We start from the raw sequence: 113021 nt of genomic DNA on the forward strand, positions 1-113021 counted from the left end.
CGCCGTCGTTGACCAGGCTGACGACCCGCTCGGAGACGTCGGCGCCGATGACCTCATGGCCCTTGGCGGCGAACTGCACCGCGAGCGGGAGGCCGATCTTTCCCAGGGCAACCACACAGATCTTCATCGCTGTCTTTTCTTCCTCAAGGTCACATGGCCGCAAACGGCGTATGAGCTGGTCCATCGTGCCAGGGGCCGGGCTCGGCGGCAAACGGCCGGCAGGGTCCCCGCCGTCCTCGCACCGGTGGCAGTCCTCGGATTCCGGTGGAGTCTACGGTATGGCCCCGGACGGGGCCGACGGTCCGCGGGCAGGCGGCCAACCCTGTGGCCTCGGCTGCTGGCCGCGGGCGGGGTCGTCATTGTCGATCTTTGGCGAAGCCGGGCGGGCCACGTATCGTACGTGTCGGCTCGAACGCAGCCGCCCCCCAGGCGCACCTCGAACTTCAGGAGAGACCCGACATGAAGGTAGTCAGCATCGTCGGGGCACGTCCTCAGCTGGTCAAACTCGCTCCGATCGCCGCTGCTTTCGCGAAAACGGACCACAAGCATGTGATCGTGCACACCGGCCAGCACTACGACGTCAACCTTTCCGACGTCTTCTTCTCCGGCCTGGGCATCCCCGACCCGGACGTGCACCTGGGCGTCGGCTCCGGCAGCCACGGCGTGCAGACCGGCAACACGCTGGCCGCCCTCGACCCGGTGCTCGCATCCGAGAGCCCCGACTGGGTGCTCGTCTACGGTGACACCAACTCGACGCTGGCCGGCGCGCTGAGCGCGGTCAAGCAGCACCTGCCGGTGGCGCACCTGGAGGCGGGCCTGCGCTCGTTCAACCGCCGGATGCCCGAGGAGCACAACCGGGTCCTCACCGACCACGCGGCCGACCTGCTGCTGGCGCCGACCGAGGAGGCGATGCGCCACCTTGCCGCGGAGGGTCTGGCGGCCAAGTCGGTGCTGGCCGGCGACGTGATGGTCGACGTCTGCCTGCGTATGCGCGACGCCGTGCGCGCGGGCGGGCACCCCCGTCCGCAACTGTCGCCGGGCATCGACCCCGACCAGCCGTACCTGCTGGCCACGCTGCACCGCGCGGAGAACACCGACGACCCCCGGCTGCTGGCCGAGCTGATCGCGTCGCTGGCCGCGCTGCCCCTGCCGGTCGCGCTACTCGCCCACCCGCGGCTGGTCGCCAAGGCCGGGGAGCAGGGTCTCAAGCTCGCCCAGGGCGCGGTCCACGTGGGCACTCCGCTCGGTTACGCGGCCATGGTCGCGGCCGTGCTCGGCTCGGTCGGCGTGGTCACCGACTCGGGCGGCCTGCAGAAGGAGGCCTACCTGCTCGACCGGCCGTGCACCACGCTGCGGACCGAGACCGAGTGGATCGAGACCCTCGAGGGCGATTGGAACCGCCTCGTGCCGCGGCCGTCGGCGCTGGGAGCGCAGGAGTGGACCGACATCGCCACCCGCCCCGCCCCCGCCGCGCCGCGCGGGCTGCCCTACGGCGACGGCCGCGCGGCCGAGCGGGTGGTCGAGTTCCTCGCCGGGTGGCCGGGCAGCAGCCGGGTGTAGACCTCGTCGAGGATGCGCGCCTGCGCCTCCCACGTCCAGGTCTCCAGCAGGCCGGGCTTGTCGTACGCGGCCCGGTAGCGCTGGGGATCGGCCAGCACCGCGCTGATCGCCCGGACGTAGTCGGCCAGGTCCTCCGCGCGGAAGACCTCGCCCTGGCCCGTCGAGCGCGTGGTCTCCGCCATCATCCGCACGTCGCTGACCACCAGCGGCAGCCGGGCGTGCGAGTACTCGAAGAACTTCGTGATCAGCGCGATCTCGTGGTTGGGGAAGTGGTGGATGGGGATCACGCCGACGTCGGCGGCGGAGAGGAACCGGACCACCTGCTGGTGGTGCACGTACGGCAGGACGTGCACCCGCTCGGCGACGCCGAGTTCCCGGGCCCGGGTCTTGAGCTGCTGCATGTACGGGGCGTCGGGCCGGGGAACGACGAAGACGGCGTGCGTCCCGGCGAGCTGCGGCAGAGCCTCCACCATGATGCCCAGGCCGCGCTGCGGAGCGGCCGCGCCGCTGTAGACGGCGACCGGCGCGGTCGCGCCGATGCCGCACAGCTCCCGCAGCTCAGCGGGTGCCTCCATGGTGGCCCCGGCCTCGTCGCCGTCGGGTGCGTTGAGCACCACGTCGGGCAGGCGAGGCAGCTTGTGCTCCTGCTGCAGCAGTTCGGCCAGGCCTTCGGACACCGTCACCACGGAGTCGGCATGTGAGGCGTACATCCGCTCGTGCGCGATCTGCGCGGGATGCCAGCGCGGGTTGTCCATCCACGGGTTGATGCCGGGCAGGAATTCGTGCGCGTCCCAGACGAGCTTCACCGGCCGACCGGCGGCGCGGGCGCGGGCTGCGGCGCGCGCGCCCACCCCGAGCATCCGGAAGTCGTTGGCGTGGATCAGATCGGGCCGCAGGGAGTCGATCACCGGGCCGTAGACGCGCTCGAAGTGCCACAGCTGCGGGTCGAGCCGGCGCCAGGCGCGGTCGCCCAGCACCCCCGACAGCACCACCAGGCACAGCCGGTCCCAGCCGCGCCGAGCGTCGCGACGGGTCCGCTGGACGGCGGCCCGTGCACCGCCCACGGGGCGCGGCGTCGGCGCCTTGGCCGGGGCCGCCGGGGTGGCGGCCTGGCCGGCCGGCGGCGTCGCGGCCGGCGTCGGGGCCTTGGCGCGGCTCTTCAGACGGGACAGCCGCCGTTTGAGCCAGCCTCGGGCACGCTGGGAGAGCTTGCGGGGCTGCGGCATCGGCAGCAGGCGCACCTGGGCGTCGCCTTCAGCCCAGGTGACGGGCTTCGCGCCGGGCGCCCGGCCGAGCAGGACGACGTCCCAGCCGGCCTCGGCCGCCGAGCGTGCCGACTTCTGGACCCGGGAATCGCCCTTGACGCCGTTGTCGACCAGCATCACCACTCGGCCGCGAGCTGCACCGACCTCTGCGACGTCGTCCATCCGCATGATCGCCACGTCCATGTTCCATCGACGGCAAGACGCTGAGGAGTGTACGTCACATCGGCGCCACGACAGATCTTGGTGCTCGACGCAGTCTGCCCGGCGAGCGCCGCCCGGTCAGGCTGCCGCCTCGACCAGCTGTCGGTCGCCGCTGTCGGCCGGCGGTGCGGGGTCCGGTTCCGGCGTTCGGGTCTGGCCCATCCGGTGCACGGCCAGGGCGATCATGAGTAGGCAGGCGGGCACGATCGGGTACAGGTAGCGCTGCGCCGTCATGGTCCCGTTCAGCAGGTTGAAGGCGAAGCTGCTGAGAAGCCCGCCGAAGTACACGCCGGCGGCTTCGGACCGCCACAGGAAGAAACCGGCCGCGAGAGCCGCGGCCCACAGCAGGAGTCCGGCGACGTTGACGCGATACGACCAGATCTCCGCGCCCAGCGTCTCCCAGGCGAGGTTGGGCAGATTGAGCAGCGCACCCCGGGGGTTGCCCGCGTAGCCGGTGTTGATGGTGAACTGGCGCAGCGCGTTGAACGGCGCGATCACCATCATCGTGACCTGGGCGGCCAGCCCGATGCCGAGCGCCGTCAGGGCGGGCGCGAACCAGTCGGTGCGAATCCTGCGGTGCCGGATCGCCGACCAGAGCCAGCCCCCGAGCACCATCGCGACCGGGACCACCGTCATCTGCCGGGTGAAGGTGAGCAGCACGATGACAGCCGCGATACCCACCAGGTTCGAGCGTGCCACCGGGCCGCGGAAAGGCAGCTGGTACAGCAGAACCGCGATGAACAGGACGCAGAGCGTCTCGGTGTAGATACCGGTCGAATAGAACCAGAACTGGTTGGTGGTCATCAGCAGGACCACCAACGCGGTCGCGAGGGTCGGCGAGCAGAACCGGGCGAAGAAGCGCAGCAGCAGCACGATCGTGATCAGGCCGCAGATCGCGGGGACGACGTACATCCCGCTCGGTCCCATGAGCCAGACGAACGGTGTGGACAGCCATACGTACACCACGCGTGGCTTGATGAGGTCGTAGAAACCCGGGTTGCTGTAACCGCGGTCGAGCCGCCAGATGTTCGGATCGTTGAAGTAGGCGCCGGTCAGATCGATGGCGTCGGCGTACGGGTGGCCGGCGCTCATCATCGTCATCGACGTGTAGTACAGCGAGTCGCCGAACCACATCTTCAGGTTCTCGTGCGTGAACCAGTAGACCAGCACGTACATCACGAACGCGACGGCCCAGAAGCGTCCCGGAACGCCGCCGGCCACGGCGGTTGCCCAACGTCTCATCATGAATGCCCCCCGACAAGCCGCCCGGCGAAGACCCAGTGCCGGTATGCGAAGTAGTTGCCCACGGCGATGACCACCACGGCGAAGGTCTTGGCCGCCAGGTAGTTCATGCCGATGCCGGTGAGACCCAGCACCAGCACCAGCGTCAGCAGATAGTTGGCGATGACGAGTAGCACATATCGGACCAACTGCGCGGAAAACGGATTGCCCTGTCCGGCCGAAGGAAAGACCATGCTGCGGTTCAAGCCGAAATTGACGACGAAGGCGCCGAGGAAAGCGAGCGTGGCGGCCAAACCCAGCGGCACCGACAGCACACCGTGCAGGAGCCAGAGTCCACCGGCGTCGGTGACATAGCTCAGCCCGCCGACGGTGAGATAGCGCACAGCGCTGTGGCGAAAGAAATGCCTGATCACTGCGGACTCCTGCGGCAGGCGCCGGTCGAAACGCCGGTCTCGCCGGCTGCTGGGGATGGGGCGCTGTGTTCCCGGAAACGGTGGGTACCCAGGCTGCGCGGGCCACTGTAGCATGGCGGCCGGTCGGGGCTACTCGGCGAAAATCGTTGCCGTGGCTGAGGAGTGGGCTGTGTACAAGGAACTCGTCGTCGCCGTTGTGGTGCCTGCACACAACGAACAAGCCCTGATTGCGACGACTATCAGCACTATGCCCGATTTCGTGGATCACATCATCGTGGTCGACGACTGCAGCACCGACGAGACGTCGCAGCGGGCCCGTTCGGTCGGTGACCCGCGGGTGACGCTGATCCGCCACGAGCGCAACACCGGCGTCGGCGGGTCGATCCTCGACGGTCACCGACTGGCGCTGGAGCTCAAGGCGGACGTGAGCGTGGTCATGGCGGGCGACGCCCAGATGGATCCGGCGCACCTGCCCCGCCTGCTCGACCCGATCGCCGCGGACGACGTCGAGTTCACCAAGGCGAACCGGTTCTACTCGCGCAACTCCTTCCAGGGAATGCCGAAGTTGCGGGTGTTCGGCAGCGTCATCCTGTCGTTCATGACGAAGGCGGCATCCGGTTACTGGCACCTGTTCGATCCGCAGAACGGATACACGGCCATCTCCCGCGACGCCCTGGAGCGCATCGACCTGGACTCGATCGCCCAGCGCTACGAGTTCGAGAACGATCTCCTGATCAACCTGAACATCGCCGACGTGCGCGCGAAGGACGTGCCGGTGCCCGCCCGCTACGGCACCGAGGTCTCCGGGATGAAGCTGCACAAGGTGATCCCGCGCATCTCCTGGCTGCTGTGGCGTGGCTTCTGGCGCCGCATGGTGGTCAAGCACGTGCTGCGCTCGTTCTCCCCCATCGCGCTGCTCTTCCTCAGCGGGTCGGCGCTGCTGACCGTCGGCGGCCTCATCGGTGCATACATCACCGTCGTCCGGTTCTTCGACGGAGTCACCCCGAGCGCGGGCACCGTGCTGCTCGCGGTCGCGCCCTGCCTCGTCGGCATTCATCTCGTGGTGAACTCGCTGCTGCTGGACATCCAGGAAGCGCCCGACCACCCCAGCCGGACGGGACCTCAGGCCCGCGCCGCGCGCGAGCGCTGAACGCCCGCCGCGCGGGCCGAGGGGTCAGGCACGAGGGGATCGCCGGTTCGCCACGACCCGATCCAGCAGGTTCGCCGTGACGCGGCGGATCCTCGGATCACCCTGCGGCGACAGGAATCGCGGCCAGAACAGTGACGCCGCGGCGAAGACCAGGGCGCCGTTCGCCGTCTCGATGAGACTGGTGTTCTGCATCCTGATCTCGCCGCCGACGATGAAATACGGCGAGGACGACAGCACCTGCTGCGGCCCGTCAGGCAGGTCCGGATCCACCCCGTCGGCTTCGCCGGCGACCAGATCGTCGATCGTGTCGCCGTCGCGCACCCCGGTCCCGGCCCAGAACCAGTGGTCCTGGCCCCGCACCACGAGCGGCGCCGGGGCGACCGGAATCCCGTTGAACTGCACACCCAGCAGGCGCTGCTCCGGATCGCCCGGGCCGGCCTCGTCGCGCCAGCGGCAGGTGCGGTCCGCCCGCTCGCCCGGCTCGTCGCCTCTCGACTTGTAGCAGGTGAGCAACCGTCCCGTCCGCCCGTCCGTCGCCTCGGGCAGACGCACGTGCCAGTAGACGTTGTTGGCGGACAGGAAGACCAGGCTCGTCCCGGCGGCCGGCGCCGCCGTCGCGTGCTGCCGCATCTCCCGCGACCAGTACTCGTCGTGGCCGGGGAAGACCAGGCCCGCGTAGCGGGTGGGGTCGATCCGCCCGGCGTGCAGGTCCTGGGATGTGGCGTAGACGAGGTCGTAACCGGCCTCCTCCGCCCACGACGCGAAGGTCCAGTCCAGTTCCACGTTCGCCGGCCTGCCCGCGTTGGCGTACGGCCGGTCGAAGGAGACCTCCACGGCACGTGAGTCGGGGTCGAGCCCCCTCGTGGGCGGCGCTCCCGCGGTCGCGGCCTTCAGCGCGTAACCGTAGTAGAGGCTCTTGCCCTTGCGCTGATCCTTCGGCCAGAGGTTGTACGCCTGGTACGTGGTGGTCGGGACCACCACGCACAGCTCGGCCGGACGGTCGTCGTCGCGCACCACGAAGGGCACGTAGCTGCGCCGGCCGTCCTCCCTGGTGAGCACGGCGAGATAGTGGCCGGACATCCAGTCCTCCGGGATGGTCAATCCCCAGGACGCGGGCCAGTCGCACACGATCGTGCCGGAGCCCGGCTGCGGTGCGGGGACCACCTGCGTCACGCCGTCCAGCATGGGGCTGGTGGTTGCCAGGCCCGCGCCCGCGGTGCCGTAGTAGCCCATGCGGTAGACCTTCACCTGGTACCGGCCGGGATCGGCGACGGAGACGTGGAAGTCGATCCGCTCGCCGACGTTCACGCTCGTCGCCGAGGCGTACCCGGTGATGTCGAGCCGCTTGTCGGAGGACGCCCGGATGCCCGGGCTGGTCATCTTCCAGCCGTCGTCGGCGACCGCCTTGCGCTTCCGGCTGGCGGGGGCCGGCGCAGGGCCGGCGGCGGCACGGCCGCCCGGGAAACGGATGCCCGGCCAGCCGGTGGCCCAGACGGTTCCGCCTGCCAGGCCCGTGGCCAGTGCCGCCAGCAGGGCGCGACGCCGGAACTGGGACATGGGGGTGCTCCTGCCGTGGGGGGCGACATGGTGGTGTGGCTGGGGGGATGGTAGCCGTCTGTGGGCCGGCGGTGGGGGTGCCCGACGACCACCCCCCGAACGGCCGCGGCCCGGTGGCGAGGTGCGCCACCGGGCCGCGACTTCCGGCCGATGTGCTAGCGGAGGAACGTCGAGAGCACGGCGGCGGTTCGCCGGCCGTCGTGGACCTCGCGCACGAACCTGGCCGAGGCCGCGCCGATCCGGGCCGTGCCGGCCCGGTCGTCCAGCATGGACTCCAGCACGCTGATCAGGTTGTGCGGCGTCGCCGAGACGATGGGCAGGTCCGGGCCGACGGCCTGGGCCACGCGCTCGCTGATGTACGCGACCACCGGCTTGCCCGCAGCCATCGCCTCACAGCCGAGCGTGCCGTATGCGCCCGTGGTGAACTGGTCGAGCACGATGTCGGACTCCTTGACCAGTTCGTTCATCTGCTCCCAGGGGATGCCCTCGGCGAGCCGCAGGTCGATGGCCCCCCGCTTGTGCAGCCTGGTGAGCGCCGGAAGGATCCGGTCCGTGCCCTTGGTCCAGCGCTTGGACGGCGCGTGCATCACGATCGGGCGCTGGCGCTCCATCACCGGCCGGTCGCAGGCCCAGGCGTCGGCGTCGATGACGAGCGGCGTCCAGGTCGCCGTAGGGAGATCCTCGAGCAGGTCAGGCGTGGTGACGAACAGCGGCAGCCCGCACGACTCGGCGATCTTCTGATTGCGCTGGGTGCGCTTGCTCAGCTGGGCGGCGATGCCCTCAGGAGCGTCCCGGAACAGCGAGAACTCGTGATTCCTCAGGTGCCGCCGCGGGTCGCGGATCTCGCTGCCGTGGGCCAGAATCGCGACCTGAATGCCGGCGCGGCCCAGCATGGCGAGGTCGCCTTCGATGGTGGTGCCGTTGAGGTGGCCGAAGACCGGCATGAACGCATCGACGAGCACGTGCGTGTAGCGGCCGAGGACCCGGTGCACCTGCTGTGACTGCACGTTGAAGTCGGCCAGCCGGTTCACGTCGAGGTAGACGTTGGCCGGGAAGCCGAAGGAGTCGGGCTGCCGGACCATGACGACCTCGGCCGAGACGTCGGTCATCTCCCGGCAGATCGCCTTGGCGAAGGCCGCGCCCTGTCCGGCGTAGTTGGCCGGACCGAGGCCGAGCCGGACCCGGGTGTCCCCGATCTCCCGCCAGTCTCCGACGAGCAGAGGGTCCACCGGCGCGGGATCTTCCTGCACGTCCCACGGGATGTCGGCGGGTGCGGTGGGCACGCGCGCCGACAGGCTGCGGTACAGCCGCAGCAGCGCCTTGCTCTGGTGCTCCCAGGACAGGTCGTCGAGGATCGCCTCGCTGATCCGCGCGGAGAGCACGGCGCGCTGCTCGTACGCCTTCTCCGCGGCCACCACGAAACCGTCGACGTCCGTGGACGGGAACACCTCGCCGATGCCGTGCTCCTCGACGAAGGCGCGGACCACTTTGACGTCGCTGGTGACCAGCGGAAGCCGGGCGTGCAGGTATTCCGAGATCTTCGTGGGCAGCGAGATCTCGCAGTTCGGCACCTTCAGGAACGGGATCAGGCCGAGGTCGGCCGACTGCAGGTAGGCGGCCACCTCGTACTGCGGCACGTAGGGCAGCAGGTGGATCCGATCCCGCACACCCAGCGTCTCCGCTTGCAGGAGCAGCTGCTTCAGCAGCGGATTGGACCGGCCCACCACCATCGCGAGGTGGTAGCCGGGCAGCTTCGGCATCGCCGCGATGACGGTGTCGAGGCCGCGCTCCTTGCCCAGCCAGCCGGCGTACACCATGAGCGGGACGTCGTTGTCGAGGTTGCACAGGGCGCGTACGGACAGGCTCTTCTCGCTGGTCGGCGCGATGATCTCGCGGACCGGCGAGTTGCCGACCACCACGGGGGTCTCGGCGAGCTGGTAGTCCGTGCGCAGCATCTCGGCCAGCTGCGTGGACACCGTGACCACCGCGTCGGCGGCGGAGATGAACTCGCGCTCGGCGCCGGTGAACGCGCTGGCCTGCAGGCGGGTCGGCCACTGGACGCCGCGGATGTACTCGTGGGCGTCGTAGATCCACGAGCAGTTCAGCCCGCGGGCCCGCAGCCGTTCGACGGAGTGGGCCGCGATGACGATGGTGGCGATGTCGTTCGCGTGGATCAGGTCCGGCTTGAGGTCGTCGATGACCGGTCCGAACGCCTTGTCGAGCTGGGCCAGGGGCGGCCAGTCCCGGCGCCAGTCGCCGGTCGGCGCGACGCGCGAGCTACGGCGCGCGCGCATCTGGTGGACCTCGTGGCGCAGCTTGCCCACCACCCGGCGAGCGAAGCGCATGCCCAGGTCGCCGACGCGGGCGACGCCCCGGGACCGGGACCGGTTGTCGGCTTCCTTGCCGGTCTGGGCCAGCCGTTCCGCCGTGCGGCCCAGGCGGGTCTGCGTCTTGGGCCTGGCCGCCGGGACCCGGATCACCTTCAGCGGACCCATGGTCGTCTTCTCGAGGGTGTGGGCGTCGGTGCTGCCCACGACCGTGACGTCCCAGCCGTCCCGCGCCGCCGCGATCGCCGTCTTCTGGACCCTCGAATCTCCTCTGATGTCGTTGGCGACGACCACGACCAACCGCGGCTGCCTGGCCTGGGATGTCATTCGGTCCTCCGTGAGCAGAAAATCATCAAGCCGATGGCCCGCCAACGCAGCCCTTTCGGGCGGTTCGCTGGTGGGCCATCGGCGTCACTGTCGGGTCAGCCAGTGGGGTCCGCCACCGACTACATCGTTTCCGGAAGTCGAACCGTCGACTTGGTCTTCGCCGACTCGAGTACGGCCGAAGCCACCTCGACCGTACGCAGACCCTGCCGCAGTGTCACGATGTCGCTGGGCTTGCCCTCCACCGCGTCACGGAAGCGCTCGTGCTCGACGAGCAGCGGCTCCCGCTTCGGGATGGCAAACCGGATCATGTCACCCTCGGCCACACCCCGGAAAGAGCGCAGCGCCTCCCACTCGGTGGTGATCGCGCCATTGGCATAGAACGTCAGGTCCGCGGTGAGCGTGTCGGCGACGAAGCAGCCCTTCTCGCCGGTGATCACCGTGGAGCGCTCCTTGAGCGGGCTGAGCCAGTTCACCAGGTGGTTGACCATGGAACCGTCGGCGAGCTGACCCACCGCGGCCACCATGTCCTCGTGCGGACGGCCGCTGCGGAAGACCGTGTGCGCGGACACCGAGACGTACGACTGACCGGTGACCCAGCTGGTCAGGTCGATGTCGTGGGTGGCGAGGTCCATGACCACGCCCACGTCGGCGATGCGGTGCGGGAACGGGCCCTGCCGGCGGGTGACCACCTGGAAGACCTCGCCCAGCTCGCCCGCCTCCAGGCGGGACCGCAGGTTCTGCAGCGACGGGTTGTAGCGCTCGATGTGACCCACGCCCGCGACCAGGCCGGCCTTCTCGAAGGCGTCGACCAGCCGCCGGGCGGCGTCGATCGAGGGGGCCAGCGGCTTCTCGATCAGCGCGCAGATGCCGTTGGCGGCCAGCTCCAGGCCGATCTCCTCGTGCAGCGCGGTCGGGCAGGCGATCACCGCGTAGTCGATGCCCAGCGCGATGAGCTCGGAGACCGTGGGGACCACGGGCGCCCGCAGCGTGCCGGTGGTGTCGCCCATCGGGTCGACGACCGCGACCAGCTCGACCCCGGCCAGGTTGGACAGCACGCGGGCGTGGTTGCGGCCCATCGCGCCGAGCCCGATGAGTCCGGCGCGCAGTTTGCGTTCGGTGTTCACAGCCGGCCCGCCACGGTGTTCACGCCGTCGGCGATGTACTCCAGCTCCTCGGCGGTCAGCGACGGGAAGACCGGCAGCGAGAGCACCTCGGCGGCGGCCTTCTCGGTCTCCGGGAGGTCCCAGGCCGGGTTGACCTTGCCGTCGGCCGTCAGGTACGGCTTGAGGCGGTGGATCGGCGTCGGGTAGTACACCGCGCTGCCGATGCCCAGCTCGGTCAGGCCCTGCTGCACCGCGTCGCGGTTACCGTCGGCGACCCGGACCGTGTACTGGTGGTACACGTGCTTGGCGTTGTCCGCGACCGGCGGGGTCACCACGGCGGTGATCCGCGAGTCGAGGAACTTGGCGTTGGCCTGGCGCTGCTCGGTCCACTGCGGGAGCTTCTTGAACTGCTCCCGGCCGACCGCCGCGGCGACGTCGGTGAGCCGCATGTTGGCGCCGACGATCTCGTTGGCGTAGCGCTGCTCCATGCCCTGGTTGCGCAGCAGACGCAGGGTGCGGGCGAACTCGGCGTCGGCAGTGGTGATCATGCCGCCTTCGAGCGAGTGCATGTTCTTGGTGGGGTAGAAGCTGAACGTGCCGGCGATGCCGAACGCACCGACCGGGGTGCCGTTCAGCGCGGCGCCGTGGGCCTGGCAGGCGTCCTCGAGGACGGCCAGGCCGTGGCGCTCGGCCAGCGCCATGATCCGGTCCATCGCGGCGGGGTGGCCGTACAGGTGGACCGGCATGATCGCGACGGTGCGCGGGGTGATCGCGGCGGCGGCGGCGTCGGGGTCGAGGCAGAAGCTGCCCGCCTCGATGTCGGCGAAGACCGGCTCGGCGCCGACCAGGCGGACCGCGTTGGCGGAGGCGGCGAAGGAGAACGAGGGCACGATGACCTCGTCGCCGGGGCCGACGCCCATCGCGATCAGCGCCAGGTGCAGGGCGGATGTGCCCGAGTTCACCGCCACGCCGTGACGGCCGTCCACCAGGGTCGAGAACTCGTCCTCGAACGCCTTGACCTCCGGGCCCTGTACGACCATGCCGCTGCGCAGAACGCGCACTGCGGCTTCGATCTCGGCCTCACCGATCACCGGTCGTGCCGGGGGGATGGGCTTTCCGTTCAAGGGGTCCTCCTCGTTTCCTTTTCCGTGCTGTTCAACGGACCCGCACCGATGGCGAATCCGATTCTATAGTCGCTGCTGAGACTCATTTGGCGGTGCTGAATTCCTCATATGCGGCGAGGACCTCATCGGTCGGCCCGTCCATCCGGATCACGCCCGACTCCAGCCAGATCGTCCGCTCGCAGGTGTCGCGGACCGAGCTGAGGGAGTGGCTGACCAGGAAGACCGTACCCGCGCCGGCCCGCAGCTCGCGGACGCGGTCCTCGCTGCGCTTGCGGAACTTGGCGTCACCGGTGGCCAGCGCCTCATCGATGAGCAGCACCTCGTGCTTCTTGGCGGCCGCGATCGAGAACCGCAGCCGGGCCGACATGCCCGAGGAGTAGGTGCGCATGGGCAGCGAACTGAAGTCGCCGCGCTCGTTGATCCCGGAGAAGTCGATGATCTCCTGGGTCTTGGCGCGCACCTCGCCCCTGGGCATGCCCATCGCCAGGCAGCCGAGCACCACGTTCCGCTCGCCGGAGAGGTCGGCCATCATGGCCGCGTTCACGCCGAGCAGCGACGGCTGGCCCTTGGTGTAGACCGCGCCGCGGGTGGCCGGCAGGAGCCCGGCGATCGCCCGCAGCAGGGTGGACTTGCCGGAGCCGTTGGTGCCGATCAGCCCGACGGCCTCGCCCTCGTGCGCGGTGAAGCTGACGCCCTTGACCGCGTGCACCTCGCGTACGGTCGCCGACGGTCCGCGGGAGGCGATCCGGCGCAGGGCGCCCAGCGGCGAGCTGTCCTTGGCCGCACCGTGCACCCGGTAGACGATGTGCACGTCGTCCACGACGACGGTGGGAATCTTGGTGTCAGCCACGGCCGTACTCCTTCTCGCCACGCCAGAAGTAGAGGAAACCGCCCACGCCCATGACGAGCGCCCAGCCGAAGGCGACGGCCCACATCGAGGCCACCGAGAAGTGCGACGGCGGAGTGGTCGTGATGAGCGCCTCGCGGGCCAGCTCGATGAAGACGAGCATCGGGTTGAGGTGCAGCAGCGTCGAGGCCCAGGTCGGCATGTTGTCGGTCGCGCTGGTCAGGCTGTAGAACACGCCCGAGCCGTAGAGCCAGGTACGCAGCACGAACGGCATGATCTGCTTCAGGTCGACGATCTTCGAGCCGAGACGGGCCAGCAGCATGGCCAGGCCGCCGCTGAAGACCGTCTGCAGGAGCAGCAGCGGCACGAGGGTGAGCCAGGCCAGTCGCGGCGGCTCGCCGGTGACCAGCACGATCCCGATCAGCACGGCCATCGAGGCGAGCAGCTGCTGCAGCTGGGTGATGGTGACCGACAGCGGCAGGCTGGCCCGGGGGAACTGCAGCGCCCGGATCATGTTCAGGTTGCCGGTGATCGACACCGTGCCCGCGGAGGCCACCGCCGACGTGTAGCCGAAGATGAAGATGCCGCAGCACAGGTACGCGACGAAGTTCTCGATCCGGTCGCTGGTGCCCAGGATCACACCGAAGATCAGGTAATACACCGCGGCGTTGGTGAGCGGGGTCAGTACGTGCCAGAGCTGCCCGAGTCGCGCCGTGGTCAGCGTCGCGACGTTGCGTGCATTCGCGAACGCGACGATGAAGTGCCGGTAGGCCCACAGCGAGCGTGCGTACTCGCGCAGACCCGGCCGCTCACCCGCGGCGCGCAGGCCGTGACGGGCCGCGAGCTGGGCTGGTGCGAGGGCGGGATAAGGCTCTGTCACCACAGCTTCTGCCATGGTACGGGCTCCGATCTCCAGACTGGGGATGAGTGGCGGTCACACACGGTAGCCGACGTCGAGGAAGAGACGCCACCGTATCGACGTAAACGTGATGCTAGTCGGCCGTGCGTCGCGACGCAACCGTCGCGTCGCTGCGCTATCGTATGCACGTGCTGGCAGAGAGTAGGCGCGCCCCCGCGGGGGCGGCTGTGTTGAGAGGGGATATCACCGAGGCGATCCAGGCCGCGGTGGTGGAGGAACTTGCCCAGGTCGGCTACGGCCGGCTGTCGATCGAGGCGGTGGCCCGTCGCGCAGGTGTGGCGAAGACCGCCGTGTACCGCCGGTGGGGCTCCAAACTCGAGATGGTGCTGGAGATCGTGTCCGGCCTCGCGAGCCAGAAGCTGCCGCTGCCCGACACGGGGACCCTGCAGGGTGATCTGGTGATCTTCCTGCAGATCCTCACCCGGGCACTGCGGCATCCGCTGGCCTCGCAGGTGATCCCGGACCTGCTGGCCGAGGCGGCCCGCAATCCGCAGATCGGGGAGAAGCTGCAGCACGCGCTGCGCGCCAACCAGCACGAGATCGGGGCGCTGATCATCGGCCGCGCCGTGGAGCGCGGAGAGCTGCCCGCGAGCACCGATCCCGACGTGGCGGTGGATCTGATCGTCGGCCCCGTCTACTGGCACCTCGCGGTCACCCGTAACCCGGTGCCGGCCGACTACGTGCCGCGCCTGGTGTCCGCGGTCATCGCGGGCCTGTCCGGCTGATTCGCGCGCACCGCACGCCGCCGACCACCCGGGTGGCCGGCGGCGTGCGGTGCGGGTCGTCATGCTCCGGCCGCCGTCACAGGCCGGCGGGCCGCTCCGCGTCGCGGGACACGATCTGGCCCTTCTCGTCGACCCAGCCCAGGTGCCGGGCCGGGTTGCCGGCGACCAGCTGGTTCGGCGCGACGTCCTTGGTGACCACGGAACCGGCCGCGATCATCGCGTGCTCGCCGATCACGGTGCCGCAGATGATCGTGGCGTTGGCGCCGAGCGAAGCCCCCCGCTTGATCAGCGTCGGGGTGATCTGCCAGTCCAGGTTCTGCGCCCGCGGCCGCAGGTCGTTGGTGAAGACCACGCACGGGCCGACGAAGACCGCGTCCTCGATGGTGACGCCGTGGTAGACCGAGACGTTGTTCTGGATCTTCACGAGGTCGCCGATCACGACGTTCGTGTCGACGAACACGTTGCGGCCGATCACGCAGCCGGCGCCGATGGTCGCGTTGGTGCGTACGTGGGCCAGGTGCCAGATCTTGGTGCCGGCGCCGACCTGGGCGCCTTCCTCGACATCGGCGCTCGGGTGCACGAAAACGGGGGGTGTGGAGGGGTTGCCAGTCATTGTCGACCACCGTGTGCCGGGGCGCTCCGCGCCGGGGTTTTGGCTGCTGGCGCAGCCGGACGGGTACGAGATTAACCCGTCGGGACCCTGTCGCGGGCGGGGGTCGGCGCAGGTGCCGGTCAGTTTCCGCCGCGGGAGACCTCGACCACGACCTGGCTGTCGGTGATCTCGTTGACCTTCACCGTGAAGTCGCCGACCTGTACGCCGTCGCCGCGCTGCACGGTGACCTCCTGGCCGGCCACCTTCAGCGTGACCGAGTCCTGGTTCGCGCTGACGAGCTGCACCTCCACGCCCAGGATCGAGATCTTGGCGTTGGTGACGTTGCGCTCGAAGGTGATCGTGCAGCCGGTCGTGCTGCAGGTGCTGGTCGCACCCTCGCCGCTGCAACCGGTCAGGGCACCGCCGGTGAGCGCGACAGCCAGCGCTGCAGTGGCGATGAGACGACTCGTCCTCCGTGCGAACATTAGGCGATCATAGACCCATCAGGATCGGGGCGTGGCGATGATTGACCGGATTGTGGAGATTCTGCGGGACACCGCGGAGGCGGTCGTCCTGCCGAGGTTCCGCAACCTGGCCGACGGGGAGATCGTCGAGAAGAGCCCCGGTGATCTCGTCACGGTCGCCGACCGGGAGGCCGAGGTCATGCTGACCGCGCGGCTGGCGGCGCTGCTGCCGGGCTCGCTGGTGGTCGGCGAGGAGGCCGTCGCGGCCGACCCGGATGTGCTCACCCGGCTGGACGACGACGGCGCGGTATGGCTGATCGACCCGATCGACGGCACCGGCAACTTCGCCGCCGGGCAGGAACCGTTCGGCATGATGGTCGCCCTGATGCGCGGTGGCGTGCCGGTGCTCGCGGTGATCTACGAGCCGGTCCCGGGGACCGTCGCCGCGGCCGAGGCCGGTGCCGGCTCCTACGTCGACGGCGTCCGAATGGTGCTGGACCACACCCCGGTCGGCGCGGAGCAGCTGCGCGGCGCGGTGATGACCAAGTACCTGCCGCCGGACCTGCGCGAGCAGGTGGTGTCCCGGCTGCCGAACCTCTCCGAGGCGGTCCCCGGGCTGCGCTGCGCGGCACGGGAGTATCCGGAACTGCTGCGCCAGACGCGGCACTTCGCGCTGTTCTGGCGGGCCAAGCCGTGGGACCACGCGCCGGGAGCGCTGCTGATGCGCGAGGCCGGCGGGGTGGTCCGGCACTTCGACGGCGCCGACTACGACCCGGTGCACCCGCGCAACGGTCTCGTCGTGTGCCGTGACGATGCGGTGTTTGGGCTGGTACGCAGCGTGTTGCTGGCATGAACAACTTTCCTGTCGGCGCGCCGCTGCGGTAATCTGCGTCGCGGCCGCGCGTCTGCGGGTGCCCCCGACACCCGTGGCGGCCGCCGCCGCGCGCACCCCCAGCTCCTTCCCTTCGCGGCGTGAGACGGAAGGATCCACGTGACCCTGACGGTGCGCCCTCGCCGGCGTTTCGTGCCGGCCATCGCCATCGCCGTGGCGGCAGCGGTGCTCGTGACCGCGTTCCCCGCGGCCGCGCAAGCCGAGCCCAACGAGATCTCCTCGACCAAGGTGGCGCAGCTGCGCCAGACACTGGAGAGCGCGGCCGGTCAGTACCTCGAGGCCGAGGGCCTGCTCACCAAGGCCAAGACGGAGCAGGCCGCCCTCAACAAGACGCTGGTCCTGGCGGAGAACCGCTACCTGCGCGCCAAGACCGGGGTGCAGAAGTACGCGGCCGAGGCCTACAAGGCCGGCCGGCTGGGCGTCATCGGCGTCATGCTGAACGCCAACACGCCGGACGCCTTCCTGGCCCGCTCCGCCGCGCTCGAGAAGATGACGGCCCGCGACGAGGCCCGGATCAGCGAGCTGGTCACCGCCCGCAAGGAGATCGACAGCACCAAGGCGGAGATCGACGGCCGGGTGCGCGAGCAGGCCAAGCAGATCGCGGAGATGGCGAAGCTGCGCGCGGCGACCGAGCGGGCGCTGTCGGCCGTCGGCGGGTACACCACCACCGGCTGGGTCGACCCGTACGCGCCGACCGCCGCGCCGGCCAAGCGCAACTCCGACGGCAGCTGGCCGTCGCAGGGCTGCACCGTGAACGACCCGACCCCGGCGAACGGCTGCATCACGCCGCGCACCCTGCACAACCTGCAGCAGGCTCAGCGGTGGTTCCACTACTACGTCTCCTGCTACCGCTCCGGCGACATGTACGAGCATCCCAAGGGCCGCGCCTGCGACTTCTCCTCGGAGCCGGACGGGTTCAAGAACTTCTCCTCCAAGGGTGCGAACAAGCTCTACGGCGACAAGCTGGCCTCCTTCTTCGTGAAGAACGCGAGCCGGCTCGGTGTCATGTACGTGATCTGGTACTGCAAGATCTGGCTGGCCGGATCGGGCTGGAAGACGTATCGCTCCGCGGGCGGCAGCTGCGGGGACGACCCGGCCGGCGACCACACCAACCACGTTCACCTGTCCGTCCTCTAGCTGCGCGCTACATCGCCTCGGCGGTCGTTGTGGGTCCGGCCCACATGGCCGCCTGTGAGGTGTCTCTCTAGCGTGGTCCGCGACCCCGAGGTGACTCTTTTCGGAAACACCGCATCAACAGAGCGGCCTCGCGGCATCAGCAGATCACTCAACGAGGAGATGCAGTGAGCGAGCGCAGCAGACTGCACAGTTTTGCAGATAATGCCGGTTTGTCCCGGCGGGTGTTCGTTGCCTCGACGGTCGCCGCCGCCCTGCTGGCCGCGGCCGGTTGCAGCAGCCCGCAGGAGGCCGCGCAGGGCACGGGCGGGGACGGGGCCCCGGTCAAGGTCGGCCTGGTCTACTCCCAGTCCGGCGCCCTGGCCAGCTACGGAAAGCAGTACATCGACGGCTTCAAGGCCGGTCTGGCCCAGGCCACCAACGGCACCAACAAGGTCAACGGCCGGACGGTCGAGCTGCTCGAGGCCGACGACGCCGGTGACCCGGCCAAGGCCGTGTCCGCGGCGAAGGACCTGATCGGCAAGGGCGTCAAGATCCTCGCCGGGTCGGCCTCCTCCGGCGTGGCGCTGCAGGTCGCGCCGGTCGCCGCGCAGGACAAGACGCTGTTCATCTCCGGCCCGGCCGCCACCGACGGCATCACCGGCGTGAACCGCTACACGTTCCGCTCCGGCCGCCAGTCGTACCAGGACGTGCTCGCCGCGAAGTCGTTCATCGGCGACGCCAAGGACAAGAAGGTCGTCGTCTTCGCCCAGGACAGCGCGTTCGGCAAGGCCAACGAGGCCGCGGTGACCGCGGTGATCGGCGGCGCGGGCGCGAAGGTCTCGGCGATCCTGGTCCCGGCCAGCGCGACCGACTTCACCCCGTTCGCCAGCCAGGTCAACACCGCCAAGCCGGACCTGCTCTTCGTGGCCTGGGCGGGCACCACCGCCACCGCCATGTGGGGCGCGCTGGACCAGCAGGGCGTGCTCAGCAGCACGACCGTGGTGACCGGCCTGGACCAGAAGGCGTCGTACCCGGTGTTCGGCGCGGCCGGCGAGAAGATCTCCTTCCTGTCGCACTACTTCGACGGCGCGACCGGCAACGACGCCGCCAAGGCGGCGGCCGCGAAGATCAGTGGCGGGCTCGACCTGTTCAGCCCGGACGGCTTCAACGCCGCACAGATGGTGGTACGGGCGATCACCGAGGGCGGCGACGACGTCGAGAAGATGGTCACCGCGCTGGAGGGCTGGAGCTTCGACGGGGTCAAGGGCAAGATGACCATCCGCAAGGAGGACCACGCCATGATCCAGCCGATGTTCCAGGTCAAGCTCGTGGGCTCCGGCCCGGCTGCCAAGCCGCAGCTGGTCAAGGAGCTGGCGCCGGAAGACGTCACCCCGCCCGCCGTTGCGATGAAGTCCTGACCTGTGGACCACCCCTCCCCGGGTATGACCGAGGCTCCGCCCGCGCCGCACCAGCGGCCCGGACGGGGCCTCGGCTCCCCAGAAGCCACCGCCGCCGTGCTGGCCACCGACACGCTGACCTGGCGTATCGGTGAGGTCGCCATCGTCGACGGCGTGTCCCTGCAGCTGCACGCCGGTGAGTTCCTCGGCGTGATCGGCCCGAACGGGGCCGGCAAGACCTCCCTGTTCAACCTCATCTCAGGCCTGCGCGCGGTCACCGCCGGCCGGGTGCTGCTGCACGGCGCGGACATCACCACGCTGGCCCCGCACCGCCGGGCGCAGCGCGGCCTGGGCCGCACCTTCCAGTCCTCATCGGTCTTCGGCAGCCTGTCGGTCCGCGAGAACGTGCGGCTGGCGGTGCAGGCGCACCGGGGCGGCTCGATGGCGCTGTGGCGGCGCGCGGCGGCGTACCGCGAGGTCGCGTCGCGGGCCGACGAGTGCCTGGCCACGGTCGGGCTCGGCGCACGCGGCGACGCGCTCGCGGGCACGCTGGCCCACGGTGAGAAGCGCAAGCTCGAGATCGCGCTGCTGCTGGCGGGCGAGCCGTCGGTGCTGCTGCTCGACGAGCCGATGGCCGGGGTGTCCGCGGAGGACGTGCCCGAGCTGGTCGAGGTGATCAGGGACCTGACCGCCCACAGCGGTCGCAGCGTGCTCATGGTGGAGCACCACATGGACGTGATCCTGGACCTGGCCGACCGCATCGCGGTGATGCACCACGGCGCGCTGCTGGCCTGCGACACCCCCGACGCGGTGATGGCCAACGCCACCGTGCAGGAGGCATACCTGGGGGAGGGCTTGTGATGGCAGAGCGAGCTGGTGAGCCCCACCACGATGGCACGGTGACGGCCGGCGAGCGCGTCGGCGAGACCGGCGCGACGAACCCGGACGGCGCTGTGGCAGCGGCCGAGCGGATCTCCGGGCCGCAGACGGCCGACGCCGGGACAGCGAGCCTGCTGCAGGTGGCGGACTTGTCGGTGCGCATCGCGGGGCTGCACATCCTGCAGGGCGTGTCGTTCGAGGTCGCAGCCTCCGGGGTGACCGTGCTGCTGGGTCGCAACGGCGTGGGCAAGTCGACCACGCTGCGTGCGATCCTGGGGCTGACCCCGCGCAACGGCACGGCGACCGGCTCGGTGCGCCTGGGCGGCGAGGAGATCCTCGGCCGGCCGACGCACGCGCTGGTCAAGGCCGGTCTGGGCTTCGTGCCCGAGGACCGGTGCGTATTCGGCGGGCTGACCGTCGCGGAGAACCTGCGGCTGGCCGAACGCACCGACTCGCCCGACTACGACCTGGTCTTCAGCCTCTTCCCGGAGCTGTCCAAGCGCGCGAAGCAGCGGGCGGGCTCGCTGTCCGGCGGACAGCAGCAGATGCTGTCGCTGGGCCGGGTGCTGCTCAACCACAACCGGCTGCTGCTGATCGACGAGCCGACCAAGGGCCTCGCGCCCAAGGTGGTCACGGAGGTGGCCGAGGCCCTCGAACGGGCCGCGCAGGCGGTGCCGGTGCTGCTGGTCGAGCAGAACCTCGCCGTCGTACGCAGGCTCGCCGGCGACGCCGTCGTCATCGCCGCGGGCCAGGTCGCCTGGACCGGGCCGGGCGAGCAACTGCTGGCCGACCCCGCGCTCACCAAGTCTCTGCTGGCCGTCAACGCTGCCGGGGGGCACTGATGTCGACGATCGTCCTGATGACCGTCACCGGGCTCGGCCTGGCGGCGCTGTACTTCCTCGTCGCGTCGGGCCTGTCGCTCGTGTTCGGGCTCGCCGACGTGCTCAACTTCGCGCACGGGCTGTTCCTTTCCGTCGGCGCGTACGCCACCTGGTGGGCCGCGGGCAACCTGCCCGGCGCGGGTCCCGACGGGTGGGGGTTCGTGCTCGCCGTGGCCTTCGGGGTGCTGGCCGGGACCGTGGTGGCCGCGCTGGTGGAGCTGGTCATGATCCGGCCGCTCTACTCGCGCACCATCGAGCAGGTGCTGGTCACCGTCGGCCTGTCGCTGGCCGGGGTGGCCGCGCTGCAGGCCGGCTTCGGGGCGGACCCGCGCCCGTTCCCGCGCCCGTCGTGGACCCAGCAGGTGGTCACCATGGCCGGGGCCCGGGTGCCGCTGGACCGGCTGCTGCTGATCGTCGCCGCGGTGGCGGTGCTCGGCGCGCTGCTGGCCTTCCTGCGCTGGACCCGGTACGGCCTGATCATCCGGGCGGGGGTGGAGAACCGGGAGATGGTGACCGCGCTCGGCATCGACGTGCGCAAGGCGTTCACCCTGGTCTTCGCCATCGGCGGGGCGGCCGCGGCGCTCGCGGGCGCGCTGTCCGGGGTGTACTTCGGCAGCGTCTCGCCGACCAGCGGCGCCTCGCTGCTGATCTTCGCGTTCATCGTGGTCGTGATCGGCGGTATGGGCTCGGTGCTCGGCTCGGCGGTCGCCGCCGTCGCGGTGGGCCTGCTGCAGCAGTTCGTCAACTACTACGGCACCTCGGGTGCCGGAGACATCTGCGTGGTCGCGCTGCTGGCCGTCGTGCTGCTGTGGCGTCCCGCGGGCCTGGCCGGAAAGGCGGCGACCGCATGACCACGACCCCGTCCGCGCTGTTCAAACGGTTCTGGCCGGTGGGCGCGTTCGTCGCGCTGGTACTCCTGCCGTACAGCGGGATCACCATCCCGGGGCTGTTCGACGGGCCGATCAACTCGCCCGGGGCGCTGCAGGTGCTGGCGCTGTGCCTGGTCTTCGGCGGGCTCGCGGCCGGCTACGACCTGCTGTTCGGGCGCACCGGCCTGCTGTCGTTCGGGCACGCGCTCTACTTCGCGCTCGGCGTGTACGGCACCGACATCCTCATCACGAAGTACGGCTACCCGCTGCCGCTGGCCGCGCTGCTGGCGGTGCTGTTCGCGACCACCGTCGCGACGGCCCTGGGCGCGGTCGCGCTGCGCGTGCACGGCATCGCCTTCTCCATGGTCACCCTGGCGTTCGGCCAGGTCGGCGCGATCCTGGTGGCCCGGGACCCGGGCGGCCTGACCGGCGGCGAGGAGGGCCTGTCGCTGGACGCCTCCGGGCTGCCCGGCGCGCTGGTCGGCGTCGTCAACACGGTCAACCTGTACTGGATCGCGCTGGCGTACCTCGGCCTGGTCGTGGTGGTGCTGCACCGGGTGGCGCAGTCGCCGACCGGGCGCGTCTTCGCCGGCCTGCGCGACGACGAGCGGCGCATCGGGGTGCTGGGGCTGGACCCGTACCGCTTCAAGCTGGTGTCCTTCACCCTGTCCAGCGCCCTCGCCGCGCTCGGCGGCGTGGTGTACCTGCTGCTGGCGGCGGGTGCGTCCCCGCACGTCGCGTCGTCGGACCTGACGCTGACCCTACTGGTGATGGTGGTGCTCGGCGGTCCGGGCACCCGGTTCGGCCCGGTGCTCGGCGGGGTGCTGTTCACCTACCTGGACCACCGGCTGACCGACTTCGGCGGGTCCGACGCGGTGGACGCGCTGCCCGGTGTGCTGGCCGGGCCGCTGTCCCAGCCGCTGTTCGTACTGGGCACGATCTTCATCCTGGCCGTCTACTTCTTCCCCGGCGGCCTGGCCGGCCTCGGCACCCGCCTGACCGCCCTCCGCCGCGCCGTCACCCCGCCCCCTCGCCCCTGAGCACTCACCCACAAGCACCAGGCACGACACACTTGCTCCCGCCCGGATACCGCCTTTCATAGACGGTGGCCCATCTCATCGAGTCCGATCCACGGATAGTCGATGTGATAGGCCACCGTCTATGAGGGGGCGGTGGGCGGCCGAGCGCCGATCGGTGCGGTGGGTCGGGCGCGGGTCAGTGGGTGGAGAGGACCACGCGGCCGAAGCTGTTGATGGGGAGCGAGTCGATGGGGTCGACGCGGACGCGCTCGCCGTACTGGGGGGCGTGGACCATCTTGTTGCCGCCCAGGTAGATGCCCACGTGGTGGACGTCGCGGTAGAAGAAGACCAGGTCACCGGGGACCAGTTGGCCGCGGGAGATGGTGCGGGCGCGCTGCTGCTGGCGGCCGGAGCTGTGCGGGAGTTGGATGCCGATCGTGCGGAACGTGGCGGCGACCAGGCCCGAGCAGTCGAAGCCGCCCGGGCCCTCGCCGGCCCACTTGTAGTCCTTGCCGATCTGCGCCATCGCGAACTTCAGGACCTTCTCGCTCGCGCCGGCCAGCCGCGGCACGGCCGGTTTCGCCCGATCATCGGCGCGGGCCAGCCGCCCGGTGGGTCCGTACGCCTTGACCCGCAGCTTCTTGAGATCCGCGATCGCGGACTCGATCGTGGTGCGCTGGCGGCTGAGCTGCTTCTGCTGGTTCTTCTGCTGCTCGAGCAGGGCGTCCAGGGTGCGCTGGGCGGTGGCGTAGCGCTCCGAGGTGAGTGCCAGCTCGTCGATCTCGCGTTGCTGGTGCTGGGTGTACGACTTCATGAGCAGCAGCCGGTCGACGATGTCGCGGGTGGTGCCCGCGTCGAGCAGCAGCGACAGCGACATGGACCGGCTGGACCGGTAACCGGCGGCCGCGAGCCGCCCGACGGCGCCCCGGCGCTGCGTGATCTTCTCCTTCAACGGTTCTATCTGGCGCTGCAGGACCCCGGTCTGCGCGGCCGTCGTCTTGAGGTCGTCGCGCAGCTCGTGGTATTTCTCCACGACCACCTCGAGCTGGTCGGACTTGGCGCGGATCTGGCGGTCGAGCTCGGCGCTCGACGGTTCGGCGTGCGCGGCGCCCGACATGAGCACGGTCGACGCGATCAGCGTCGCGCCTGCCCATAACACGAGGCGCCGCGTGGCGGAGTTCGACACGTGGTCTATAACGACAAAAGTGCATGATCGGTGCAGCCGGGGTCAGGTCGACGTGTCGAGTGACACCCGGCGCGTCTTGGCGCCGGTACCCCCAGGGGGTATGGTGAGATCGTGGAGAGCAGCGAGAAGGCCCCGGTCAGTTACGCCCACGACGACGACAAGCAGGCGCTGCTGGCGCGGCTGAAGCGGGTCGAGGGGCAGGTGCGCGGGCTGCAGCGGATGGTCGAGCAGGACACGTACTGTGTCGACGTCCTCACGCAGATCTCGGCCGCCACCCGGGCCCTCCAGGCCGTCGCGCTCGGGCTGCTGGAGGGTCATCTCAACCACTGCGTGGTGGACGCTGCCCGGCAGGGCGACCCCGCCGCCAAAGTCAAGGAAGCCACCGAGGCGATCGCTCGCCTGGTCCGGTCATAGGTCGTAGGGAGACCGCGATGTCCGTTCGGACGACATACCAGATCACCGGCATGACCTGCGGGCACTGCGCCAGCGCGGTGACCCGGGAGCTCACCGCGCTGCCCGGCGTGAAGGAGGTCGAGATCGACCTCGCCGCGGGCAACGCCGCAGTCGTCAGCGATTCCGTGCTGCCGCTCGACGAGGTGCGCAACGCGGTCGACGAGGCGGGTTACCAGCTGGCCGGCGTCGATGCCTGAGCAGCAGACGACGCAGGCCGAGCCGCAGGTGCCCGCGCAGTCCGGGACCTTCCGCGCGCAGGCGGCGGGTCGTTCCGGTGACGCCGCGGGCACCAAGCTCGGCATGTTCGTGGGCGGGCTGATCGTGGCGCTGGTCGTCGGCTTCACCCTCGGCAAGGTGCTCGGCCCGGCGGAGAGCCCCACCCAGGGGGCGACCACCGGGGCTCCGGCGGCCTCGCCGGACGCCATGGGCATGGGCGGCGCACACGCGCACGCCCCCGGGGCCAGCGCCGGCTCCGAGGTCGGCGGCCTTGCCGTGAGCAGTGGCGGCTACACGCTGGTCCCGGCGGCGACGGTGTTCGCCGCGCCGGGCCCGCAGCAGCTCAAGTTCGCGATCAACGGCGCCGACGGCAAGGCGGTCGTGAACTTCGCGGTGATGCACGACAAGCCGCTTCACCTCGTCGTGGTGCGCCGGGACATGACCGGCTACCAGCACCTGCACCCGACCATGGCCGCCGACGGCACCTGGACCGTGCAGGCCGACCTGGCCGCACCCGGCCTGTGGCGGGCGTACGCCGACTTCACCGCGATCAGCGCGGGCGGCACCCAGACCGCGATCGCGCTCGGCACCGACCTCACCGTGGCCGGTGACTACCGCCCGCAGCCGCTGCCCGCGGCGGCCCGCGCGGCCTCGGCCGACGGGCTGACCGTCGGCTACGAGGGCACCCCGGTGATCGGGGCCAGCCAGCCGATGCTGTTCACCGTGAAGCAGGGCGGCGCGACCGCCGCGCTGGAGCCCTACCTCGGCTCCTTCGGCCACCTGGTGGTGCTGCGCGAGCTGGACCTGGCCTACGTGCACGTGCACCCGGAGCCCGCGCTGGTCAACGGCGGCGTGAAGTTCTGGCTGGCCGCGCCGAGCCCGGGACGCTACCGGATGTTCTTCGACCACCAGGTGGGCGGCAAGGTGCGCACCGCGCAGTTCACGCTCGAAGTGAAGTAGGGGGGACGGGGTCATGGACCTGCGGCAGGCGAACGTCATCGAGCTGGACATCGGCGGGATGACCTGCGCCACCTGCGCCGGCCGGGTGGAGAAGAAGCTGAACCGGGTGGACGGCGTGACCGCCACCGTCAACTTCGCCACCGAGACCGCGCACGTGACCTACCCGGAGACGGTCTCCGTCGACGACCTGATCAAGGTCGTCGAGGCCACCGGGTACACGGCCGCCGTGCCGCAGGCCGTTCCCGCCGCCGCCGAGGCAGTCCGGCCCGCTCTGGACCCACTAGGCCAGCGGCTGCTGGTCAGCGCCCTGCTGACGGTGCCCGTGGTGCTGCTCAGCATGATCCCGGCGCTGCAGTTCACCAACTGGCAGTGGCTGGCGTTCACGCTGGCCACCCCGGTCGCGGTGTGGGGGGCGTGGCCGTTCCACCGGGCCGCGGCGGTCAACGCGCGCCACGGTGCGGCCACCATGGACACGCTGATCAGCCTCGGCGTGCTGGTGTCGTACGGCTGGAGCGCCTGGGCCCTGTTCTTCGGCGGCGCGGGCATGCCCGGCATGACCATGTCGCTGAGCTGGCTGGCCGCCCGGGGCGACGACCCGGGTATGCACCTCTACCTGGAGGTGACCACCACGCTGACCACGTTCCTGCTGGCCGGGCGGTGGTTCGAGCACCGGGCCAAACGCCGCGCGGGCTCCGCCCTGCGGGCGCTGCTGGACCTGGGCGCGAAGGACGCGGTGCTGCTGCGCAACGGCGTCGAGCAGCGGGTCCCGGTGGACCGGCTGGCGGTCGGCGACCTGTTCGTGGTGCGTCCCGGCGAGAAGATCGCCACCGACGGCGTGATCGTCGAGGGCAGCAGCGCGGTGGACACCGCCCTGCTCACCGGCGAGAGCATGCCGGTCGAGGTCGGCGTCGGCGACGCGGTCGTCGGCGCGACCGTGAACGCGGGCGGTCGGCTGGTGGTGCGGGCGACCCGGATCGGCGCGGACACCCAGCTCGCGCAGATGGCGAAGCTGGTCACCGAGGCCCAATCGGGCAAGGCTCCCGTGCAGCGGCTGGCCGACCGGATCTCCAGCGTGTTCGTGCCCGTAGTGATCGCGCTGGCGGTCGGCACGTTCGCGTTCTGGACGGCGTACGACGGTGGGGTCACCTCGGCCGCGGTCACCGCTGCGGTGGCGGTGCTGATCGTGGCCTGCCCGTGCGCGTTGGGCCTGGCCACACCGACCGCGCTGTTGGTGGGCACCGGCCGCGGCGCCCAGCTCGGCATCCTGATCAAGGGCCCCGAGGTGCTCGAATCCACCCGCCGGGTCGACACGATCGTGCTCGACAAGACGGGCACGGTCACCACCGGCGTGATGACGCTGGTAGGCGCGCTCCCGGCTGCCGGGGTGCAGGAGCAGGACCTGCTGCGGTACGCCGCCGCGGTGGAGCACGCGTCCGAACACCCGATCGCGCGGGCCGTGGTGAACGGGGCGGCCGCGCGCGGGATCGCCCCCGGCGCGGTGCACGACTTCCAGTCCCTGCCGGGCCTGGGCGCGCAGGGCGTCGTCGACGGTCGTAAGGTGCTGGTCGGCCGCGCGTCGCTGCTCGCCGAGCAGGGCGTGACACTCGTGGCCGTACCCGCCGCGACCGCCGTGGCGACCGCGACAGACGCGACCGCCGCGACAGACGCGACCGCCGCGACAGACGCGACCGCCGCGACAGACGCGACCGACGTGGCTGCCGCGACCGACGTGGCTGCCGCGACCGGCGTGGCTGCCGCGACCGGCGTGGCTGCCGCGACAGGGGCGACCAGCGTGATCCGGCAAGCCGGCGGGGAGCCGACGGGCGAGGTCTTGGCCGACGAAGCGCGGACCGCGGTGGCGGTCGCGCTCGACGGCGAGTTCGCCGGGTGGCTGCTGGTGGCGGACACGGTCAAGCCCGGTTCGGCCGCCGCGGTGGCGGAGTTCAAGCGGCTCGGGCTGCGTCCGGTGCTGCTGACCGGTGACGCCGAGGCCCCGGCGCGGGCGGTGGCGGCGGAGGTCGGCATCACGGAGGTCGTCGCCGGGGTGCTCCCGGCGGGCAAGGTCGACGCGGTACGCCGGCTGCAGGAGCAGGGGCACACGGTGGCGATGGTCGGCGACGGGGTCAACGACGCGGCCGCGCTGGCCGCCGCCGACCTCGGCCTGGCCATGGGCACCGGCACCGACGCGGCGATCGAGGCCGCCGATCTCACCCTGGTCCGCGGGGACCTGACCGTCGCGGCGGACGCGATCCGCCTGTCGCGTGCGACCCTGCGGACGATCAAGGGCAACCTGTTCTGGGCGTTCGCGTACAACGTGGCGGCGCTGCCGCTGGCCGCGGCGGGTCTCGTCACGCCCGTGCTGGCGGCCGCCGCGATGGCGCTGAGCAGCATCTTCGTCGTGACGAATTCGCTCCGCCTGTTCCGTTTCCGGTGATCCGTCACGGTGCGTCGTCGCCGATCCGTAAATGAACCTGCCCTCTCACGCAACAGACCGCCGCTGGATGGCACGAAGACGCAACAGACCAGCGCAAGGACGCAATCCTTCCCGCTACTGAGCGGCGGCTCAGGTGCGTAACCTTGCTGATCGTGACAGAGCGTGACTTGATCCCCACCGCCCGGCGGCCCCGTCCGCGTACCTACCTGATGTGCGCCCCGGAGCACTTCGTGGTGGAGTACGCCATCAACCCGTGGATGGACACCACCGCGCCGGTGGACACCGCGCTGGCCGTCAAGCAGTGGGACGTGCTGCGGCAGACGATGGCCGACCTCGGCCACACGGTGCACGTGCTCACCCCGCAGGCAGGCCTGCCGGACATGGTCTTCGCGGCCAACGGCGGCTTCGTGGTCGACGGCGTCGCCTACGGGGCGAAGTTCCGCTACCCGCAGCGCGCCGACGAGGCGGTCGCGCACCGGGCCTTCTACGAGTCCCGTGACGAGTACGCCTTCGTCGCGCCGGCTCAGATCAACGAGGGTGAGGGCGACTTCGCCTACCTGCCCGACGCCCACGGCGGCATCGCGCTCGCCGGGTACGGCTTCCGCACCGAGCCGGCCGCGCACGCCGAGGCCGCCGAGGCCCTGGGCCGCCCGGTGATCTCGCTCAAGCTGGTCGACCCGCGCTTCTACCACCTCGACGTCGCGCTGACCGTGCTCGACGACGAGAACATCGCCTACTACCCGGGCGCGTTCTCGGCGGCCTCGCAGAAGGTCATCGCGCAGCTGTTCCCGAACGCCGTGATCGCCGACGAGGCCGACGCGCTGGCGTTCGCGCTGAATCTGGTCAGCGACGGCCGCAACGTCGTGATCAACACCGAGTCGACCGCATTCGCGGACAAGCTCACCGCGGCCGGCTACCACCCGGTCCTGGTGGACCTCGCCGAGCTGAAGAAGGGCGGCGGCAGCGTCAAGTGCTGCATCGCCGAACTGCGCGACTGACCGCGTACCCCCTTGATCGAAAAAGTCGGCCGGGACCACATGGTCCCGGCCGACTTTGCTCTGCACCCAAAAGCTTGCTCTGCACCCATCGGCGCAACACCTCAGGTGCCGGCGTTGCGTGGCACAGCCAGGCGCCGCACCGCACCCTCGGGTGTTGCGCCCGCGGGTGCAGAGCAAGCGAATGGGTGCAGAGCAAAGTCGCCGGCGACCTGTCCACCCGCCGCGCTGGCGGGCGGCCAGGCGCGGGTCAGGCCGGGGGCGTGAACGAGGTGGTGCGGGACATGCCGGCGGCGCGGCCCTTGGCGGAGATGACCAGGGCCATCTTGCGGGAGGCCTCGTCGATCATCTCGTCGCCGAGCATCACCGCGCCGAGTCGGCCGCCCTGCTCCGAGGTGTAGTAGTCGTACGCGTCGAGGATCAGTTCGGCGTGGTCGTAGTCGGACTGGGCCGGTGAGTAGACCTCGTTGGCGGCGTCGATCTGGCCGGGGTGCAGCACCCACTTGCCGTCGAAGCCGAGCGCGGCCGAGCGCCGGGCCACCTCGGTGAACCCGTCCACGTCCTTGATCTGCAGGTACGGCCCGTCGATGGCCTGCTTGTCGTGCATGCGGGCGGCCATCAGGATGCGCATCAGGATGTAGTGGTACGGGTCGCCCGGGTAGCCGGGGATCAGCGAGCCCACGACCAGCGACTTCATGTTGATCGAGGCCATGAAGTCGGCGGGGCCGAAGATGATGGTCTCCACGCGGGGCGACGCGGCCGCGATGGCGTCCACGTTGACCAGTCCGGCCGCGTTCTCGATCTGGGCCTCGATGCCGATCGCGCCGACCGGCAGGCCGAGCGACTTCTCCAGCTGGGTCAGCGTCAGGTCGAGCCACTCCACGTGCGACGCGCTCTGCACCTTGGGCAGCATGATCGCGTCCAGGTTCGCGCCCGCGCCTTCGACGATCTCGATGACGTCGGTGTACGTCCACGGCGTGGTCAGGTCGTTCACCCGTACGACGCGGGTCTTGCCGGCCCAGTCGCCCTCGTTGAGCGCGGCCACGATGTTCTTGCGGGCCTCAGGCTTGGCCAGCGGTGCCACCGCGTCCTCCAGGTCGAGGAAGACCTGGTCGGCCGGCAGGCCCTGGGCCTTGCCGAGCATCTTGACGCTGGAACCCGGCACGGCCAGACAAGACCTGCGGGAACGCCCGAGAGCGGCCATCGATACTCCTTAGGGAGCGTTCAGTAGTTGACGCCACGGTAACCTCACTCCCGTCGAGAGGAGAACGGGACTGTGGAAGATCTCACGCGCCACGCGGTGATCACCGGTGCCACGTCCGGCATCGGGCAGGCGGCCGCTGTCGCACTGGTGCGACAGGGCTGGCAGGTCACCCTGGTCGGGCGCGATCCGGGGCGGCTGGACACGGCCCTCGGTGCGGTCCGGACCGCCGCGGCGGGCCCCGAGCCGGTCGGTCTGCTGGCCGACTTCGCGCAGCTGTCGCAGGTCCGCGACCTCGCCGCCAAGCTGGCCGGGCAGCGCGTCGACGTGCTGGCCAACAACGCTGGACTGGTCGCCCGCCGGCGGGTCACCACCGTGGACGGTCACGAGCTGACCATCCAGACCAACCACCTGGCCCCGTTCCTGCTGGCACACCTGCTGCGCGACCAGCTGGCGCCGGGTGCCCGCATCGTGAACACGGCGTCGATGGCGCACTCGTTCGGCACGCTCGATCCGGACAACCTGGACCGGCGCGGTGGCGTCTACAGCGCCTGGCTGGCGTACGGCGGCTCGAAGCGGGCCAACATCCTGTTCGCGGCGGAGGCCGCCCGGCGCTGGCCGGACCTGCTCAGCTTCTCGTTCCATCCCGGCGTGGTGCGCACCCGCTTCGGCACGCCCGCCGCCCGGCTCTTCTACAAGATCGGTCCCGGCATCGCCACCCCGGAGCAGGGCGCGGATCAGCTGGTCTGGCTGGCCACCGAGGACCCGGTCCACCTCCAGAACGGCGCGTACTACGTGCTGCGCAAGCCGACCCGCCCGCACCCCAGCGCCCGCGACCCGCGGTTCGCCGCCCGCCTGTGGGAGGCGAGCGAGGCCGCCGTCGGCTGACACGGCCGGAGCCGGTGGCGGTCCGCGCGGCAGCGGTTCCGCTTCGGGCGATGACGAGTCGAGGCTCCGCTCCACTGCCCATGGCAGCGGGGCGGAGCCTCGATCGTTTCGCGTCGGCGGGCACCCGGTGTCCGGGAACGCCACCGGCGTCAGTAGCTGCTCGCGCCGCCCGCACCCAGCACGGCCAGGAACGGCAGGCCGAATGCGCAGAGGCAGCCGACCACACCGAGGCCCGTGATGATCCAGCCGACGATGATCGCCGCCTTCGCCATCCCCTCGCCGTCCTCGCCGCTCTGGCGGATCTGCTTCATGGCCGAGTGACCGAGGATCGCCCCGATCGGGGCGGTGATCCAGGTCATCAGGCCGACCAGGGACAGGATCAGCGCGACCAGGGCCATGCTGTTCTGCTGCCGGGGCGGCGGGTAGCCGCCGTAGGGCTGCTGCCCGTACGGCTGCTGCGGCGCGGCGTAGGGGGCCGCCGACTTGTAGGGGTCGGCGTAAGGCTGCCCCGACTGCGGCGCGGCCGGCGGCACGCTCGCCGGTGCGCCGGGCACGGCCGGGGACCCGTACGACGGCGGTGTCGCGTACGGGTTGGCCGAGGGAGGCGGCGCGTAGGGGTCGGGCTGGGCCGAATACGGGTCCTGGCCGGACGGCGGAGGCGGGTAGGTCATGGCTTCTCCCTGCTAGTCCCAGTCGCTGCTGCTGCTACCGCTCTGGATCTCGTTCCAGAAGTTCGGGTCGTTGAGCACGCCGATGATCAGCAGGACCACCATGATCGCCGTCAGGGCGACGGCCGACCAGCCGGTGGCGATGCCGGCGATGGCCATGCCGCGGCCCTGCTGCCCGGTCTGCTTGACCTGCTTGAGGCTGATGTGGCCGAGGATGGCACCGATCAGGCCCGGCAGTGCGCCGATGCCATAGCAGCAGCACAGCAGCACGCCGACGATGCCCAGCACCATCGACGCGATCGCCATGCCGTTCGTGCCGGGCGCGGCAGGGCCCGTCGCGTAGGGCGTGTAGGGCACGCCGTAGGCGCCCGTCGGCTGCGGGGAGTAGGGCGCGCCGCTGACGGCCGGCGCGGCGTACGGGTCCGCGCTGACCGGCGGGACCGCGTAGGGATCGCCGCTGACCGGCTGCGGGGCGTACGGGTTCGGGGTGGGCGGCGGAGCGTACGGATCGGGCTGCTGGTTGAACGGATCCGGGCTCGGCGGCGGGTAACTCATGAAGGGCTCCTGACTCGGCGTATGGTCAGAACGAGCCGAAGCCGTTGGTCCGCAGCACCAGCCCGGCGATGCCGTTCAGGATGCCGAGACCCACGCCGACATAGCCGCAGATGATGCCGGTCAGCGCCTGCGAGCGGTTGGACTGGCCCAGCTGGGCGATCTGCTTCATGCTGATGTGGCCCATGATCGCGCCGGCGGCGCCGACGACGATGCCGAGCAGCGCGCAGCACGCGGCCGGGATGGCGATGATGCCGACGATCATCGCGGCGAGGGCCAGGTTGTTGCGCTGCTGCAGCGGCGCGGCGCCCCACGGCTGGGCGTACGGCTGCTGCAGGCCGGGCTGCGGCTGGCCGTACGGCTGCTCGACGGGGGGCTGCGGCTGGCCGTAGGGGTTCGGCTGCTGCGGCTGCGCGTAGGGGTCCGGCTGCTGGCCGTAGGGGTCCTGGCCGGGAGGGGTGTAGCTCATGGGGTGCCTTGTCTCTCGGATATGGGTTCAGCGCACGTTAGCGAACCCGGTGAACCTTTTCACAGTGACGGTGCTGTCAAGCGCCTTGGATGGGACGAAGGCCCGGCTCATACTCAGCTCACCTGAAGGTTCGTTCAGTCCCCAGGAGGCTGACATATGGCTCGTCTCGCCCGTACTCCAGGCTTGTCCGATGTGCAGACCGCCATCCTCGAGACGGTGCGCGAGTTCGCGGACAAGGAGATCATCCCGCGCGCGCAGCGTCTGGAGCACGCCGACGAGTACCCCGAGGAGATCCTCGCGGGGATGAAGGAGATGGGCCTGTTCGGCCTGACCATCCCCGAGGAATACGGCGGTCTCGGTGAGTCGCTGCTGACCTACGCCCTGGTCGTCGAGGAGCTGTCCCGCGGCTGGATGTCGGTGTCCGGCATCGTCAACACCCACTTCATCGTGGCTTACCTGATCGGCCAGCACGGCTCCGACGAGCAGAAGCAGCGGCTGCTGCCCCGGATGGCCACCGGCGACGTGCGCGGCGCGTTCAGCATGTCCGAGCCCAACACCGGCTCCGACGTCGCCGCGATCACCTCGAAGGCGGTACGCGACGGCGACTCGTACGTGCTGAACGGCCAGAAGATGTGGCTGACCAACGGCGCTTACTCGTCCGTGGTGGCCACCCTGGTCAAGACCGATCAGGGTGCGGACAGCGTCTACGGCAACATGACCACGTTCCTGCTGGAGAAGGAGCCCGGCTTCGGCGAGACCGCGCCCGGCCTGACCATCCCCGGCAAGATCGAGAAGATGGGCTACAAGGGCGTCGAGACCACCGAGATGGTGCTCTCCGGCCACCGGGTGCCCGAGTCGGCGATCCTCGGCGGCGCGGACCAGGCCGGTCGCGGCTTCTACCAGATGATGGACGGCATCGAGGTGGGCCGCGTCAACGTGGCCGCCCGCGCCTGCGGCATCTCCATCCGCGCGTTCGAGCTGGCCGTGGCCTACGCCCAGCAGCGTGCGACGTTCGGCAAGCCGATCGCGCAGCACCAGGCCATCGCCTTCAAGCTCGCCGAGATGGGCACCAAGATCGAGGCCTCGCACGCGCTGATGGTCAACGCCGCCCGCCTGAAGGACTCCGGCGAGCGCAACGACGTCGAGGCGGGCATGGCCAAGTTGCTGGCCAGCGAGTACTGCCACGAGATCGTCACCGAGTCGTTCCGCATCCACGGCGGCTACGGCTTCTCCAAGGAGTACGAGATCGAGCGCCTCATGCGCGAGGCCCCGTTCCTCCTGATCGGCGAGGGCACCAGCGAGATCCAGAAGACGATCATCTCCCGCGGCCTGCTCAAGGAGTACCGCGCCCGCTGACCACGTCCGAAGGCGCAGACCGATGGCGCGACCCCGGCCGGGTCGCGCCATCGGTCTGTCAGCGGGAGCGCAGTTCCGGCGGGGCGTCGGGAAGGTGGGCCAGGTCGCCGCGGCGTTCGGGGTGGTCGAGGTAGTACTGCAGGACGCCGGCCACGTCGGCGTCGCGCATGCGGTAGTCCGCGCCACGCAGCCGCAGAGTGCCGTCGGCGGTCTCCAGGCGTACGCCGGCCCCGCTGTTCAAACGCGCCGAACGCACCTGCGACCAGGGCAGGTGCCGCCGGTTCACGCGGACCCCGCTCGCGTTGAGCACGATCTGGCGGGCGTGCCCGTGGGCCGGGCGCACCACCACCCAGAGCAGTCCCAGGGCGAGCAGCGTCCACACGATCGCGAGCCAGGCCTCACGGCCGTCGTTCAGCCGGGCCCAGCGCGCGATGATCGGCAGCTGCACGCCGAACCACACCGCGGTCAGCACCCGGTCCGACACCGGGGTGAGCACGAGGCCGGGCTCGCCGTCGGCGTCGCCCTGGCGCCACCGCCCGTTCGGGTGGCGCAGCAGATAAAAGGAGCGGGCGACGGCGGCCCCGACACCGATGACGATCAGCCAGAGGGTGGTCGCCTCGTCGCCGGACAGCGGATGGATGGGCGTGGTGCGTCCGTACCACCACGCGCCGGCGATGAACAGCAGTCCGGCCGCGGTGAGTGCGGCGGCGCGGGCGCGCGGGGTCGTCGGCACGGCGATCACCCGCAAAGGCTACGAGACCACCTCACCTCCGCCAACGGCGCGGCCGGTGTCGATTTCGGGGCAGGCTATCCTGGCCGACGTGCGACGACTGCTCACCCCCGGCTGGCTGGCCGGTCATGCGCTGGCGCTGCTGGCCGTCGTCACATGTCTGGCCCTCGGTTGGTGGCAGGCGGGCCGTGCCGTCGAGGGAAACACCTTGAGCTGGGCGTACACCTTCGAGTGGCCGATCTTCGCGATCTTCGTGGTGGTGATCTGGGTCCGGGAGATCCGGCTCACCCTGCGCAAGGGCCGTGCCGAGGCGCCGGCCTCGGCCGTTGACCCGGTGGACCGGCCGCGGCCGGTCATCACGCGGCGGGTGAGTCAGCCCACTGCCGCGGCCGGGGACTCCGACGATCCGCAGCTGGCCGAGTACAACCGATACCTGGCCTGGCTGAACGAGAACCCCGAGGCACGACCCAGCGACTATCCCGCTAAGGAGTATCGATGAACGGCGCACTCACCCGGTACCGCATCATCGCCTGGATCGTGGGCGTGCTGCTGCTCGCGCTGACCCTGGTCGCCATGCCGATGAAGTACTTCGGCGACAACAACCTGGGCGTGATGATCATCGCCCCGGTGCACGGCTGGCTGTACGTGGTCTACCTGGCCGCCGTCGGCGACCTGGCGCGCCGGGTGCAGTGGCCGGTCACCCGCATCCTGCTGGTGGCGCTGGCCGGCACCATCCCGTTCCTGTCGTTCATCATGGAGCGCCGCGTGGTCGGCTGGCTCAGCGGCACGGACCGGCAGCCCTCGTTCACAGAAGCGTGAGCTGAACGCCCGTCGCCTCCGAGGCGGCGGGCGGCTCCGTCTCGTCCCCCGCCATCACCAGGTCCCGCGCCGGCGTGTCGCGGGCCGGCAGCCCGTGCCGCCGGCACGCGCGGCGCACCTTCGCGGTGACCAGCCGCTGGTAGTCGGCGCTCACGTAGGCCCGGTCGCCGGGATAGAGCCGCTGGTAGAACGGCACCAGCTCGGGGTGGTTCGCGGCGAGCCAGCCCAGATACCACTCCCGGGCGCCGGGCCGCAGGTGCAGGACCAGCGGCGTGATGCTCGCGGCCCCTGCCGCGACCAGCGCCCCGACCGTCGCGTCGAGCTGCTCCTCGCTGTCGGACAGGCCCGGCAGGATCGGCGCCATCAGCACCCCGACCCGCAGCCCCGCGTCGCTCATCCGGCGCACCGCGTCCAGCCGCCGGGACGGGCTCGGCGTGCCCGACTCGACGCTGCGCCACAGCGCCTCGTCGAGGAAGCCGATGGAGAACGCCACCGACACCCGGGCCCGCTGCGCCGCCTGCTGCAGCAGCGGTAGATCACGCAGGATCAGGGTGCCCTTGGTGAGGATCGAGAACGGGTTCGACCAGTCCGACAGCGCCCCGATGATGCCCGGCATCAGCTGGTAGCGACCTTCGGCGCGCTGGTAGCAGTCGACGTTGGTGCCCATCGCGATCGGCTTGCCGTCCCAGCGGGGCGAGGCCAGCTCGCGGCGCAGCAGCTCGGGCGCGTTCACCTTCACCACGATCTTCGAGTCGAAGTCGTGGCCGGTGTCCAGGTCGAGGTAGCTGTGCGTGTTGCGGGCGAAGCAGTTGTGGCTGACCACGCCGTTGGCGATGAAGTCGCCGGTGCCGGTGGTGATGTCCCACAGCGGCAGCTCCAGGCCGAGCGGCTCGATCGACGCCACGTGCAGCGGCACGGTGCCCTTGATCGCGACGCCCTGCACCGTGCGCCGCCGGGTCACCGCCGGGTCGGTCAGGTGGAAGAAGCGCAGCTTCTCCGGCAGGCCGCCGAGCATCCGCAGGCTGAGCAGCCCGATCGGGTCGCGCCGGTCCTCGACGGCGAACTCGAACCCGAACGCGCGCAGCGCCGCCCGGGTGGGCTCGACCAGCTCCGGGTCGGTGTGCACGATGCGCCACAGGCCCTGGGTGTGGCTGCCCTCGGCGTCGAAGACCCCGGCCAGGAAGCCCTTGTCCCACTCGGCGTCGCGTTCCTCGGGCCGCTGCAGCAGCAGGCCGATCAGATCGAGATCACGCCGGGCGTACGTGCGCAGCCCCGTGCGCTGGCCCAGCGGCGTGTACTCGGCGGTGTGCACACCGGACTCGCGCAGGTAGCCGATCGTGCGGCTGAGCACCTGCGGCTCGGCACAGGCCAGCCGGAACCGCGGCACGGTGCCGTACGGGTCGCGGTAGCCGGTCTCCGGCTCCGGGCGCAGCACCGCGTGCAGGTAGCCGCGGCGGTATTCGGGGGACTCCTTGGGCTGCTCGGCGAACCGGCCGGTGCCCATCAGCTTGTTGCCGGTGGTCAGGTGCGGCCGCTGGTCGGCCCCGGAGCGCGCCCCGGTGACGTGCTTCCAGCCCCGGTCGGTCAGGAACCGGTGGTCGCCGCTGGCCACCAGCTCGGTGCCGTCGCGCAGGGTCACCCGGTAGGCGGGCTTCACCGTGGACCACTTGTCCCGCACGTGGGTCACCGCGTATCGCCGGTAGGAGCCCTCGCGGACCGTGCCGACGATCGCGTCGCCGACGCGCAGCTCGGCGATGGGTTTGGTGCGCCCGTCGGCCATCAGCACGGGAGTGTCCCCGGCCAGGCAGTACGAGCAGGCATGGGTGCAGCCGCGATACGGGTTGATCGTGTATTCGAACGGCACCCCGCGCCGCTCGCCCGCCACCTTGTTGATCAGTGACTTGGCGCGTACCTCGTAGAACGTCATGCCGGCGAAGCCGGGCGTGTCGAACGTACGCACGACCGCGCCGGGCAGCGGCTGCTGCACCGGCGCGGTCGCGTCCGGCGGGGTGCTGCTCTCGGTGAGATGACTCCAGCGCACCCCGCTATTCAAACATATGTTCGAAAACTAAGCAGCCTTCGCGTCCGCCTGCACCTGCTCCATGTCGAGCTCGCGCACCTTCTGGATCAGGTCCAGGAACGCGGCCTCGGGCAGCGCGCCCGGCTGCGAGTACACGATCACGTTGTCGCGGATCGCCATGATCGTGGGGATCGACTGGATGTTGAAGTGCATGGCGAGCTCCTGCTGCGCCTCAGTGTCGACCTTGCCGAAGGTGACGTCCGGGTTCGCCTCGGCGGCCCGCTCGTAGACCGGCGCGAAACGGACACACGGGCCACACCAGCTCGCCCAGAAGTCGACGAACGTGATGCCGTCGCCGCTCGTCTTCTCGCCGAAGTTGTCGGTGGTGAACTCCACGGTGCCCATCGTCGTGCTCCTCATTTCATCGAGTGACCAGCGTCCATGTAAACCACTGTGCCACCTAGCTCATTCCCGTCCCGTCCACGGTACCGACGGTGACGTGACACACAGGGCATCCCGCGATACGGCGGGCGCGTTGCGGAGGAGCATGGAGGCGTGCCCGCGACCTTCGTCTACGACGGCGACTGCGCCTTCTGCACCCGGTGCGTCGAGTTCATCCGCCGCCGGGTGCCGACCGACGCCGTGATCGTGCCCTGGCACCGCGCGGACCTGCCCGCCCTGGGCCTGACCCGCGAACAGTGCCTGGAGGCGGTGCAGTACGTCGAGCTCGGCCGGCCCGCGCTCGCCGGCCCTGCCGCGATCGCCGCGCTGCTGCGGGCGAGCCGCTCGGCGTGGCGTCCGCTGGGCGGCGCGCTGGGCCTGCCCGGCGTCGGGCTCGTGTCGTGGCCGGTCTACCGCTGGATCGCCCGGCACCGCCACCAGCTCCCGGGTGGCACCGCCGCCTGCGCCGTACCTCCGCCCTGATCGCCCCGCCCCGCTGTTTAATAGACGTTGGCCTATCACATCGAGAATTTGTCGATCAAACTCGATGTGATAGGCCAACGTCTATGGAAAACGAGGTGCCGGAGCGCGGGCGGCTGGCCGGTGACGGCTGGTTGCGGGGAGCGGCGGCTACTCGGCAGCGGCTTCGGGGCGCTTGGGGACCATGACCTTGCGCTTGAAGATGCAGACCAGGGTGCCGTCCTGGTTGTAGCCCCGGGTCTCGACGCTGACCACGCCGCGGTCGGGCTTGGAACCGGACTCGCGCTTGTCCAGCACCGTGGTCTCGCCGTAGATGGTGTCGCCGTGGAAGGTCGGCGCGACGTGGCGCAGGCTCTCGACCTCGAGGTTGGCGATGGCCTTGCCGCTGACGTCGGGCACCGACATGCCGAGCAGCAGCGAGTAGATGTAGTTGCCGACCACGACGTTGCGCTTGAACTCCGTCTGCGTCGCCGCGTAATGGGCGTCCAGGTGCAGCGGGTGATGGTTCATCGTCAGCAGGCAGAACAGGTGGTCGTCGTACTCCGTGACCGTCTTGCCGGGCCAGTGCTTGTAGATCGCCCCGACCTCGAACTCCTCGAAGTAGCGCCCGAACTGCATGGTCCGTCTCCCGCCCCTGGATGCAGCGAACGGCGGGGCCCTCCCCGGCACCCGCCGCCCGCGCTTGTGAAAAGGATTCTGCACGAGCGTTACCGGTGAGTACATAGGCCGCACCGAGAACTACATCACAGACAACGGTTCCGGTCTCCGGGGGTGATTGGCACGCTTCGCGGCAAGCGTCCGCGGTCGCGGCATATGCTGACGGCAGGAGGTCGCCATGCCGAGTAATTCCGCAGCTGATCACCTGATCTCGCGCCAGATGTACCGGCGGGAGATCGCTCCCCTCACCTTCGAACCGCACGAGTGGGAGCTGCTGACCCGGCTCCCGGCCCGTGTCATGATCGCCGCCACCTCCGCCGAACCGGACAGCGACCGCCGTACGGTCGACGAGGGTCTGGCCGGCATCAACGCCATCGCAGCCGGCGCCGACGAGGACTCCGAGCTGGTGAAAGCCATCGTCGGCGCGATCTACGCCGAGGCGGACCCCGATCCGCCCGCCGCGGAGCAGTTCCGCGACCCGCAGGCCGCCATCACCGAGGTGCTGGTGAGCTGCCGTGCCGCGGCGATCGTGCTGGAGGCGCGGGCCACGCCGGCCGACGGGCAGGCGTACCGCCACTGGCTGGAGTCGATCGCGGACCAGGTCTGCGGGGCGGCTCGAACCGGCGGTCTGCTGGGCATCGGCGGGGTCACCCGCAGCCCGGCCGAGCAGCGTTTCCTGGCTGACCTGCTGGACGCGCTGCGCAACGTGTGACCAGCTAAAATCCTTCACTTGTGACCATCGAACGGGACGCGGACGCCGTCAGGCCGCAAGAGCAGCGGCCCGACGGCGGTCGTGTGCCTGCTGGGCGCGCGGTGCGCGCCGTCAGGCCGCAAGAGCAGCGGCCCGACGGCGGTCGTGTGCCTGCTGGGCGCGCGGTGCGCGCCGTCAGGCCGCAAGAGCAGCGGCCCGACGGCGTCCGCGTGCCCGCCGGGCGCACCGCGCAGGACGTCGCGCCGCCGCAGGCGACCCCGGACGGCGTGGACGGCTTCGGCACGGGTGGCCCGGCCGCCGAGGACGAGCAGGCGGTCGGCGTCGGCCCGTGGGCCGGTCGGTGGCCGGAGGGCGACCACTACGACCCCGAGCTGCTCGCCGGGGGCGACCGGCGCAACGTGGTGGACCGCTACCGGTACTGGCGGCACGAGGCGATCGTGGCCGACCTGGACACCCGACGGCACGAGTTCCACGTCGCCATCGAGAACTGGCAGCACGACTTCAACATCGGCACGGTGGTGCGCACCGCGAACGCGTTCCTGGCCGCCGAGGTGCACATCGTGGGCCGCCGCCGCTGGAACCGGCGCGGCGCCATGGTGACCGACCGCTACCAGCACGTACGCCATCACGACTCGATCGGGGCGTTCGCCGCCTGGGCGCGGGGCGCCGGAGTGGCCGTCATCGGCATCGACAACCTGCCGGGCAGCCGTCCGCTGGAGACGACCACCCTGCCGCGGCACTGCGTGCTCCTGTTCGGCCAGGAGGGTCCCGGGCTGTCCGAGGCGGCCCGGGCGGCGTGCGACCAGATGTACTCGATCGCCCAGTACGGCTCGACCCGCTCGGTCAACGCCGGGGTGGCCTCGGCGGTCGCCATGCACGCCTGGATCCGCTCGTACGCCGGCCCGCCCCCGGCCTGACCGGCCCGGCCGCGTCCGCGGTGAACCCGCACATCCGGCCCGCGGATCCCACGGCGCGCCGATTGCCGATCTTGGCGAGTTGCTTGACGTGCCCCGATCACGGGGCGGACAGTGGTGGTCATGGGGCTCGCGGTGTCATGTCCGCGGTGCGGTGGCGATCTGCGGCCGCCCGGTCTTGCCCACTCCGACTGGGTATGCGAGCGCGACGGACCGGTGCCGCCGCTGCACGTCGCCCAGCATGTCAACCATGACGTCTTCGCCTGCGCCACCAAGCGCGCGGCCGAGGCCGGAGTGCCCCTGTGGTGCCCCTGGCCGCTGCCGACCGGCTGGACCGTCACGGGTGTGGCATGGGTGGGGGACGACAGGTCTGGAGTGTCCGCCACGGCGCTGGCGTGCAGCGGGCCGACACCGTTCAGCGACGGCCCGGCCGACGTGCTGCTCATCGCCGAGGAGCCGGGTGTGGGGCTGGGGGCCCGCTTCGCAGGGCTGTCCGGCACGGACCCCGGTCCGGCCCTGCTCGAGCTGGAGGGCGGGCACGGCGCGCACGCGAAGGTGAAGGCCGACGGGCACCCCACTCCACTGTGGGCGGTGGCCACGCCGGACGACCGCAGCGCGTACGCCGGGGAGGCCCGGGGGCGCTGGCTGTATGCCGTGACCTGGCCCGCACAGGCCGGCTACTTCCTCTCCGAAGAGGTCGTGCTGCAGGACCTGAGCGACTGGCTGCCGCCGGAACTGGTGTTCGGAGCGCTGTCGCCGCGGCTGCGTCCCACCCGGTGAGTCGACTTCCTTACTTTCCTCATCGGACGCTGGTCAAAGCACTGGCACGGATGTGCGCTAATGATTCTCGGCAGGCACCGTTACTGATACGCTGAGTCTCGCCACGGCCACCAGTTGTCGAGTGGACACGGCCAGGCGGAGGGGGATAGCCCGACATGCTCAAGAAGATCCTTACGTGGGGCGGCATCGCCTTTTTGATCTTCTTCGTGGCGTTCCGGCCCGATTCTGCGGCGAACGTCGTGAAGACGCTGGGCGGCACTGTCATGGACATCGCCCAGGGTTTCGGTGACTTCTTCGGCAGCCTGGTCGCTTAGCTCACATGATCGGCGGTCTGGGGCCGGACGAGCCAAGCGAAGAGCGCACTCCGGGTCCTGACGGTCCGGAGTGGTCCGGTCGCCGTGAACGCGACACGGAGCCCATCCCGCGGACGCGAGCCGAGTCTCAGCCACCGGCTGAGGACGAGTTCCACGCCGACCCGGGCGACCACGCACACTTCATCGGCAAGGCCACCGTGGGGGCGACCGCCGGTGCCGCTTCGGGCGGTGCCGGAGGCAGGCCCCCCGGTGACAACGCCACCACGGCGCCACTCGGTGACGAGCTTCCGAACTTCACCGAGGACGAGCTCGCCGGGCTGCGTTTCGACGCGTCCGGGGTGCCGCTGGGGCCGCGCCGGGTGCTTCCGCTCGAGGACGAGCCGAGCTCCATGGTCGCGCGCTACCTGTTCCCCACCGAGCGTTACCGGGGGGAGTGGAAGCGGCACTGGGTGCACCTCACCAACCCGCTGCTGATCGGCGTGTTCGCCACGTTCGCGCTGGGTTACCTGTCGGGTTTCCTGGCCAAGTCCGACGTCGCCGGCCTGTGGGTGGTGGCGGTGGTGATCTGGGCGCTGGTGATGAGCTGGGTCGCCTGGACCGTCGCCGACTGGTACTTCGACCGGTTCATCCTGACCAACAAGCGGCTGATGCTCGTCAACGGGCTCATCACCCGCAAGGTGGCGATGATGCCACTGCTGAAGGTCACCGACATGAAGTACGAGCAGTCGCCGCTGGGTCGCATGCTCAACTACGGCACGTTCGTGCTCGAGTCCGCCGGCCAGGATCAGGCGCTCAGCAAGGTCGATCACATGCCCAACCCGAACGAGCTGTACCTGCGCATCGTCGAGGAGATGTACGAGCCCGCGGCAGTCGAGGCGCGGCTCGGGCGGGAAGCGGAAGAAGAGTAGGCACGCTATTCGGCGTCGGCCGAAAGGGCCGATCGGTGGATAGGAAACTTCACTGCCAGATCTAGATCCGCTAGCGCGAGTATGCCAGTCTGTCCGTTGAGGTGACGCATACGGGGTATCCACCCGATACCGGGAACCGAACGGCGTGCGGAAGCCTCATACACGGGGTGATGGGCGCGTTCGACGCGCCTCGGTCAGGCGTCCGAGACGTACGCCTGCGATGGGAGGTGCGTCTGTGAGCCACCGATCGGCCATGGAGGACGAGTTCCGCGAGTTCGTGACCGCACGTTCGGCTGCCCTGCTGCGCACGGCATACCTGCTGGCCGGTGACTGGGCCACCGCGGAGGACCTGCTGCAGACGGCGCTCACCAAGACGTACCTGGCGTGGAAGCGCCTGGGCCAGATCGAGGCGGTCGAGCCGTACGCCCGCAGGGTGCTCGTCAACACCGCGACGAGCTGGTGGCGCCGCCGCTGGCACGGCGAGCGACCCACCGAATTCCTACCGGAACGGGCCGCGCCGGACAACCTCGAAGAGCAGCTCGAGCGAGACGTGATGTGGAAACATGTCAAAGCTCTGCCGGCACGACAACGCGCCGTGCTGGTCCTGCGTTTCTACGAGGACATGTCTGAGGCGCAGACAGCGGCGATGCTGCAGATCTCGCCCGGGACCGTGAAGAGCCAGACCTCACGCGCCCTGGGCACGCTGCGGCAGCGGCTGGCTGCCGAGGGAGTCACCGGCAGGCTGCCGGCCGCGAAGGCGGCGGAGCCGGCGGTCCCGAAGCAGCGAGCGGGCAGGGTCGTCACGGAGTCGCTCGACCTGCCTGCGGGCGAGGTGACCCGAACGGCAGAGCCCACCCCCGTCACCGCACCCGCGGTGCCGTCGCCTCGGAGGGAAGCTGTTCGACCGGCCCGCGTGCCGGTCGGCCAACCTGGGCGGTGACCATGCTTGAGGACGAGCTGCGTGAGATGTTCGCGGCTCGCGCGCAGACCCTTCCTGCCGCCGCCGATCCGGCCGGCCGCGCCATCCGAAAGGCGCGCCGGACGACCCGGCGACGGCGGACGGCGACGGGCACGATGACCGTGTTCGCCTTCGCGACCGTGCTCGGCGGCGCCGTTGCGGCCCAGGGGCTCGGCGCTGCGACGACGGCGGCCACGGATCCGAACCGGGTCACCTTCCAGAACCTCTACGGCGCCGACCAGCCGGTCGCCGCCCGCCAGACCCAGCTGCCGACCATGGAGCTGCCGGTCGATCTGCTGGTCGGCCAGCAGCTGTGGACCACCGACGGCCAGCGGGTCAACCTGGTGCACGACGGCGACGTCGCCATGATCGCGAAGGTGCCCGACGGCTGGGTCTACTCCGACTCCAGCACGGTGCGCCTGCTTCCCAACAGCGCCGGCGAGCCGCTCATGCTGTCCGGCCAGGCCGAGTGGGCGGTCAGCCACGACGGCAGCCGGGTGGCCACCAACGACCAGGGCACGATGGCGGTCACCAAGCTGAGCGGCGACGACCGGGGCTCGACGGTCGCGTCGTCGCCGGTGCCCGGGACCGCCGCGCCGGTGACCTTCTTCGGCGAGCGGGTCGTCGTCTCCAGCGAGAAGGGCTTCGACTACTGGAGCGCGGCGGCGCCCTCCCAGTACACCGAGACCTGGAACGCGGAACTGCTCGCCGTGTTCGGCAGCGCGGGCGCCGAGGTGGCGATCGGCGTCGTGCGCGGCAAAGACGACCTGCTCTGCCTGGTCGACGTCAGCGCGGTCAAGAAGGGCCTGAAGATCGGCGCGAAGCTGGGCTGCGGTGACCTGGTGGGCCGGGCGCTGATCAAGCTGCACGCGGCGCTCTCCCCCGACGGCCGGCTGCTCGCCGTGGCCACGCAGAGCGGCCTGCAGATGATCGACCTGGACAAGTCGCGCATCAACGCCGCGGCGAGCAGCGGCAAGAAACAGGCTCAGGTCCAGGCCCTGGTGCTCCAGGCGGACTGCCCGATCGCCGCGGTGGACGCGGTGGTGTGGTCGGACAACCGGACGGCGCTGGCGCAGACCGACGCCGACGGCATCTTCGCCTGCCGGAACGACGGCACCAAGCTCCAGGTCACCCTGCCGCCCGACGTCCAGCCCGGCTGGACGATGATCCCTTCGTACGGCGCCGGCAAGTGACCATCGACCTGCACCTGCACTCCACCGCGAGCGACGGCACCACACCCCCCGACGAGCTGATGCGCCTGGCGGGCGCGGCGGGACTCGGGGTGGTCGCGCTCACCGACCACGACACCACCGCCGGCTGGGCGGCCGCCGCGCAGGCGCTGCCGCCCGGCCTCACCCTCATCCGGGGAGCGGAGCTGAGCTGCCGCTGGCACGGCGAGGACGAGTCCATCGCGCTGCACATGCTGGCGTACCTGTTCGACCCCGCCGACGAGCACCTGGTCGCGGCGCTGGCCGGGGTCCGCGAGTCGCGGCTGGGGCGGGCCGAGCGCATGGTCGCGCTGATGCGGGCCGACGGCATCGACGTGGACTGGGCCGACATCCTGGCCCACGCCGACGGCGGCACCGTCGGCCGGCCGCACCTGGCCGCCGCGCTGATCCGGGCCGGGCTCGTCGCCGACACCCAGGAAGCGTTCAGTCCGCGCTGGATCGGCAACGGCAGCCCGTACCGGATTCCCAAGGACGACCTCGACGTGTTCGAGGCGCTGCGCCTGGTGCAGGGAGCCGGCGGGGTGACCGTGTTCGCCCACCCGCGCGCCCGGGCCCGCGGGCGGGTCGTGCCGGAGGAGCTGTTCGCGCAGCTCGCGGCCGCCGGACTGGACGGCCTGGAGGCCGACCACCACGACCACGGCCAGGCCGAACGCGCCGAGGTGCGCCGCATCGCGGACGGGCTCGGCCTGTTCGTCACCGGCAGTTCGGACTTCCACGGCACGCACAAGAAGGTGCGCATCGGCGAGTTCACCACGGCCCCGGAGGCGCTCGAGCGGATCGTCGCCGGTGCGACCGGCGCCACCCCCGTCACGGGAGTCGCCGGATAACCCTTGCCCGCCGTGCTATGCATCCGGTGTGGATTGGAAGTTCTTCGGCGAGGTCTTCGTCACGCTGCTCGTCATCACCGACCCGCCGGGGATGGTGCCCATCTTTCTGGCGCTGACCGGCGCGCTGCCCGCCCGGGACCGGCACAAGGCCGCCACGCACGCGGTCGCGCTGGCCCTGGGCGTCATCGCGGTCTTCGCGGTGGCCGGCCAGACCATCCTGGACTACCTGCACATCCAGCTGCCCGCGCTGCAGGGCGCGGGTGGTCTGCTGCTGGTCCTGGTCGCGCTGGAGCTGCTCACCGGCAAGGCCGACGACCCTGACCAGCAGTCGACCTCGAACATCGCTCTGGTGCCGCTCGGCACGCCGCTGCTGGCGGGCCCCGGCGCGATCGTTGCGACGATGCTGTTCGTACAGCGGGCCGACAGCGGCGGCCAGTACCTGGCGATCGGGCTGGGCATCCTGGCGGTCATGATCGCGGTGTGGCTGGTGCTGCGCTACTCCGGGTTCATCGTGAAGGTGCTGCGGCCCGGCGGCATCGAGGTGCTCACCCGCATCGCGGGTCTGCTGTTGGCCGCGATCGCGGTCCAGCTGATGGCCGACTCCATCGGCGCCTTCGTCGAGATGTTCACCACCGCGCACCCCTGACGCGCCGACGGCGGCACCCGCCTTGCATCGACGCTGGCCTATTGCATCGACTCCGAGCGCCGGATTTTCGATGTGATAGGCCAGCGTCGATGAAAATCGGGGCGGGTGATCAGGTTGCGGGCTCCGCGGCGGGGGTGCGGCGGATCGTGGCGATGCCGTTTTCCAGGTCGACTCCGGTGCCGTTGGCGACGTCGACGCGCCGGCGGCTCGCCTCCTGGATGTGCTCGGTCTGCTTGTGCTTGGTCGGCCGGAACAGGCCGTCGATCTCGGCCATGCCCGCGGACATCATCGCGGTCGCGCCGTTCTTGTCATCGCCGCCCCGCAACCAGCGCAACAGTCCCACGCCAAACACCCCTGACCTCGGCTGACCGCCCGGCCGGGCGGGTCGCCTGGCCAGTGTCCCACCGGACTGGCACGATCTGCCAGGTGAGCCGAACCCCCCACCCCCGCCGCGGCAAGGACGTCCCGGAGCAGCTCGGCTTCGACATGATGCCCGAGCGCCTGTTCGTGTGCACCCCGAGCAAGCTCTCGTCGTACACCGACTGCCCGCGCCGCTACCGGCACACCTACCTCGACCGGCCCGCGCCGCAGAAGGGGCCCGCGTGGGCGCACAACTCGCTCGGCGCGAGCGTGCACACGGCGCTGCGCAACTGGTGGGACGTGCCGGTGGAGCGGCGCACGAGCGCGGCCCTGCCGCGGCTGCTGAGGGCGACCTGGGTGCGTGAGGGCTACCGCGACGACGAGCAGGAGCGGGCGGTCTACGAACGCGCGCTGGGCTGGCTGGAGGCGTACACCGAAGGCCTGGACCCCGAGCTGGACCTGCTGGGCGTGGAGCGCACGGTGGCGGCGAAGACGGCGGTGCTGGCGCTGAGCGGCCGGGCCGACCGCATCGACGCGCGCGGCGGCGAGGCCGTGATCGTCGACTACAAGACGGGACGCACCGGCCTGGACGCCGACGACGCCCGCGGCTCGCTGGCACTGGCGCTTTACGCGTTCGCCGCCGAGCGGGTGTTCCGCCGCCCCTGCCGCACGGTCGAGCTGCACCACCTGCCGACCGGCACGGTCGCCACGCACGAGCACACCCCGGAGTCGATCGCCCGGCACGTGTCCCGGGCGGAGGACACCGCACGCGACATCGTGGCCGCGGAGCGGGCGCTGGCCGACGGCACCCCGCCCGACGAGGCCTTCCCGACCCGGCCGAGCAGCCTGTGCAGCTGGTGCGACTTCCGCCGGGTGTGCCCGGCGGGCGCGGAGGCGCCGGTGAAGGAGACCTGGGCGGCGGTGGAGGCGGCCCCCACGCCGGACGCGGCCGCGCCGCACCGGTCATAGATCACTCGACTTGCCGGGCACCTGTGCGTATCTTGCACGGCCATTCGCACAGGTGCCTGGCAAGTCGGACGATCATCGCGGGGCCGGGCCGGGCGGGTCGGGTGGGTCAGGGGTCGGAGGTGCGGTCCTCGGCGGCGAGCTGCTGGCACTTCGGGCACAGGCCCCAGTAGGTCACCTCGGCCTCGTCGAGGGCGAAGCCGTGGGTCTGGCTCGGGTCGAGGCAGGGTGCGGTGCCGGTGGCGCAGTCCACGTCGGCGATCGCGCCGCAGCCGCGGCAGACGATGTGATGGTGGTTGTCGCCGCTGCGGGCCTCGAAGCGGGCGGGGGAGCCGGCCGGCTCGATGCGCCGGGCCAGGCCCGCGCGGGCGAGCGCGCCGAGCACGTCGTAGACGGCCTGGGTGGAGACCGAGTCGAGGCGCTGCCGGGCCTGCCGGGTGATCTCCTCGACCTCGAGGTGGCCACCCTGTCCGAGGATGTCGAGCACGGCGAGGCGCGGCCGGGTCACCCGCAGGCCCCGCGCGCGAAGGAGAGCCTGTGGCTCGATGTCGCCGTGCATGAACACCATTTCAGCAGCTAACTTGGATCTGCTCAAGAAAAGGTCCGATATACGTGGTCTGCGACACGGCGCATTCCCCCTCTGTCCCATCGACACAGGCGGGTCTAGGCTCAGCCTGACCTTGGGTACGCACCCCCGGAATCCACGTGGAGGCACAGTGTTCGAGGAACTGCTCGGCCTGCCGGCTCACCCCCTGCTCGTGCACGCCGCAGTCGTGTTCGCCCCGCTGCTGATAGTCGGCGTGGTGGTCTATTCGTTCGCCCCATCGGTGCGCCGCTACATCGGCTGGGCCGTGCTGCTGCTCGGCGTGGGTGCCCCCATCGCGCTGTGGTTCGCCCGCCAGAGCGGCGAGGCGCTGTTCACGACGCTGGTCGAGAAGGGCTACCCGCCGCAGATCCTCGCCCAGGTCGACCTGCACAAGGACTACGGCGACGCGGCGGCGTGGGCGGGCACGCTGCTGGGCATCCTGGCGATCGCGCTGGTGCTCTTCACCACCTCGGCCGCGAAGAAGCCGGCGACCAGCGGCTCCCGCGCCACGGGCTGGGCGCTGATCGCGCTGACCCTGCTCGCCGCCGGGGCCACCGGCTACTACGTCTTCAAGACCGGCGATACCGGCGCCCAGGCGGTGTGGAGCACGATCTGACCGGTCAGGTCCGCCACTGGATGCAGGCGATGAGGATCAGCACGACGCCCGCGGCGATGCCGAGCGCGTTGGTGAACCGGTCCGCGCGCTCCTCGGCGAGATCGATCGCGTCATGGTCCAGCTCGGGCAGCCGGCGCGGGGGAACGGTCCGGGGGGTGACCTCCGGATGCCAGCCAGGCGGGGGTGACACCGCGGGCGGCGGCCCGGGATAGGCCGCGGCGGCCTGCTCGGCGTCGGCCCCGTCTTCGGACGGCACGGGCCGGCGCCACTGATCGTCGGCGGGCCGGTTCACGATGACTGGTCCGGTGCACGATCGAAGCTCCGCCCATGCCGCGGGATGGCGGGGGCGGAGCTTCGGCGGTCGGGGCGGCGGAGGCGGTCCGTGGGACGCGGCGCGGCTGGTCCTATGCTGCGAGGGTGAGCACTGAGGCTGACTTCGGCGGTCGCGAAGACGACCGGGTGGTGGAGTTCGAGGACGACGCGCCCGTGCTGCCCGACCAGACCCGTGAGGACACGGATCGGGGCTGGGGCGAGCGTTCGTGGAGCAACGACGACCGGCTGCGCGACGAGCGCCCGCCGCACTGGGACTGACCGCCGGCTACAGCGGGGGCGGGGCTGGCGCACCGCCGTACTATAGCGCGGAAACGGACATTCGGCGCGAAGCTCAGGAAGCGCTGCTGCTCGCGGTCGACGGCGAGGTGCTCTTCGACGGCGTGCTGCTGCTCGACGAGGAGCTGCCGCCGCTGGTCGAACTGGTCGACGCGGGGGTCGAGGAGCTGCCGGCGGCCGCGGGGGCCGTGCCGGAGCCGCTGCCGCGCGAGTCGGTGCGGTAGAAGCCGGAGCCCTTGAAGACCACGCCGACCGAGGAGAACAGCTTGCGCAGGGTGCCCTCGCACGTCGGGCACTCGGTCAGCGGCTCGTCCGCGAAGGACTGCACGGCCTCCAGCTGGTGACCGCAAGCGGTGCAGGCGTACTGGTAGGTGGGCACGTTCCCCTCCATGATCATTGCTGGCACTCCGGCATATCGAGTGCTAATAGTGCCTGACCGCCCGGCTAGGTGCCAAGTAGCTGTCGCCGATCACACTGTCGACGTCAGCCGGGAATGCGCCGCAGGCCGCTCGGCGCGAGCACCCCGCTCACCCGCTGGTCGTGGGCCTCGGCGGGGACCTCGTCGAGCAGCTCGCCGTCGTACAGCAGGGCGATCACCGGGGTGCCTGGCGCCACCCTGGCCAGTGCCCGGTCGTAGCTGCCGCCGCCGCGGCCCAGCCGAGCGCCGCGCCGGTCCACCGCGACCGCCGGAACCAGTACCAGATCGGCTGTGGTGATTCCGGTCACGCCGGTGCGCTTCCCGGTGGGCTCGCGCAGCCCCAACGCGGCGGGCGCCAGCGTGCCCGGCCCGGCGTAGTCGGCCCAGTCGAGATCGCGGTCGGGGCGCAGCACCGGCAGCAGCACCCGGGCCACGCCGGGCGTGGCGGCCAGCCGGTCCGGCAGGTCCGGGCCGCCGGGCTCGCCGGCCATCGGCACGTACGCGCACACGGTCAGCGCCGCGCCCGGCGCGATCAGCTCCGGCAGCAACCCGGCCAGCGCCGCGTCCGCCCTGGCGACGACCGCCGGGGGCATTTCTCGGCGGGCCGCCAGCACCGCGGCGCGGACCGCGCGTTTGGCCGCCGCGGACGTCACTGAAGAAACGGAATATTCACTCATAACGTCCTCAGGTTGTACAAGCGTCGCATCCTAGCGCGACGTTCGCCGTTGACTCCGATGACTTCACCGCCGCCGAGGGGGAAAGTGTGACACTGCGCGCACGGCTCACCACCGCCTTCCTGGCGGTGGTCCTCAGTCCCGTCCTGCTCGGCGCATTCTTCGTCGGCACGATGGTCAGCAAGCTGTCCCACGAGCGGGCCACCGAGCGGCTGGCGGTGGCCGCCGGCTCGGTGCGCACCTCGGTCGGCGCGCTCTGCGGTCAGCTGCGCGCCGTCGCCGAGGGCGTCGCCGCCGCACCGGCCGACCAGCGCCTGGCCACCGCCGAGCGGATGGTCGCCGCGGGCCTCGCGGGCGGCGTGCACATCGACACCGGCGTCGACGGCGCCACCACCGCGCAGGCCCCGGCCCCGCCGTGGGCCGACTGCGCCGGCCCGGACCCGCAGGTGCGCCCGGACGCGGTGGCCGGGTTCGAGGCGCTGTCGGCCCGGGTGCCGCTGGCCGGCCCGAACGGCGAGCCGACCGGCACCGTCTCGGCCGCCCTCACCGTCGACGGCGATCTCGTCCGCCGCCTCGCCCAGGCCAGCGGCGCGCAGCTGACGCTGCTGCCCGGGGCCGGCGTCCCGGCGGGCGCGCTCACCGCCGACCCGGATCTCGCGACCGACGACAGCGAGCCCGGCGCCACCGTTGACCCGGACGGCGACGCGACGGACGGCACCGGTGACGGGACAGGCGACATCGGCGACGCCGAAGACGGGACGGGCGGCATCGGCGGGATGCCCGGCGCGGTGCCCGGCGGCATCGGTGCCCACACCGGCGCAGCGGCGGGGCAGCCCGGCGACCTCACCGGCGGCGCGCTGCCCGTCGACCCGACCGCCGACGGCCCCGGCGCGAACGACGCCGTCGCCGCGCCGGGCGGCGGCGGCCCGGCTGCGGACGGATCGGGCCCGGCCGCGTTGCCCGCCGAGGGGCCGGTCGGCGGCGAATTCGGCCGGGAGGTCGACCTCGCTCCCGCGCCCGAGGACCCGGGTGCCGGCGGGCCGGTGCACACCACGATGCTCGGCGCGGACGCGGCGACCATCAGCGCGTATGCGGGCAAACTGGGCGACGGCGCGACCGGCTCGGCCGACAACGGCCATCTCGTGGCGCGGGTCGGACCGGTCGCCGGTGAGCCGCTGCCGCTGGCGGTGTCGCTGCCCGCCCGGCCGCCGACCGGTCTCTACCTGCTGCTCACCCTCGTCGTTCTGATCACCGCCGCGGCGGCCGTGACGGTCGCCTGGTGGCTGGCGAAGACCGCCACCGAACCCGTGGTGGAGCTGGCCGCGGCCGCCGACCGGGTCGCCGGGGGCGATCTGGACGCCCGGGTGCCGGTACGCGGCAACGACGAGATCGCCCGGATGGCCACCGCGTTCAACCACATGACCCGGGAGCTGCACACCTACGTGGCGGCGCTGACGGCGAGCCGGGACCAGCTGCGCGGGCACCTGGGCGTGCTCGGCGACACCCTGTCCAGCACCCACGACCTGGATCGGATCCTGCGCGTCATCCTGCAGACCGCCCGGCACGCCACCGGTGCGTCGGCCGGCATGGTGCTGCTGGCGGACCCGGCCACCGGCGCGCTGGTCGGCCAGTGCACCGAGGGTCTGCCCGAGCAGTGGACCACCGGCGAGCGGGGCACCCTGCGGGTGCCGTACGGGCTGGGCCTGACCGGTCTGGTCGCGGCCACCGGGGTGCCCCGGCTGGGCCGCGTCGAGCGGGACGGGCCGCGGCTGGACCCGGGTGAGCCGGACTGCCGCACGTACATGGTGGTGCCGTTCTCGGCGCCGGGGCTGGGCGAGGCCAACTCGTTCCCGCAGCCCGGGGCGCTGCCCGCGGCGCGCGGCGTGCTGGCCCTCTACGACCGGCTGGGCCGCGACGAGTTCGACGACTCCGATCTGGTCACCCTGCGCACGTTCGCCGGGCAGGCCGCGGTCGCCGTCGACAACGTACGGGTGCACGAGGAGGCGCAGCGGCTGTCGGTGACCGACCCGCTCACCGGGCTGTTCAACTACCGCTCGCTGCGCGAGTCGCTGCGGCGCGAGTCCGAGCGGGCCGTCCGGTTCGGCCGCCGGCTGTGCGTGCTCGCCCTGGACCTGGACCGGTTCAAGGAGATCAACGACACCTACGGCCACGCCGCCGGCGACGCCGTGCTGGCCGAGTTCGCCCAGCGCATCCGGTACGAGATCCGCGAGGTGGACGTGGCCTTCCGGCACGGCGGCGAGGAGTTCGTGGTGCTGCTGCCGGAGACCGACGAGGTGGGCGGCGTCGCAGTCGCCGAGCGGCTGTGCGAATCGGTGCGCCGCGAGCCGATCATCGTGCCGGCCCGCGACGGCGGGCCCGACCTCTACGTCAACATCACGGTCTCGATCGGACTCGCCGTGCTGCCCGACCACGGGCAGCAGGGTGCCGGGGTGCTCCAGGCCGCCGACGAAGCCCTGTATGCCGCCAAGGCGGCGGGGCGGGACACCTTCCAGGTCGCAGCGCCCGGCGGTGTCCTGTGCCCATCCGGCGGCGCGTCGAGCAGCCCACAAGCCCCTCGACAGGCTCGGGGCCGTTAGTCTCGCGACATGTCGGAGCACACCCCCCACGCACAAGCGCACGGTCAGCGGGCCACCAAGGCGGTCATTCCCGCGGCCGGTCTGGCGACCCGGTTCCTTCCGGCCACCAAGGCGGTGCCCAAGGAGCTGCTGCCCGTCGTCGACCGGCCGGTCCTGCAGTACATCGTGGAGGAGGCGTCGCGGGCCGGGATCAACGACGTCCTGCTGATCACGGGACGTGGCAAGACCAGCATGGTCGACCACTTCGACCGCCAGCCCTACCTGGAGGCGCGGCTGGAGGCCAAGGGCGACATGGAGCGCCTGGCTGCCGTCCGCGGCACCTCGGAGCTGGCCGAGATCTACACCTGCCGGCAGGGTGAGCCGCTGGGCCTGGGCCACGCGGTCTCCTACGCCGAGTCCCACGTGGGCGACGCACCGTTCGTGGTGCTGCTGGGTGACGAGTTCACCGAGGAGTCGCAGCCGCTGCTGCCGCAGATGATCGAGCTGCAGTCGCGCACCGGCGGCATCGTACTGGCGTTCATCGAGATCCCCGAGGACCAGGTCAACCGGTACGGCATCGCCTCGGTGTCCGACGCCGGCGCCGAGTACGCCGACGTGGACAACGTCGTGCGGGTCACCGGCCTGGTCGAGAAGCCCGCCCTCGGAGAGGCCCCGAGCAACCTGGCCGTCGTCGGCCGCTACGTGCTGCCGGGCACGATCTTCGACGCGATCCGGCGCACCAAGCCGGGCAGCGGCGGCGAGATCCAGCTGACCGACGCGATGGCGCTGCTGCTGGCCGAGGGCACCCCGGTGCACGGCATCGTGTACCGCGGGCACCGCTACGACACCGGCATGCCGCTGGGCTACCTGCAGGCCGTCGTACAGCTGGCCAGCGAGCGGGACGACCTCGGCCCGGCCTTCACGGAGTGGCTGAAGTCCTTCGTCGCCGGCCTCGACGGCAATGCGGGGAAGGCCGCCTGACATGACCGCCACGGTCAGGTCCACTCCGGACCCCGTCCATCTCGACGCGGCTGCGGCCGCGGGCGAGCTGACGCCACTCGCCGACTACCTGGGCAGCGTGCTGCGCAGGTTGCGGGCGCTGCCGGCGTTGGATCTGGACCTGACCCAGGCGCACGGCAACGTGCTGGCCGACAACGTGGTGGCCGCCCACCCGTACCCGGCCTTCGACCAGGCCGCGATCGACGGATACGCGGCCCGGTCCGAGGACATCGCCGCGGCGGCCGCCGGCCGGCCCGCCCGGCTGAACGTGGTGGGCGACCTCGCCGCGGCCAGCTGGCGGCCGGCCCGGCTCACGCCCGGCACCTGCTTCTCCGTCGCCGCCGGGGCGGCCCTGCCGCAGGCCGCCGACGTGGTGGTGCCGATCCGCTGGACCGACCAGGGCATGGCCTCGGTCGAGGTGCACCACCCCGCCAAGCGCGGTTTCGGCGTACGCCGCACCGGCGAGATCGTCACCGAGGGCATGGTGCTGGCCCGGGCCGGCACCACGGTGACTCCGGCGCTGGTCGGCGCGCTGGCCGCGAGCGGGATCGGGCATGTGATCGTGCGGCCCAGCCCACGCGTCGTGATCGTGTCCACCGGTGACGAGCTGGTCGAGGCGGGCCGCGTCTCGCAGGCCGGCCAGGTCGTCGACGTCAACTCGCACGCGCTGACCGCGGCCACCGCGGAGGCGGGCGCGCACGCGTACCGCGTGGGTATCTGCGACGACGACCCGGAGGCGCTGCGCGCGCTGCTGGAGGACCAGACGCTGCGCGCCGATCTGATCATCACCACCGGTGGTTCCGGCACCGGGCCGGGCGACATGGTGCGGCGCATCCTGTCGCGCCGGGACGGCAGTCGCGCGGGCATGGTGACCTTCACCGACGTGTCGCTGTATCCGTGCGGCACGCTCGGCTTCGGCACCGTCGGCAGCGCCGAGGAGGTGCCGATCGTGTGCCTGCCCGGCGAGCCGGGAGCCGCACTGATCGGTTTCGAGGTGCTGGCCCGGCCCGTGATCCAGGTGCTGGCCGGGGCCGAGCCGGTGTTCCGGCCGTCGGTGCGCGGCCACCTGCTGGAGACCGTCGCGTCGCCCGGCGGACTGCGCGAGTTCCGCCCGGCGCTCGTCGCGGAGCGCCGCGGGGGCGGATACACGGTGCAGCCGCTCCCGGGCGGTGCCCGTACCCTGGCCGGTATGGCCGAGGCTAACGGACTACTGGTGCTGGGTGAGCGGGTCACCAGCGCGGCTGCGGGCTCCACCGTGGACGTGCTGCTGCTGGACCGTCGCAGATGAGTGGTGCAGTGGGTTATCCCGCGGTGCTGACCGACGGCGACGTCATGCTGCGGCCGTACCGGCGCGGCGACGCCGGGCAGTGGGTCGAGGTGCGCACCTACAACGAAGCCTGGCTGCGGCAGTGGGAGGCCACGCCGCCCGCGACCTGGTCCGAGCTGAACTCGACCGCCGCGTTCCACATGATCCGGCGGGCCATGCGCCGCGGCGCCCGTCAGGGCGAGTCGATGCCGTTCGCGATCTGCCTGCGCGATCAGGGCCGGGAACGCCTGGTCGGGCACATCAACCTGGGCAGCATCGTGCGCCGGGCCTTCTCGTCGGCCTACTGCGGCTACTGGATCGACTCGCGGGTGGCCGGGCGCGGCATCATGCCCACGGCGCTCGCGCTCGTCGTCGACCACGCGTTCGGGCCGGGCCGGCTGCACCGCGTGGAGGTGAACATCCGGCCGGAGAACAAGCCCAGCCGCCGCGTGGTGGAGAAGCTCGGCTTCCGCGAGGAGGGCTACCACCCGCACTACATGTTCATCGACGGCGCTTGGCGTGATCACATCGGATACGCGCTGACCTGGGAGGACGTGGCCACCGACGGCGGCCTGCTGGCACGCTGGCGGCGCCGGCGCGGCTGAACCGGACTTCACCTTCCTACGGTGTGGCGTTACGCGATCACGTGATCACGAACGTAGGCTCCCCTCACTGGAAGTCTTACGGTGACCGATCGATGAGCCGTTCACCGTACCTAGGGTGACGCCGGTGGGGAGTCCGCGGCGGTCCGCCGACCAGGCGGGCTGCCGGGAGGAGCCACTGGGCGCAGGGAGGGGAGAGGGTGCCGACCTCGGTGCTCCTCGCCGTCCTCGCCGCTGCGGGCCTGCTCGCTCTCGCCCCGGCGCTGGTGCGCCGGTACGACGCCACCGAGCGGCTGGTGGCGGAGCGGGCGATCTCTACCGCGCGGGTGCTGTCGCGCCGGCGCCGCCGCCGCACCGTGCCCGGCCGCCGCCCGATCCGACCGCCGCGGGCACTGTGCACCGCCCCCGTGTCCGCGCCGCCCGCGTCCGGCAACGGCCCGTCCCGCACCCCGCTGCGCCTGGTCGGCCAGGCCGAGCGGGCCAAGGCCAAGCCACGCCGCCGGCACCGCCCGGCCGTGTACCGCCGCCGCCGTCTGCTCGCCGGACTGGTGCTGCTGAACCTGGTGCAGCTGGCCGGCGTCGCGCTGGTCAGCCCCGGCTTCCTGATCAGCGTGTCGGTGACCGGCTCGGCCCTGCTGCTGTACGTCGCCCACCTGCGGGGCCAGGCGCTGCGGCTGGCCCGCCGCCGCCGTGCCGAGGAGCGGCAGGCGCTGTGGCTCGCCGAACAGCAGGCGCAGGTCCGCCTCGCGCAGCGCCGCCGCGCGCAGGCCCGCCGCGAGGCCGCCCGGCTGCTCCAGGAGGAGCTGCTGCGGGCCCAGGAGCAGCTGGCCGCCCTGCAAGCCCAGGCCGAGACCCTGGCCGCCGAGGCGCCCCCGCCACCCCGGGTGGCGACCATCTCCTACCGCGGCCGCCAGGCCGGCGTACGCGGCAAGCCCTACCACGCGGGTCCCGCCGCGTGACCCGCCGCGGTCGTCTGGAAGATCGCGGCCTCGGGTCGGAAGATGTGGCGCGACCGCAGGTCCCGACCGGAAACAGCGATCTTCGCAAGTGACCTACGACGCACCGGGTAGTGATTCGCGAACGCCCGGCAGACCTGCTAACCTTGGCCGGTCCGTTACGCGGACCAACTCGGGGACGTGGCGCAGCCCGGTAGCGCACCTCGTTCGCATCGAGGGGGTCAGGGGTTCGAATCCCCTCGTCTCCACCGAGTTCAGCGGCCATCTTCCATTGAAGATGGCCGCTTTGCTGTTGTGTGGCCGGGGGTGCACGGCAAGAGCCGCGGCGGTCGCTCATGCGACGGCTGCGGCCGGGTCCCGTCTCCGGCGCACACGGCGAAGGCCCGTGGTGAGCACCACGGGCCTTCGCGCGGCCGGATCAGATCCAGTTGTTGCCGAGGATCATGCGTTTTTGCCAGTCCTCGTACGGGATCGGCTCGCCCGTGTAGATCGGGTAGAAGAAGGCGAACATGATCACGACGAGCAGCACGAACGCGCCGAGCGCGACGGAGCCGATGAGCTGTCTGTTCTCGTTCTGCGGCAGGCCCGGCGGTGAGGTCATGATCGCGCCGAAGACGAACACCACGGCCAGGATCAGGAACGGCTCGGCCGGCATGGCGTAGAAGTAGAACATCGTGCGGTTCGGGAAGAAGAACCACGGGATCAGCGCGGCGGCCGTCATCGCCAGGATGGCCCCGGCCCGCCAGTCGCGGCGGGCGAAGCCGAACCAGAGCGTCGCGCCCAGCGCGGGCAGGAAGCTCCACCACAGCAGCGGCGTGCCCAGCAGCAGCACCTCGGCCGCGCACTGGTCCACCCCGCAGCCGGGGTCCCCGGACCAGTAGAAGGCCACCGGGCGCCCCAGCAGCAGCCACTGGATCGGTGCCCACGGGCCCGCCGACTGGTACGTGTGCTCGGAGCTGAGCCCGTTGTGGAACTTCTGCGCCTCGTCGTGGTAGTGCCAGAGGCTCTCCAGCCAGTTGCCGGAGTACTCGCGGTAGTAGCCGCCGTCGGTGAGGATCCAGCCGCTCCAGCTCGCCAGGTACACGCCCAGCACGATGGGGATGCAGGCGAGCACCCACAGGCCCTCGTCGAGGATGGTGTCGCGGATCGGGTGGCGCACCCCGGCACTGCGCCGGGCGCCCACCTCCCACCAGATCACCAGCAGCACGAACACCGGCAGGAAGGCCAGCGCCGACCACTTCACGGCCAGGGCGCAGCCCAGCAGCACCGCTGCCGCCAGCCGCCACCACGGCACCGCGAACGCCGGGCGGCTCGCCCGGCCGCGCCCGTGCGGGTCCCCGCCGTTCTCCACGAAGCGCAGCCACCGCAGGCGGCGCTGATCCCGGTCGAGGACCAGCGCGCCGAACGCGGCCAGCAGGAAGAACATCAGGAACAGGTCCAGCAGTGCGGTGCGCGACAGCACGAAGTGCATGCCGTCGAACGCCATCAGCAGGCCCGCGGCACAGCCCAGCACCACCGAGCCGAACATCCGCATGGCGATGCGGGTGAACATCAGCACCGAGATGGTGCCGAACACCGCTGCCGACAGCCGCCAGCCCGCCTCGTTGTACCCGAGGACCTGCTCACCCAGCCCGATGATCCACTTGCCCAGGGGCGGGTGCACGACGTAGCCGGCGGTGCCGTTCTTCTCGTCCCACTCGAACCCCTTCTCCCACAGCCAGTGGGCGTCGGTGGCGTAGTAGGTCTCGTCGAAGATCTTGCCGGGCGGCTTCGCCAGGTTGTACAGGCGCAGCACGCCCGCGAGGAAGGTGACCGCCAGCGCGGCCAGCCACGCGTACGGGTTCAGCCGCTGCTCCAAGGGCAGCAGGCGGCGCCGGACGACATTGAGTACGTGCGGCTCGGAAGTGATGGGCGCCTGCGGGGGCGCCGTCGCCGTCTGGGTCACGCCAAGGATCGTAGGCTGAAAAACTCGGAAACCGTCGCCTGAGTTCACGGTGATCGGCAAAAACGTATCGAAGGCAGGGGACAGATGACGGAAGTCACCGGGCTGGTGCTGTGCGGCGCACCGCTGGGCAACCCCGCGGACGCCTCGGCCCGGCTGCGCCAGGTGCTCACCGAGGTGGACCTGGTCGCCGCCGAGGACACCCGCCGGCTGCTCCGGCTCGCCCGCGACCTCGACGTCGTCATACCCGGAAAGATCGTCTCGTACTTCGAGGGCAACGAGGAACGGCGTACCCCCGAGCTGGTCGAGGCGATGCGCGACGGACAGCGGGTGGCGCTGGTGACCGACGGCGGCATGCCCAGCGTCAGCGACCCCGGCTACCGGCTCGTCGTCGCCGCCCTCGCGGCCGGGCTGCCGGTCACCTGCGCCCCCGGCCCCAGCGCGGTCACCACGGCGCTGGCGCTGTCCGGGCTGCCCTGCGACCGGTTCTGCTTCGAGGGCTTCCTGCCGCGCAAGGGTGGCGAGCGGCGCGCCCGGCTGGCCGCGCTCGCGGCCGAGGAGCGCACCCTGGTCTTCTTCGAGTCGACCCACCGGGTCAAGGACACCCTCGCCGACCTTGTGGCGGCCTTCGGCGGCGACCGGGCCGCGGCCCTGTGCCGGGAGCTGACAAAGACCTACGAGGAGGTACGCCGCGCGCCCCTGGCCGAGCTGGTGGAGCTGGCGGAGTTCCGCGGCGAGATCACGCTCGTCGTCGCCGGCGCGACGCCGGACGCCACCCGCCCCACCGACGAGCAGCTCATCGCCGAGGTCGCCGCGCACGTGGCCGCGGGATCGTCGCGCCGGGACGCCGCCGCCGCCGTGGCCGCCGCCCACCACCTCCCCAAACGCGACGTATACGACCTCTCCACCCGCCGCTGACCCCGGACCCACCCCGCCGCCTGGCCCGTCCGCCCCGCCCCAAGCCGCCGCGCCGCCCGCGCCGCGCCAGTCATAGACGTTGGCCTATTACGTCGAAAATCCGTGCGTCGGATTCGATGTAATAGGCCAACGTCTATGAAAAACGCGGGTGGGTAGCCGGGTGGGGTGGGTCAGAAGGTGGCGGCCAGGAAGCCGATGGTGATGAGGAGGGGGCCGGCGAAGGCGAGGCCGACGGCGGCGAGGCGTTCGTGCCGCTCCGGCAGGCGCATGGCGCCGGTGGCGAAGACGATGGCGATCGAGCAGAGCAGCACGATCGACAGCCCCACCATCCAGCGCAGGTGCAGGCCACCGGTGCCGTTGGTGACGTACGCCCGGTGGCTGCCCGCCCCGACCATGCGCGCCGGTGCGCTCAGGCCCTCGGCCTGCCCGGGCGGGCCGAGCACGTTGACCGAGGCGGCCGTGAAGTCGCGGGCCGGGGTGGCGAACTCGCCCACGCAGCGCTGCGTGAGTCCGCTGCCCGCGCAGCTGGTGACGGTCAGGGTGCCGGCCTTGCCGTGACCCACCGCGAGCCACAGCGGCTCCGCGCTGACCCAGCTGAAGAACGCGGCGACCAGCCCGAACAGGATGAGCAGCGGCATCGCGACACCGGCCCGCCGCGGCGGGCGGGGCCGCTTCGCCCGCTTGCGCGCCGGGGCGGCCTCCTGTCGGCGGCGGTCGCCGTGCAGCCGGGGGTCGATCCAGCTCTCCCGCGGGATCTCCTGCACCGGCATGGTGAACGCCTCGGTGGACGCGGACATCCCGGGAGCCTGCGCGTGCGGCGCTCCCGCCACCGGTCGATGTGCTGCGGGCAGCGCGACCGTGGGGCGAGCGGAGCCGGCGGGGGAAACGGGGGCGGGGCGACCGGCCGGGGCGGCGGTGTCGGCGTCCGGCAGGTCCGCGTGCCAGTCGTCCTGGTCTGCCAGGTCCACCGTCACGGCGCTGCGTGCCGCATGTGGCCGGCCGGGTGCCGTCAGGGGCCGGTCCGGCGCCGCGGAGTCGGCTGCCGGGTCGGCGGGGGGCGGGTCGGCAGGCAGCGCGTACTGGTCGAACGGTTCGTCGGGGTCGAGGCGGCGGGTGGGCTCGCCGAGCCAGGACGGGTTCCTGCGGCCGGGCTCCGGCAGGTCGAGGTCGAAGCGGCCGGTCGGCTCGCCGAGCCAGGCGGGATGCGTGCGCCCCGACGCGTACTCGGATTCGGGGTCGGCGGCGAGGTCTTCGTCGGAATCCGGGTTCGCGACATCCTCCGCCTGCGGCGATGCCTCAGCGTCCGGCGAGGCCTTGCCATCGGTGACCGGCTCCGGACGGTCCTCGACGCTCTCGGCTACCGGCTCGGGGCGAGCCGTGATGTGTTCGGTGACCGGCTCGGGGCGAGCCGCGGTGCTTTCGGTGACCGGCTCGGGGCGAGCCGCGGTGCTTTCGGTGACCGGCTCGGGGCGAGCCGCGGTGCTCTCGGTGACCGGCTCGGGGCGAGCCGCGGTGCTCTCGGTGACCGGCTCGGGGCGAGCCGCGGTGCTCTCGGTGACCGGCTCAGGGCGGGCCTCGGCGGTGTCGGTCACGGGTTCCGGACGGGCGGCGGCACCGTGCTCGACGTGTTGCTGCGGTGCCGTGTCCTGCGGCACCGGCGGGTGCGGGTCGTCGGGGCGGCGCCACGGCGTATCGGTGTCGCCGGGCGCGGTCAGTGCCACCAGGCCGGGCGGTGGCGGCGCGACGAGCGTGCCGGACCGGCCGGGCCGGGAGGGAGGGGCTTCGTCGCGGGCGGGGGCCGCGCCGGGCTCGACCCGCTGGGTGGGCTCATCATGCGCGAGGCTGTCCACGTTATCCCTCATACCTGGTCATTTCACTCCAGTCGGACACCTGACAAGGGGATTTGCCGGGCGTGTCGTACGAGGTGACAACCGGTGCATGGGCCAGCGGCGGCCTTCACTACGCTGGTTAGTCATGAGTCACGTTCTCGCCGCGGTCGCTTGGCCTTATGCGAACGGCCCCCGCCACATCGGTCATGTCTCCGGTTTCGGAGTGCCCTCCGACGTTTTCAGCCGGTACATGCGCATGGCAGGCCACGACGTGCTCATGGTGTCGGGCACCGACGAGCACGGCACGCCGATCCAGGTGCAGGCCGACGCCGAGGGCATCACGCCCCGGGAGGCGGTCGACAAGTACAACCGCATGATCGTCGAGGACCTGCACGGGCTGGGCCTCGCCTACGACCTGTTCACCCGGACCACCACCCGCAACCACTACGCGGTGGTGCAGGAGCTGTTCACCGCCCTGTTCGACAACGGGTACGTGATCGCGAAGACCACCCAGGCCGCGATCTCCCCGTCGACCGGCCGCGGCCTGCCCGACCGGTACATCGAGGGCACCTGCCCGATCTGCGGCTACACCAGCGCCCGCGGCGACCAGTGCGACAACTGCGGCAACCAGCTGGACCCGATCGACCTGATCGACCCCAAGTCGAAGATCAACGGCGAGACGCCGGTGTTCGTCGACTCGGAGCACTACTTCCTGGACCTGTCGGCGTTCGCCGAGGCGCTGGGCGGGTGGCTGGACACCCGCGAGGGCTGGCGGCCGAACGTGCTGCGCTTCTCCAAGAACCTGGTGGCCGACCTGCGGCCCCGCGCGATCACCCGGGACCTGGACTGGGGTGTGCCCATCCCGAAGGAGGGCTGGGACACCAAGCGCTTCTACGTCTGGTTCGACGCGGTCATCGGCTACCTGTCGGCCTCGATCGAGTGGGCGCGCCGGTCGGGCGACCCGGAGGCGTGGCGCCGGTGGTGGCAGTCCGCGGACGGCCGGTCGTACTACTTCATGGGCAAGGACAACATCGTCTTCCACTCGCTGATCTGGCCGGCGATCCTGCTCGGCTACGACGGCAAGGGTGACAAGGGCGGCAAGCCGGGCGAGCTCGGCGAGCTGGGCCTGCCCACCGAGGTGGTGTCCAGCGAGTACCTGACGATGGAGGGCCGCAAGTTCTCCTCGTCGCGCCGGGTCGTCATCTACGTGCGCGACTTCCTGGAGCGCTACGACGCCGACGCGCTGCGCTACTACATCGCGGTGGCCGGTCCGGAGACCACCGACACCGACTTCACCTGGGCCGAGTTCCTGCGCCGCAACAACGACGAGCTGGTGGCGGGCTGGGGCAACCTGGTCAACCGCACCGTCTCGATGGCGGTGAAGAACTTCGGCGCCGTGCCGATGGCCAGTGACCTCACCGCGGAGGACACCGCGCTGCTGGAGACGGTGCGCGGCGGCTTCGCCACGATCGGCGGCCTGCTGGAGAACCACAAGCAGAAGGCCGCGATCAACGAGGCGATGCGCATCGTCGGCGAGGCCAACAAGTACCTGTCGGACCAGTCGCCGTGGAAGATCAAGGCGGAGGAGGACCGGCCGCGGCTGGCCACCATCCTGCACACCGCGCTCCAGGCGATCACCGACTGCAACACGCTGCTGACGCCGTTCCTGCCGCACGCCGCGCAGAAGATCCACCTGCTGCTGGGCGGGGAGGGTGTGCACGCGCCGATGCCCTCGATCGTCGAGGTGTCCGACCTGGACGGCGGCCCCGGCTATCCCGTGCTCACCGGCGACTACACCGTCGGCGCGAAGTGGGAGCCGCGCGAGCTGCGCGCCGGCACGCCGCTGAGCGCGCCGACCCCGGTGTTCAAGAAGCTGGACCCGTCCATCGTGGACGAGGAGCTGGCCCGGCTGGAGGGCTAGAGCGGGTAGCGGATGTCGACGTCCTGGGCGTCGGTGACCTCGGTCGCCGGCGCCCAGGCCTCGTACACGCCCCGTTCGTAGCACTGGGCCCCGAGCGCGGCCACGTTCGTCGGGTCGGGGCGGCACAGACGCAGCCGCACCCAGTTGCTGTCGGCCGTGAGCACGGTGCAGGGCGCGCCGCGCCAGTGCGCGTAGCGGGTGCGCCGCAGCAGCGACTCGACCGGGTAGCGGGCGGCCCGGCTCATCGCCAGCACCCGGAACTCCTCCGGCGGGTCGGCGACGGCCTCGTACTCCTCGCCTCGGAACGTGCCGACGAGCCTGCTGTGCACGGTCTCGGTGCGTGGGATGGGCAGGTACTCCTGGTCTGCGCTGATCTCGCGGAGCGGGTGCAGCAGCCGCCGCCACTGCGGGCCCACCAGGCGCAGCCAACCGCGCTGCTCGGGCTGGAAGGTGTAGAGCACGATCTCGGTGCCGTCCGGCACGTACGCGACCAGCGCCGCATGTGCGGGCATCGGCAGGTCGGCGAAGTCCGCGGTGATCCATTCGGGGATCAGCTCGCTGCTGCTCGGCGCGAATCCGGTGCCCAGCACCGCCGCGCCGACCCGGTCGTGCGGCGGCATGGCCACCAGCCCGGCCACCGCGTCCCCGGTCGACGGCTGATAGTCGCGCGGATCGACGGCCCGCCAGCGCAACAGGTAGGCGATCTCGTCGGCGGGGTCCTGCGCGCCGGTGCCGTTCGCGCCGAGTACGGCCAGCTCGGCGGGGGTCCGCAGGTGCGCGAGGTCCCACTCGCGGTAGCAGAAGCCGTGCGGCAGGCGGCCGCGCAGCAGCGCGGTGACTCCCGTGGGGTCCAGCGGCATGACCATCCTGGTGCCCCGGCGCACGGTGGCGCTGCCCCGCACGGTGCCGATCAGCTCGGCGGCCTGCCGGTCGCGTGGCGGGCGCTGGCTCAGCCGATGCACGTGCTCCCAGCTCACCGCACGCGACAGCGGTGCGCACAGCGGCGACTCCGGGTGCGTCGCGGGCAGCGCCTGCGCGCCGGCGGCGACCTCGGCGGCCGGCACGAACCGGTGGTACGCCCAGCGGGCAGGGTTGTCCAGGCGCAGGAAGCCGGGCGCGGGAGTTTCGCTGAACAGTTCGTACGCAGCGCCACCGGCGATCGCGTCCGCGGCGTAGGCGCGGCCGTCCACGAGGACCGTGCCGCGGTCGGTGTCATTGACGGTCGTCACGGGCTTTGACGCTAATGCCCGCGTGTGCCCCGCAGATGAACACGGACTGAACAGACGGCCGCGCGCGGGGTGATCGACCTCGCAGCGGTACGGGGTGCTCACCGACCGCAGTGCGGGTCGGCGGGGTGGGATCATGGGCGGGTGACGAACGAACGCGCCGCGCGGGCCGCCGAACGCCGCTGGGAGTCCTTCCCGCCCGCTCCGGAGGCACTGCCCCACCCCGTGCTGGACAGCCACACCCACCTGGACATCGTCGCCGAGGACGGTGGCGACCCGGCCACCCAGATCGACGCCGCCGCGAAGGTGGGCGTGGACCGGCTGGTGCAGGTGGGCGTCGATGTGCGGTCCTCGCGCTGGGGCGTGGCCTGCGCCGCGGCGCATCCCGCCGTCGTCGCGACCGTGGCGCTGCACCCCAACGAGGCACCTCGGCTGTCTGATCTGGATGCAGCGCTCGCGGAGATCGCGTCGTTGGCCGAGGACCCCCGGGTGCGCGGCATCGGCGAGACGGGCCTTGACTTCTTCCGTACCAAGGACGAAGGGCTGAAGCCGCAGGAACGCAGCTTCCGCGCCCACATCGCGCTGGCCAAGCGGGTCGGCAAACCGCTGGTCATCCACGACCGGGACGCCCACGCCGACGTGCTGCGGGTGCTCGACGACGAGGGCGCGCCGCAGACCGTGGTGATGCACTGCTTCTCCGGCGACGAGGCGTTCGCCGCCGAGTGCGTGCGGCGCGGCTTCGTGCTGTCCTTCGCCGGCACGGTGACCTTCAAGAACGCCCCGCAGCTGCGCGCGGCGGCCGCGCTGACCCCGCCGGAGCAGATCCTGGTCGAGACGGACGCGCCGTATCTGACGCCGATGCCGCACCGGGGGCGGCCCAATGCCTCCTACCTGATCCCGCTGACCGTGCGGGCGCTCGCCGAGGCCAAGGGCATGCCGCTGGCCGAGATGTGCCAGGCGATCTCGGCCAACGGCGACCGGATCTTCGGCCCCTGGTGAGTCTCGCGACGGTGTTAGCCTCGTCGATATGACGACGGTCGCCATCCCCTCGCCGCCCGGCCTGCCCCTGCTCGGGCACCTGCTGGAGATGAACCGGGACATGCCCGGCTTCCTGCAGCACGCGGCCCGGACCACCGGCCCGGTCAGCCGGGTGCGGATGGGGCCACTGTCGATGGTGCTCGTCGCCGATCCGCTGCTGGTACACGACATGCTGGTCAGGCGGCCGCAGGAGTTCGCCAAGTCGTGGCGTACCGCCCGGCTCATCCAGGGCCACGTCGGCGACGGTCTGCTCACCCGCGAGGGCGGCGAGCACCGCCGGCACCGGCGGCTGATGCTGCCGAGCCTGCACACCCAGCGCATCTCCCGGTATGGCGAGATCATGGTCGGCGAGTCGCGGCGGCTGGCCGATTCCTGGGCCGACGGGCAGCAGGTCGAGGTCGTCGAGCAGATGACGCAGCTGACCCTGCGCATCGTCGGCGCGTCGCTGTTCACCGTGGACGACGACGGCGCGGAGGTCTTCGCCGCGGTGCACGACTTCGTCAACTCGCTCAACGCGTACCTGCTGTCCTTCGGGCTGCTGCCCGGCTGGCTGCCGACGAAGACCCACCGCTGGCGCAAGGCGAGCGTCGCCCGCATGGACCGGCTGTCGTACGAGCTGATCCGGCAGCGCCGGGAGCGCGGCGGCGACGGTGGTGACCTGCTGTCCATGCTGATCAACGCGAGGGACCCGGAGGGCGGCCCGGCGCTGACCGACGCCGAGATCCGCGACGAGCTGCTGACCATGTTCTTCGCCGGGCACGAGACCAGCGCCACCGCGCTGACCTGGGCCTGCTACGAGCTGGCCCGGCATCCGGAGATCGCCGAGAAGCTGCGCGCCGAAGTGGCCGAGGTGCTCGGTGAGCGCCCCGCCACCATGGCGGACCTGCCGAACCTGCCCTACCTCGGCCAGGTGGTGAAGGAGACGCTGCGGCGCTGGCCCCCGGGCTGGCTGTTCGACCGCACCCCGGTCGCCGAGACGGAGCTCGGCGGGCACACCGTCAAGCCGGGGCAGGTCCTCTTCTTCAGCCCATACGTGATCCACACCGATCCGGCCTACTGGCCGGAGCCGGAGGAGTTCCGGCCCGAGCGGTTCGCGCCCGGCGTGGAGATCCCGCGCGAGGCGTACCTGCCGTTCGGCGACGGCCCGCGCATCTGCGTCGGCAACCGCTTCGCCGAGGCCGAGATCGCGCTGGTGCTGGCCACGCTGGTGCCCCGGGTGAGGCTGGAGCCGGTCTCCGACCAGCCGGTGCGGTTGTCCGGCCAGGCCACCATCCGGCCCAGGGGCGGGCTGCGGATGACGGTGCGCAAGGCGGGGTGACCCCGGGCCGCCGGATAGCCTGAGGGGGTGACCGTTGAACAGGCAAGACTGCTCGGCCCGGCGGAGATCCGGGAGCTGGCCGCGCGGCTCGGCGTCGCGCCGACCAAGAAGCTCGGGCAGAACTTCCTGCACGACCCCAACACCATCCGGCGCATCGTGGCCGCCGCCGAGCTCGATCCGGCCGACGTCGCCGTCGAGGTCGGGCCCGGCCTCGGCTCGCTGACGCTGGGCCTGCTGACGGCCGCCGCGCACGTGCACGCCGTGGAGATCGACCCGCCGCTGGCCGCCGCGCTCGGCGCGACCGCCGCCGAGCGCGCCCCCGGGTTGGCCGACCGGCTCACCATCCACAATGGCGACGCCATGCGCGTCACCGCGGCCGAGTTCGATCCGCCGCCCACGGCGCTGGTGGCGAACCTGCCGTACAACGTCGCCGTGCCGGTGGTGCTGCACCTGCTGGCCGAGCTGCCGGGTATCCGGCACGGCCTGGTCATGGTGCAGAAGGAGGTCGCCGATCGGCTCACCGCCCCGCCCGGCAGCAAGATCTACGGCATCCCGTCGGTGAAGCTCGCCTGGTATGCCTCCTCCCGCCAGGCGGGCAAGGTGCCGCCCGCGGTGTTCTGGCCGGTGCCCAACGTGGACTCGGGCCTGGTCTCCTTCACCCGCCGCGAGCCGCCCCGCGACGACGTCGCCCGGGAGGCGGTGTTCGCCGTGGTCGACGCGGCGTTCGCACAGCGGCGCAAGACGCTGCGGGCCGCGCTGGCCGGCTGGGCGGGCAGCCCTCCGGCGGCGGAGGCGCTGCTGCGCAAGGCCGGCATCGACCCGTCGGCCCGCGGCGAGCAGCTCGACGTGCACGCGTTCGCCGCCCTGGCGGCCGCGAAGCACTGACTTTGATCGACGCTGGCCTATCTCATCGAATTTACGTAGATCGAATTCGATGAGATAGGCCAGCGTCGACGTAAGGCGGGACCGGGGACGGGCGGTGGGGCGGCGCAGGGCGGTGGGCGGGGGTCGTGGGAGCGGGGTGCTGCGCCGCCGGGTGATCCGGGTGGGGCCAGTACGCTGGTCGGCGTGACAGAGGCATGGACGCTCGGCGGCGACGACGATGACCTGGCGGGAGCCTTGTCAGGACCGGTCCGGGTGAGAGTGCCCGCGAAGATCAACCTGCACCTCGGGGTCGGCCCGCTGCGGTCCGACGGTTACCACGAGCTGCACACCGTGTACCACGCCATCTCCGTGTACGACGAGGTCACCGCGCGGTCCGGGGACACGCTGAGCCTGACCATGCAGGGCGAGGGCGTCGGCGAGCTGGAGCTGGACGACAGCAACCTGGTGATCCGGGCCGCGCACGCGCTGGCCGCCACCGCCAAGGTGCCCGCCCACGCCCGGTTGCACCTGCGCAAGACGATTCCGCTCGCGGGCGGCCTGGCCGGCGGGTCCGCCGACGCCGCCGCGACCCTGGTCGCGCTGGACGCGCTGTGGGGCACCGGCCTGGGCCGGGACGAGCTGGCCAGGATCGCCGCCACGCTCGGCTCCGACGTGCCGTTCCTGCTGTACGGCGGCACCGCGCTGGGCACCGGCCACGGTGAGGCGGTCAGCCCGGTGCTGGCCCGCGCCAACCGGTGGCACTGGGTGGTGGCCTTCGCCGACGGCGGCCTGTCCACCCCGCGGGTCTACGGCGAGCTGGACCGGATGCGTGCCGCCGGCACCGCACCCGCCCCGCTGAACAGCAGCGACGACCTGCTCAGCGCGCTGCGCCAGCGGGATCCCGCGGTGCTCGGCGCGGTGCTCGGCAACGACCTGCAGGCGGCCGCGCTGTCGCTGCGGCCCTCGCTGGCCGAGACGCTCGACGTGGGCGACAAGGCGGGCGCGCTCGCCAGCCTGGTCTCCGGCAGCGGCCCGACCTGTGTCTTCCTGGCCCGTGACGAAGCCCACGGGGCAGACCTCGCCCAGGCGCTGCGGGAGTCGGGGCTGTGCCGCGGGGTGCAGCAGGCATACGGAGCAGTGCACGGCGCCCGGATAGGCTGACCTCACCATGGCCAATATCATCAATCTGGACCGGGTCGGCAAGGGTTACGGCCCGACCGGTCCCCTGCTCACCGACGTCTCCCTGGGTCTCGACGACGCCGACCGGATCGGCGTGGTGGGCCTCAACGGGGCCGGCAAGTCGACCCTGCTGCGGATGCTGACCAAGGCCGAGGACCCCGATTCCGGGCGCGTCACCCACCGCCGCGACCTGCGCGTCTCCGCGCTGCCGCAGGCGCTGGACCTGGCCCCGGACCTGACCGTGCGGGATGTGGTGTTGGGCGACGCCTGGCTGCCCGCCGCGTTCGAGGCCGAGCACGAGTGGGCCGGCGACTCCGGCGTGCGCAACATCCTCGACGGCCTGGGCATGCCCGGTCTCGGGCTGGACCAGCCGGTCGGGCCGATGTCCGGCGGCGAGCGGCGGCGTATCGCGCTCGCGGCGCTGCTGGTGCGCCCGACCGACCTGCTGATCCTCGACGAGCCCACCAACCACCTCGACATCGCGGGCGTCAACTGGCTGGCCCGCTACCTCAACGAGAGCCTGCGCGGCGCGCTGGTCGTGGTCACCCACGACCGGTGGTTCCTCGACGCGGTCTGCAACCACATCTGGGAGGTCGCCGACCAGCAGGTGCGGGCGTACGACGGCGGCTTCGCCGCGTGGATCCTGGCCCGCGCCGAGCGGGAGCGGGTCGCCGCGGTGACCGAGTCCCGCCGCCAGAACCTGCTCCGCAAGGAGATCGCCTGGCTGCGACGCGGCCCGCCGGCCCGCACCTCGAAGCCGAAGTTCCGCATCGACGCCGCGAACGCGCTGATCGCGGACGTGCCCGAGGCCCGCGATCAGGTCACCCTGGCCAAGCTGGCCACCGCCCGCCTCGGTCGCCAGGTGTACGACCTGGAGAACGTCACCCTGTACGCCGGGCCGAAGCTGATCCTGGACGACGTGACCTGGCACGTCGGCCCCGGCGACCGGATCGCGCTGCTCGGCGCGAACGGCGCGGGCAAGTCGACGCTGCTGCGGCTGCTGGCCAGGGTCACCGACGCGGCAGGCTTCCGCGCCGGTCAGACGGTACGCCCCGCGTTCCTGTCCCAGGAACTCGCGGAACTGCCGGGCGAGCTGCGGCTGTTGGAGGCCGTCGAGCAGGTGGCCCGGCGGGCCAAGCTCGGCGACCGGGAGCTGTCGGCGTCGCAGCTGGCCGAGGTGTTCGGCTTCACCGACCGCCGGGTGTGGACCCCGGTGTCCGACCTGTCCGGTGGCGAGCGCCGGCGGCTGCAGATGCTGCGCCTGCTCGCGGGCGAGCCGAACGTGCTGATCCTCGACGAGCCCACCAACGACCTGGACACCGACACGCTGGCCTCGCTGGAGGACCTGCTCGACACCTGGCCCGGCACGATGGTCGTGGCCAGCCACGACCGCTACCTGGTCGAGCGCGTCTGCGACAAGGTGTTCGGCCTGTTCGGCGACGGCAAGATCCGGCACCTGCCGGGCGGCGTCGACGAGTACCTGCAGCGCGTCGACCACGAGGCGGCGCGGGTGGGCGGGGCTTCGGCAGGGTCGGTCAAGGAGCTGAAGGCCGAGCGCACCGGCGGGCCGAGCGCGGCCGAGGTGCGTGCCGCGAAGAAGGAGGTCTCGCGGGTCGAGCGGCAGATCGACAAGCTCGACCAGCGGGTGGCGAAGGTGCACGCGCAGATGGCCGAGCATGCCACCGACTTCGCGAAGATCGCCGAGCTGGACGCGAGCCTCAAGGCGCTGCAGGACGAGCGCGGGCTGCTCGAGGACGAGTGGCTCAACCTCGCGGAGCTGATCTCCGAGTAGCGCCCGCACTGGCGGATCGCGGGTCAGGGGAGGCCTGATAGCCTCACGCATCCCCTGACCCCTCGTACCCGTCGGAGCTGCGACATGGCTTCCCACATGCCCGTCAACCACTCCCTGCGCCCGCTCTACCGCGGGCTGGCCCTGCTCGCCGGGCTGTTCGTGCTGGCGTTCGGCGTGCTCGGCTACCTCGACAGCCAGGGCGAGCCGCTGCTCCACCAGGGCAAGGCCAGCGCGTTCGGGCTGAAGACCAACCCCGCGTTCTCGTACGCGAGCATCGCCGCCGGTGTCGCGGTGCTGCTGGCCACGCTGGTCGGCCGCAACCTGGACCGCTTCGTCGACATGTGGGTCGGCATCGGCTTCCTGATCGCAGGCACCGTGATGATGGCGCTGATGCGCACCGAGTCGAATGTGCTCAACTTCACGATGACCACCTGCATCGTCTCGTACCTCATCGGCGCGGTCCTGTTCACCGCCGGCATGTACGTCAAGGTCGGCTCTGCCGCCAAGGCCGCCGCGGAGGAGAAGCACCGCCACGGCGCGGCCTGATTTGCCATGATTCGGTCCCGCCGGGACACTCCCGGCGGGACACTGGGGTCATGCATCTACCGGTCAATCACCGACTAAGGCCCCAGTGGCGCTTCCTGGCGGGACTGTCGGGTGCGTACCTGCTGGTGTTCGGCATCGTCGGGGCCATCCGCACCGCCGGTGAACCGTTCTTCGACCGCGGCGACACCGAGGCGCTCGGGCTGAAGACCAATCCCGCGTTCGCCTGGCTGTCCATCATCGTCGGCGCGGTCGTGCTCGGCGGCGCGATCATCGGCCGCAACATCGACCACTTCATCAACATCTGGGGCGGCGCGGTCTTCCTGCTGGCCGGGCTCGTGATGCTGACGGTCATGCAGACGCCGCTGAACAAGCTCAACTACGAGATCTCGACCTGCGTGGTCTCGTTCATCATCGGCACGATCATGCTGATCGCCGGGATGTACGGGAAGGTCGGCACGCCGGCCCAGTCCATCGCCGAAGAGGTCCTGCGCCACAGCACCCGCCCCGGCGACAAGTTCGCGGTCAAACCGCACGCCAACAAGTAGCTGTGACATGCTCGCCGGCTACCGCGGCCTTGATCGGCGCCATCCTGCGCTGCGCTCCGGACGACACCGAGCGGCCGCTACCGCGGGCGACGGAGCTACTTGACGCCCTTGCGGGTCAGCAGGGCGGGCTTGGGCTCCAGTTGGGCCAGACCGTTCCAGCACAGGTTGACCAGGTGCGCGGCCACCGTCTCCTTGCGCGGCTTGCGCACCTCCAGCCACCAGCGGCCGGTCAGCGCGACCATGCCCACCAGCGCCTGCGAGTAGAGCTCGGCCAGTTTCGGGTCGTAGCCCCGCGTCTTGAACTCGGCGCCGAGGATGTGCTCGACCTGGTGCGCGACGTCGTTGAGCACCGAGGAGAAGTTGCCCGACGAGGACATCACCGGCGACTCGCGCACCAGCACGCGGAAGCCGTTGGTCTCCTCCTCGATGTAGTCCAGCAGCGCCAGCGCCGCCTGCTCCAGCAGCTCCCGAGGGTGTCCCGCGGTCAGCGCGGAGGTGACCCGGGTCAGCAGCGAGGTGACCTCACGGTCCACCACGACGGCGTACAGGCCTTCCTTGCCGCCGAAGTGCTCGTAGACCACGGGCTTGGAGACCTTGGCGCGGGAGGCGATCTCCTCGATCGAGGTCGCGTCGAAACCGCGCTCGGCGAACAGCTGACGCCCCACGGCGATCAGCTGTTCGCGGCGCTGGGAGAAGCTCATGCGTACCCGTGAGCCGGTCTTCGGCGGCGCGGCCTGCCGTCCGGCCGGCCGCGCGTCACGGGAGTCGTCTGCCACGCCCCCATCCTGCCAGGAGGACGGGGGCGACGCTGGTGGGGCATCCTCGGCGGCCCGCCGTCCGGGCGAGCCTTCGGGACGAGCCGCCAGCGGAGTCGGTCCGCCGGTCGTCTCGACGGTCACCGGGCCAGCTTGGGCTCGGCGTCGCGGTCGAGCATCTTCGCCTTGAGCCGGTCGGCCTTGGGCCACTTGACGTTCGTGGCCCAGCCGAACTTCTCGAAGAACCAGATCACCCGGGCCGAGATGTCGATCTGGCCGCGCAGCACGCCGTGCCGGGCGCTGGTCGGGTCCGAGTGGTGCAGGTTGTGCCAGCTCTCGCCGAAGGACAGGATCGCCAGCGGCCAGAAGTTGGAGGCCTTGTCGCCCTCGCGCATCTCGAACGGGCGCTCGCCGTAGACGTGGCAGACCGAGTTGATGGCCCAGGTGACGTGGTGCAGCAGGCCGATGCGGACCAGGCCGGCCCAGAAGAACGCGGTCAGCGCGCCCTGCCACGACCAGGTCACCAGGCCGCCGACGACGGCCGGCGCGAACGCGGTGGTCAGCGACAGCAGGCCGAACAGCTTGTCGACCTTGGCGATGTCCTTGTCGGCCAGCAGGTCGGGCGCGAAGCGGGTGCGGTTGGACAGCTCGCGGGCGAACAGCCAGCCCACGTGGGCGTGGAACATGCCCTTGGTCAGGCCCTTGAACGAGTTGCCGAAACGCCACGGCGAGTGCGGGTCGTCCTCGAGGTCCGAGTACTGGTGGTGGCGGCGGTGGTCGGCGACCCACTGGGTCGGCGAGCCCTGCACGGCCATCGCGCCCGAGACCGCCAGCGTCACGCGCAGCCACCGCGTCGCCTTGAACGAGCTGTGCGTCAGGTAGCGGTGGTAGCCGACCGTGATGCCCAGCCCCGTCACCACGTACATCACCGCGAAGATCACCACGTCGGTGGCGTTCAGCCAGCCGCCCCAGGCGACCGGGACGACCGCGAACAGCGCCAGGAACGGCAGGACCACGAAGGCCCAGAGCCCGATCAAGGTGCCCTTCGACTGGGCTCCCTCGGTCAGCGGCTTCTGTCCGCGCGCAGATGCCGCGGTGCCGGTAGGCGTGTCAATGGCTGTCGTGGTCATGGCACCTCGCTGGAGCTGGGTGGAAGGCACGGGTTTGGGCTACCTACGACACCGTAACCTACGGGACCGTAGTTTGACAGAGTCGCCTGCGGGAATTTCCCTGCGGCCCGCGCGTGCGCGGTATGGCGGGTCGTCCTGGGGCCACCCCCTCTGGGTGACTGTCAGGCCAGGTCGGAAGGTGTTTCGGCACGCCGCGAGCCTGGGCTGCGGGCCGCCCGGAAGTGGGCGACCGGCGAAGGCGGGGTAGGCGCTAAGCTGTCAGGCGACCCCGGTCGGCTGTGGTGTAATTGGCAACACTCGCGCCTTTGGAGCGCGCTTTCCAGGTTCGAGCCCTGGCAGCCGAGCTTAAGCAATTGTTCGGATCGACGTTAGGCAGCTCGTGACTCGTACGGTGATCGTTCTCGCTGCGGGCGAGGGTAAGCGGATGAAGTCGGATCTGCCGAAGATGCTGCATCCGCTGCTCGGCCGCTCCCTGGTGGGCCACGTGCTCGCCGCCGCGGACCCGCTCGGCGCACAGCGCACCCTGGCCGTCGTCGGCAACCGCGCAGACCAGGTCACCGCGCACCTGGCCGAGATCGCGCCGGACGTGGCGACCGCACTCCAGGCGCAGCAGAACGGCACCGGCCATGCGGTGCGCATCGCCGTCGAGGCGCTCGGCGAACTGGACGGCACCGTGGTCGTGCTCAACGGCGACGTGCCGCTGCTGCGCGCGCAGACGCTGCAGGACCTGGTCGAGGCGCACGAGTCGGCGGGCGCGGCGGCGACCGTGCTGGGTGCGTCGGTGCCCGATCCGACCGGCCTGGGCCGGCTGGTCCGCGACGCCGACGGCGGGCTGTCCCGCATCGTCGAGGAGCGCGACGCGACGCCGGAGCAGCGGGCCATCCGCGAGATCAATGCGGGCATCTACGCCTTCGACGCGGCCGCGCTGCGGACCGCGCTGGCGAAGCTGACCACCGACAACGACCAGGGCGAGGAATACCTCACCGACGTCTTCGAGCTGTTCGTGACGCAGGGCTCGCCGGTGCGCGTGCACCTGGCCGCAGACGCGACCGAGACGCTGGGCTGCAACGACCGGGCCGAGCTGGCGTCGCTGCGGGCGCTGCTGCGCGACCGGATCAACCTCGCGCTGATGCGCTCCGGGGTGACCATCGTCGACCCGGCCACGACCTGGGTCGACGCCACGGTGACGGTGGAGCGCGACGCGCTGCTGGAGCCGAACGTGCAGCTGCGCGGGGCGACGACCGTGGGCACCGGCGCCGTGGTGGGCCCGGACGTGACGCTGGTGGACACCGTGGTGGGCGAGCAGGCCCAGGTGGTGCGTGCACACGCGGTGCAGGCCGAGATCGGCCCCAACGTGTCCGTGGGCCCGTACGCGTACCTGCGTCCGGGGGCGCGGATCGGCCGCAAGGGCAAGGTCGGCACCTTCGTCGAGATCAAGAACGCGTCCCTGGGCGAGGGCACCAAGGTGCCGCACCTGACGTACGTGGGCGACGCGACGATCGGCGAGCAGACCAACATCGGCGCGGGCAACCTGTTCGCGAACTACAGCGGCAGCACCAAGAGCCACACCGTGATCGGCTCGCACGTGAAGACGAGCTGCGACACCACGTTCGTGGCGCCGGTGCGGATCGGCGACGGGGCGTACACGGCGGCCGGTTCGGTGATCGACAAGGACGTGCCGCCGGGCGCTCTCGCGGTGGCGCGGGCACACCAGCGCAACATCGAGGGTTGGGTGCGCCGGTCCCGTCCGGGCAGCGCGGCGGCCGAGGCGGCCGAGCGGGCCGAGTCGGCGGAGCGCCCGGCTGACGAGGGCTGACCCTCGGCGAAACTGCAAAAGGCTCGGCCCTGCGGGGCCGAGCCTTTTCGTCTACGTGGGCCGGATCAGCGGCGGCCGGGCTGCTCGTCCTCGTCCTCGAGCCAACCGCGCTTGGCTGCCTCGGCCCCGAGGGAGAACTGGTTCTTCGCGCCGGTGGCCTGCTTGAGGTTGGCGATGTGGTCGTGCACGGCGCGCTCGCTGAGGAAGACCAGCTTGGTGATCGTCTGCACGGTGAAACCTGCGGCGAGCAGCAGGAGGATCCGACGCTGAACGAGCGTCGGTTCTCCGGACCGGTCCCGGGCCATCGAGCGCAGCCTTTCTGTACGGACACTTGTGCTTAACGAAGGTAGCGCCCGTCGTCGGGGCCGGGCAAGGCACCCTGGTGTCACCTGCGTGAACTCCGGGGCAAGCGGTCTGTCCGTGATCTGTCGCACCCAGGAACAGCCTTGCTGGCTGGTTGGCGAACCGCCGGGAGAGGATGAACCGAAAAGGTGATACTGACCGCAGACCATCGTGAAGGGGCGGCAAGCCGATGGGCAGCATCGTCACTGAGAACCGCAAGAATCTGATGCTTTTCTCGGGCCGGGCCTACCCCGAGCTCGCGAAGGAGATCGGCGAGGTGCTGGGCGTGGGGGTGACCCCGACGACGGCGTATGACTTCGCCAGCGGTGAGACGTTTGTCCGTTACAAGGAGTCCGTCCGTGGTTCGGACGCCTTCATCGTCCAGTCCATGACCCAGCCGGTGAACAACTGGATCATGGAGACCCTGCTGATGATCGACGCGGCGAAGCGCGGCTCGGCCAAGCGCATCACCGTGGTGCTCCCGTTCTACCCGTACGCCCGCCAGGACAAGAAGCACCGCGGCCGGGAGCCGATCTCCGCCCGCCTCATCGCGGACCTGCTCAAGACCGCCGGCGCCAACCGCATCCTCACCGTCGACCTGCACACCGCGCAGATCCAGGGTTTCTTCGACGGCCCGGTGGACCACCTGTTCGCGATGGATATCCTGGCCGACTACGTACAGGCCAACTACGGCCACCGCGAGCTGACCGTGGTGTCGCCGGACTCGGGCCGGGTGCGCGTCGGTGAGCGCTGGACCGACCGCCTCGGCGGCTGCCCGCTGGCGTTCATCCACAAGACCCGCGACCCGCTCAAGCCCAACCAGGTGGTCGCGAACCGGGTCATCGGCGAGGTCGCCGGCCGCACCTGCATCCTGGTCGACGACATGATCGACACTGCGGGCACCATCTGCAAGGCCGCGGACATCCTGTTCGACAACGGCGCCGCGGACGTCATCGTGACGACCACGCACGCCGTGCACTCCGACCCCGCCACCGAGCGGCTGAAGAACAGCCGTATCAGCGAGGTCATCGTTACCAATACGCTGCCGCTGGGCTCGGACAAGCAGTTCGACAAGCTGACCGTGCTGTCCATCGCCCCGCTGCTGGCCCGCGCGATCCGCGAGGTCTTCGACGACGGCTCCGTCACCACCCTGTTCGGCGGTCTCAGCTGACCAGCCCGCTTCGACCGGGCCTGCCGTGCGTGTCCGGTCCGAGCCCCCGTTTTTGATAGACGCTGGCCTATGACGTCGAATCCGCGCGCCCATTTTTCGATGTCATAGGCCAATGTCTATGCGGGGCGAAGTTCCGCCCAAGGGGCGGGTCGGTTTGCCGGATCTTCGGCAGGTGGGCGCAGCCCTCGCCGATAAACCGGGAGCAGGGGTGACATGGGCCGCCCCGCCGGGGATCACCGAAAGTGATCGGGTACAGTAATCGGGTTGCCACGGCGAGGGTGCCCTGCGGGTCGAAAAGCCTGTTGATGGCGCCGTGATCGACGCGGTGCTCCGGGTCATGTTACCCCGCGCGCCCTCGTTCGCTCGGCCTGACAGAGACCCGTTGAGCAGGAGATGAATCGTGTCTGAAGTTAAGATCAGCGCCGAGCCGCGTACCGAGTTCGGCAAGGGTGGCGCCCGTCGCACCCGTCGTCTGGGCCTCGTGCCCGCCGTCATCTACGGCCACGGTGAGGCCCCGCGCCACATCGCGGTGCCCGCCCGCGAGTTCGCCGCCGCCATCCGCCACGGCGGCATCAACACCGTCTTCGAGCTCGTCTCGCCCGACGGCACCAAGACCCTGGCGCTGCCGAAGGCCATCCAGCGCGACCCGCTGAAGGACACCTTCGAGCACATCGACATGATCATCGTCAAGCGCGGCGAGCAGGTCACCGTCGACGTGCCGGTGCACCTGGTCGGCGAGGCCGCCAAGGGCACGCTGGTCATGCACGAGCACGACAAGATCTCCATCATCGCCGAGGCGCTGCACCTGCCGGAGTTCGTCGAGGTCTCCATCGAGGGCCTCGAGGCCGGTGCGCACATCACCGCCGGTGACATCACCCTGCCGAAGGGCTCCCAGCTGGCTGTCGACGCCGACACCATGGTCGCCGTGGTGAACGCGGCCCCGACCGCCGAGCAGCTCGAGGGCGAGACCGCCGAGGCACCCGAGGCCGCCGAGGCCGAGGCCGAGGCCGTGTCCGCCCAGGCCTGATCGCTTTAGCGTTCGACCGTGGCGTCCTTCATGCTGTAAGAGCATGAAGGACGCCACGAGCGTATTCAGGGGAGTGTGCATGGAGCAGGCCGCACCGTGGCTGATCATGGGCCTGGGCAATCCGGGGACGCAGTACGCAGGCAACCGGCACAACGTCGGGTTCTTCATCGCCGACCTGCTGGCCGAACGCACGGGCGTGAAGTTCGGCCGGCACCGCAAGGCCGTCGCCGACGTCGCCGAGGCCCGGCTCGGGTTCGGTGTGGACGCGCCGCGCCTGATCCTGGTGAAGCCGCTGACCTACATGAACCTGTCCGGCGGTCCCGCCGCGGCGCTGAGCCAGTTCTACAAGGTGCCGCCCGAGCAGATCATCGCCGTGCACGACGAGCTGGACATCCCGTACGGACAGCTGCGGCTGAAGGTGGGCGGCGGCGAGGGCGGCCACAACGGGCTGCGCTCGATGACCAAGTCGCTGGCCACCAAGGAGTATCTGCGGGTGCGGTTCGGCGTGGGCCGCCCGCCCGGCCGCCAGGACCCCGCCGACTACGTGCTGTCCGACTTCTCCGCCGCCGAACGCAAGGAACTCGACTTCCTGGTGGACCGGGCGGCGGACGCGGTCGAGGCGATCGTCAAGGGCGGTCTGGCCGCGGCGCAGCAGACGTACCACACCGCCTGATCCCCGACAGCCGGCCGCCGTCACATTTGCCGCATTCTCGCGTTGTAACCGTCAGGCGCACCTGCCAGCCCGTTTCCGCAGGTCGGTGTCGCCGGGTAGGTGACGGGGGGCATTCATGGAGCAGCGCCGAGACGACGATCGGCGCGGCCCACGGCCCTACCCGCAGCGACACCGGCACATCGACGCCTCGGGTGCGCTCTCCTATACCGCCACCCCCACGCCCGCGGGCCCGGCGCCGTTCAGCCCCGCGCCGGTGGGCCTGGTCGCGGTACGCCCGCAGACGCCGCAGCACCGGCCCGCCGCGAGCCGCCGCCCACTGCACCGGGGCAGCACCCACATCGGCCTGCCGATGCGCGTGCTCGACCGCCGCAAGGGCTGGGAGCAGCGATACCTGCGCACCCTGCTCGGCTCGGACCTGCTCGTCGGCGCGGCCGCCGGTGTGCTCGTCTACATGCTGCGCTTCGGCACCTCGATCACCCCGTACACCAGCACGTACGCCCTGCTGTCGCTGGCGCTGCCGTTCGCGCTGCTCGCGTCGCTGTCGCTGACCCGGGCCTACGACAAGCGCTACCTGTACGTGGGCACGCAGGAGTACGACCGGGTCATGCGCGGCGGGCTGTGGCTGATCGCGACCGCGGCCGTCGGCTCGTACGCCCTGGAGCTGCCCACCGCCCGCTCGTACGTGCTCATCGCGCTCCCGGCCGCCACCGGGACGCTCGTGCTGACCCGGTTCGCGATCCGCAAGCGGCTGCACCGGCGCCGCGAGCGCGGCGACTGCCTGCGCCGGACCATCGTGGTCGGGCACGAGCTGGCCATCATCGGCCTGACCAGGCAGCTGTGCCGCGAACGCTTCCACGGCCTGGAGGTCGTCGGCGCGTGCGTGCCGCGGGGCAGCGACGGCCGCGTCGGCCTGCCGGTGTACGGCACCTTCGACGACGTCGCGCCGGCCGTGCGGGCCGCGGGCGCGGACACCGTGATCGTGCTCAGCTGCCCCGAGCTCGACGGGCACGCGCTGCGCCGGATGGCCTGGCAGCTGGAGCGCGACGAGATCGACCTGATCGTGGCCAGCGCCCTGATCGACGTGGCCGGCGGCCGCACCACCATCCGCCCGGTGGACGGGCTGCCGATGTTGCACGTGGAACATCCGCGGCTGTCCGGCGGCAGCCGGGTGATGAAGGAGCTGATGGACCGGGCCGGGGCGGCGCTGCTGCTGGTGATGTCCGCGCCGCTGCTGCTGGTGACCGCGATGGCGCTGCGCATCGACTCCCAGGGGCCGGCTCTGTTCAAGCAGGTACGAGTCGGCAGGGACGGCCGCGAATTCGTCATCTACAAGTTCCGTACCATGTACACCGATGCCGAAGCGCGGCTGGCCGAGCTGAAGCATCTCAACGAGCACGACGGAGTGCTGTTCAAGATCCGGGATGATCCGCGGGTGACCGCGATGGGCAAATGGATGCGCCGCTATTCGCTGGACGAGCTGCCGCAGTTGCTGAACGTGCTGCTGGGGCAGATGTCGCTGGTGGGGCCCCGGCCGCCGTTGCCCTGCGAGGTCGCCGCGTACGCCGACGACGTACGGCGCAGGCTGGCGGTGAAGCCCGGAATGACAGGACTCTGGCAGGTCTCCGGGCGATCCGACCTGCCGTGGGAGGAGGCGGTCCGGTTGGATCTCCGCTATGTCGAGAACTGGTCGATGTCCATGGATCTGCTCATTCTCCTGCGTACGCTGACCGCCGTCGCCCGTAGCTCTGGAGCGTACTGATGCCCCCGGTGGAAGACGGCGCGTTCGCCGTATGGCTGGCCCGACAGGCCGGCGACCTGCTGCTCGCCCTGCGTGACGAACTCGGTTTCGACGACCCGGCGGGCCTGCGGGCCGCCGGTGACAAGCGCTCGCACGACCTGCTCATGACCCAACTGGCCCGCTGGCGGCCCGCCGACGCGGTGCTGTCCGAGGAGGGCGTGGACGACCCCGTCCGGCTCACCGCCAACCGACTGTGGATCATCGACCCGCTCGACGGCACCCGCGAGTTCGGCGAGCAGGGCCGCGCCGACTGGGCCGTGCACGTCGCGCTGTGGCGGCGTACCGGGCAGACCACGGGCGTGCTCGCCGCGGGAGCCGTCGGCCTGCCCGCGCAGCAGCGCGTACTCGGCAGCGTGCCGGCCGCGCCGTACCCGCCGCTGTCCCCGCAGGTCGCCGCCGGCGGCCCGATCCGCATCGCGACCAGCCGTACCCGCCCGCCGGCGTTCCTGGCCGCGGTGGCCGAGCAGGTCGGCGCGCAGCTGGTGCCGATGGGCTCGGCCGGCGCCAAGATCGCGGCCGTGGTCACCGGCGAGGTCGACGCCTACATCCACGGCGGCGGCCAGTACGAGTGGGACTCGGCGGCCCCGGTCGCCGTCGCCGCCGCGGCGGGCCTGCACACCTCGCGCATCGACGGCTCGCCGCTGGTCTACAACCAGTCGGACGCGAGCCTGCCCGATCTGATCGTCTGCCGCCGCGATCTGGCCGCTGACCTGTTGTCGGCCGTGTCACAGCATTCTTGATCGGCAAGCGCGACCGCGTGTACGGTAGATTCCCGAGTAATTCACTAGGAAAGGTCTGGATATGATCCAGCCTGCGTCTGAGCAGCCGGCTGCGTACCGGGTCTCCCACCTCGACGCTCTCGAAGCCGAGAGTGTCTTCGTGATGCGGGAGGTGGTGGCGGAGTTCGAGCGTCCGGTGCTGCTGTTCTCGGGTGGCAAGGATTCGATCGTGATGCTGCGCCTGGCGCAGAAGGCGTTCGCTCCGGGCCGGATCCCTTTCCCGGTGATGCATGTCGACACCGGTCACAACTTCCCCGAGGTGCTCGAATACCGCGACCGCCGGGTGCAGGAACTCGGCCTGCAGTTGATCGTGGCATCGGTGCCGGAGGCGATCGCGAACGGTCTGGTCACCGAGCCGGCGGGTGGTTCGCGCAACCGGATCCAGACGCCGGTGCTGCTCGACGCGGTGGACAAGTACCGGTTCGATGCGCTGTTCGGCGGCGCGCGCCGGGATGAGGAGAAGGCCCGCGCCAAGGAGCGGGTCTTCAGCTTCCGGGACGAGTTCGGGCAGTGGGACCCGAAGAACCAGCGTCCTGAGCTGTGGTCGCTCTACAACGGGCGGCATCACCCCGGTGAGTCGATCCGGGTGTTCCCGTTGTCGAACTGGACCGAGCTGGACATCTGGCACTACATCGCGCGGGAGGCGATCCCGCTGCCGTCGATCTACTACGCGCACGAGCGCGAGGTCGTGTCCCGCGATGCCATGTTGTTCGCGGTCAACGAGTTCATCGCGGCCAAGCCGGGCGAGAACGTCTTCAAGGCCCGCGTGCGCTACCGCACCGTCGGTGACGCCACTCTGACGGCTGCGGTGGCATCCGAGGCGGACACGGTGGAGAAGGTGATCGCGGAGGTCGCCGCGACCCGGGTGACCGAGCGTGGCGCCACGCGCGGGGATGACAAGGTCAGTGAAGCGGCGATGGAAGACCGCAAGCGTGAGGGGTACTTCTGATGACCGCTGTTGCCGAGCCCACGACCGAGGCCGCCCGTCCCGAGGGCCGGGTCGATCTGCTGCGTTTCGCGACGGCGGGGTCGGTCGACGACGGTAAGTCGACGCTGATCGGCCGGCTGCTCTTCGACACGAAGTCGCTGTTCGAGGACCAGCTCGAAGCCGTCGAGGCCGTGTCCGCTGCGCGTGGTGACGAGTACACCAACCTGGCGCTGCTGACCGACGGCCTGCGGGCCGAGCGGGAACAGGGCATCACGATCGACGTCGCGTACCGCTACTTCGCGACCCCGCGGCGCAAGTTCATCATCGCGGACACCCCGGGGCACATCCAGTACACCCGCAACATGGTCACCGGCGCCTCGACCGCGGACCTGGCCCTGGTGCTGGTGGACGCGCGCAAGGGCATCGTGGAGCAGTCGCGGCGGCACGCGTTCCTGTGCTCGCTGCTGCGCGTGCCGCACCTGGTCCTGTGCGTCAACAAGATGGACCTGGTCGACTTCGACCAGGCCGTCTACGACCGCATCGTCGACGAGTTCACCTCGTTCGCGGCCAAACTCGACATCACCGATCTCGCGATCATCCCGATCAGCGCGCTCAACGGCGACAACATCGCCACCCGCAGCACCAACATGCCCTGGTACGAGGGTCCGTCGCTGCTGCACCACCTCGAGCACGTGCACATCGCGTCCGACCGCAACCTCGTCGACGTGCGCTTCCCCGTCCAGTACGTGATCCGGCCGCAGTCGACCGTCGTGACGGACTACCGCGGGTATGCCGGACAGGTCGCGTCGGGCATCCTCAAGCCCGGTGACGAGGTCATGGTCCTGCCCTCGGGGATGACCACGAGGATCGCCGGCATCGACACCGCCGACGGGCCCGTCGCCGAGGCGTTCCCGCCCATGAGCGTGACCGTGCGGCTCGAAGACGAGATCGACATCTCGCGCGGAGACATGATCTGCCGACCGCACAACGCGCCGACCCCGGCGCAGGACATCGAGGCGCTGGTCTGCTGGATGGACGACAAGCCGCTGACGGTCGGTGCCAAGTACGCGGTCAAGCACACGACCCGTACGGCCCGCGCGATCGTCAAGGGCCTGCAGTACCGCCTCGACGTCAACACCCTGCACCGCGACGAGACCGCCGGCCAGCTCGGCCTGAACGACATCGGCCGCATCCGGCTGCGCACCACGATCCCGCTGATGGCCGACGAATACCGCCGCAACCGCACCACCGGCGGGTTCATCATCATCGACGAGGCCACCAACCGCACCGTCGCCGCCGGCATGATCATCGAAGCCGCCTGACCAGGCAACACACCGCACCACGAAACCGCACCCGCCCGCCCGGGCAGGTGCGGTTTCGCGTATACACAGCCCTCACCCCCACCCCCGTCCGTGCAAGCTGCACTTTCGGGGAAAGTGCAGCTTGGGATGGCTGCTTTCGCGCACTTTCCCCGAAAGTGCAGCCGACCCTGTCCGCGACGGTCGGGGTCAGCCGTCGATCGTGTAGCTGACGTAGCCGTCGACCTCGTGGAAGCCGAGGTTGCGGTAGAGCGTGCGGGCGGCGGTGTTGTCGTGCTCGGTCTGGAGGGAGACTCGGCGGGCGTTCGCGGCGCGGGCGGCTGCCACGGCATGCGTCACCAGGGCCCGCGCGTGGCCGCTGCCCCGGTGCTCCGGCGGCACGTACAGGTCGCGGATCATCCAGAACGTGCCCAGCGTCAGCGACGCAGGCACCACCAGCACGGTGAGCAGGCCACACGGCCGCCCAGCGGTGAAGGCGGCACTGATCCGCAGCCCCGGTGAGCCCGCCTGCTCCTGCAGCCACTGCCGGGTCGCGCCGTATCCCCGCTGCTGTCCGTAGTGCGCCCGGTAGTCGTCGAACAGCTCCGCGACCGCGCCGAACGCCGCGTCGGACGGGCCCACCCAGGCGATCATCCGCGCGACACCGCCGACCGGATCGCGGTGACCGCGGCGGCCAGCTCTGCGACGATGCCGGCCAGGCTGCCGCCGTCCGCGCCGGACAGGTTGACCGTACGCAGCTCGTCCGGTTTCGGCAGCTTGGCGACGATCTCCGGCAGGCGCGCGATCAGCTCGGCTTGGACCGCCTCGGGTGAGCGCCCGTTGGCGATGTCCTGGCTGACCCGGTCGCGCTCCAGTTCCAGCAGCGCGGCGGCGTGCAGCTGCTCGGCGCGGTCGCGGGCGACGGCGAGATCGTGGTCCAGGGTGAGGCGCTGCAGTGTCTGCTCCAGCTCCAGGCGCAGCCGGCGCATCTCGGTCTCCTGCGCGTGCCGCTGCTGCTCCAGCTCCAGCTCGTGCAGGGTGGTCTCACTGGCCTGGCTGGCCAGCGCACGGGCGTCGGCCTGCTCGCGCTCGCCTCGGCGCAGCCGCTCGGCGGCGTCCCGGTCGAACGCGACCGCGGCGTTGCGGGCCTTGAGGTCGGCCAGCTCGCGGTCGTTCTCCAGGCGCTGCAACTGGTCCAGGCGCTGGGAGGCCAGCTCCCGGCCGGTGATGATCTCCTGCGCGCCCAGCTCCGCGAGCCGGGCGAGCTGGCCCTGCTCGGAGCGGAACGGCTTCTGCAGGTTCTCCCAGAGCCGCGCGGAGGTGACCACGGCCTCCTTGATCTGCACGGTGACGATGCGCAGGCCGAGGCCGGTGTCGCTGTCGCCAGCGCCCTGTGCTTCCTGATTCGACTCTGCGACGCCGCGCAGCCGGGCGGTCAGCTCCTCGATGATGGGCTGCTTGTCGCTGAGCACCTCGTGCACGCTCATGGTGGCGACCTTGTCCTTGATCGCCGCTTCGGCCTGCTCCTTCAGCTGGAGGTTGACCAGTCGCATCGGGTCGGAGGCGTCGCCGAAGTCGAGCTTGCGGTAGGCGGTGGCGATGTCCTGGACGATCCACTGGACGTACGCCTGGACGAGCACGCCCTGCAGTTCGCGGCAGATGCAGAAGGCGTTGAGCAGGATGGTCTGCATGGTGCCGGGCACCACGAGGTAGGAGTCGGTGGCCGACCGGTATCGGAACGACGTGCCGAGGCCCAGGTGCAGCGGCTTGTCGCGGCCGCGCCGGGTGTGCACGACGAACGCGTTCGGCGGGACGAGCACGGTCTTCCACGGGCCGAAGCCGGTGACGCGTACGTCGACGGCGGTGGGCGGGGTGGTCGCCGCCTCGGCGGCGCTGCGCCGGGCCCGGTTGCTGGTGTCGCCGCCACCGCCCGGTGCCGGGGCCTGGGCCATGGGGGCCTTCTTGACCCGCAGGTCCTGCTCGAGCTGTGCCGACTGGGCCACGACCTGGTCGAGGTAGACGTTGCGTTCCGCGGAAGCCATGCGCGGCATCCTGCCGCATGCCCGCAAGACCGTCCACTGTGGTGTCGGGAAGGACACCTTTGCCACCGTGGCGGAGCACGCCCGCATCTGCGGTGGCATGGCGGCGCACCGGACGACGAGCCGTCCTGGCTCACCTGCCCGGCGGTGCCGCGCGGTGGTACCTGCGAAGCGGCGTGGGGGGGTGGGGGGGGGGGGGGGGGGCCCCCCCCCCCCCGCCCGGGCGGGGGGTGGGGGGGGGGGGGGGGGGCCCGGCGCGCGGGGGCCCCCGCGCCCCCGGGGGCGGGGGCGCCGCCGGGTGCGCCCCCCTAACCGAGCACGCCGTGACGGGTTGTGGCCGCGTCGGGTCTGCCACGGGCGGTACGGTCGCCGGCGCTCAGGGCCGCTACGCAGGCCGAGTTAAGAAGGGCACCTTCTTCTACGCGGAGCGTTAAGAAGGTGCCCTTCCTTGCGCTCAGGACAGGCGGTGGGCGCCGGGGGAAGGGAGGGCGGTGAAGGTGGCAGGTGGGGTGAAGCCGCGGGCGGCGAAGGCGGCGGTGACCGCTTCGGCGACGGTGCCGGCCTTTTCGGCTTCGACCAGGGCCAGGACGCAGCCGCCGAAGCCGCCGCCGGTCATCCGGGCGCCGTACGCGCCGGCGGTCAGGGCCGTCTCGACGGCTTCGTCCACTTCGGGCACGGTGATCTCGAAGTCGTCGCGCATCGAGGCGTGCGAGGCGGTCATCAGCGGGCCGATCTCGCGCAGCCGGCCGTCGCGCAGCAGCGCGATGGTGTCGAGCACGCGGGCGTTCTCGGTGATGACGTGGCGGGAGCGGCGGATCAGCAGCTCGTCGTCCAACCGGGACAGGTCGTCCAGGGTAGCGTCGCGCAGCGCGGGCACGCCGAGCAGTGTCGCGGCCCGCTCGCAGGCGGCGCGGCGGGCGGCGTACTCGCCGTCGACGAGCTGGTGCGGGGCGCGGCTGTCGATGACGAGGATGGCCAGGCCCTGACCGGCCAGGTCCAGCGGGACGTGTTCGGTGGCCATGCTGCGGCAGTCGAGGAACAGCGCGTGGCCCTCGCGGCACAGCGTCGAGGCGGACTGGTCCATCACCCCGCAGGGCATGCCGACGTACACGTTCTCGGCGCGCTGGGCCAGCAGAGGCCGCTGCTCCAGTGGGATGTCGAGCCCGCCGAGGTCGGCCAGTGCCGACAGCACCGCGCATTCGAGGGCCGCGGACGAGGACAGCCCCGCGCCGCCGGGAACGTCGGAGTCGATGGACAGCCGCGCGCCGGGCACCTCGTGGCCGGCGTCGCGCAGCACCCAGACCACCGCGGCGACGTACGCGGCCCAGCCGGTGACCGGCTCGGACAGGTCGAAGCTGACCGTCTCGCCGGTCAGCGTCGAGGTGACGGTCCACTCCGGACGGTCGAGCCGGGCCGCGGTGACAACGGTCCGCTGCGGCAGCGCGAACGGCAGCACGAAGCCGTCGCAGTAGTCGGTGTGCTCGCCGATCAGGTTGATCCGGCCCGGCGCGGCCCATACACCCTGGTCCATGACCGTCACAGCCCGCTCCGGAAGAAGGTCCAGGCGTCGGCGACGATGTCGCGCAGGTCGGGCTTGACCGGGGTCCAGCCGAGCTCGGTGCGGGCCTTGTCCGACGAGGCGACCAGCTCGGCCGGGTCTCCGGGGCGGCGCGGGGCCATCTCCACCGGCAGCGGGTGCCCGGTGACCTCGCGGACCGCGTCGACGACCTCCTTGCAGGAGAAGCCGGTGCCGCTGCCGAGGTTGTAGATCCGATGCTCGCCGGGGCGGGCCGCCTCCAGCGCCAGCAGGTGGGCCTGGGCCAGGTCGCCGACGTGGATGTAGTCGCGGATGCAGGTGCCGTCGGCGGTCGGGTAGTCGTCGCCGAAGATGGCGAGCTTCTCCCGCTGCCCGGCCGCGACCTGGAGCGCGATCGGGATCAGGTGGGTCTCCGGGTCGTGCCGCTCACCGATCATCGAGCCATCCGGCAGCACCAGCGCGCCGGCCACGTTGAAGTAGCGCAGGCTGACCGCGGCCAGCTCATGGGCGTGCGCCTCGGAGGCGATGGCCAGGTCGACGGCGAGCTTGGTGGCGCCGTACGTGTTGACCGGCCTGGTGATCGCGGTCTCGGTCAGCGGCAGCTCGGACGGGTCGCCGTAGGTGGCCGCGGTGGAGGAGAACACCAGGCGCTTCACCCCGGCCGCGCGCATCGCGTCGAGCAGCGCCAGCGAGCCGACGGTGTTGTTGTCCCAGTGCAGCTCGGGCTGCGCCATCGACTCCCCGGCCGAGATCAGCCCGGCGAAGTGCAGCACCGCGTCGAACCCGGCCTCGGGGGTGAGCACGGTGGCGGCGTCGTGGATGCGCGCCTGGACGAGGCGGGCGCCCGCGGGCACCTGGGAGGCGTCGTTGCGGGACAGGTCGTCGAGCACGACGACCTCGTGGCCTGCGTCGACGAGCAGCCGCGCCACAGCGCTGCCGACGTATCCAGCGCCCCCGGTGACCAGTACCTTCATGTAAGACGCTCCTCGAACTGCTCGTGCGGGCCAGCGTAGCCCGCGCCGCGGCGGTAGTGTCGTATCGCTATCTCATCACATTCAAACATAAAGCAACAGGCTCCAACGTTCCCGGTGGGCTGCCGGCTTGCGCCGGACACCCGCGAAATCCCGGAAATCGCGGTGCCCGTGCTGGCCGTGGCGCTCGTCATGCGGGAACGGTTATCCGGGAACGCTAATATGCGCCCATGTCCGTGCCCCGGCAGAACACCCCCCGCCAGCGGGAGACCCATGGCCGCGAGCCGCGCCGTCGGGAGCCCCGGTTACGTCCGCCCGGGCGGATGGCCCGTGCCGTGGCACCGGCCATCGTACGGGCCGCCGACGCGCTCACCCGCTGGACGAGCCGGGTGCTGGGGGTCGAGGCGACCGCCGGGCGGGAGCAGATCACCGAGGCCGAGCTGCGCGAGCTGATCGCCGTGAACACCGCGCTGGACCCGGAGGAGCGGCACATCATCAGCAAGGCGCTGTCGCGCTCGGCGGCCACGCTGCGCGAGGTGATGGTGCCGCGTACCGAGGTGTGGTTCCTGGCGGTGGGCATGACGGTCGCGGAGGCGATCGCCGAGGCGCGCGAGGCCGGGCACACCCGCATGCCGATCGCGGACGGCAGCCATGACGACGTGGTGGGCTTCGTCCACCTGCGCGACCTGCTCTGGGACGAGCGGCCGGATCGCTCGGTGGGCGAGCTGTCCCGCGAGATCAAGAGGCTGCCCGCCAGCAAGCCGGTGCTCGCCGCGCTGTCGGAGATGCGGCGTGAGCGGCACACCATCGCCGTGGTCGTCGACGAGTACGGCGGCACCGCGGGCATCGTGACCCTCGAGGACCTGATCGAGGAACTGGTCGGGGAGATCCACGACGAGTACGACGACACCCCCGCCGCCCACACCCCGGGCGGCCCCGCGCCGGACGAGGTCGACGGCATGCTCAACCTCGCCGACTTCGCCGAGCGCACCGGCATCACGCTGCCCGCCGGCCCGTACGAGACGGTGGGCGGCTTCCTGATGAGCGCGCTGGGCCGGCTGCCCGCGGCCGGGGACAGCGCCACGCTGGAGGCCTACCGGCTGACTGTGCTGGCCCTCGACGGCCGCCGTGTCGCCCGGGTCCGGCTGACCCCGGTGGACCTGGGCCCGGTGGACCCGATCGGGGTGGACCCAGCCCCGCTGCCCGACCCAGCCTGACCGCGCGAGCGGCGGCCTCGGGGACCTGGCCCGGTCGGCGTGCCCGCGGCTACGCGCGCCGAGGCCGGGTGCCGGACCGCGAGGTCAGCGGATCGGCAGCTTGCGCCAGGTCAGGCCGTCCGTGGAGACGGCCACCCAGCCTGCGCGGAACAGGTCGAGCGCGACGTAGCCGTCGGACGTGGCGCGCAGCTCGCCCACCGTCGGCAGGCTGCCGCCCGCCGGGGCGAAGCTCACGCCGAGGTCGCCGCTGACGTAGAACCGGCTCTCCGGTCCGGCCACCAGGATCCGGCCGTCGGGCAGGTACACGGGCTCGCCGACGGAGGCGAAGGCGGCCCCGCCGGAGACGCGCACGGGCACGCGGCCCGCGTACACGGCGATGATCTTGTTGTCTTTCAGCGCGAAGGCGAGCACGTCCTCGCCGCGCAGGGTGGCGGTGATCCGATCGGCACCGGCCGCGCCGGCCAGCGGGTGCCGCTGCCACTGCTTGCCGTCGGCGGTCGAGGCGAGGTAGGCCGTCCCGCCGTCCAGACCGCCGACCCAGGACAGCCCGGACGGGGTGCGGCCGCGCGCGGCCCAGGTGACCGTGAAGCCCGGGTCGCCGGGCGGCGTGGGTGTCGTCGCGCCGGTGTCGGTCACGACCTGCCAGGTCTGGCCGCCGTCACCGGTGCGCGCGAAGGACGGCTCGCAGGTCGGCAGCTCGCGGCTGGTGCAGGCGGTGCGCAGCCAGCCGGCCGCGCCGTCGAGCTCGAACTCGGTGATGAAACCGGGCACGTCGGGCGCGGTGGCCGGGTTGAAGATGCCGTTGATGACCAGGCCCGATCCGGTGTACACGGACGCGGGCGGCGCGGTGACCGCCGCGGTCGGCGAGTTGGCGGCCTGGTCCGGGGACAGCTGCGGCCGCCACGGCTGGAACAACCCGACGCTGGCGACCAGTAGCACCGCGGCGGCGCTCGCGGCCTGCGCCGTCCGGCGGCGGGTCTTGATCCGGCCCGCGCGGACCTGCACCTGGGCCAGCGGCGGGGCCTCGACGTCGTCGAGCAGCCCCCGCAGCGCGTCCCGGCCCCGGGAGAGCCGCGACTTGACCGTGCCCACGGGGACCTCCAGTAGTTCGGCGACCTCGTCCAGGGGCAGATCGGCGAGGTAGTGCAAGACGACGACCTCGCGGTACCGGCTCGGAATGGCAGCCAGCGCCGCGCGCAGATCGGTGTTGTCGGGCTCCGGCGCGGCCGCGGTCACCCGGGCCAGCGGCCGCTCCCGCAACAGGATGGTGTCCAGCAGCTGCCGCCGCCGCCAGCGGCGCCGCACGACATTGATCGCGACGGTACGCAGCCACGCCTCCGGCGCGTCCACATCGCTCAGGCCGTGCCGACGGGCCAGCGCCCGGGCGAAGGCCTCCTGAACGGCGTCCTGCGCCTCGGTCAGGTCCGTGGTGAAGGCGTAGACCTGCGCCACCAGCCGGCGGTACCCGACGTGGTACAGCTCACCCAGCTCGTCCTGCGCGGTCATGGTCTCCCCGGTCCCTCGTCTCGGCGACTCTAGTGAGTCCCGCCACCGGCTGCCGGTTCCCAGGTTCGTGGACGGATCATCCGGGTGGGAGAATGGCCCGCATGTCCTTCGACGCGACCCAGCACAGCAAGCCCCGGGTGCTCTCCGGGATCCAGCCGACCGGCGGCTCATACCACCTGGGCAACTACCTGGGCGCGGTGCGCAACTGGGTGGGCATGCAGGAGACGCACGACGCTTTCTACTGCGTGGTCGACCTGCACGCGATCACCGCCGGGCACGACCCGAAGCTGCTGCGCGAGCGCACCCGGGTCAGCGTCGCGCAGCTGCTGGCCGCGGGTCTCGACCCGGCCCGCTGCACGATCTTCGTGCAGTCGCACGTGCCCGAGCACGCGCAGCTGGGCTGGGTGATGAGCTGCATCACCGGCTTCGGCGAGGCCAGCCGGATGACCCAGTTCAAGGACAAGTCGAGCAAGCAGGGCGCGGAGCGGTCCAGCGTGGGCCTGTTCACGTACCCGATCCTGCAGGCCGCGGACATCCTGCTCTACCAGGCCGACTCGGTGCCGGTGGGCGAGGACCAGCGCCAGCACCTGGAGCTGACCCGGGACCTGGCAGGGCGGTTCAACACGCTGTTCGGCAAGACCTTCACGCTGCCGCAGCCGCACATCGTGAAGGAGACCGCCAAGATCCTCGACCTGCAGGATCCGAGCGCGAAGATGTCGAAGTCCGCGTCGACCACGAACGGCCTGATCGAGCTGCTGGAACCGGCCTCGAAGATCGCCAAGAAGATCAAGTCGGCGGTCACCGACACCGGCCGCGACATCATCTTCGACCCCGAGGCCAAGGCGGGCGTGAGCAACCTGCTGACCATCTACTCCGCGCTGTCCGGCCGCCCGATCCCCGAGCTGGTCGAGGCGTACGCCGGCAAGGGGTACGGTGACCTCAAGAAGGACCTCGCCGAGGTGGTGGTGGAGTTCGTGACGCCGTTCCAGCAGCGCACACAGGAGTATCTCGACGACCCCGCGCAACTGGACAAACTGCTGGTCATCGGTGCCGAGAAGGCCCGTACCGTCTCGGTGCGGACGCTGGCTACGGTTTACGACAAGATCGGATTCCTGCCGGCCGCAGGACGGTAGGAACTAGCTAGCACAGTTTGCCGGCCGCAGCGACGGGCAGTCTGGCGCCGCAGGCGCCAGGCAATTTTTGGAGGCGTCGGTGGAGCGCACCATCGGTATCGCGATCGGCATCCCGCAACCGTGGGGTGCCGAACTCGACGCGGCCCGCGCGTCCACCGGCGACCCGCTCGCGGCGCTGATCCCCTCGCACGTCACCCTGCTCGGCCCGACCATGCTGCCGGTCTCCGCCGACCTGGACCGCCGCCTCGACGAGCTGCTGCTGAGCGTGGCGGAGCAGAACGCCCCGTTCGCCATCCAGCTGCGCGGCACCGGCACCTTCCGGCCGGTCAGCCAGGTCGTGTTCGTCGCGCTGGCGACGGGCATCGGGGAGTGCGAGCAGCTGGCCGGCGGGATCCGCACCGGTCCGCTGGCCCGGGAGCTGGCGCATCCGTACCACCCGCACGTGACCATCGGGCACGACGTGCCGGGACCCGCGCTCGACGACGTCTTCGAGCGCATGGCCGACTACTCGGCCCGGTTCGAGGTCGGCCACTTCACCCGGTACGAGCACAACGGCAGCGGCAGCTGGCAGCCCATCCGCGACTACGCGCTGCGCGGCTGATCGTCGCCTCGCGCCGCTCCACCTCGCCAAGATCGCCTGCGGTTTCGGGGAAACTGCACGAACGATGACCTCGTTTCGTGCAGTTTCCCCGAAAGTGCACAGCAGAACGGCGCGTCGGGCGACAGGCCCGGCGGCCGTCGGCGGTGGCGGGTCAGGAGCCGGTGAGGCGGGCCGAGATGCGGGCGAAGCCGGCCTTCAGCTCGGCGGCGCTCGGGGCCTCGGCGATGTGGTCGTCGTGGTCGTGGTCATGGTCGTGCTCGTCGTCGTCCGTGTCGTCGTCGAGCACGTCGTCGATCTCGTCGGCCTCCTGCGCGGCCAGGTCCTGCGCGTTGGCGATCTCCGCGCGGATCTGATCCAGGGAGGTCGCCGGCAGCAGCGGTTCGACCACGGCCATCAGGTCCTCGTCGGCGACGACGTGCTGCGCGAGCGCGAGCGCGTGCGGACGCTCGTACGGCCCGCACACCACCGGCTCCCACTCCTCGTCGTCGTCGAGCGGCCCGAAGGTGATGATCCAGGGAAGGTCGAGCTGCGGCGCTCCGGCCGGCAGCTCCAAAGTCACGAGTGCACCCACCCGACCATCATCGAGCTTCACGATGCTTTTCGGGGGTCTTCCGGGTATCCGGCGCGTCGGAGTCGTCCGGACCCTCCAGCCGCGCGGCCCGGTCCGAGGCGTCGTCCTCGGTCTCCGCCTGCACCGCCTCGGCCTCGGCCTTGGCGATGTCGCCGGGCGGCACCCACTCCAGGTGGTGCTTGCGCGGGCGGCCCCAGGCCAGGTCGAACACCTTGCCGTTGGGGGAGGTGGCCGCGTAGGAGACCGCCCACAGCACGATCTGGTTGAACAGGTACAGGTACAGCAGCAGACCGACGGACGCGGCGACCGCGACGTACGCCGGGTTGTTCTCGGTGCGCTCGACGAAGTACTTGCCGACCGAGTTGAGCAGGGTGAGGCCGACCGCGATGATGCCGATCGCGGGCAGCAGCCGCCGGGGCGTCATGTGCACGCGCGGCAGCACCGTGATCAAGGCGAACCCGATCATCGCGTTGACCAGGAGCGTCACCGCGTAGACGGACACCTTCAGCCAGAACGCGCCGCTGGTGCCCGGCAGCAGGTCGAACAGCGTCGCCAGGCCGTCGATCGCGGTCAGCGAGATGCCCATCAGCAGGCCCAGCGCGATCAGCATGCCGAAGTCGGTCAGCCGCAGCACGAGGAAGTTGCCCGGGTGCTGGTCCAGCCCCCAGATCGCGCGCTGCGACGAGCGCCAGGCATCGACCCAGCCGATCCCGGCCAGCACCAGGCTGATCAGACCCACGGTGCCGATGGAACCGGCCGCGGTGCGCAGCTGCTCGGTGTTCATCGCCGGGAAGTACGTGGTGAGGAACTTGTCGACCTCGGCCACCAGGTCGGCGTCGCCGGAGAAGACCTTGACCAGCACCGCGTACGCCACCATGGCCAGCGCGAACGCGGCGAAGAAGGCGTAGTAGGCGATCGCCGCGGCCAGCCGCCCGGCCAGCACGTCGGCGTAGCGCTCCTTCATCCGCCACAGGTGGTCGAACGCGGCGGACCGCTTACGAGCCCGGTCCACCGACGCGTCATAACGGGCGCCGACGACCTCGGTCATCCGCTGCACCCAACCCACCACAGCCACCACCCCCTCATCCTCCCCGACCCCCGCACCACCCCGCCGCCCGATCCCCCACCAGCGTTGATCGATGCCCAAAAGGAAGGAAGGGCCCCTTCTCACCTATAAAGCGATGAGAAGGGGCCCTTCTTTTCACCAGGTCAGGCGGTGAGCCAGACGGTGGTGTCGGCGGGGATGCGGCCGTCTTCGTGGAGGGGGCCGCTGGACAGCAGGACGTCGCCGGTCAGGTTCAGCTCGGCCAGGTCGACGGCGCGGTCGGCGATGTTGACGACCACCACGACGCCGGGCTCGCGGACGAAGGCCAGCACACCCTCGGGCGCGTCCAGCCAGGTCAGCGTGCCGCCGCCGAGCGCGGGCAGCTCCTTGCGCAGGCGCAGCGCCGCGCGGTAGAAGTTCAGCGTCGAGTCCGGGTCGGACTCCTGCGCCTGCGCGGTCAGCGCCTCCCACTTCGCCGGCTGCGGCAGCCACGGCGTGCCCAGGCCGTCCGGGTTGAACCGGAAGCCCTCGGCCGCGGTGCCGCCCCACGGCAGCGGCACCCGGCAGCCGTCGCGGCTCTCCCCGGTGCGCTTGAACGACGGGTCCTCGCGCAGCTCGTCGGGCAGGTCGAGAACCTCGTTGAGGCCCAGCTCCTCGCCGTTGTAGAGGTACGCGGAGCCGGGCAGGGCCAGCATCAGCAGGGTGGCGGCGCGGGCCCGGCGCAGGCCCAGGTCACCGTCGCCGTAGCGGGTGACGTGGCGGAACTTGTCGTGGTTGGACAGCACCCAGGTGGTCGGCGCGCCGACCAGGGCGGCCTCGGCCAGCGACTTGTCGATGATGGTGCGGAACGACGACGGGTCGAAGTCGGCCATCATGAAGTCGAAGTTGAAGGCCTGGTGCAGCTCGTCGCGGCCGATGTAACGGGCCAGCCGCTCCGGGGACTCCACCCACGCCTCGGCCACGGCCATCCGGCCGCCCGGGTACTCGTCCAGGATGGGCCGCCACTCGCGGTAGATGTCGTGCACGCCGTCCTGGTCGAAGTACGGCAGGCGCTCGCTGCCGAGCATCTCGACCTGGCGGCCGCCCTCGTCGGAGGTGCGGCCCACCGACGGCAGGCCCGCCTCCTTGATCATGCCGTGCGCGACGTCGATCCGGAACCCGTCCACGCCCCGGTCCAGCCAGAACCGCAGCACGTCGCGGAACTCCGCACGCACCTCGGGGTTCTCCCAGTTCAGGTCGGGCTGCTCGGGGGCGAACAGGTGCAGGTACCACTGGCCGTCGGCCACCCGGGTCCAGGCCGGGCCGCCGAAGATGGACTCCCAGTCGTTGGGCGCCAGCTCGCCGTGCTCCCCCTGGCCCTCGCGGAACATGTACCGCTCGCGCTCGGCCGAGCCGGGCGCGGCCGCCAACGCCGCCTGGAACCAGGCGTGCTGGTCCGAGGAGTGGTTGGGAACCAGGTCGACGATGATCCGGATGCCCAGCGCGTGGGCGTCCTTCATCATGTCGTCGAAGTCGGACAGGGTGCCGAAGCGCGGGTCCACGTCGCGGTAGTCGGCGACGTCGTAGCCGCCGTCGGCCAGCGGCGAGGTGAAGAAGGGGCTCAGCCAGATCGCGTCGACGCCGAGTTCGCGCAGGTACGGCAGCTTGCCGCGCACGCCCTGCAGATCGCCGGTGCCGTCACCGTCGGCGTCGGCGAAGCTGCGCGGGTAGATCTGGTAGACGACGGCGTCACGCCACCAGTCGTCGTTTGCCTGCGTGGTCACTGGCAGTCCTTTCCAAGGGTGGCGCGTGAGCGGCTGCGCCGGCGGTCGGTCGTGAGGGGAGCAGGGCCGCGGCCGGTCGTGGAAGCCGCCGCAGCCGGCTGAGAGAGCGATTTCTCGCCGGCCGTGCCGGAGGCGCCGGACAGCAACAGGACCGCCGCGTCGATGACGGCGGCGGCGCGGCTGTTGCGGCGCATGTTTCCTCCAGGAGCGAGCGCTCGCGGGCTGAGCCGTGATGCTCAGGTGTGGCGCGAGACCCATGAAGGATGTCCTGCAAGTTGCGCAAGAGTCAAGCAGACGATTTCAGAAAGTTTCAATCGTCATACTGACGCTCAGTCACGCGCTATGGGCGGCCGTGGATCCCCGAACGACCAGCTCCGGTCGGAAAATGTACTCCGAGTGCGGCGCGGGGTGCCCCTTGATCTCGTCCACGAGTGCCCGTACGGCTGCCACGGCCATCGCCCGCACCGGCTGGCGCAGCGTGGTCATGGGCGGGTCGGTGAAGGCGATCAGCGGCGAGTCGTCGTAGCCGACCACCGAGACGTCCGTGGGCACCTGCAGGCCGCGCTGCCGCACCGCGCGGATCGCGCCCAGCGCCATCAGGTCCGAGCCGCAGACGAAACCGGTCACGCCCTTGTCCAGCAGACGCGACGCGGCCGCGTCGCCGCCCTCCACGCCGAACAGGGACAGCGAGATCATCTCGTCGATCTGCGCGTCGCTGAGGTTGAGCAGGCGGCGCATGCCGGCCCGGTAGCCCTCGATCTTGCGCTGCACCGGCAGGTAACGGTCCGGGCCGGAGATCAGGCCGATCCGTTTGTGGCCGAGTGCCACCAGGTGGGCCACGGCCAGCTCGCCGGCGGCCCGGTCGTCGCAGGAGATGAACGGCGCCTCGATGTTCTCGGCGTAGCCGTTGACCAGCACGATCGGCAGCGGCCGGGCAAGCAGCTTGCGGTAGCGCTCGGGGTCGCTGGTCGAGTCGGCGTGCAGGCCTGAGACGAAGACGATGCCGGAGACCTGCCGGTCGAGCAGCATCTCGACGTACTCGTCCTCGGTCACGCCGCCGGGGGTCTGGGTGCACAGCACCGGGGTGAAGCCCTGCTGAGCCAGGGTCGTCTCGATGATCTGGGCGAACGCCGGGAAGATCGGGTTGTCCAGCTCCGGCACCACCAGGCCGACCAGGCCCGCACTGCGCTTGCGCAGCCGGGCGGGGCGCTCGTAGCCCAGCACGTCGAGGGCGGTCAGCACGGCCTGCCGGGTGTCGGCGGAGACGCCGGGCCGGTCGTTCAGCACCCGGGAGACGGTGGCTTCGCTCACCTCCGCCTGCTGGGCGATGTCAGAGAGTCGTGCGCGCATGGCGGCACTCTAGCCGAAGACAGCCCGATGTTGATATGGGCACGTTGCAAGGTCTTCCATTGCTTGCAAAGGCTTGCTAACCTCCCGGCAACAAACTCCGTAACACGGATCACAACCCCGGCAACGGGGTGCTGTGGTGCGTCACCGATTCTGGAAGACCTTCCAGAACGGGGCGCGTCGACCCCTCTCGGCCGCCCGGGCGCGTGGATTAGCCCGAGCGGTCACCCCCGGGTCACCTGGGTGACCCTTCTCGAAGGAGTGCTCATGCGCATCCGTACCGCGGGTGTGATCGCCGCCGCCGGGCTGCTGATGCTCGGTGTCGCGGCTTGCGGCGGAACCAACGAGCCGGCCGCCACCCCCAGCAAGGACAAGGGCAACGGCAAGCTCGTGCTGTGGACCGACCCGACGCGTGCTCCCGTCCTCAAGCCGTTCGCCGAGGCGTTCGGCAAGGAGAACGGCGTGACGGTCGAGGTCAAGGAGATCAGCGAGAACCAGCAGCAGACCTTCATCACCGCCTCGCAGCAGGGCAGCGGCCCGGACATCATGGTCGGCGCGCACGACTGGATCGGCAACATGGTGCAGAACGGCGCCATCGACCCGGTGCAGCTGACCGCTGACCAGAAGGCCGCCTTCCACCCGAACGCGATCAAGGCCGTGACCTTCAACGGGCAGATCTACGGCGCGCCGTACGCGATGGAGAACGTGGCCCTGATCCGCAACACGGATCTGGTGCCCACCGCGCCCGCCACGATCGAGGACCTGATCAAGGCCGGCAAGGACCTCAAGGCCGCCAAGAAGGTCCAGGAGATCCTCTGCGTGCCGTTCGGTGCGGCCGGCGACGTGTACCACACGTACCCGCTGTTCTCGGCGGCCGGCGGCTCGCTGTTCGGCACCACCGCCTCCGGTGACCCGGACCCGTCCAAGGTCACGGTGAACACCCCCGAGTCGATCGCCGCGCTGGAGAAGATGAAGGCGCTCGGCGAGAAGGGCGAGGGCGCGATCAAGACCTCGATCGGCAACGAGAACGGCATCCCCAGCTTCGTGCAGAAGAAGTGCGCGTTCCTGATCTCCGGCCCGTGGTCGATGAACGACGTCAAGAAGGCCGGCTTCGGCTTCGACATCAGCGCGGTCCCCGGCTTCGCGGCCGGTGGCCAGGCCAAGCCGTTCCTCGGCGTGCAGGCGTTCTACGTCGCGGCCAAGGGCAAGAGCAAGGTGCTGGCCCAGGAGTTCGTGGCCAACTACGTCACCAACAAGGACGTGGCCCTGGCGCTGTACAAGGCCGACCCGCGCCCCGCGGCGCTGACCGCGGCCGCCGACGCCGTGAAGGCGCTGGACCCGAACGCGGAGAAGTTCGTGCAGGCCGGCGCCAACGGCATCCCGATGCCGGCCATCCCGGCCATGGGCGCGATCTGGGGCCCGATGGCCAACGCCGAGGTGGCGGTGGTCAAGGGCGGCGACGCCAAGACCGCGGCCGAGGCCGCAGCCAAGGCCATCACCGCCGAGATCAACAAGTAGTCCTGCCTCATGACCACTGAGGTGACGGGTGCGGGGAGCGCGAGCTCCCCGCACCCGGGGCCGTCCGGGCAGGCCCCCGACCAGCGCTCCCGGGGTGGGCGTCGCGGCGACGCGGAGCAGGTCCGCCGCACCCGCGAGCTGTCCACCGGCTTCATCGTGTCGCGTATCGCGGTGCTGGGCATCGTCGCCGCACTGCTGATCTACGCGCTCCCGCCGCTGATCCAGACCGAGGCCTGGACGGCCCTGGTCGTCGTCGGCGTGGTCACGGCGCTCGTCGCCTACCTCTACCTGACCCCGCGCCACATCCCGGCGAAGTACCTGGTGCCGGGCACGATCTTCCTGATCGCCTTCGCCATCGTGCCAATCGTGCTGACCTTCGTCACCGCCTTCACCAACTTCGGCGACGGGCACCGGGGCACCAAGGAAGAGGCGATCCGGGCCATCGAGACCAGCTCGGTGACCCAGGTGCCGGGCTCGCCGGAGTACTACCTGACCATCGCCGAGCGCGACGGCGAGATGGTGTTCCTGCTGGTCGACCCGGCCACCAAGGCCGTACAGGCGGGCACCGCCGCGGGCCTGACCCCGGTCGACGGGGCCGAGGTGTCGCTGACGGGCAAGGTGCTGACCGCCGCCGGGTACACCGTGATTCCGACCGCGCAGGCGGCCGAGCGCGATGCGGAGATCGCGGCGTTCTCGGTGCCGACCCCGGGTGGCGCGGTCAAGGCCACCGGCCTGAGCCGGGCCTTCGAGGGCAAGGCGGACAAGTCCTACGACGCGGCCTGCGACTGCGTCACCAGCCCCAGCGGCGGCAGGTGGGTCGCGGACGAGGTCGAGGGCTACTTCGTCGACGCCGAGGGCAAGCACCTCGACCAGGGCTGGAAGGTCGACGTCGGGTTCGCCAACTTCACCAAGGCGCTGACCGACCCGACCATCTCCGGGCACTTCCTCAACGTGCTGATCTGGAACTTCGTCTTCGCGCTCAGCGCGGTCGCGACGACGTTCGCGCTCGGCATGATCGTGGCGCTGGCGCTGCACTCGCCCCGGGTGCGCGGCACGAAGTTCTACCGGATCCTGCTGATCCTGCCGTACGCCATGCCGGGTTTCGCCATGCTGCTGATCTGGCGGGACATGTTCAACACCGACTTCGGGCTGATCAGCAAGCTGTTCGGGGTGCACGACTGGCTGGGCACGCCGACCACGGCACGGCTCGGGCTCATCGTGATCAACCTGTGGATGGGCTTCCCGTACATGTTCCTGGTGATCACGGGTGCGCTGCAGGCCGTGCCGCGGGAGCTGACCGATGCGGCCCGCATCGACGGCGCGTCCGCGTGGGCCGGGTTCCGGCGGGTCACCCTGCCGCTGGTGCTGGTGGCGCTGACCCCGCTGCTGATCTCCTCGTTCGGCTTCAACTTCAACAACTTCAACAACATCAAGCTGGTCACGAACGGCGGCCCGTACGCGATCGACAACAGCACCGTCGGCGCGACCGACCTGCTGATCAGCTACACGTACCGGGTCGCGGGCTTCGACTCCGGCGTGGCCGACTTCGGCTTCGCCGCGGCCATCTCGGTGTTCATCTTCGCGATCGTGGCCACGGTCTCCACTGTGGCGTTCTGGCGCAGCCGGGCGCAGGAGGAGGTGTACTCGTGATCAAGTGGCTCAGAGACGTCGGCTGGCGCTACGCGGTGGTGCTGGTGGTATGCGCGTTCGCGCTGTTCCCGGTGGTGTTCGTGGTGTCCGCCGCGATCAACCCGCTGGGCACGCTCGGCTCCACCGGGCTCATCCCGGAGGGTGCCAGCCTGAAGAACTTCGTCGACCTGCTGACCGGTGACCACCCGTTCACCAAGTGGTTCCTGAACTCGGTGATCATCGCGCTGATCTCGGCCTTCGCGGGTCTGCTGATCAGCGTGGCGGCGGCGTACGCCTTCAGCCGGATGCGGTTCCGGGGCCGCCGGGTGGGCCTGCTGTCCATCCTGCTCATCCAGATGTTCCCGCAGTTCCTGGCGATCGTGGCCATCTTCATCGTGTTCACCGAGGTCACCGAGCTGTACCCGGCGTTCGGCTTCAACAAGCCGTGGGGTCTGCTGGTGCTGTACCTGGGCGGCGCGCTGGGCGTGAACACGTACCTGATGAAGGGTTACCTGGACACGGTGCCCAAGGAGATCGACGAGTCGGCCACCATGGACGGCGCGTCGCATGTGCAGACCTTCTTCCGCATCATCCTGCCGCTGGTCGGCCCGGTGCTCGCGGTGACGGCGATGCTCTCCTTCATCGGCACCATCAACGAGTTCCTCATCGCCAACGTCTTCCTCCGCGACACCGAGGCCAAAACCCTGGCCGTCGGCATGTACGGCATGTTGACCGACAAACGCGACGCCAACTTCGGCATGTTCGCCGCCGCCACCCTCCTGACGGCGATCCCCACCGTCAGCCTCTTCCTCTGGCTCCAGAAGTACATCGTCAGCGGCCTGACCGCCGGCGCAGTCAAGGGCTGACCTTCCGCCGCGTTGATCATGAACTTATGGCACGGCTCGACGGTGTGTCGCTGCCACAACTTCATGATCAACGCGGCGAGGTGGGGCAGCAGGAACAGCAGTGTCGCGACCTCGGGTTCCGGTGAACGGGACTGCGGGCTGAAACGTCGACATCCTCTGAAAACGGAAGGATGGCGCGACAATGCGTCTCATCGAACAGCCGCATCATGACGGCTCTGCCCTGTACGTCTCGGACGGCGCACCGGCGCTGGGTGACGTGGTCACCGTGTGGGTGCGGGTGCCTGCGGCGGCCGGAGTGGAAGCGGTGCACCTGCGGAGCACGCCGGACGGGGAGCCGTGGTTCGTGGCGGCCGAGGTCGATCCGGATCGGACCGGCTCGGCGGTCGGTGGCTACGGCGCGACCGACGTCTGGTGGCGGGCCGCGCTCACCGTGCGCAATCCGGTGACGAACTACCGTTTCCACCTGCGCACCGCTGCCGGTGACACGTACTGGCTGACCGCGGGCGGGGTGGTCGGGCACGAACTGCCCGACGACACCGATTTCCGGGCCGTCGCCTACGACGCGCCCCCGGCCTGGTCCGCGGACGCCGTGCTGTACCAGATCTTCCCGGACCGTTTCGCCCGCTCGGCGCACGCGAAGCCAATGGCGGAAGCGGACCTGCCGGACTGGGCGCTGCCCCGCGACTGGGACCGTGACGAGGTCATCGGGCAGGGTCCGGGCACCGCCGAGCAGCTCTTCGGCGGCGACCTGGACGGCATCACGGAGCACCTGGACCACATCCAGGCGCTGGGCGTGAACACCGTCTACCTGACCCCGGTCTTCCCGGCCCGGTCCAACCACCGCTACGACGCGTCCACCTTCGACCAGGTGGATCCGCTGCTGGGCGGGGACGCGGCGCTGGCCCGGCTGGCCGAGGCCGTACATGCGCGCGGCATGCGGCTGATCGGCGACATCACTTCCAACCATTGCGGCGACGCCCATGAGTGGTTCACCCGCGCCTCGTCCGATGTGGATTCTGCCGAGCGCGAGATGTTCTATTTCGACGCAGACACCGGTGACTACGAGGCCTGGTGCGGGGTGAAGAGCCTGCCCAAACTCAACTGGGCGAGCCCGCTGGTGCGGCAGCGGATGACCGCCGTGCTGCGGCGCTGGCTCGCGCACTTCGACGGCTGGCGGGTGGACGTGGCCAACATGACCGGCCGCCGTGCCGCGCAGGACGACGCCCACGAGGTGGCCGCGCTGATCCGGCGGGCCCTGCCCGCCGACGCGATGCTGGTCGGCGAGCACATGCACGACGCGACCGGCGACCTGGATCGCGACGGCTGGCACGGGGCCATGAACTATCTCGGGTTCACCCGCCCGGTCTGGGCCTGGCTGCGCGGTGACGCGCCCGGCTTCGCCAACTTCTTCGGCACGCCGGGCGATGTGCCGAGCCGGGACGGGGCGGCCGTGCACGCCACCATGCGGGCGTTCGCGGCGCGGGTGTCCTGGCGGTCGCTGGTCCACTCGTGGAACATCCTCGACTCGCACGACTCGGCCCGCATCCGCACCGTCACCGGATCGGCGGCGCGGCACCTGGTCGCGCTGGGCATGCAGGTCACGCTGCCGGGAACCCCGATGGTGTACGCCGGCAGCGAGTTCGGCCTGACCGGCTGGAACGGCGAGAACGCGCGCACCCCGATGCCGTGGAAGCGCGACCGCGACGAGCAGACACTCGGGGCGTACCGGGAGTTGCTGGCGTTGCGGGCCGCGGAGCCCGCGCTGCGCCACGGCGGGCTGCGCTGGCTGCATGTGACCAGCGATACCATGGTCTACCTGCGGGAATTCGAGCAGAATGCACTTCTGGTGGCAGCTTCGCGGGCGGCCGGTGAGGACTTCTCACTCGCCCTGGGCGCGCGGGCTGTCGGCGTCTTCGCTGCTACGGACCTTGAACCGGACGGCATGGGTCGGTTGACCCTGCCGGGTGACGGTCCGGGACTGCGCGTCTGGCGCCTGGAGCCACCCCGCTGACAGGCGGTGGCGGCACGCGGTTCGACCCCGTGTGCCGCCACTTGCCGTAAACGTGTCGACACGCCGTGTGATCGTGAGAAATTCACATGATCGCCTGGTGGTATGTCCTTTTCGGGCGTGTCGCCCCCGCGACTCACGCAAGATCGCATGAACCGGGGTCTTACGCTGACGCCCGTGCCCAAGCCGCCGCTGCGCCCCGAAGCGCTCGCCCGCCGGATCTTCCGGGGAGCCGACGCGCTGGAGTCCGGTCTGCTCACCCGCGCCCAGCTGCGCAGCTCCGCCTGGCGGCCGCTGTTCCGCGGGGTGTACGCCGACCGCGACCTGACCATCACCCACCGGCTGCGCTGCCTGGCCGTCAGCGACTTCCTGCTGCCCGAGGACGGAGTCGTCGCCGGCCGCTCGGCCGCCAGCCTGTACGGCGCACCGTACGGGGCGGACGAGGCGGTGGAGATCCTCACCCCGGGCCGGTTCGGGCCGATGGCGGGCATCGTGGTGCACCGGGGGCCGGTGCCGGAGAAGGACGTGACCCGGCGGGTCGACGGCATCCGGGTCACCACGCCGCAGCGCACCGGCTGGGACCTGGCCCGCTGGCTCGACGTGGTGGAGGCGACGGCGCTGCTCGACGTCATGGTCGCCCGGGGTGCGGTGAGCGTCGGCGCGCTGACGGAGTACGCCCAGGCCCGGATCGGCAAGCCCGGCTGGGGGCGGCTGCTGAAGGCGGCGCAGCTGGTCGACCCGGCCGCGCGGGGGCCGCACGAGAGCCGGGTACGGGTGCGGCTGGCGCTGGCCGGGTTGCCGGCCCCGGTGGTGAAGTACGTGCTGGCCCGGGACGGGGAGCCCGCGGTGCGGCTCGACCTGGCCTGGCCGGACCACCGGCTGGCCGTGGACTGCGCGGAGGTCCCCGCGCCCCCGCTCGGCGCTGACTGGCTGGTGCTGCCCGCCGGTCCGCAACTGGTGGCCGACGGCTACGACCCCCTGGTCCGCGACGTCAGGGCCGCCCTGCGCGCCCGCCGCCCGCGCTGACGACGAAAGATCGCTGTTTCGTGTCTGGATCTGTGGTCTGACCACAGCTTTCGACACGAAACAGCGATCTTGAAACCGCTCGCACGGCCGCGGGTCGCGCGGCCTTCGGTCAGCGCCAGAAGACGGCGACGGCGGCGTTGACCAGGGTGAGGCCGATGATGGCCAGGAAGTGGCCCTTGTTGACCGTCTCACGCTTCTTGAGGTACGGGATCAGCACCATGATGAAGATCATGATGGCGATGACGCCCTTGACCGCCAGCTTGACCGGGTCGGGCTGGATCTCGCGGCCCAGCGGCGCGGCCAGCGCGACGCCGGTGACCACCTGGATGACCGCGCCCCACAGCATGACGGCGTTGATGTAGATGCGTCCCGTGTAGTACTGCACCAGCGCGCCGCCCAACAGCAGGGCGAAGCCGACCAGGTGCGCGTACCGCAGGATCAGTCGTACTGCTTCCATTGCGTCCACGATCGCCGAGGGTACGCGAGCAGGTGTCGCCGACATCACGCCCCAGTCCCAACCAGGCATGGACCTGAAAGAATGCCCGGTTCGTGCCCTGCTGCGCAGTTACCGGGGCCTATTGTCGACGCTGCTTCGTGATTCTTTACACGTCCTGGTCACGCGGGGGTAACGACCGTTCAACAACCCTGCACGATTGTCGTTCGAACGGCGACGTGAAGGATATGTTGCTGGACGAGGTTCACCGTGCCGCCATCTGCACACAGGTGGAAAGACCATGCGCGGTGTCTTTATGGGAGAGGAGACCGTCTTGCGCCCTGTGCGTGGGATGAAGATTGTCGCGCTTGTCGCGTCTGCGGGCCTCGCGTTCGCCGCAGCCGCCTGTGCCAAGCCGACCGAGGAAACGCCGGGCACCGGCACCAGCGCCGCTGCGAAGTTCAGCGCGTGCATGGTGACCGACACCGGCGGTATCGACGACCACTCGTTCAATGCCTCGTCCTGGGCGGGCCTGCAGGCCGCCAAGGCCGCGAACCCGGCGATCGACCCGAGCTACACCGCGTCGACGGCCATGGCCGACTACGACCCCAACCTGGCCAACTCGGTCACCAAGGGTTGCAAGTACATCCAGGCTGTCGGTGGTCTGATGGGTGACGCGACCAAGAAGGCCGCGACCGCCAACCCGACCGTTCAGTTCTCGATCGTCGACGCCGACAACCTCGGCCTGGCGAACGTGTACCCGATCCAGTTCCAGACCCAGCAGGCGGCGTACCTCGCCGGCTACCTGGCGGCGGGCTACTCGAAGTCGGGCAAGGTCGGCACCTACGGCGGCATGAAGATCCCGCCGGTGACGATCTTCATGGACGGCTTCGCCGACGGTGTGGCCGCCTACAACAAGGCCAAGGGCAAGAACGTCCAGGTGCTCGGCTGGGACAAGGCCAAGCAGGACGGTCTGTTCAACAGCGGCAACGACGCCTTCGTCAGCCAGGACCAGGGCAAGCAGAAGTCCGACGCGCTGGCCGCGCAGGGCGCTGACGTGATCTTCCCGGTCGCGGGTGGCTCGGGCCTCGGTTCCGCCGCCAACGCGGGCAACAAGTTCGTCGTGATCTGGGTCGACGCCGACGGCTTCGACACCACCAAGTACGGCAACGTCATGCTGACCACGGTCGTCAAGAACTCGACCGACGGTGTGAAGGAGGCCGCGACCAAGGCCGCCGGCACCCCGGGCACCCTGCTGACCGGCGGCTTCATGGGCACGCTGGCCAACAACGGCGTCTCGCTGGCCCCGTACCACGACTTCGACAGCAAGATCGACCCGGCTCTCAAGGCCGAGGTCGAGACGCTGAAGCAGGACATCATCTCCGGCAAGATCGTGGTTGAGTCCCCGGCCCAGCCGAAGTGACACCCGGTCGTCCTCTCCGGTGAGATCATCACCGGAGAGGGCGGCCTCGCTTTCCTCAACCGGCCGCTGTCCCCGCCACGGAATCCGTGGTCGAGATGGCGGCCGGACCGGTTGAAGCTCAGTGCGGACCGGGGAGTGCGCTCCCCCCGGGGCCGCCCACATAATGAGCGCACACTCGCCCTCGGAACACGGAACGTCGCGGCACCCCGCCGGCCGACTCCCCGCGTCCGGCGGTGCACGGGACCAACGGAGGTCGGAGCTGAGACTCGAACTGCGCGGCATCACCAAGCGATTCGGTGACCTCGTCGCAAACGATGACATCCACCTGACCGTCGAACCGGGCGAGATCCACGCGCTGCTCGGCGAGAACGGCGCGGGCAAGTCCACTCTCATGAACGTGCTGTACGGCCTGCTGCAGCCGGACGAGGGCGAGATCCTCGTCGACGGCGCACCCGTGCGCATCAAAGGCCCCGGCGACGCCATCAAGGTGGGCATCGGCATGGTGCACCAGCACTTCATGCTCGTGCCCGTCTTCTCCGTGGCCGAGAACATCATGCTCGGCGCCGAACCGGCCCGCGGCGGCTTCATCGACCACGCCAAGGCCGTCAAGCTGGTCCGCGAGGTCTCGCAGCGCTACGGCCTGCCGCTGAACCCCGATGCGATCATCGAGGATCTGCCGATCGGCATCCAGCAGCGGGTCGAGATCGTCAAGGCGCTCACCCGCGACGTGGACCTGCTGATCCTCGACGAGCCGACCGCCGTGCTCACCCCGCAGGAGACCGACGAGCTGCTAGAGGTCATGCGCGGGCTGAAGGCGGCGGGCAAGTCCATCGTCTTCATCACGCACAAGCTGCGCGAGGTCAAGGCGGTGGCGGACCGGATCACCGTGATCCGCCGCGGCAGGACCGTGGGCACCGCCGAGCCGACCGCCCCCGAGGCGGAGCTCGCCGAGCTGATGGTCGGCCGCAGCGTGGTGCTGGAGGTGCCGAAGGAGGCGGCGGTGCCGGGCGAGCCCGTGCTCGAGGTCTCCGGCCTGGTCGTCGCCGACGACCGGGAGCACCGCGCGGTCGACGGCGTGGACCTGGTGGTACGGGCCGGAGAGGTGCTCGGCATCGCGGGCGTGCAGGGCAACGGGCAGACCGAGCTGGTCGAATCGATCATGGGGCTGCGCCCCGCTCGGGCGGGCAGCGTGCACCTGTCCGGCAAGCCGATCACCACCTGGCACACCCGCGAGGTGCTGCGCGCGGGCGTGGGCTACGTACCCGAGGACCGCAGCGTCGACGGCCTGGTCAAGGAGTTCTCGGTCGCCGAGAACCTGGTGCTCGACCTGTACGACCTCCCGCCGTTCGGGGGCCGGTTCGCGCTCGACCTGGACGCCATCGAGCGCTCGGCCGGCGAGAAGATCGCCGAGTTCGACGTGCGCACCCAGTCGGCGCACCAGCCGGTCGGCGCGCTGTCCGGCGGCAACCAGCAGAAGGTCATCGTGGCGCGGGAGATGTCCACGCCGCTGAAGCTGCTCATCGCGTCGCAGCCGACCCGCGGCGTGGACGTCGGCTCGATCGAGTTCATCCACTCCCGCATCGTGGCCGAGCGCGACCGCGGCGCGGCCGTGCTGGTCGTCTCCAGCGAGCTGGACGAGGTGATGGCGCTGGCCGACCGGGTCGCGGTGATGTACCGCGGCCGGGTGCTGGCCGTGGTCTCCCCGGACACGCCGCGCGAGACGCTGGGCCTGCTGATGGCCGGCATCGACCCCAGTAGCAGCTCGCACACCCCCGGGACACCGGCATCCGGCGAGCAGGACACCCAAGGTGAGGGTATGAGCGACAACGGCGAGGCAGCCTCATGACGTCGCACGAGCCGATCGAGGCCGAACCCGGCGCCACCGCCGCGTCGCCCGACAAGAGCCCGGCGCTGCCGACCCCCGACGTGGACCAGTACCACGTCAACCCGGCGGAGAAGCCCGCCCGCCACCGCGTGCCCGAGAAGGGCAAGCCCTCGTTCGCGAACATCCTGCGCGAGGAGCTGTGGGCGAACAACAACTTCACGGTCACCCTGCTGGCGATCGTGCTCGCGCTGATCTGCGGCGGCGTGCTGATGGTCATCGGCAACGCCGAGGTCCGCGACCAGTGGCAGTACCTGCTCTACCAGCCGGGCAAGACGCTCGGTGACACCTGGGCGTTCGTCAGCACGGCGTACGTCGACATGTTCAAGGGCGCCATCGTCAACCCGGACACGGTGAACCGCTGGTACTGGAACATGACCACCTGGCAGCAGGTGTTCTACCCGATCTCGGAGACGCTCACCAACGCCGCGCCGCTGATCTTCACGGGCCTGGCGGTGGCGGTGCCGTTCCGCGCGGGCCTGTTCAACATCGGCGGCCAGGGCCAGGCGATCATGGGCGCTCTCGCCGGCGGCACGGTCGGCCTGGCGCTGTCCCTGCCCGCGATCGTCCAGGTGCCGCTCGGCGTGCTCGCGGGCGTGCTGCTCGGTGGACTCTGGGGCTACCTGGTCGGCGTCCTCAAGGCACGGACGGGCGCGCACGAGGTCATCCTGACGATCATGCTGAACAACATCGCGTTCCTGTTCCTCGGCTGGTTCATCCTGCAACAGGGGATCAAGGACCCGGCCCGGCCGGACGCGATCAGCAAGCCGATCCAGGAGTCCGGCCGGCTGCCGCAGCTGATCCCGGACCCGCTGCTGCGGGCCAACCTCGCCATCGTGCTGGCCGTGCTCGCCGCGGCCGGGGTGGCCTGGCTGCTCAAGCGCGGACGGTTCGGCTTCGAGCTGCGCGCGGTCGGCCACAACCCGCACGCCGCGGCGACCGCCGGCATCAAGGTCGGCACGACCGTGGCGCTGACCATGGCGCTCGCCGGCGCGCTCGCCGGGCTCGGCGGCACCAGCGTCGCGCTGGGCACCGCCCCGGCGCTGACCATCGACATGATCGGCCAGATCGGTTTCAACGGCATCCTGGTCGCGCTGCTCGGCCGGGTCCGCCCGTGGGGTGTGGTCGGCGCGGGCCTGCTGTTCGGCGCCCTCCAGGCGGGCGGCAACGCGATGCAGACCTTCTCCGGTGTCTCGGTGGAGCTGGTCGTCGTGATCCAGGCACTGATCGTGCTCTTCGTCGCCGCCCCGGCGCTGGTGAAGGCGATCTACAGGCTGCGCAGGTCGCCGGCTGCCGCCGCGCAGGCCGGATTGGCGAAGGGGTGAGCGTGACAACCTCCACGATGGACGTCGAGCTGGCGGTGCCGGAGGCCTACTGGACCCGCACCCGCAAGACCGGTGCGGTGATGATCGTCCTGGGCCTGCTGGCCACGATCGTCTTCGGCGCGCTGGCCAGCTCCGAGAACGCGCGGTTCGCGCTCGGCGAGAACGTGTCCGGCGCCGGATTCGACATCCCGGGCACCGCCGGCGCGATCATCTTCGGGCTGATCGCGCTCGCGGCCGGGGTGGCGCTGCTGGTCACCGGCAAGCACTTCGGCGTGCTGACCGGTGTGGCGCTGATGGGCTTCATCATCTCGGCGCTGTGCTGGCAGATGTCGGTGTCGACGGTGTCGCACACCATGCCGCTGGGCTTCATCGCCGCGGCCACCTTCACCGCGGCCATCCCGCTGATCTTCGGATCGCTCGGCGGTGTGCTCTGCGAGCGCAGCGGCGTGGTCAACGTGGCGATCGAGGGACAGCTGCTCACCGGCGCGTTCTTCGGCGCCCTGTTCGGCACGCTCACCGGCAGCTTCTGGCTCGGCCTGCTGGCCGCCGCGCTCGGCGGCGCGCTGCTGTCGGCGATCCTGGCCGTGTTCGCCATCAGGTACCTGGTGGACCAGGTGGTCGTGGGCATCGTGCTGAACGTGTTCGCGGGCGGCCTCACCGCGTTCTTCTACGAGCAGGTGATGCGGCCCGACACGGACGCGTACAACTTCCCCGGCAAGGTGCCGAGCTGGCCGATCCCCGGGCTGTCCGAGATCCCGATCATCGGGCCGGCGCTGTTCAACGGCAACATCTTCAGTTACGGCTCGCTGATCGCGGTGGCCGTGATCACGATCGCGCTGTTCCGCACCCGCTGGGGCCTGCGCACCCGTGCCGTCGGTGAGCACCCGGCCGCGGCGGACACCGTCGGCATCCGGGTGCTCGGCCTGCGCTACGCGAACGTGCTGCTCGCGGGCCTGGTGGCGGGCTTCGGCGGCGCGTACTTCTCGATGCTGTCGACCACCGGTTTCAGCAAGTACATGGTCAGCGGCGCGGGCTTCATCGCGCTGGCGGCCATGATCTTCGGCCGGTGGCACCCGGTCGGGGCGTTCTTCGCGTCGCTGTTCTTCGGCTTCTTCGGCGCGCTGACCGGCTTCCTGAACAGCATCAGCAGCCCCATCCCCAGCCAGTTCCTGAGCATGCTGCCGTACCTCGCGACGATCTTCGCGGTGGCCGGGCTGGTGGGACGCGTCCGCGCGCCCGCGGCCGACGGCAAGCCGTACGTCAAGGGCTGACAGCTAGGCTGGATGGTCCGATCTTGCGTGGCGCCCGGCCGGGCGCCACGCCGGACGGGCGAGCGTGGAAAGGGGCCGTGATGGACGTCGACTGGGAGATGCTGCGCGAAGAGGCGGTGCGCGTGATGCACCGCGCCTACGCGCCCTACTCGAAGTTCCCGGTGGGCGCCGCGGGGCTGGTCGACGACGGCCGGGTCGTGGTCGGCTGCAACGTCGAGAACGCCGCGTACGGGGTGGTGCTGTGCGCCGAGTGCGGCATGGTGTCCCAACTGCACGCCACCGGTGGCGGCAAGCTGGTCGCGATGGCATGCGTGAACGCCTCCGGCGATCCGCTGCTGCCCTGCGGACGCTGCCGGCAGCTGCTGTGGGAGCAGGGCGGTCCGCGCATGCTGATCGACGCCGAGGGCGGCCCGCTGACCATGGCGGAGCTGCTCCCGCACGGGTTCGGCCTGGCCGAGCTGGAAGCTGTCAACGGAGGAGTGCAGTGAGCGAGCCGATCATGGGTGCGGTCGTCCGTGCCGGAGCCGAGCGGAACGGGGCGAGGGCATGAGCGGACACCGTGCGCGAATCATGAGTGTTCGCCATGCCGCCGACGAGCGCAGCGAGGAGAAGGCATGAGGTTCGCGGCTGTCGACGTCATCCGGGCCAAACGCGATGGCGGTGCGCTGAGCGACGAGCAGATCGACTGGGTCGTCGACGCGTACACCCGGGGCCAGGTCGCCGACGAGCAGATGTCGGCGCTGGCCATGGCGATCCTGATCCGCGGCATGTCCGACGGGGAGATCGCCCGGTGGACCGCCGCGATGATCGCCTCCGGGGAGCGGCTCGACCTGTCCAAGGTCTCCCGGCCGACCGTGGACAAGCACTCGACCGGCGGCGTCGGCGACAAGATCACGCTGCCGCTGACCCCGCTCGTGGCGGCCTGCGGTGCGGCCGTGCCGCAGCTGTCCGGCCGCGGGCTCGGGCACACCGGCGGCACCCTGGACAAGCTGGAGTCGATTCCCGGGTGGCGGGCCGCGCTGAGCAACGAGGAGTTCATCTCGCAGTTGCGCGACGTCGGCGCGGTGATCTGCCAGGCGGGCGAGGGCCTCGCGCCGGCCGACCGCAAGCTGTACGCGCTGCGTGACGTCACCGGCACCGTCGAGGCGATCCCGCTGATCGCCAGCTCGATCATGAGCAAGAAGATCGCCGAGGGCACCGGCGCGCTGGTGCTGGACGTGAAAGTCGGCACGGGCGCGTTCATGAAGTCCGTGGACGACGCCCGGGAGCTGGCCCGCCAGATGGTGGAGCTGGGCCGGGCGCACGGCGTCGACACCGTCGCGCTGCTCACCGACATGAACACCCCGCTGGGCCGGACCGTCGGCAACGCGGTCGAGGTGCAGGAGTCGCTCGACGTGCTGGCTGGCGGCGGCCCCGCCGACGTGGTCGAACTGACCCTGGCGCTGGCCCGCGAGATGCTGTCCGCGGCCGGGCTGTCCGACGTCGACCCCGCCGACGCGCTGCACGACGGGCGCGCCATGGACTCCTGGCGGGCGATGATCCGCGCCCAGGGCGGCGACCCCGACGCGCCGCTGCCGGTCGCCAACGAGATCGAGCAGATCCGGGCGGAGCGCTCCGGGATCGTGGCGTCGGTCGACGCGCTCGGCATCGGCCTGGCCGCCTGGCGGCTCGGCGCCGGCCGGGCCCGCAAGGAGGATCCGGTCAGCGCCGCCGCCGGCGTGGTGC

At 71.0% G+C, this 113021-nt stretch carries 110 protein-coding genes, 2 tRNA genes and 1 pseudogene (1 of these 113 running past the window's edge); 70 read left to right on the forward strand and 43 right to left on the reverse strand.

All coding sequences use genetic code 11. The features are described 5' to 3' along the window. The coding region (locus tag FLL47_RS20000; RefSeq protein ID WP_144122074.1) for a hypothetical protein at window positions 1–127 on the reverse strand (127 nt) is incomplete at its 3' end. Between the two features lie 332 nt (window positions 128–459). On the opposite strand from FLL47_RS20000, the gene wecB reads away from it, so the two are divergent. Beyond that, window positions 460–1560, forward strand: a complete 1101-nt coding sequence (wecB, locus tag FLL47_RS20005) for a non-hydrolyzing UDP-N-acetylglucosamine 2-epimerase (RefSeq protein WP_144122075.1) — start codon at window positions 460–462, stop codon at window positions 1558–1560. On the opposite strand, the gene FLL47_RS20010 is transcribed toward wecB, so the two are convergent. The 3 genes from FLL47_RS20010 to FLL47_RS20020 form a co-directional block, all read right to left on the reverse strand. Continuing rightward, window positions 1488–2993 (reverse strand): glycosyltransferase family 4 protein, encoded by a 1506-nt coding sequence (locus tag FLL47_RS20010; protein WP_425457742.1) that lies wholly within the window; start codon window positions 2991–2993, stop codon window positions 1488–1490. The genes wecB and FLL47_RS20010 overlap by 73 nt on opposite strands. A gap of 111 nt (window positions 2994–3104) precedes the next feature. Beyond that, on the reverse strand, window positions 3105–4268 hold the full coding sequence (locus FLL47_RS20015; protein WP_144122076.1) for a hypothetical protein: 1164 nt from the start codon (window positions 4266–4268) through the stop codon (window positions 3105–3107). Next, the gene (locus FLL47_RS20020) at window positions 4268–4681 is read right to left on the reverse strand and encodes a GtrA family protein (RefSeq protein ID WP_186315806.1); all 414 of its coding nucleotides are present in this window, start codon (window positions 4679–4681) and stop codon (window positions 4268–4270) included. Before FLL47_RS20020 ends, FLL47_RS20015 begins: the two co-directional genes overlap by 1 nt. Window positions 4682–4793: 112 nt before the next feature. On the opposite strand from FLL47_RS20020, the gene FLL47_RS20025 reads away from it, so the two are divergent. After that, on the forward strand, window positions 4794–5831 hold the full coding sequence (locus tag FLL47_RS20025; protein WP_281286738.1) for a glycosyltransferase family 2 protein: 1038 nt from the start codon (window positions 4794–4796) through the stop codon (window positions 5829–5831). Window positions 5832–5855: 24 nt separating this feature from the next. Here FLL47_RS20025 and FLL47_RS20030 read toward each other — a convergent pair whose 3' ends face one another. The 6 genes from FLL47_RS20030 to FLL47_RS20055 all read right to left on the reverse strand — a co-directional run bounded on the left by FLL47_RS20030 (window position 5856) and on the right by FLL47_RS20055 (window position 14011). Then, window positions 5856–7388, reverse strand: a complete 1533-nt coding sequence (locus FLL47_RS20030; RefSeq protein WP_222106122.1) for a N,N-dimethylformamidase beta subunit family domain-containing protein — start codon at window positions 7386–7388, stop codon at window positions 5856–5858. 155 nt (window positions 7389–7543) lie between these two features. Further along, window positions 7544–10042, reverse strand: a complete 2499-nt coding sequence (locus FLL47_RS20035) for a glycosyltransferase (protein ID WP_144122079.1) — start codon at window positions 10040–10042, stop codon at window positions 7544–7546. Between the two features lie 119 nt (window positions 10043–10161). Beyond that, on the reverse strand, window positions 10162–11166 hold the full coding sequence (locus tag FLL47_RS20040) for a Gfo/Idh/MocA family protein (protein ID WP_144122080.1): 1005 nt from the start codon (window positions 11164–11166) through the stop codon (window positions 10162–10164). Further along, entirely contained in the window at window positions 11163–12269 is a 1107-nt protein-coding gene (locus FLL47_RS20045; RefSeq protein WP_144122081.1) for a DegT/DnrJ/EryC1/StrS family aminotransferase, read from the reverse strand. The genes FLL47_RS20040 and FLL47_RS20045 overlap by 4 nt, the downstream gene beginning before the upstream one ends. A gap of 82 nt (window positions 12270–12351) precedes the next feature. Next, a complete protein-coding gene (locus FLL47_RS20050) occupies window positions 12352–13119 on the reverse strand; it encodes an ABC transporter ATP-binding protein (protein WP_144122082.1) in 768 nt (255 codons plus the stop codon). Then, the gene (locus tag FLL47_RS20055) at window positions 13112–14011 is read right to left on the reverse strand and encodes an ABC transporter permease (RefSeq protein WP_144122083.1); all 900 of its coding nucleotides are present in this window, start codon (window positions 14009–14011) and stop codon (window positions 13112–13114) included. Before FLL47_RS20055 ends, FLL47_RS20050 begins: the two co-directional genes overlap by 8 nt. Before the next feature lie 152 nt (window positions 14012–14163). Between FLL47_RS20055 and FLL47_RS20060 the strand changes: the two genes are divergently transcribed. Then, window positions 14164–14760: a TetR/AcrR family transcriptional regulator gene (locus FLL47_RS20060; RefSeq protein WP_144122084.1), complete on the forward strand. Its 597-nt coding sequence runs from the start codon at window positions 14164–14166 to the stop codon at window positions 14758–14760. A gap of 76 nt (window positions 14761–14836) precedes the next feature. Here FLL47_RS20060 and FLL47_RS20065 read toward each other — a convergent pair whose 3' ends face one another. After that, entirely contained in the window at window positions 14837–15373 is a 537-nt protein-coding gene (locus FLL47_RS20065) for an acyltransferase (RefSeq protein WP_144122085.1), read from the reverse strand. A gap of 119 nt (window positions 15374–15492) precedes the next feature. Next, window positions 15493–15837 carry a hypothetical protein gene (locus FLL47_RS20070; RefSeq protein WP_144122086.1) on the reverse strand — a complete coding sequence of 115 codons (345 nt, stop codon included), beginning with the start codon at window positions 15835–15837 and terminating at the stop codon, window positions 15493–15495. A gap of 37 nt (window positions 15838–15874) precedes the next feature. Between FLL47_RS20070 and FLL47_RS20075 the strand changes: the two genes are divergently transcribed. The 7 genes from FLL47_RS20075 (at window position 15875) to FLL47_RS20105 (ending at window position 22890) form a co-directional block, all read left to right on the forward strand. Beyond that, the gene (locus tag FLL47_RS20075; RefSeq protein ID WP_144122355.1) at window positions 15875–16669 is read left to right on the forward strand and encodes an inositol monophosphatase family protein; all 795 of its coding nucleotides are present in this window, start codon (window positions 15875–15877) and stop codon (window positions 16667–16669) included. A gap of 138 nt (window positions 16670–16807) precedes the next feature. Next, complete coding sequence (locus FLL47_RS20080; protein WP_144122087.1) at window positions 16808–17845, forward strand: coiled-coil domain-containing protein; 1038 nt, start codon at window positions 16808–16810, stop codon at window positions 17843–17845. Between the two features lie 209 nt (window positions 17846–18054). Continuing rightward, window positions 18055–19242 carry a substrate-binding domain-containing protein gene (locus FLL47_RS20085; RefSeq protein ID WP_246158283.1) on the forward strand — a complete coding sequence of 396 codons (1188 nt, stop codon included), beginning with the start codon at window positions 18055–18057 and terminating at the stop codon, window positions 19240–19242. A gap of 96 nt (window positions 19243–19338) precedes the next feature. Beyond that, the gene (locus FLL47_RS20090; RefSeq protein WP_144122357.1) at window positions 19339–20082 is read left to right on the forward strand and encodes an ABC transporter ATP-binding protein; all 744 of its coding nucleotides are present in this window, start codon (window positions 19339–19341) and stop codon (window positions 20080–20082) included. After that, window positions 20082–20942, forward strand: coding sequence for an ABC transporter ATP-binding protein (locus tag FLL47_RS20095; protein ID WP_144122088.1), 861 nt, complete (start codon window positions 20082–20084; stop codon window positions 20940–20942). Before FLL47_RS20090 ends, FLL47_RS20095 begins: the two co-directional genes overlap by 1 nt. Continuing rightward, window positions 20942–21832 carry a branched-chain amino acid ABC transporter permease gene (locus FLL47_RS20100; protein WP_144122089.1) on the forward strand — a complete coding sequence of 297 codons (891 nt, stop codon included), beginning with the start codon at window positions 20942–20944 and terminating at the stop codon, window positions 21830–21832. The genes FLL47_RS20095 and FLL47_RS20100 overlap by 1 nt, the downstream gene beginning before the upstream one ends. Further along, on the forward strand, window positions 21829–22890 hold the full coding sequence (locus FLL47_RS20105; protein ID WP_144122090.1) for a branched-chain amino acid ABC transporter permease: 1062 nt from the start codon (window positions 21829–21831) through the stop codon (window positions 22888–22890). Before FLL47_RS20100 ends, FLL47_RS20105 begins: the two co-directional genes overlap by 4 nt. A 175-nt stretch (window positions 22891–23065) precedes the next feature. Here FLL47_RS20105 and FLL47_RS20110 read toward each other — a convergent pair whose 3' ends face one another. Continuing rightward, window positions 23066–24055 carry a C40 family peptidase gene (locus FLL47_RS20110; protein ID WP_144122091.1) on the reverse strand — a complete coding sequence of 330 codons (990 nt, stop codon included), beginning with the start codon at window positions 24053–24055 and terminating at the stop codon, window positions 23066–23068. Window positions 24056–24166: 111 nt separating this feature from the next. On the opposite strand from FLL47_RS20110, the gene FLL47_RS20115 reads away from it, so the two are divergent. From FLL47_RS20115 to ddaH, 5 genes are all read left to right on the forward strand, one after another. Further along, the gene (locus FLL47_RS20115) at window positions 24167–24469 is read left to right on the forward strand and encodes a metal-sensitive transcriptional regulator (RefSeq protein WP_144122092.1); all 303 of its coding nucleotides are present in this window, start codon (window positions 24167–24169) and stop codon (window positions 24467–24469) included. Window positions 24470–24486: 17 nt separating this feature from the next. After that, complete coding sequence (locus FLL47_RS20120; RefSeq protein WP_144122093.1) at window positions 24487–24705, forward strand: heavy-metal-associated domain-containing protein; 219 nt, start codon at window positions 24487–24489, stop codon at window positions 24703–24705. Next, window positions 24698–25684 (forward strand): hypothetical protein, encoded by a 987-nt coding sequence (locus FLL47_RS20125; protein ID WP_246158284.1) that lies wholly within the window; start codon window positions 24698–24700, stop codon window positions 25682–25684. The genes FLL47_RS20120 and FLL47_RS20125 overlap by 8 nt, the downstream gene beginning before the upstream one ends. Window positions 25685–25697: 13 nt before the next feature. Then, a complete protein-coding gene (locus FLL47_RS20130; protein WP_144122094.1) occupies window positions 25698–28118 on the forward strand; it encodes a heavy metal translocating P-type ATPase in 2421 nt (806 codons plus the stop codon). 152 nt (window positions 28119–28270) lie between these two features. Further along, window positions 28271–29116: a dimethylargininase gene (ddaH, locus tag FLL47_RS20135; protein ID WP_425457732.1), complete on the forward strand. Its 846-nt coding sequence runs from the start codon at window positions 28271–28273 to the stop codon at window positions 29114–29116. 247 nt (window positions 29117–29363) lie between these two features. Here ddaH and FLL47_RS20140 read toward each other — a convergent pair whose 3' ends face one another. Next, a complete protein-coding gene (locus FLL47_RS20140) occupies window positions 29364–30317 on the reverse strand; it encodes an HpcH/HpaI aldolase/citrate lyase family protein (protein WP_144122095.1) in 954 nt (317 codons plus the stop codon). A 72-nt stretch (window positions 30318–30389) separates the two neighbouring features. Between FLL47_RS20140 and FLL47_RS20145 the strand changes: the two genes are divergently transcribed. Next, the gene (locus FLL47_RS20145; RefSeq protein WP_144122096.1) at window positions 30390–31202 is read left to right on the forward strand and encodes an SDR family NAD(P)-dependent oxidoreductase; all 813 of its coding nucleotides are present in this window, start codon (window positions 30390–30392) and stop codon (window positions 31200–31202) included. 149 nt (window positions 31203–31351) lie between these two features. Here FLL47_RS20145 and FLL47_RS20150 read toward each other — a convergent pair whose 3' ends face one another. The 3 genes from FLL47_RS20150 to FLL47_RS20160 are packed head-to-tail and all read right to left on the reverse strand — an operon-like array spanning window position 31352 to window position 32891. After that, window positions 31352–31873, reverse strand: a complete 522-nt coding sequence (locus FLL47_RS20150) for a DUF4190 domain-containing protein (RefSeq protein ID WP_144122097.1) — start codon at window positions 31871–31873, stop codon at window positions 31352–31354. Between the two features lie 12 nt (window positions 31874–31885). Further along, complete coding sequence (locus FLL47_RS20155) at window positions 31886–32425, reverse strand: DUF4190 domain-containing protein (protein ID WP_144122098.1); 540 nt, start codon at window positions 32423–32425, stop codon at window positions 31886–31888. Between the two features lie 25 nt (window positions 32426–32450). Then, a complete protein-coding gene (locus FLL47_RS20160; protein ID WP_144122099.1) occupies window positions 32451–32891 on the reverse strand; it encodes a DUF4190 domain-containing protein in 441 nt (146 codons plus the stop codon). A gap of 156 nt (window positions 32892–33047) precedes the next feature. On the opposite strand from FLL47_RS20160, the gene FLL47_RS20165 reads away from it, so the two are divergent. Continuing rightward, window positions 33048–34247, forward strand: a complete 1200-nt coding sequence (locus FLL47_RS20165; RefSeq protein ID WP_144122100.1) for an acyl-CoA dehydrogenase family protein — start codon at window positions 33048–33050, stop codon at window positions 34245–34247. Between the two features lie 58 nt (window positions 34248–34305). On the opposite strand, the gene FLL47_RS20170 is transcribed toward FLL47_RS20165, so the two are convergent. Continuing rightward, a complete protein-coding gene (locus FLL47_RS20170) occupies window positions 34306–34989 on the reverse strand; it encodes a PH domain-containing protein (protein WP_144122101.1) in 684 nt (227 codons plus the stop codon). Between the two features lie 79 nt (window positions 34990–35068). Here FLL47_RS20170 and FLL47_RS20175 point away from each other — a divergent pair, with 79 nt between their 5' ends. Continuing rightward, entirely contained in the window at window positions 35069–35476 is a 408-nt protein-coding gene (locus tag FLL47_RS20175; protein WP_144122102.1) for a hypothetical protein, read from the forward strand. Next, window positions 35473–35796, forward strand: coding sequence for a DUF3817 domain-containing protein (locus tag FLL47_RS20180; RefSeq protein ID WP_144122103.1), 324 nt, complete (start codon window positions 35473–35475; stop codon window positions 35794–35796). The genes FLL47_RS20175 and FLL47_RS20180 overlap by 4 nt, the downstream gene beginning before the upstream one ends. Here FLL47_RS20180 and FLL47_RS20185 read toward each other — a convergent pair. Together FLL47_RS20185 and FLL47_RS20190 are read right to left on the reverse strand one after the other, a co-directional pair. Next, on the reverse strand, window positions 35783–37837 hold the full coding sequence (locus FLL47_RS20185) for an intein-containing Rv2578c family radical SAM protein (protein WP_144122104.1): 2055 nt from the start codon (window positions 37835–37837) through the stop codon (window positions 35783–35785). The two genes, FLL47_RS20180 and FLL47_RS20185, sit on opposite strands and share 14 nt — an antisense overlap. 27 nt (window positions 37838–37864) lie before the next feature. After that, window positions 37865–38221: a thioredoxin family protein gene (locus FLL47_RS20190; RefSeq protein WP_144122105.1), complete on the reverse strand. Its 357-nt coding sequence runs from the start codon at window positions 38219–38221 to the stop codon at window positions 37865–37867. Window positions 38222–38371: 150 nt separating this feature from the next. Between FLL47_RS20190 and FLL47_RS20195 the strand changes: the two genes are divergently transcribed. Then, window positions 38372–38740, forward strand: a complete 369-nt coding sequence (locus FLL47_RS20195) for a thiol-disulfide oxidoreductase DCC family protein (protein ID WP_144122106.1) — start codon at window positions 38372–38374, stop codon at window positions 38738–38740. Window positions 38741–38887: 147 nt separating this feature from the next. On the opposite strand, the gene FLL47_RS20200 is transcribed toward FLL47_RS20195, so the two are convergent. Beyond that, a complete protein-coding gene (locus tag FLL47_RS20200) occupies window positions 38888–39355 on the reverse strand; it encodes a MaoC family dehydratase (RefSeq protein ID WP_144122107.1) in 468 nt (155 codons plus the stop codon). A gap of 217 nt (window positions 39356–39572) precedes the next feature. Between FLL47_RS20200 and FLL47_RS20205 the strand changes: the two genes are divergently transcribed. From FLL47_RS20205 to FLL47_RS20240, 9 genes are all read left to right on the forward strand, one after another. Next, entirely contained in the window at window positions 39573–40106 is a 534-nt protein-coding gene (locus FLL47_RS20205) for a hypothetical protein (RefSeq protein ID WP_144122108.1), read from the forward strand. Between the two features lie 266 nt (window positions 40107–40372). Continuing rightward, a complete protein-coding gene (locus FLL47_RS20210) occupies window positions 40373–41023 on the forward strand; it encodes a TrmH family RNA methyltransferase (RefSeq protein ID WP_144122360.1) in 651 nt (216 codons plus the stop codon). A gap of 120 nt (window positions 41024–41143) precedes the next feature. Continuing rightward, window positions 41144–41800 carry a DUF6758 family protein gene (locus FLL47_RS20215; RefSeq protein ID WP_144122109.1) on the forward strand — a complete coding sequence of 219 codons (657 nt, stop codon included), beginning with the start codon at window positions 41144–41146 and terminating at the stop codon, window positions 41798–41800. A gap of 155 nt (window positions 41801–41955) precedes the next feature. Then, window positions 41956–42114, forward strand: coding sequence for a hypothetical protein (locus FLL47_RS43005; RefSeq protein ID WP_170213147.1), 159 nt, complete (start codon window positions 41956–41958; stop codon window positions 42112–42114). 5 nt (window positions 42115–42119) lie between these two features. After that, on the forward strand, window positions 42120–43022 hold the full coding sequence (locus FLL47_RS20220) for a PH domain-containing protein (protein WP_144122110.1): 903 nt from the start codon (window positions 42120–42122) through the stop codon (window positions 43020–43022). A 235-nt stretch (window positions 43023–43257) separates the two neighbouring features. Further along, entirely contained in the window at window positions 43258–43962 is a 705-nt protein-coding gene (locus tag FLL47_RS20225; RefSeq protein WP_246158286.1) for a SigE family RNA polymerase sigma factor, read from the forward strand. Next, window positions 43959–45173 carry a WD40 repeat domain-containing protein gene (locus FLL47_RS20230; protein ID WP_144122111.1) on the forward strand — a complete coding sequence of 405 codons (1215 nt, stop codon included), beginning with the start codon at window positions 43959–43961 and terminating at the stop codon, window positions 45171–45173. Before FLL47_RS20225 ends, FLL47_RS20230 begins: the two co-directional genes overlap by 4 nt. Beyond that, on the forward strand, window positions 45170–46036 hold the full coding sequence (locus tag FLL47_RS20235) for a PHP domain-containing protein (RefSeq protein ID WP_144122112.1): 867 nt from the start codon (window positions 45170–45172) through the stop codon (window positions 46034–46036). The genes FLL47_RS20230 and FLL47_RS20235 overlap by 4 nt, the downstream gene beginning before the upstream one ends. 28 nt (window positions 46037–46064) lie before the next feature. Then, window positions 46065–46682 (forward strand): MarC family protein, encoded by a 618-nt coding sequence (locus tag FLL47_RS20240; RefSeq protein WP_144122113.1) that lies wholly within the window; start codon window positions 46065–46067, stop codon window positions 46680–46682. A 109-nt stretch (window positions 46683–46791) separates the two neighbouring features. Here FLL47_RS20240 and FLL47_RS20245 read toward each other — a convergent pair whose 3' ends face one another. Continuing rightward, window positions 46792–47025, reverse strand: coding sequence for a DUF6191 domain-containing protein (locus FLL47_RS20245; protein WP_144122114.1), 234 nt, complete (start codon window positions 47023–47025; stop codon window positions 46792–46794). Between the two features lie 143 nt (window positions 47026–47168). Here FLL47_RS20245 and FLL47_RS20250 point away from each other — a divergent pair, with 143 nt between their 5' ends. Further along, window positions 47169–48011, forward strand: coding sequence for a RecB family exonuclease (locus tag FLL47_RS20250; RefSeq protein ID WP_144122362.1), 843 nt, complete (start codon window positions 47169–47171; stop codon window positions 48009–48011). 106 nt (window positions 48012–48117) lie between these two features. Here the strand turns inward: FLL47_RS20250 and FLL47_RS20255 are convergent, their stop codons facing one another. Continuing rightward, window positions 48118–48576 carry a Fur family transcriptional regulator gene (locus FLL47_RS20255; RefSeq protein ID WP_144122115.1) on the reverse strand — a complete coding sequence of 153 codons (459 nt, stop codon included), beginning with the start codon at window positions 48574–48576 and terminating at the stop codon, window positions 48118–48120. Window positions 48577–48724: 148 nt separating this feature from the next. Between FLL47_RS20255 and FLL47_RS20260 the strand changes: the two genes are divergently transcribed. Next, a complete protein-coding gene (locus FLL47_RS20260) occupies window positions 48725–49210 on the forward strand; it encodes a DUF2231 domain-containing protein (RefSeq protein WP_144122116.1) in 486 nt (161 codons plus the stop codon). Between the two features lie 4 nt (window positions 49211–49214). On the opposite strand, the gene FLL47_RS20265 is transcribed toward FLL47_RS20260, so the two are convergent. Continuing rightward, window positions 49215–49466: a hypothetical protein gene (locus FLL47_RS20265; RefSeq protein ID WP_144122117.1), complete on the reverse strand. Its 252-nt coding sequence runs from the start codon at window positions 49464–49466 to the stop codon at window positions 49215–49217. 161 nt (window positions 49467–49627) lie between these two features. On the opposite strand from FLL47_RS20265, the gene FLL47_RS43010 reads away from it, so the two are divergent. Continuing rightward, window positions 49628–49801: a hypothetical protein gene (locus tag FLL47_RS43010; protein ID WP_186315808.1), complete on the forward strand. Its 174-nt coding sequence runs from the start codon at window positions 49628–49630 to the stop codon at window positions 49799–49801. Between the two features lie 73 nt (window positions 49802–49874). Here FLL47_RS43010 and FLL47_RS20270 read toward each other — a convergent pair whose 3' ends face one another. Together FLL47_RS20270 and FLL47_RS20275 are read right to left on the reverse strand one after the other, a co-directional pair. Further along, a complete protein-coding gene (locus FLL47_RS20270; RefSeq protein ID WP_144122118.1) occupies window positions 49875–50198 on the reverse strand; it encodes an FmdB family zinc ribbon protein in 324 nt (107 codons plus the stop codon). Window positions 50199–50302: 104 nt separating this feature from the next. Further along, the gene (locus FLL47_RS20275; protein WP_144122119.1) at window positions 50303–50914 is read right to left on the reverse strand and encodes a 5-formyltetrahydrofolate cyclo-ligase; all 612 of its coding nucleotides are present in this window, start codon (window positions 50912–50914) and stop codon (window positions 50303–50305) included. 86 nt (window positions 50915–51000) lie between these two features. Here FLL47_RS20275 and FLL47_RS20280 point away from each other — a divergent pair, with 86 nt between their 5' ends. The 6 genes from FLL47_RS20280 to FLL47_RS20305 all read left to right on the forward strand — a co-directional run bounded on the left by FLL47_RS20280 (window position 51001) and on the right by FLL47_RS20305 (window position 57598). After that, entirely contained in the window at window positions 51001–53508 is a 2508-nt protein-coding gene (locus FLL47_RS20280; protein ID WP_246158289.1) for a GGDEF domain-containing protein, read from the forward strand. A gap of 9 nt (window positions 53509–53517) precedes the next feature. Further along, complete coding sequence (locus FLL47_RS20285; protein ID WP_144122120.1) at window positions 53518–54468, forward strand: UTP--glucose-1-phosphate uridylyltransferase; 951 nt, start codon at window positions 53518–53520, stop codon at window positions 54466–54468. A 1-nt stretch (window position 54469) separates the two neighbouring features. Beyond that, a complete protein-coding gene (locus FLL47_RS20290; RefSeq protein ID WP_144122121.1) occupies window positions 54470–55774 on the forward strand; it encodes a molybdopterin molybdotransferase MoeA in 1305 nt (434 codons plus the stop codon). Continuing rightward, the gene (locus FLL47_RS20295) at window positions 55771–56397 is read left to right on the forward strand and encodes a GNAT family N-acetyltransferase (RefSeq protein ID WP_144122122.1); all 627 of its coding nucleotides are present in this window, start codon (window positions 55771–55773) and stop codon (window positions 56395–56397) included. Before FLL47_RS20290 ends, FLL47_RS20295 begins: the two co-directional genes overlap by 4 nt. A 197-nt stretch (window positions 56398–56594) precedes the next feature. Next, window positions 56595–57353, forward strand: a complete 759-nt coding sequence (sepX, locus tag FLL47_RS20300) for a divisome protein SepX/GlpR (RefSeq protein WP_144122123.1) — start codon at window positions 56595–56597, stop codon at window positions 57351–57353. Window positions 57354–57524: 171 nt separating this feature from the next. Beyond that, a tRNA-Ala gene (locus FLL47_RS20305) sits at window positions 57525–57598 on the forward strand. Between the two features lie 170 nt (window positions 57599–57768). On the opposite strand, the gene FLL47_RS20310 is transcribed toward FLL47_RS20305, so the two are convergent. Beyond that, the gene (locus tag FLL47_RS20310) at window positions 57769–59295 is read right to left on the reverse strand and encodes a dolichyl-phosphate-mannose--protein mannosyltransferase (RefSeq protein WP_144122124.1); all 1527 of its coding nucleotides are present in this window, start codon (window positions 59293–59295) and stop codon (window positions 57769–57771) included. 84 nt (window positions 59296–59379) lie between these two features. On the opposite strand from FLL47_RS20310, the gene rsmI reads away from it, so the two are divergent. Further along, window positions 59380–60210 carry a 16S rRNA (cytidine(1402)-2'-O)-methyltransferase gene (rsmI, locus tag FLL47_RS20315; RefSeq protein WP_144122125.1) on the forward strand — a complete coding sequence of 277 codons (831 nt, stop codon included), beginning with the start codon at window positions 59380–59382 and terminating at the stop codon, window positions 60208–60210. A 170-nt stretch (window positions 60211–60380) separates the two neighbouring features. On the opposite strand, the gene FLL47_RS20320 is transcribed toward rsmI, so the two are convergent. Beyond that, a complete protein-coding gene (locus tag FLL47_RS20320; protein WP_144122126.1) occupies window positions 60381–62060 on the reverse strand; it encodes a hypothetical protein in 1680 nt (559 codons plus the stop codon). A 124-nt stretch (window positions 62061–62184) separates the two neighbouring features. On the opposite strand from FLL47_RS20320, the gene metG reads away from it, so the two are divergent. Next, complete coding sequence (gene metG / locus FLL47_RS20325; RefSeq protein WP_144122127.1) at window positions 62185–63960, forward strand: methionine--tRNA ligase; 1776 nt, start codon at window positions 62185–62187, stop codon at window positions 63958–63960. On the opposite strand, the gene FLL47_RS20330 is transcribed toward metG, so the two are convergent. Further along, on the reverse strand, window positions 63957–65189 hold the full coding sequence (locus tag FLL47_RS20330) for a hypothetical protein (RefSeq protein ID WP_144122128.1): 1233 nt from the start codon (window positions 65187–65189) through the stop codon (window positions 63957–63959). The genes metG and FLL47_RS20330 overlap by 4 nt on opposite strands. A gap of 141 nt (window positions 65190–65330) precedes the next feature. Between FLL47_RS20330 and FLL47_RS20335 the strand changes: the two genes are divergently transcribed. The 7 genes from FLL47_RS20335 (at window position 65331) to FLL47_RS20365 (ending at window position 72468) form a co-directional block, all read left to right on the forward strand. After that, window positions 65331–66185, forward strand: coding sequence for a TatD family hydrolase (locus FLL47_RS20335; RefSeq protein WP_144122129.1), 855 nt, complete (start codon window positions 65331–65333; stop codon window positions 66183–66185). A gap of 28 nt (window positions 66186–66213) precedes the next feature. Next, window positions 66214–67542 carry a cytochrome P450 gene (locus FLL47_RS20340; RefSeq protein ID WP_144122130.1) on the forward strand — a complete coding sequence of 443 codons (1329 nt, stop codon included), beginning with the start codon at window positions 66214–66216 and terminating at the stop codon, window positions 67540–67542. A gap of 27 nt (window positions 67543–67569) precedes the next feature. Continuing rightward, on the forward strand, window positions 67570–68427 hold the full coding sequence (gene rsmA / locus FLL47_RS20345; RefSeq protein ID WP_246158290.1) for a 16S rRNA (adenine(1518)-N(6)/adenine(1519)-N(6))-dimethyltransferase RsmA: 858 nt from the start codon (window positions 67570–67572) through the stop codon (window positions 68425–68427). Window positions 68428–68610: 183 nt separating this feature from the next. Continuing rightward, on the forward strand, window positions 68611–69567 hold the full coding sequence (locus FLL47_RS20350) for a 4-(cytidine 5'-diphospho)-2-C-methyl-D-erythritol kinase (RefSeq protein WP_144122131.1): 957 nt from the start codon (window positions 68611–68613) through the stop codon (window positions 69565–69567). A gap of 7 nt (window positions 69568–69574) precedes the next feature. Beyond that, the gene (locus FLL47_RS20355) at window positions 69575–71377 is read left to right on the forward strand and encodes an ABC-F family ATP-binding cassette domain-containing protein (RefSeq protein WP_144122132.1); all 1803 of its coding nucleotides are present in this window, start codon (window positions 69575–69577) and stop codon (window positions 71375–71377) included. Between the two features lie 84 nt (window positions 71378–71461). Then, window positions 71462–71923 (forward strand): DUF4383 domain-containing protein, encoded by a 462-nt coding sequence (locus FLL47_RS20360; RefSeq protein ID WP_144122133.1) that lies wholly within the window; start codon window positions 71462–71464, stop codon window positions 71921–71923. A 50-nt stretch (window positions 71924–71973) separates the two neighbouring features. Further along, a complete protein-coding gene (locus FLL47_RS20365; protein WP_144122134.1) occupies window positions 71974–72468 on the forward strand; it encodes a DUF4383 domain-containing protein in 495 nt (164 codons plus the stop codon). Between the two features lie 95 nt (window positions 72469–72563). Here the strand turns inward: FLL47_RS20365 and FLL47_RS20370 are convergent, their stop codons facing one another. Then, window positions 72564–73169: a TetR/AcrR family transcriptional regulator gene (locus FLL47_RS20370; RefSeq protein WP_246158365.1), complete on the reverse strand. Its 606-nt coding sequence runs from the start codon at window positions 73167–73169 to the stop codon at window positions 72564–72566. Between the two features lie 194 nt (window positions 73170–73363). Continuing rightward, window positions 73364–74353, reverse strand: coding sequence for an acyl-CoA desaturase (locus FLL47_RS20375; RefSeq protein ID WP_144122136.1), 990 nt, complete (start codon window positions 74351–74353; stop codon window positions 73364–73366). A gap of 272 nt (window positions 74354–74625) precedes the next feature. Between FLL47_RS20375 and FLL47_RS20380 the strand changes: the two genes are divergently transcribed. Then, window positions 74626–74697, forward strand: a tRNA-Gln gene (locus tag FLL47_RS20380). 35 nt (window positions 74698–74732) lie between these two features. Beyond that, window positions 74733–76169 carry a bifunctional UDP-N-acetylglucosamine diphosphorylase/glucosamine-1-phosphate N-acetyltransferase GlmU gene (glmU, locus tag FLL47_RS20385; RefSeq protein WP_342780340.1) on the forward strand — a complete coding sequence of 479 codons (1437 nt, stop codon included), beginning with the start codon at window positions 74733–74735 and terminating at the stop codon, window positions 76167–76169. 65 nt (window positions 76170–76234) lie between these two features. Here the strand turns inward: glmU and FLL47_RS20390 are convergent, their stop codons facing one another. Then, complete coding sequence (locus FLL47_RS20390) at window positions 76235–76474, reverse strand: LuxR C-terminal-related transcriptional regulator (RefSeq protein ID WP_144122137.1); 240 nt, start codon at window positions 76472–76474, stop codon at window positions 76235–76237. A gap of 227 nt (window positions 76475–76701) precedes the next feature. On the opposite strand from FLL47_RS20390, the gene FLL47_RS20395 reads away from it, so the two are divergent. The 7 genes from FLL47_RS20395 to cysN all read left to right on the forward strand — a co-directional run bounded on the left by FLL47_RS20395 (window position 76702) and on the right by cysN (window position 84209). Further along, window positions 76702–77682: a ribose-phosphate diphosphokinase gene (locus FLL47_RS20395; protein ID WP_144122138.1), complete on the forward strand. Its 981-nt coding sequence runs from the start codon at window positions 76702–76704 to the stop codon at window positions 77680–77682. 400 nt (window positions 77683–78082) lie between these two features. Next, window positions 78083–78709, forward strand: a complete 627-nt coding sequence (locus FLL47_RS20400; RefSeq protein WP_144122139.1) for a 50S ribosomal protein L25/general stress protein Ctc — start codon at window positions 78083–78085, stop codon at window positions 78707–78709. 79 nt (window positions 78710–78788) lie between these two features. Beyond that, complete coding sequence (gene pth / locus FLL47_RS20405; protein WP_144122140.1) at window positions 78789–79382, forward strand: aminoacyl-tRNA hydrolase; 594 nt, start codon at window positions 78789–78791, stop codon at window positions 79380–79382. Window positions 79383–79497: 115 nt separating this feature from the next. After that, window positions 79498–81141 (forward strand): sugar transferase, encoded by a 1644-nt coding sequence (locus FLL47_RS20410; protein WP_144122141.1) that lies wholly within the window; start codon window positions 79498–79500, stop codon window positions 81139–81141. Then, window positions 81141–81920 carry a 3'(2'),5'-bisphosphate nucleotidase CysQ gene (locus tag FLL47_RS20415; protein WP_144122142.1) on the forward strand — a complete coding sequence of 260 codons (780 nt, stop codon included), beginning with the start codon at window positions 81141–81143 and terminating at the stop codon, window positions 81918–81920. Before FLL47_RS20410 ends, FLL47_RS20415 begins: the two co-directional genes overlap by 1 nt. Window positions 81921–81981: 61 nt before the next feature. Continuing rightward, window positions 81982–82908 (forward strand): sulfate adenylyltransferase subunit CysD, encoded by a 927-nt coding sequence (gene cysD, locus FLL47_RS20420; protein ID WP_144122143.1) that lies wholly within the window; start codon window positions 81982–81984, stop codon window positions 82906–82908. After that, window positions 82908–84209, forward strand: coding sequence for a sulfate adenylyltransferase subunit CysN (cysN, locus tag FLL47_RS20425; protein WP_144122144.1), 1302 nt, complete (start codon window positions 82908–82910; stop codon window positions 84207–84209). Before cysD ends, cysN begins: the two co-directional genes overlap by 1 nt. A gap of 186 nt (window positions 84210–84395) precedes the next feature. Here cysN and FLL47_RS20430 read toward each other — a convergent pair whose 3' ends face one another. From FLL47_RS20430 to galE, 4 genes are all read right to left on the reverse strand, one after another. Beyond that, a complete protein-coding gene (locus FLL47_RS20430; RefSeq protein ID WP_144122145.1) occupies window positions 84396–84839 on the reverse strand; it encodes a GNAT family N-acetyltransferase in 444 nt (147 codons plus the stop codon). Continuing rightward, window positions 84836–86227, reverse strand: a complete 1392-nt coding sequence (locus FLL47_RS20435; protein ID WP_144122146.1) for an SPFH domain-containing protein — start codon at window positions 86225–86227, stop codon at window positions 84836–84838. Before FLL47_RS20435 ends, FLL47_RS20430 begins: the two co-directional genes overlap by 4 nt. Window positions 86228–86678: 451 nt before the next feature. Next, window positions 86679–87755: a galactokinase gene (gene galK / locus FLL47_RS20440; protein ID WP_144122366.1), complete on the reverse strand. Its 1077-nt coding sequence runs from the start codon at window positions 87753–87755 to the stop codon at window positions 86679–86681. Window positions 87756–87760: 5 nt separating this feature from the next. Then, the gene (galE, locus tag FLL47_RS20445) at window positions 87761–88735 is read right to left on the reverse strand and encodes a UDP-glucose 4-epimerase GalE (protein WP_144122147.1); all 975 of its coding nucleotides are present in this window, start codon (window positions 88733–88735) and stop codon (window positions 87761–87763) included. 227 nt (window positions 88736–88962) lie between these two features. Here galE and FLL47_RS20450 point away from each other — a divergent pair, with 227 nt between their 5' ends. Continuing rightward, window positions 88963–89949, forward strand: coding sequence for a hemolysin family protein (locus FLL47_RS20450; RefSeq protein WP_425457734.1), 987 nt, complete (start codon window positions 88963–88965; stop codon window positions 89947–89949). An 84-nt stretch (window positions 89950–90033) separates the two neighbouring features. Here the strand turns inward: FLL47_RS20450 and FLL47_RS43675 are convergent, their stop codons facing one another. Beyond that, window positions 90034–91455 (reverse strand): sigma-70 family RNA polymerase sigma factor, encoded by a 1422-nt coding sequence (locus FLL47_RS43675; RefSeq protein WP_222106123.1) that lies wholly within the window; start codon window positions 91453–91455, stop codon window positions 90034–90036. A gap of 101 nt (window positions 91456–91556) precedes the next feature. Between FLL47_RS43675 and trpS the strand changes: the two genes are divergently transcribed. After that, window positions 91557–92588: a tryptophan--tRNA ligase gene (gene trpS / locus FLL47_RS20460; protein ID WP_144122148.1), complete on the forward strand. Its 1032-nt coding sequence runs from the start codon at window positions 91557–91559 to the stop codon at window positions 92586–92588. 67 nt (window positions 92589–92655) lie between these two features. Beyond that, window positions 92656–93189: a 2'-5' RNA ligase family protein gene (locus FLL47_RS20465; RefSeq protein WP_425457735.1), complete on the forward strand. Its 534-nt coding sequence runs from the start codon at window positions 92656–92658 to the stop codon at window positions 93187–93189. Window positions 93190–93340: 151 nt separating this feature from the next. Here the strand turns inward: FLL47_RS20465 and FLL47_RS20470 are convergent, their stop codons facing one another. The 5 genes from FLL47_RS20470 to FLL47_RS20485 all read right to left on the reverse strand — a co-directional run bounded on the left by FLL47_RS20470 (window position 93341) and on the right by FLL47_RS20485 (window position 97918). Next, window positions 93341–93760, reverse strand: coding sequence for a hypothetical protein (locus FLL47_RS20470; RefSeq protein WP_144122150.1), 420 nt, complete (start codon window positions 93758–93760; stop codon window positions 93341–93343). Window positions 93761–93767: 7 nt separating this feature from the next. Next, window positions 93768–94838, reverse strand: coding sequence for a YihY/virulence factor BrkB family protein (locus FLL47_RS20475; protein ID WP_144122151.1), 1071 nt, complete (start codon window positions 94836–94838; stop codon window positions 93768–93770). A 131-nt stretch (window positions 94839–94969) separates the two neighbouring features. After that, complete coding sequence (locus FLL47_RS20480) at window positions 94970–96574, reverse strand: glycoside hydrolase family 13 protein (protein WP_246158367.1); 1605 nt, start codon at window positions 96572–96574, stop codon at window positions 94970–94972. Next, window positions 96565–96762 carry a hypothetical protein gene (locus FLL47_RS44130; RefSeq protein WP_246158389.1) on the reverse strand — a complete coding sequence of 66 codons (198 nt, stop codon included), beginning with the start codon at window positions 96760–96762 and terminating at the stop codon, window positions 96565–96567. The genes FLL47_RS20480 and FLL47_RS44130 overlap by 10 nt, the downstream gene beginning before the upstream one ends. A gap of 139 nt (window positions 96763–96901) precedes the next feature. After that, window positions 96902–97918: a LacI family DNA-binding transcriptional regulator gene (locus tag FLL47_RS20485; protein ID WP_144122153.1), complete on the reverse strand. Its 1017-nt coding sequence runs from the start codon at window positions 97916–97918 to the stop codon at window positions 96902–96904. A gap of 264 nt (window positions 97919–98182) precedes the next feature. Between FLL47_RS20485 and FLL47_RS20490 the strand changes: the two genes are divergently transcribed. The 5 genes from FLL47_RS20490 to FLL47_RS20510 all read left to right on the forward strand — a co-directional run bounded on the left by FLL47_RS20490 (window position 98183) and on the right by FLL47_RS20510 (window position 104962). Next, complete coding sequence (locus FLL47_RS20490) at window positions 98183–99433, forward strand: sugar ABC transporter substrate-binding protein (RefSeq protein WP_144122154.1); 1251 nt, start codon at window positions 98183–98185, stop codon at window positions 99431–99433. A gap of 9 nt (window positions 99434–99442) precedes the next feature. Further along, a complete protein-coding gene (locus tag FLL47_RS20495) occupies window positions 99443–101083 on the forward strand; it encodes an ABC transporter permease subunit (protein WP_144122155.1) in 1641 nt (546 codons plus the stop codon). Beyond that, window positions 101080–101928, forward strand: coding sequence for a sugar ABC transporter permease (locus FLL47_RS20500; RefSeq protein ID WP_144122156.1), 849 nt, complete (start codon window positions 101080–101082; stop codon window positions 101926–101928). The genes FLL47_RS20495 and FLL47_RS20500 overlap by 4 nt, the downstream gene beginning before the upstream one ends. A gap of 181 nt (window positions 101929–102109) precedes the next feature. Beyond that, the gene (locus tag FLL47_RS20505) at window positions 102110–103939 is read left to right on the forward strand and encodes a glycoside hydrolase family 13 protein (protein WP_144122157.1); all 1830 of its coding nucleotides are present in this window, start codon (window positions 102110–102112) and stop codon (window positions 103937–103939) included. Between the two features lie 174 nt (window positions 103940–104113). Further along, a complete protein-coding gene (locus FLL47_RS20510; RefSeq protein ID WP_144122158.1) occupies window positions 104114–104962 on the forward strand; it encodes a hypothetical protein in 849 nt (282 codons plus the stop codon). Between the two features lie 109 nt (window positions 104963–105071). Here FLL47_RS20510 and FLL47_RS20515 read toward each other — a convergent pair whose 3' ends face one another. Next, the gene (locus tag FLL47_RS20515) at window positions 105072–105419 is read right to left on the reverse strand and encodes a hypothetical protein (RefSeq protein WP_144122159.1); all 348 of its coding nucleotides are present in this window, start codon (window positions 105417–105419) and stop codon (window positions 105072–105074) included. 328 nt (window positions 105420–105747) lie between these two features. On the opposite strand from FLL47_RS20515, the gene FLL47_RS20520 reads away from it, so the two are divergent. The 6 genes and pseudogenes from FLL47_RS20520 to FLL47_RS20545 form a co-directional block, all read left to right on the forward strand. Continuing rightward, a complete protein-coding gene (locus FLL47_RS20520; RefSeq protein WP_144122368.1) occupies window positions 105748–106818 on the forward strand; it encodes a BMP family lipoprotein in 1071 nt (356 codons plus the stop codon). A gap of 163 nt (window positions 106819–106981) precedes the next feature. Next, window positions 106982–108664 carry an ABC transporter ATP-binding protein gene (locus FLL47_RS20525; RefSeq protein ID WP_144122160.1) on the forward strand — a complete coding sequence of 561 codons (1683 nt, stop codon included), beginning with the start codon at window positions 106982–106984 and terminating at the stop codon, window positions 108662–108664. Further along, a complete protein-coding gene (locus tag FLL47_RS20530; RefSeq protein WP_144122161.1) occupies window positions 108661–110025 on the forward strand; it encodes an ABC transporter permease in 1365 nt (454 codons plus the stop codon). The genes FLL47_RS20525 and FLL47_RS20530 overlap by 4 nt, the downstream gene beginning before the upstream one ends. Window positions 110026–110042: 17 nt before the next feature. Next, on the forward strand, window positions 110043–111296 hold the full coding sequence (locus FLL47_RS20535; RefSeq protein WP_144122369.1) for an ABC transporter permease: 1254 nt from the start codon (window positions 110043–110045) through the stop codon (window positions 111294–111296). A gap of 80 nt (window positions 111297–111376) precedes the next feature. Next, window positions 111377–111772: pseudogene (locus FLL47_RS20540) on the forward strand (cytidine deaminase); the annotation flags it as partial. Window positions 111773–111910: 138 nt separating this feature from the next. Beyond that, window positions 111911–113021, forward strand: partial view of a thymidine phosphorylase gene (locus FLL47_RS20545; RefSeq protein WP_144122163.1) — the 5' portion only. Its footprint extends 167 nt past the window's final position; 1111 of the gene's 1278 nt are visible here — the first part of the coding sequence; it begins with the start codon at window positions 111911–111913; the stop codon falls past the right edge of the window.

The sequence above is a fragment of the Catellatospora sichuanensis genome, assembly GCF_007483665.1.
GTDB lineage: Bacteria > Actinomycetota > Actinomycetes > Mycobacteriales > Micromonosporaceae > Catellatospora > Catellatospora sichuanensis.

Excerpts from the sequence above, each read along its gene's own strand:
- wecB (WP_144122075.1), top strand. The coding sequence starts at position 460 with ATGAAGGTAGTCAGCATCGTCGGGGCACGTCCTCAGCTGGTCAAACTC.
- FLL47_RS20010 (WP_425457742.1), bottom strand. The coding sequence starts at position 2,993 with ATGCGGATGGACGACGTCGCAGAGGTCGGTGCAGCTCGCGGCCGAGTG.
- FLL47_RS20015 (WP_144122076.1), bottom strand. The coding sequence starts at position 4,268 with ATGAGACGTTGGGCAACCGCCGTGGCCGGCGGCGTTCCGGGACGCTTC.
- FLL47_RS20025 (WP_281286738.1), top strand. The coding sequence starts at position 4,794 with ATGGCGGCCGGTCGGGGCTACTCGGCGAAAATCGTTGCCGTGGCTGAG.
- FLL47_RS20030 (WP_222106122.1), bottom strand. The coding sequence starts at position 7,388 with ATGTCCCAGTTCCGGCGTCGCGCCCTGCTGGCGGCACTGGCCACGGGC.
- FLL47_RS20035 (WP_144122079.1), bottom strand. The coding sequence starts at position 10,042 with ATGACATCCCAGGCCAGGCAGCCGCGGTTGGTCGTGGTCGTCGCCAAC.
- FLL47_RS20055 (WP_144122083.1), bottom strand. The coding sequence starts at position 14,011 with ATGGCAGAAGCTGTGGTGACAGAGCCTTATCCCGCCCTCGCACCAGCC.
- FLL47_RS20065 (WP_144122085.1), bottom strand. The coding sequence starts at position 15,373 with ATGACTGGCAACCCCTCCACACCCCCCGTTTTCGTGCACCCGAGCGCC.
- FLL47_RS20070 (WP_144122086.1), bottom strand. The coding sequence starts at position 15,837 with ATGTTCGCACGGAGGACGAGTCGTCTCATCGCCACTGCAGCGCTGGCT.
- FLL47_RS20075 (WP_144122355.1), top strand. The coding sequence starts at position 15,875 with ATGATTGACCGGATTGTGGAGATTCTGCGGGACACCGCGGAGGCGGTC.
- FLL47_RS20095 (WP_144122088.1), top strand. The coding sequence starts at position 20,082 with ATGGCAGAGCGAGCTGGTGAGCCCCACCACGATGGCACGGTGACGGCC.
- FLL47_RS20100 (WP_144122089.1), top strand. The coding sequence starts at position 20,942 with ATGTCGACGATCGTCCTGATGACCGTCACCGGGCTCGGCCTGGCGGCG.
- FLL47_RS20105 (WP_144122090.1), top strand. The coding sequence starts at position 21,829 with ATGACCACGACCCCGTCCGCGCTGTTCAAACGGTTCTGGCCGGTGGGC.
- FLL47_RS20120 (WP_144122093.1), top strand. The coding sequence starts at position 24,487 with ATGTCCGTTCGGACGACATACCAGATCACCGGCATGACCTGCGGGCAC.
- FLL47_RS20125 (WP_246158284.1), top strand. The coding sequence starts at position 24,698 with ATGCCTGAGCAGCAGACGACGCAGGCCGAGCCGCAGGTGCCCGCGCAG.
- FLL47_RS20130 (WP_144122094.1), top strand. The coding sequence starts at position 25,698 with ATGGACCTGCGGCAGGCGAACGTCATCGAGCTGGACATCGGCGGGATG.
- FLL47_RS20140 (WP_144122095.1), bottom strand. The coding sequence starts at position 30,317 with ATGGCCGCTCTCGGGCGTTCCCGCAGGTCTTGTCTGGCCGTGCCGGGT.
- FLL47_RS20150 (WP_144122097.1), bottom strand. The coding sequence starts at position 31,873 with ATGACCTACCCGCCTCCGCCGTCCGGCCAGGACCCGTATTCGGCCCAG.
- FLL47_RS20155 (WP_144122098.1), bottom strand. The coding sequence starts at position 32,425 with ATGAGTTACCCGCCGCCGAGCCCGGATCCGTTCAACCAGCAGCCCGAT.
- FLL47_RS20160 (WP_144122099.1), bottom strand. The coding sequence starts at position 32,891 with ATGAGCTACACCCCTCCCGGCCAGGACCCCTACGGCCAGCAGCCGGAC.
- FLL47_RS20165 (WP_144122100.1), top strand. The coding sequence starts at position 33,048 with ATGGCTCGTCTCGCCCGTACTCCAGGCTTGTCCGATGTGCAGACCGCC.
- FLL47_RS20180 (WP_144122103.1), top strand. The coding sequence starts at position 35,473 with ATGAACGGCGCACTCACCCGGTACCGCATCATCGCCTGGATCGTGGGC.
- FLL47_RS20190 (WP_144122105.1), bottom strand. The coding sequence starts at position 38,221 with ATGGGCACCGTGGAGTTCACCACCGACAACTTCGGCGAGAAGACGAGC.
- FLL47_RS20200 (WP_144122107.1), bottom strand. The coding sequence starts at position 39,355 with ATGCAGTTCGGGCGCTACTTCGAGGAGTTCGAGGTCGGGGCGATCTAC.
- FLL47_RS20205 (WP_144122108.1), top strand. The coding sequence starts at position 39,573 with ATGCCGAGTAATTCCGCAGCTGATCACCTGATCTCGCGCCAGATGTAC.
- FLL47_RS20215 (WP_144122109.1), top strand. The coding sequence starts at position 41,144 with ATGGGGCTCGCGGTGTCATGTCCGCGGTGCGGTGGCGATCTGCGGCCG.
- FLL47_RS43005 (WP_170213147.1), top strand. The coding sequence starts at position 41,956 with ATGCTCAAGAAGATCCTTACGTGGGGCGGCATCGCCTTTTTGATCTTC.
- FLL47_RS20220 (WP_144122110.1), top strand. The coding sequence starts at position 42,120 with ATGATCGGCGGTCTGGGGCCGGACGAGCCAAGCGAAGAGCGCACTCCG.
- FLL47_RS20250 (WP_144122362.1), top strand. The coding sequence starts at position 47,169 with ATGATGCCCGAGCGCCTGTTCGTGTGCACCCCGAGCAAGCTCTCGTCG.
- FLL47_RS20255 (WP_144122115.1), bottom strand. The coding sequence starts at position 48,576 with ATGGTGTTCATGCACGGCGACATCGAGCCACAGGCTCTCCTTCGCGCG.
- FLL47_RS20275 (WP_144122119.1), bottom strand. The coding sequence starts at position 50,914 with ATGAGTGAATATTCCGTTTCTTCAGTGACGTCCGCGGCGGCCAAACGC.
- FLL47_RS20285 (WP_144122120.1), top strand. The coding sequence starts at position 53,518 with ATGTCGGAGCACACCCCCCACGCACAAGCGCACGGTCAGCGGGCCACC.
- FLL47_RS20290 (WP_144122121.1), top strand. The coding sequence starts at position 54,470 with ATGACCGCCACGGTCAGGTCCACTCCGGACCCCGTCCATCTCGACGCG.
- FLL47_RS20295 (WP_144122122.1), top strand. The coding sequence starts at position 55,771 with ATGAGTGGTGCAGTGGGTTATCCCGCGGTGCTGACCGACGGCGACGTC.
- rsmI (WP_144122125.1), top strand. The coding sequence starts at position 59,380 with ATGACGGAAGTCACCGGGCTGGTGCTGTGCGGCGCACCGCTGGGCAAC.
- metG (WP_144122127.1), top strand. The coding sequence starts at position 62,185 with ATGAGTCACGTTCTCGCCGCGGTCGCTTGGCCTTATGCGAACGGCCCC.
- FLL47_RS20340 (WP_144122130.1), top strand. The coding sequence starts at position 66,214 with ATGACGACGGTCGCCATCCCCTCGCCGCCCGGCCTGCCCCTGCTCGGG.
- FLL47_RS20355 (WP_144122132.1), top strand. The coding sequence starts at position 69,575 with ATGGCCAATATCATCAATCTGGACCGGGTCGGCAAGGGTTACGGCCCG.
- FLL47_RS20360 (WP_144122133.1), top strand. The coding sequence starts at position 71,462 with ATGGCTTCCCACATGCCCGTCAACCACTCCCTGCGCCCGCTCTACCGC.
- FLL47_RS20365 (WP_144122134.1), top strand. The coding sequence starts at position 71,974 with ATGCATCTACCGGTCAATCACCGACTAAGGCCCCAGTGGCGCTTCCTG.
- FLL47_RS20370 (WP_246158365.1), bottom strand. The coding sequence starts at position 73,169 with ATGAGCTTCTCCCAGCGCCGCGAACAGCTGATCGCCGTGGGGCGTCAG.
- FLL47_RS20375 (WP_144122136.1), bottom strand. The coding sequence starts at position 74,353 with ATGACCACGACAGCCATTGACACGCCTACCGGCACCGCGGCATCTGCG.
- FLL47_RS20390 (WP_144122137.1), bottom strand. The coding sequence starts at position 76,474 with ATGGCCCGGGACCGGTCCGGAGAACCGACGCTCGTTCAGCGTCGGATC.
- FLL47_RS20395 (WP_144122138.1), top strand. The coding sequence starts at position 76,702 with ATGGGCAGCATCGTCACTGAGAACCGCAAGAATCTGATGCTTTTCTCG.
- pth (WP_144122140.1), top strand. The coding sequence starts at position 78,789 with ATGGAGCAGGCCGCACCGTGGCTGATCATGGGCCTGGGCAATCCGGGG.
- FLL47_RS20410 (WP_144122141.1), top strand. The coding sequence starts at position 79,498 with ATGGAGCAGCGCCGAGACGACGATCGGCGCGGCCCACGGCCCTACCCG.
- FLL47_RS20415 (WP_144122142.1), top strand. The coding sequence starts at position 81,141 with ATGCCCCCGGTGGAAGACGGCGCGTTCGCCGTATGGCTGGCCCGACAG.
- cysD (WP_144122143.1), top strand. The coding sequence starts at position 81,982 with ATGATCCAGCCTGCGTCTGAGCAGCCGGCTGCGTACCGGGTCTCCCAC.
- cysN (WP_144122144.1), top strand. The coding sequence starts at position 82,908 with ATGACCGCTGTTGCCGAGCCCACGACCGAGGCCGCCCGTCCCGAGGGC.
- FLL47_RS20430 (WP_144122145.1), bottom strand. The coding sequence starts at position 84,839 with ATGATCGCCTGGGTGGGCCCGTCCGACGCGGCGTTCGGCGCGGTCGCG.
- FLL47_RS20435 (WP_144122146.1), bottom strand. The coding sequence starts at position 86,227 with ATGGCTTCCGCGGAACGCAACGTCTACCTCGACCAGGTCGTGGCCCAG.
- galK (WP_144122366.1), bottom strand. The coding sequence starts at position 87,755 with ATGGACCAGGGTGTATGGGCCGCGCCGGGCCGGATCAACCTGATCGGC.
- galE (WP_144122147.1), bottom strand. The coding sequence starts at position 88,735 with ATGAAGGTACTGGTCACCGGGGGCGCTGGATACGTCGGCAGCGCTGTG.
- FLL47_RS20450 (WP_425457734.1), top strand. The coding sequence starts at position 88,963 with ATGTCCGTGCCCCGGCAGAACACCCCCCGCCAGCGGGAGACCCATGGC.
- FLL47_RS43675 (WP_222106123.1), bottom strand. The coding sequence starts at position 91,455 with ATGACCGCGCAGGACGAGCTGGGTGAGCTGTACCACGTCGGGTACCGC.
- trpS (WP_144122148.1), top strand. The coding sequence starts at position 91,557 with ATGTCCTTCGACGCGACCCAGCACAGCAAGCCCCGGGTGCTCTCCGGG.
- FLL47_RS44130 (WP_246158389.1), bottom strand. The coding sequence starts at position 96,762 with ATGCGCCGCAACAGCCGCGCCGCCGCCGTCATCGACGCGGCGGTCCTG.
- FLL47_RS20485 (WP_144122153.1), bottom strand. The coding sequence starts at position 97,918 with ATGCGCGCACGACTCTCTGACATCGCCCAGCAGGCGGAGGTGAGCGAA.
- FLL47_RS20490 (WP_144122154.1), top strand. The coding sequence starts at position 98,183 with ATGCGCATCCGTACCGCGGGTGTGATCGCCGCCGCCGGGCTGCTGATG.
- FLL47_RS20495 (WP_144122155.1), top strand. The coding sequence starts at position 99,443 with ATGACCACTGAGGTGACGGGTGCGGGGAGCGCGAGCTCCCCGCACCCG.
- FLL47_RS20505 (WP_144122157.1), top strand. The coding sequence starts at position 102,110 with ATGCGTCTCATCGAACAGCCGCATCATGACGGCTCTGCCCTGTACGTC.
- FLL47_RS20515 (WP_144122159.1), bottom strand. The coding sequence starts at position 105,419 with ATGGAAGCAGTACGACTGATCCTGCGGTACGCGCACCTGGTCGGCTTC.
- FLL47_RS20520 (WP_144122368.1), top strand. The coding sequence starts at position 105,748 with ATGAAGATTGTCGCGCTTGTCGCGTCTGCGGGCCTCGCGTTCGCCGCA.
- FLL47_RS20525 (WP_144122160.1), top strand. The coding sequence starts at position 106,982 with ATGAGCGCACACTCGCCCTCGGAACACGGAACGTCGCGGCACCCCGCC.
- FLL47_RS20530 (WP_144122161.1), top strand. The coding sequence starts at position 108,661 with ATGACGTCGCACGAGCCGATCGAGGCCGAACCCGGCGCCACCGCCGCG.
- FLL47_RS20535 (WP_144122369.1), top strand. The coding sequence starts at position 110,043 with ATGGACGTCGAGCTGGCGGTGCCGGAGGCCTACTGGACCCGCACCCGC.